Origin of the sequence: Thermogymnomonas acidicola JCM 13583, from assembly GCF_001316105.1 — an archaeon.
GTDB classification, from domain to species: domain Archaea; phylum Thermoplasmatota; class Thermoplasmata; order Thermoplasmatales; family Thermoplasmataceae; genus Thermogymnomonas; species Thermogymnomonas acidicola.
Genome location: NZ_BBCP01000009.1, coordinates 1 through 92092, shown reverse-complemented (window position 1 = coordinate 92092; position 92092 = coordinate 1). Strand labels below are relative to the sequence as shown.

The following is a 92092-nucleotide window of genomic DNA, read 5'->3' as shown; positions in this document are numbered from 1 at the left end:
CCCCACCCAAACTGCCCACCAATAGTTGTCCCTCTTTTAGAGGTTAGTGACGCAATTCCCGAAGGAAGTGTTTCATTGGCGCCTCCACCTGGGCCAAAACCCAGGCTTCGACGGCTCCTTCCTACGCTACGCATCGGGAACCGTATCACAGCTACAGGCTGCAGTAAAGCTCCACGGGGACTTCGCTTTCACGTGGGAGAGACTGGATTGTGCACCAGTGCATCGATTTCACGGGGCTGAACGCGGGGACAGTGGGACCCACGTTGAACCTTCATGCAAGCCGCCAATTAAGCGGCTAGGTATTACGCTACCTTAAGAGGGTCATAGTTACCCCCCCCGCCGTTTATCGGCCCTTCTTCCCCCCCTTGGACGGGGGCTTTCAGGTACCGACACTGGGCAGGTTTCGGCCGCTATACACATCCTTTCGAACTAGCAGCGACCTGTGTTTTTGGTAAACAGTCGGAGTCCCCCCCTTGCCACTGCGACCTATCCCTCCCGGGATAGGCACTCCTTCTACCGAAGATACGGAGCTATTTGGCCGAGTTCCCTCGCGTCCATTAGACCCAAACGCCTTGGACTTCTCATCCAGGGGGGGCACCTGTGTCGGTTCTTGGTACGGTCTCTGGCTTGACCCGATGCCACCTTTCACAGGCTCCAGGAATTTCAGGGAGCCCCCCCTTACGGGGGGGCCTCACCTGCTTTCGCCGGCTTCTCGTCATTACGACTCTCCACCGGCTTATACAGGCAAATGCGTAGGCAAGCGCACCCCCCCAATATCCCGAAACAAGTGACACCGGCAGAACACCAGAGGTGCTGGAATATTAACCAGCTTCCCTTTCGACTACCTCCTGTTAGGGGGCAGTCTTAGGACCGACTAACCCTCGGCTGACGAACATTGCCAAGGAACCCTTAGCCCTTTCGGCGGAACCGATTCTCACGGTTCTTTTCTGCTACTTTCACCAGGATCCGCGATACCACACGGTCCACCCCTCCTCTCGGAGAGGCTTCCGCCCATGCGGCACGCCCCCCCTACCGGATCACCTTTCGGTGCCCTAGGGTCTCGGCAACTGGCTTTAGCCCCTTCCATCTTCGGGGCACATAGCCTCGGTGAGTGAGCTGTTACGCACTCTTTAAAGGATGGCTGCTTCTAAGCCAACCTCCCCCACTGTCTTTGGCCATGAACCCCCCCTTTAGATCGCACTTAGCCAGTATTTAGGGGGGGCCTTAACCCTAGTCTAGGTTGTTCCCTTCACGGGTACAGAGCTTATCCCTATACCCTAGCACCCAGCTTCTACGATCTCGGCAAGTTCGGAGTTTGATAGGTCGGCGCGGCCTTTCGACCGCTGACCAACCAGTCGGTCGCTCTACCTCACCGAGCATCTCAGCTGAGGTCTACCTGCGGGTAGTATCGGGGGGGGAACCCGCTATTGCCGGCCTAGATTGGCCTTTAACCCCCCCTACACCCAAGTCATCCAAACGATTTGCACATCAGAACTGGTTCGGTCCTCCACCTAGCTTTCGCTAGGCTTCAACCTGCTCAGGCGTAGATCGACCGGCTTCGGGTCTCCCACGAGTGACTAAACGCATTTGCTACGCTACCCCCCCTCCATTGCTGTGCGGGTAATCGCTTTCGCTGCGGCTACTCCCTAAGGGATTAACCTCGCCACTCGTCAGAACTCCCTGGCCCGTTCTTCAACACGGACAACAGAACACCGGTCAACCGTTATTGGCGGTCTCATCCCTTAAGTGCCCTGTAAGTTTATCGCTGCTTGGTTTCAGGCTCTTTTCACCACCCTTTCGGGTTACTTTTCAGCTTTCCCTCACGGTACTTGTTCGCTATCGGACTTGGGAGGTATTTAAGGTTGGATGTTAGTGCCACCCGTATTCCCGCGCGAATTACGACGCACGGTACTCTGGATACAGTCCCTCGTAGCTTCCTGCCTTACCCCCCCTACAGGCTATCACCTTCTATGGCCCACCTTTCCAGGTGGTTCAGGTTCAGCAGGGAGGCATTGGAGACTGTCCAAACTCCACATCTACCACCCTTTTCAGGATGGTATTCGGTTTGCCTTGTGCCGCTTTCGGTCGCCCTTACTAACGGCATCTCTATTGATTTCTTTTCCTCCGGGTACTAAGATGTTTCAATTCCCCCCCGGGTTCCCCCCCTCCTTACGGAGTGCCAAAATGGCAGGAAGTCCCATTCGGAGATCCCCCCCGGATCTAAGGCTCCCTGCGCCTCCTCGGGGGGGCTTATCGCAGCTTGGCACGTCCTTCTTCGGCCCCCCCCAAGCCAAGCCATCCCCCCCCAAGCAGCTTAGCAGACGCACAATCCATCTCGCTGGCCCATTGGTGGTGTCACAGGTCTTTTGAACCTCAAACCCTTCCCCTCTGAACATAACATTTCAGAGAGTGCATTTGTGAGAGCGTAAGAGTGTGATAACTTACCGAGATATAAGCATTTTGGTAGTCCACAAACTGCTCCCTTCCTTGCCTGGGAACTTCAAGATAGCCACACCTGTGTAAGATATGCCTTCCTTGCTTGCCTGGATGTGTGAAATGCATTCACAACCACTGCAACCTGTGGAAATATACTTATAAGTGCAGGGAGATGGCCATATCACATGGAAACCGGTGCGCCAGGCTGGAGCGAACGCCATTCGTACATAATCGTCCCGATCATGAGAGGCCTGGCCCTGTCTTCTTTCTCCCTCCTTTGGCTTTCCCTGCCTTACATGTTCACCTACTTCCGGATAGACCTTTACACGTTCGGGTTCATCGGTGCTGCCCTGGTACTTACCAACCTCATAGGCCGGCTCATCTCACGGTTTTTGTACTGGAGGATCCCCCCCATGGCGCACCTGGTTGTATTCACGCTCTTCCTCCAGGGCATCGTGCTGAGCCTGGTTTACCTGAGGCCTGGCGTGGCCTCATCGGCCATCTCCCTCTGTGTAACTGAGTTGCTCGTTGGCATCTCACAGCCTTCAATTGCGAGGTTCTTCTCATCCACGGCATCTGCAGGCAAAGCCAGAAATGCAATCTCCAGGCTCTCCATGCTTTCAGGTTTCCTGGTAATCATGGTGCCACTTTCATTTTTCCAGGTACCGTTCCCCCCCCTCCTCTACGGTGTGCTGTCCATTGCAACAATTTCATCGGCCATAGTGATGATGCCATTTGCACTGAAGGTCAATTACCGCCCGCAGAAGGACCAGAGGCTGAGTTTGGTAAGGGTGGATGAAATAAAGAGGTTCAGTTATTTCCAGACCGAGCAGTCCCTCAGGGCCCTTCTGGCGCCTGTTACCACTGTATTGATGGCCCTCTCCATCTTTTCAGTTGTCTTTTTCCTGCCCTCCTCATCCGCGAGGAGCGGAATTTCACTGAGGGAACTCGAGTACCTCTTTTCCCTGTTTGCTGCAGCATTCATGTTGTCGGAGCACTACATCTGGAGAGTCGTTCCGAGGTTTTCTGATAGGCTTAGGCCTGTCTACCCTCTTGTAGTTGCCATACCCGTTGTCCTGCTCTCACTAATGATGGATTCAACGACGTTCCTGGCCTCTTTCTGCGCACTCTCCCTCTGGCAGTTCCTGGACATTGGGCCTCGATGTACCTGTTGGTAGGTGCATCAATGACTACTACCTCAGGGACTGGACATCAGGGGGGGATGTCATGGCTGTACCGATCGCCCTCATTGCGCCAATAATAGGGGGGGCTGCCCTGTGGGTCTACTCACCAAAGTTACTCTTTTCCGTTGCCCTGTTCCCTGCAATAGTGTCAATACTCCTGGCATTCTTCATCGTCAGCAGCGGCAGCCCCCAGCAGGACGTCGGCCTGAGGATTCACAAGTCTTATGCATACCTCACGAATCTTACATTATGATACCTGGCCGAATGAACTCAAGGGAGATCAAGAGATGATGGCCCAGATGGGCATAAAGTCCACAGAAATGACTGATGTCAAGGAGGTCATTTTCAGGGGGGGAAAGGAAAAGGACTATGTCATCTCGGACGCACAGGTCATAATGATAGAGGCACAGGGGGGGCAGAAGACATTCCAGGTATCGGGCACCATCAAGGAGGTAAAGAAGGATACTGCTGCTTCAAAAGCGACCGAGCAGGCGGCACCTTTCAGTGAAGATGACATAAAGCTTGTGATGGAGCAGGCACATGTCACAAGGGAGAAGGCCATAGAGGCCCTGAAAGCCGCAGACGGAGAACCGGCACAGGCCATTGTTAACCTCACGGGCAGTTAACATGAACCTTGATCTTGTCCTCGCGTCCATAAGGCCTGACAGGGAAGAGCAGGCCACCATAGACAGGGTCGTTAGGGAACTGACGTCCAGGATATCGGATATACTGAAGAGGGACGGCATAAAGGCGGAGCCCAGGTTGGTGGGCTCCGTATCAAAGGGGGGGACGCACCTGAAGGATGCTGACATAGACATCTTCATAGTCTTCTCCAGGGAGTACAGGGAGTGGGAGATGGAGAGCATGGGGGGGCTGAGGGTTGGCCATGAGGTGCTCCCGGAAGGGCAGGAGAAGTACGCGGAGCACCCGTACGTTTCCGGCAGGTACCTTGGAAGGAAGGTGGACATAGTGCCCTGCTACCAGATACCCCCCGGCACAAGCATCATAAGTTCGGTTGACAGGACGCCGCTGCACACGGAGTACGTGAAGGACCATATCACTGATGTCCAGAGGGACGAGGTGAGGCTCCTGAAGGCGTTCATGAAGACTGCCGGTGTCTACGGATCTGAGGTCAAGGTCTCTGGCTTCTCGGGCTATGTCTGTGAGCTGCTGGTCCTGAACTTCGGCACCTTCATGGAGACCATAAGGTACTTCTCCACCCTCACAGGGCCGCTCACAATCCCTGAAGACAGGGAACTCCTCTCCCAATTCGATGCCCCCCGGCGGTAATAATAGACCCGACGGACCCGGGTAGGAACGCTGGGGGGGCAGCTATCAGCCTTGAGTCCCTCTCGAAAATGAAGATGCTTTCGAAGATATTCCTCTCATCCCCCCCATCAGAGAAGTTCTTCAGCATGGTGCAACCGGAGGGTGAAATTTTCGGAGGGAGCAGGGACTCCACATTTGCACTCTTCACGCTGCCGAGGCCAGATGAGATAGACGATGTTATATACCCTCAGGCCGTGCGCCTAAGGAACATCCTTATGGGCCTCCTCTCCAGGGAAGGCTTCCTGCCCATAGATTCGGAAGTTCTCGTGAATGAGCGTGTGCAGATCCTGGTCGAGTGTGAGAGGGGGGGCACACTTCCCAGGATTAAGGTGCACGAGGGCCCACCCGTCGACAGCAAGAATGCCATGGACTTCTACGCAAAGTGGAAGGGCAGGAGGAGGCTCCGGGGGGGGCCTTACATCAGGGGGGGTAACAGGCTCTATGTGGACGTAGAGAGGAGCGAGGTGGGCCTTGAGGAGGTTGTTAGGAACGGCCTGAGGCAGTACAACATAGGCGCACACCTCAACAGGCTCCGCGACAGCTTGGAGATAATCATCACGGCAGAACCTGATTCAGGGATGGAGATATTCCGGAAGTACCTGTCAAGGCAGATCTGGCCGTGAGGCCTGCCCTGTAATGCGAAATTCGTATCGGGATAACTGTCAAACCTTATATGTTAGGCTGCTGTATTATGCACAAAGGGTGTGATGTTCTCCTATGCCAGAACCAGATGGGTTGTGAAGAGGGACGGAAGCGAAGTCCCGTTCGATAGGGAGAGAATAAAGAATGCGGTCTACCGGGCCATGCTGTCGTCTAGGCTGGGGGGGAGCATGTCTGATGCAGAGGAGGTCACAAGGCGTGTGCTTGGCCTCCTGCAATCCGATAAGGTAGATGTTGAGACGATCCAGGACAGGGTCGAAGAAGTCCTAATGGAGTACGAGCGTGACGGTGTCAGGTTCGCCCAGGTCGCGAGGGCGTATATACTCTACAGGGAGCAGAGGAGGCTCGTAAGGGAGACGAAGAGGAACCTTGGCGTGAACGATGACATGAAGCTCACGCTCAATGCAGTTGAAGTCCTAAGGGCCAGGTACCTCCTGAAGGACAGGAATGGTAACGTTGTTGAGACCCCCCAGGCAGATGTTCTGGCGCGTGGCCCTGAACGTTGGCATGGTGGAGCTTGTATACGAGTTCCTGAGAGGGGGGGGAATACCAGGGAGGGCAAGTTTTACCAGCTCTCTCCCACACAGATCAGTGAACTGAAGAGGATATTTGAGAAGGTCTGCAGCGAGAAGGGGGGGCTGAAGTGTGACTGGGAATCCTTCAGGGAGTTCGTGGAGAGGCCTTCCATGGCATGGACTTACATAGAGCAGTTCTACAGGGAGATGACAGAGCTCCGCTTCCTCCCCAACTCGCCCACGCTGATGAATGCGGGAACAGAGCTGGGCCAGCTCTCGGCCTGCTTTGTACTCCCTGTGGGTGACAGCATAGACGAGATCTTTGAGACCTTAAAGAACACCGCAAGGATACACAAGTCTGGTGGTGGTACAGGCTTTTCATTCTCCAGCTCAGGCCAAAGAACGACGTGGTGGGCTCGACGATGGGGGGGTGGCCTCTGGCCCCCCCGTATCTTTCATGAAGGTATTCGATGTCACAACGGACGTGATAAAGCAGGGCGGCAAGAGGCGTGGGGGGGCGAACATGGGGGGGGTGCTGAGGTATGACCACCCCGACATAATGGAGTTCGTCACGAGCAAGGACCCGGCAAACACGGTGCTCAGGAACTTCAACATATCGGTTGCGGTTGATGAGAAGTTCTTCGAGGCGCTCAGTAACGATGGATACATAGACCTGGTAAACCCCAGGACCGGGCAGGCCACTGGCCACCTCAGGGCACAGACGCTCTGGGACGCCATAGTGAGGAGCGCATGGGCCAGTGGTGACCCTGGGCTTATCTTCATAGACGAGATAAACAGGCACAACACCGTCCCCCCCAACCTGGGGGGGAGCATAGAAGCAACGAACCCATGCGTGGCTGGTGACACTTTCATATTCACCTCCAGCGGCATCATGAGGGCCAGAGACCTGGCGAGGAAAGGCGGGAGGATCAAAGTATCGATAGACAGCAGGTTCAGGAAGGGCCAGCAGAGGCAGGCCTCCAGGGTATTCACAACCGGAGTGAAGAACACCTACAGGCTCATAACCGAGGAGGGCCTCTATATTAGGCTGACACTGGACCACAGGGTCTACAGCGACGATAGGGGGCTGGGTAACGGCTGGTGAGCTGAGGAGGGGGGGCGAAAGGATCAGGATCTATTCCGGTGCGGGCTCTTTCGGGTCCCAGGGCACAAGGGAGGACGGCGCCAGGATATACAGGAGCATGAGGGGGGGTTAGATGGTGGGGGGGCGCAGGCCCTTGTCCATGTCTCCCTGATTGAAGAACTCCTGCAGATGAGCAGGGAGGCACAGGAAGGTTTCATATCTTCAATGTTTGCAGAGGGGGGGGACAATGGGGGGGAGCAGTTGTCGGTAGACGTAAGTGACATGGATGAAGAGGCGATCAACGCCCTCCATGTACTCCTGATAAACAACGGATTCCAGGCCAGTCTATATGGCGATAAGCTCAATGTAAGGCGGCAGGGGGGGGAAGGTGGAGTGAGTTACACTTTTGCAGGCCTGGAGTTCGAGGGGGGGAGGAGGAGGTCTTCGACATTACAGAGCCAGTTACCCACTCCTTCATTGCAAACGGCCTTGTGGTGCACAACTGCGGTGAGCAGCCACTGCTGGATTACGAATCCTGCAACCTCGGCTCCATAAACCTGTCGAAGTTCGTTGTGGATGGGAAGATCGACTTCGATGCCTTGGAGAAGACTGTGCGCCTTGCGGTGCGCTTCCTGGACGACGTGATAGACGCGAACAGGTACCCTGTAAAGGAGATAGAGGAGGTAACAAGAAAGACAAGGAGGATAGGCCTTGGCGTCATGGGGGGGTTCGCAGACGCCCTGGCGCTCATGGACATTCCGTACGATTCCAACGAGGCGCTGAGCGTGGCTGAACAGGTGATGTCGTTCATACAGGAGACCTCCCACTCGGAGTCCGAGAGGCTTGCGGAGGAGAGGGGGGGACATTCCCGGCCTGGGAAGGCTCGCTATGGCACGCGATGGGCAGGAAGATGAGGAACTCGGCCACAACCAGCATAGCCCCCCCACGGGTACTATATCGATCATAGCCGGGTGCTCCTCATCGATTGAGCCGTTCTATGCCCTGGCCTTCATAAGGCACGTGCTGGACGGGAAGGAGCTCATGGAAGTCAACTGGGTCCTAGAGAGGAAACTCCGCGAAAGGGGGGGCCTCTATTCAGAGCAGCTGGTGAACAGGATAGCATCCACGGGCACACTGGTGGGGGGGACAAGCGTGCCTGAGGACCTCAAGAGGGTCTTCAGGACCGCTCTCGAGATAAGGCCTGAGTGGCACGTCACCATGCAGGCCACGTTCCAGAAGTACGTGGACGCAGCGGTTTCGAAGACCATAAACCTGCCAAGTGACGCCACTGTGGAGGACGTGGAGGAGGCATACAGGCTGGCCAGGCAGCTTAACTGCAAGGGTATAACTGTTTACAGGGACCGCAGCAAGAGTGAGCAGGTTCTATACGCTGGCAGGGAACAGAAGCCAAAGGCAGAGTTCATCGTGGAGGTCCCGGAGAAGTACGTGGAGGTGGACGCTACCTTTGACCCCCGCCTGCCCCCACCGGCAAGTGCGATGTACTCTAGCACGGTGCACCATCTGGAACGGGATCCAGAAAATTATCCACGCCGGAACCTCAACTCCATTCTGGAATGAGTACAACATATAATTTAAATAAGTTTCAGGTGATATCGGGAGCGGTGGTCATTTGGTAAAGCTTGAGACTCTAGACTACAAACCGAAGCCCATCGATGAGAACTTCCTTGAGGACACCGAGCACTACCCTGTCACCGGAAAGCACCACGATCACGAGGTCAGGGCAGAGGGCATACAGAGGTACGATGCTGATGGCAAGCCCTATCCCACAAAGAACGGAATACACGGCACAAAGGTCGCGATTGACTGGGAGGCATGCATCGCGGACGGCGCATGCATGGACGTGTGCCCGGTAACCCTGTACGAGTGGTTCCTGAACCCGGGGGGGCAGATGGGTACCGGCAACGACAAGAACATAGCCAACGACAAGGAGCTCTGGGACAAGTACAGGACAGACAAGTGTGACCCTGTTAGGGAGAGCGAGTGCATCTTCTGCATGGCCTGCGAGAGTGTCTGTCCGACAAGGGCAATAAAGATAACGCCATAAGGCAGACTACACCACGTATAATATTTATTTTAACTCGCATTTCCCAGTAGCAAGCCCCCGTGGTGTAGTGGACAAGCATTTCGGACTTTGGATCCGACGACGCAGTTCGAATCTGCCGGGGGGGCTGTCCATGATAACGGTGGTGGGCCGGAGGAGGTCTGTGATCGAGAAGCACGGTCAGATGACCGTGGACTCAATGTTCGATAGGCTGGGCCTTAGCAGGGAGGCCCACATAGTCCTTGTCAACGGATTTCCAGCTACGTCCGACAGGGTTATAGACGACGGGGATAGTGTGGTCGTTATGGAGGTATTCTCTGGGGGTCAGTAGTAGCCCGACAGCTTGACACCGTACTTCGGTATCTCTATGCCGCTGCCGTTCTCCACGTGCCCTATCTCCTTGAACTGGACCTTGTTCCTCATGGCGTTTATGAAGTCGATCCTGCTCTCCGGGTCTATGACTATGACGAAACCTATGCCCATGTTGAATATCTCGTACATCTGCTCGTAGCTCAGGTTTCCCATCTCCATAAGTTTCTTGAAGACGTTTTGTGGCTCTATTGGGTCCTCTATGACATACTTCATGTCCTTCATTCTCACTATGTTCTTTATTCCGCCCCCCCCGGTTATGTTGGCCATCCCCCCCTTTATGTTGACGATGTTCATTATGTCCAGGACTTCCCTGACGTAGATCCTGGTTGGCTCAAGCAGGACGTCCACGGTCTTCTTGCTCTCCCCCCCGGGGAACTGGGAAAACAGGTCAATCTCGTTCTTGTCTATTATGTCCCTCACAGTGGTGAAGCCGTTGGAATGCAGGCCGCTGCTCTGGAGACCAAAGATCAGGTCGCCATCCTGTATGTTCTCCCCCCCCGTTACTATCTGCGACTTCTGCACAATGCCTACCACTGCCCCCCCTGACACGTCCACGTGGTTCACCAGGTCTGGCACTATTGCCGTCTCACCGCCCACCAGGGTGACGTTGGCCATCTGCGTGCCAACGTTGAAGCCTGTGCCCAGCTGCCGTGCCACCTCGTTGTCCATCTCCTTGAGCGCTATGTAGTCCACCATGGCAATCGGGTCTGCACCAACAGTTATGGTGTCGTTGACGTTCATGGCAACGCAGTCGATGGCTATAGGCTCCCACCGGTTTGCCCTCTCCGCTATTATTGTCTTGGTGCCTACGCCGTCGTTGTTGAACGCCAGGGCCAGGTTCCCCCCAGGTCGATGAGTGATGTGAACCCGCCAAAGGACCCTATTGTCCTGAAGTCGCTCCTCTTGAACTTGACCTGCCTGATCAGGTTGGTTACAAAATCACCCTGCATCTTCCTGTTGATTATCTTCTGTTCAGAGGCGGGCATATGAAGTGTATCGTAGCATTTAATAAATTTTTAATCTCGGTTAACAAACTGGAAATGGTGCAGCTGGGGGATATAAATGGGAGACCTGCCGGGATCCGGAATCTCCGCAGGCTGCGGTCACACGTTGCAGGGCACCATGTACCTTGAGGGGGGGACACATCAAGGTTAAATCCCAGATACGCATGGTGCAGCTATGAAGATAGTTGCAGTTGTGGACGAAGACAGGATGCTCACCCCCCCTCTGGATTACGGGGGGGACACCATAGTCGAGATAGACGAGGAGAAGAATGAGATAAAGGAGTACGAGAACCCCCCCGGCTACGGGATGCCCCCACGGGGGGGGTAAGGAGATAGCGATGAGGGGCATACTGACACTCAAGCCTGACGCCATAATAGTCAAGGAGGGCACGCTCTGCCCCCCCGGTTCATACCACATGTCGCAGGGCAGGATGAAGTACATACCTGTGGAGGAGGACACCCTCGACGAGGTGCTCCAGAAGCTTGACCAGGTGAAGGGCAAGGCCGTTGACCAGCTGGAGTTCTTCATGTTCAGGGAGTGAGCTAGGGCCTCCCCCCCCTACTGACACCATTTTTTAGAGCACCCGCGATGAGGTGTGCGAGCCTTAGGGGCTCCGGCGTGTGGCCCCCCCTTATGGTCGACGCCTGATTATCTCTCTCGCAGTATCAAGGTCTGTGCCTTCTATGTTCAAAAAGGCCGCGTGGCCATCCACCTCCACCCTATGGGTCGTGAGTGCCCTCAGGATCCCTATCTTGCCCTCAGGCCTTACCGTGTGTTTCTGAATCGCCTCTGCCATCCTCTCAACATCTGGCATGTGGTCCACGAAGCTGATCACTGGCACACCAGTGGCCTCCGCCACCTTCCTTATATCGCACACGTTCAGGCCACCGAAGGTTACCCCCCCGTCCGTGAGCACGGCCAGCACGTTGCCTGCGGAGGAAACTATGTCCGAGATCCTCTCTGTGGAATCGTCGCCATCCACCGTGACCTCGCCAACGAATACCTTCTCTACATACCCGGAGAGCCTTGACATGACCCCCCCAACGATATGTGTTTTCCTGTCCACCCCCCCTCTCCTGAAGGGTGCGTCATCTATACCTATCACCCTGGAGCCAGACTTCAGCATGGGATCAAGCTAACATCTAAGGCTATCCACTTATCTCAACATTTCCCCTACTGCAAATGGTGAGGAAAATGGACAAGGCAAACTCACTCTTCATAATAGGCGTCGCCGCCCTGATCGTCGCTGGGGGGGCGATCGGTGTGGCCTGGGTCATGACATACAACTCATCACCTTCACAGCCTCAGGCCTCGGCTGTCCAGAATGGGCCCTACCAGCTCACTCTCGTGATCACCACGAACAACTACTTCAACTCGACCGTTGGTGACCAGCCTGCATTCTTCGTGCTCGAAAACGGTAGCCTGGTGCCATCAACCACGATAACTGTTCCATCTGGAGTGGAGATAAGCATCACCATAATATGCTACGATAACGGCACGGCCCCCCCTGTGCCCGCCTCCATGTCTAGGGTCTTCGGCACCGTGGGTAACATGGAGCAGATAGTGAACAACACCATGGTCAACATGACGCAGGCATCCGGCGGCCTGGAGATCCTGTCAGGTGCTCAGAATGTCAGTGCGGTGAACCAGAATGACATAGCGCACACCTTCACTCTCTTCAGCCAGAGCACTCCAATAGTGAATATCCCCCCCGTGCCGCCCACCTCTGTGGTGCATGCTGTGATACCTGCAATGTCGCCAGGTGTTTACCAGTGGCACTGTGAGGCGGCCTGCGGCTCTGGGCCCAGCGGCTGGTCCGGTGCCATGGACACCCCCCCCGGCTGGATGACCGGCGGCTTCATAGTATCATAAACGCCCGGCGTATCCATTTTTTAACACATTTACCATTACCCCCCTATGCTGGAGGATCGTCCACTTTGGCCAGGGCCGATCGGGACAGGCCTTTATAAATGAAGTGTCCACGTCCCTCGGTGGGGGGGTACCATCGGTGCAGCTCGAGCCTGTCAGGAACCACGGGTTCAGGACATGGCAGTTCCTGGCATCCATACCTGGCTCCTCTGTAAGGGTTAAGCAGGTCGACCTGGGCTCGGAGGACCTGGTCTTTGTCTTTCCAAAGTGGGTGTACAACTGCCCGGTAGTCAACGGGTTCCTCTCCAGCGCCGATCTGGGTGGCAGGAGGATCGCCCTGGCTGTCACCTACACATCCGGAAACATCTCCGGGTATGTTGAGAGGTTGACCAGAAAAATAGGGAAGAGGGGGGGTGGGAAGATCCTGCTATCAATGCCGGTCAAGAGGGGGGGTTCGGAAGAGGACAGGGAAAAGTTCATCGACGGCCTGAGGCACCTTTCCGGGGGTGATTGACTCGGATTCCGTGGTGGTCCTGGCAGCGGGGGCTGTCAAGCGCTTTGGTGACAAGAAACTGCTGCAGGACGTCTGCGGCATGCCGCTCTTCAGCCTCACGCTCCGGAACGTCAGGACTGGCCCGTGGCAGACATTCATCGTCGTATCGGAGGCGAGTGGCCTGGCCGACAGAGATACGGGTGTCCCGAAGGTGATAAACAGGGATCCGTCCCAGGGCATGTCCTCCTCCATAAGGTGTGCGGTGGAGGCACTGTCCAGTTCAGCCAGGATCGTATTCGTGAACGGAGACCAGCCACTGGTGCGTGCGGAGCACATCGAGAGGCTCATTGCCAGATGCACTCCTGGCAGGATATGCGCCACACGGGTGAATGGTGAGACGGTCACGCCGGTCTGCTTCCCCCCCAAAGAGTTCTACGGCGAACTCAGGGCGCTGCGCGGAGACAGGGGGGGCCAAGCAGATCCTGGACAGCCACCCGGAGGATGTTGTTTTCATCGACGCTGATGCCGACAGCCTCACAGATGTGGACACACCAGAGGACCTTGCCATGCTGAAAAGGAAGCTGGGGGGGTGCCTATGAGGCCACCTCGAGCGATTTCTTCATGTCACCTATCATCTGGTCTATGTACTTCTTCGCCTGCCCCTGTATCATCCTGGCTCCCATTGTGGCTATTGTTCCCCTTATGTTAAGGTCCACATCCCAGTCAACCCTCGAGCCACCGCCTTCCTGTGCAATCCTGCAGTTCACCGTGAAATCCACGGCCCCGCCCTTTCCAGAGCCGGCCCCCGTTATTGTGACAGATTCGCCTGGCTTCGAATCCGAGACCTTGACATTAACGTTAAACGTCCCCTTTATGAACGATATGCCGACCTTGACCGTGAGGTTGAGCGAACCGTCACCAGAAACAGACTGTCCCTCCTTGTCCGGCACCACTGAGGCCAGCTTTTCCGGGTCAGTCAGGAACGAATACACCTTCTCTGGTGGCACGGATACATTGAATGAGCCTGGAACTTCGTGATGCACCACCGTCCACACCATTGTTGCTGGGGAAATAAGGATTTTCCATCCAAAAAGAGATTTATCCTGACGAACTACGGGTAACCATGGCAGAGACCCCCCCGCTGATATCGGTGGCGAAGTTCGTCTTCAGCCACGACAACAGGCTGAGGAGGGCCATGATCGCACTGGCCATGGCCGGGATATTCATTGATGTCTGGGATCTTACCTCCTTCTCCTTCACGCTCGCATCCTTCAGGATGGCTTTCCACCCGGGCGGCCTCCTGCTCGGGTTTGCGGTGGGTTCTGCCAACATCGGGGGCAGTGGTGGGTGCACTTTTCGGAGGCCTCATGACCGACCGGCTCGGCAGGAGGACCATGCTCATCTACAACCTCCTTGTCTTCGTCGTCATGGCAGCGCTCCAGGCTTTATCGACAAGTGCTGTGGAGTTCACTGCATTTAGGGCTGTGATGGGCTTTGGCCTTGGGGCAGACGTGGCCACCGGCTTCACGTACATTTACGAGTTCATCAGCACGGCGCAGAGGAAGGAGGTCTACCCACTGTGGGCCTATGCCTTCTCCATGACTGCCCTTCTCGCAGTGGGACTGGTGCTCCTCCTGATCCACGTTGCAGGGTACGGCCCAAACACCTGGAGGTACCCTGTTGCTGTTGGAGCAGCCGCCGCCCTCGTCGTCCTCATCTTCAGGTCGAGGATACCTGAGACGCCGTTCTGGCTGGCCCGGACGGCAGGTACAGGGAGGCTGACGAGGTACTGAGGAGCATATACGGAGAAAGCCCCCCCAACATTTCTGGTAGTGCCGAGAGGGCCTCTGGCACACTAAGGCCATCCATCGGGGCTGCCCTCTCGTCCGGGAAGAGGGGCGTCCTAATCTTCTCCACATCCCTCAACGTGATCGTTGGGATCATCTCCTGGGGGCTTCAGCTTCTACATCACCTACTCCCTCCTTGAACTGGGCCTCGGAGGCGTGACCGGCTCACTGTACTTCGACGTGCCCATATACGCTGCCGCCCTCGCGGGCGGCTTCCTGAGCTCAAGGCTGGCCTTCAGGTACGGGACAAAGCATTCTGCCACTCTGCCTTCGTTCGGCATAGTGGCATCGCTCTTCATCGCTCTACTGGCGTCTCTGGGCATTCTCCCCCCCAGGGTTGTGTTCGTGCCCATGTCAGCACTGACCCTGTTCCTAGAGTACCTCGGCCCCCCCATGTCCTACAACGCCATCGTGAACCACGCCTTCGGCTCCAGGTTCAGGGGCACCGTGAACGGCTTCAACTACATGGTCAACAAGGTAGTTGAGGCCCTTACGGGCATCGCCGGCGGATATGTCATATCTTATTTCCACGTCTCAGTTGACATAACCATATTCCTTGTGCTCACACTGGTCTTCTGCATCGTCGCATACACACACTCCTCGAACGTGGAGAGGATCGACCCGGTTGGCCTGGAGTCGGACTGAAGCGGAACTGGAAAACTATTCATACCATATATCACTATGAAAGCGATGCCCATCTGGAGTTCTCCAGGGGGGGATGTGGAAGCGTCCCTGCGCTCTGCAGGGTACATACCAGACAGCAGGATATGCACATCCCTCTTCCTGTCTGAATTGCTGGGCAAGCCGCTGCTGGTTGAAGGCCCACCGGGGGGGAGCGGGAAGACAGAGCTTGCGAAGTCCGTGGCCCAGTCAACGGGGATGAAACTCCACAGGATTCAGTGCCATGAGGGCATGGACTACAGTTCCGCTTTCTATGAGTGGAACTACCAGAAACAGCTCCTCTTCCTCAGGACCTCTGAGGCAAATGACATGGACTACAGGCGTGTCTTCTCTGAGGAGTTCCTGATAAAGAGGCCCATTCTGGAGAGCATATCCGGCGGCCAGAGGTCTGTTCTCCTCATTGACGAGATCGACAGGTCAGATGAGGAGTTCGAGGGCATGATCCTGGAGTTCCTGGGAGAGTTCCAGGTATCGATACCCGAGCTCGGTACCATAAGGGCGAGCCAGAGGCCCGTCGTTATAGTGACTTCGAACAGGACCAGGGAACTCAGCGACGCCCTGAGGAGGCGATGCATCTACCTCTTCCTGGACTACCCAGACGCTGAGAGGGAGGTCGAAATAGTCATGTCACGGGCCGCTGGCATCAGCCCCTCCCTGGCAAGGGCTGCTGTGGAGGTAACGAGGAAGGTAAGGAGGCTGGAGGGCATGGTCAAGAAGCCTGGCATATCTGAGACCATAGACCTGGCGCTCTCGATGGTGTACCTGGGTTTAGGGAACCCAGAGGTGCTGGCATCCACCATAGCGAAGAACCCTGAGGACTACCGCCTTGTTGTGGAATCGAACGTACTCGGTGCCGCAGATGGAAGAGAGGCTGTACGCTAAGGCGCTCCTCTTTTCAAGGCACCTGCAGGCCTCCCTCGGCAGGAGGGACATGGTTGCAGTATCGGACTTCATGGCAGCGATCGAGTGGTGCGGCATAACAGATAACCAGTTCGTCCTTAACGCTGCTGTCTCGCTCTTTGCCAGGAAGCCAGAGGAAATACAGGTTGTCAGGGACGCGTACCAGAGGTGCTGGCTTTTCAACAACTGCGTCGATCTCGGGCCACCGGCACAGGTACCTTACAGCAGGCCAGCAGGGCAGAGCCCATCCAATTACTTCATTAGGACGCTCTACGGCTCCCGTGGGAAGACAGTGGAAAGGAGGGTAAGCGCGGAGAACGCCTATTTCAGGATAGGGAGGGAGATGACCAGGTACCTGCCCCCTGGTGGAGGGCCACAGGCCAGGGAAGGGCCGGAGGGTCATTGATATGCCCGCCGCCGTGAGGGAGGTGGCCAGGGACAGGGAAGTACTCGATTTGCCAATGAGGGGGGGCAGGAAGAGGAGCAGGGGGGATCTTTCCTGGTGCTCATAGACGTCAGCGGGTCCATGCACGGCCTGGAAGGCTGGGAGGTTTCCCTGGCCCTCTCAATACTCAGGAGCTCAAGGGGGGGGAGCCATGTCTACGCAATCTCATCCGAGTACCGGGAGATAACTGACTACCTCAGGCTGCGCTCGATGCAGGGCGAACTCTCCGCCGTGATATCCTCAATGGACACGGGCACTGCTATAGGCCCCCCTGCGCTGGCAGGCCTCGTCAGGGAGCACCCGGAGCACGCCGAGGGAAGACATGCTGTTGTGGTGAGTGACGGCCTGGACCTGGGCGACCCAGCAAAGATGGCCGAGGGCGTGAGGGCGCTGAGGATGCTCTCCCGCTCGATCCTCTGGATCGACCCCCTGCTTGACAACCCTGGCTCCTCTGTGAGGACAGATGGCCTGCTGGCCTCTCTCCCGTTCATAGATTCGCTGGTGTCAAGGAGGGACCTGCTGACCAGGCCATTCCACGAGGCCTTCAGAAATGGCGTGTTGAGGGTCACCTCTTACCGTGTATGACCCTCCATACCTTTTCAGGCGTCACCGGCATGTCTATGTGGTCCACACCGTATTCCCTGAGGGCATCGACAACTGCATTCACGAATGCCTGCGGCGATGCTATCGTCCTGCCTCGCCTATGCCCTTTACACCGAGGGGGGGTTGTGTGGCGACGGAGTAACAGTGCTGTCTGTCTCTATGTTGGGCAGTTCCATGGCACCCGGCACCAGGTACTCCATGAAACTGGAGGTGAGCAGGTTCCCGTCCTTATCATATACAGACTGCTCGTACATGGCCTGGGCCAGTCCCTGCGCGACCCCCCACCGTGTACCTGGCCCTCCACTATCATCGGGTTGATCTGGGGGGGCCCGCAGTCATCCACCGCAACGTAGCGCAGAATGTGCGGCTTACCCGTCTCCCTGTCTATCTCCACCACGCACACGTGGGTCCCGAACGGGAATACGAAGTTCTCAGGGTCGTAAAACGTGGTTGCTTCCAGCATGGGCTCCACGCCCTTTGGCAGGTTCGAAGCCATGTATGCTGCGTTGGCCACCTCCTGTATGCTCACACTCTTTGTTGGAGCCCCCCCTTCACCGAAAACCTTCCGTTGCTGAACTCGAGGTCCCCCCCTCTGATACCTCCAGCAGAGAAGCGGCTATCTTCCTGGCCTTTTCCACGACCTTCCTGGCGGAGAGGGCTATGGACCCACCTTCCACAGGCGTTGTCCTGCTGCCGTATGTGCCATGCCCATCGGTGTCAGCTCGGTGTCACCGTGCACTATCTCGACATCCTCAACGGGCACACCCAGCTCCTTTGCCACGATCTGCGCGAATGTTGTCTCCTCGCCCTGGCCGTGCGGGTGTGCACCCGTGAGCACCTGAACCTTGCCTGTGGGGGGGTGTACCCTTATGGTTGAAGAGCCCCCCCAGAGGCCGCCACCGAATCCGGTTGCTGTCACCACAGTGGACGGGCCCAGGCCGCACATCTCAACGTATGAGGATATGCCAATGCCGATGAGCCTGCCCTCCTTCCTTGCCTTCTCCTGCTCCTTCCTGAGCTCTTCGTATCCAACCTTCTCCAGTGCCTTCCTCAGTGCCGCCTGGTAGTTGCCGCTGTCGTACACGAGGCCCAGGGGGGTTCGGGTGCGGGAAATCTTCAGGCCTTATGAAGTTCCTCATCCTCACCTCCGCGGGGTCCATCTTCAACTTTTGGGCCACCATGTCCACAACGCGCTCTATTATGTAAGAGGCCTCTGGCCTTCCGGCACCCCCCCTGTAGGCGTCTGTGGGGGGTCGTGTTGGTGAACACCCCCCCTGTTACAGTGACGCTTGCGGCCCTGATGTCGTAGCACCCCCCCGTTACTATGAGGCCGAAGAGTATTGTGGGCACGCCTGGGCCTGCGGTTGAGAGGTATGCACCCATGTTAGCCAGGGAACTCACCTTCAGGGCCCGTATCTTTCCATCATCGTCGAATGCAACCTCGATATCCTGCACATGGTCCCTGCCGTGTATGGTGCCCAGGAAGTTCTCGGTCCTATCCTCCACCCACTTTATGGGCCTGCCAGTCTTGATGGCAAGGTAGCACGCTATGGCCTCCCAGGGGTAGACAGGTATCTTGCTGCCGAAGCCACCCCCCCGACGTCAGGTGATATGACCCTTATCCTGTGCTCCGGGATTGAGAGGATCAGTGAAAGGAGGAGCCTGTGCACGTGCGGGTTCTGTGACGTGACGTACAGTGTAAGCTCCCCCCCTGCCGCTGTCATAGCTGGCCAGTGCTGCCCTGGGCTCCATAGCCGCAGGCTGCAGCCTCTGGTTTACTATCCTCTTCTTCAGCACGTGCTTTGCCTTCCTGAACTCGCCGTCCACATCGCCGCCGGATACAGTCCACCTGAAGGCCACGTTGCCCGGTGCCTCCTCATGGAGCTGAGGCGCACCCTCTTTCAGTGCTTCCTCCTGCGTTGTCACCGCAAGCAGTGGCTCGTAGTCCACCTTCACCTTCTCCACAGCGTCCTCTGCGGTGTACTGGTCGGATGCCAGTACGGCGGCAACGGCCTCGCCCGCGTACCTGACCTTCCCGTTGGCAAGGGGCGGGTAGGGCACGGCCTTGATGTCGGAGTTCGGGATCACCCATGCCGTGGGTATGTTGGCCACTCCGTCCCTGATATCTTCATAGGTGAATACGCCGTAGACGCCGGGCATCTTCAGCGCTTCGGACTTGTCTATGCCCTTTATCCTGGCGTGTCCGTAGGGCGACCTCACAAACTTCAGGTACAGGGTGCGTGGCATCTCTATGTCAGCCACGTAACTCCCCCCCCTACCCGTCACGAACCTGACATCCTCGAACCTCGGTATCCTGGCTCCAAAGGCGCTATCCAACTTATCACCTCCCCCCCTGTGCAGCCTCCTTTATTGCCTTCACTATGTTCACGTAGCCCGTGCACCTGCAGAGGTTGCCCCCCCCAATGTGGAACCTTATCTCCTCCTCACTCGGATTCCCGTTCCTGTTCAGTAACTCGACTGCATTCATTATGAAGCCAGGCGTGCAGTAGCCACACTGCAGGCCGTGGTTGTTCTGGAAGGCCCTCTGGAGGGGGGGGTGCAGTTCCCCATCACGGGCCAAGCCCTCTATTGTAGTGATCTCATGGCCCCTGGCCTGCACAGCGAGCATCGTGCATGACTTGACAGCCTTCCCATCGAACAGGACTGTGCATGCGCCACAGTGCTCGTGTCACAGCCTATGTGCGTCCCCCCCGTGAGACCGAGGACATCCCTTATGAAGTCAACGAGCAGCATCCTGGGGGGCACCTCTGCCCTCACGGTTTCGCCGTTCACTCTCATCTCCACCGCGATCTTTCCGGACATGGTTCAGTCACCCCCCCTGGCCCTGGAATAGGCTGAACGCAGGCTCCTCAGTGCCATAACGCCTGCCATCTCCCTCTTGTACTCCACCGAACCTCTTAGGTCCTCCTGGTACTCACCTGCCTGGCCTGCCACCTTTTTAATCTCATCCGCTGCTTCATCAGGCGTCCGGCCCTTCACCACATCGTTGATCTCCACTGCAACCGGCACCTCTCCCGCGCCTGCCAGGACAAGTGTGGCACTCTCTATTGAACCTCCTCTGCTTACCCTTACGGATACCGCGGCGCCCACTGTTGCGAAGTCGTCAGTCTTCCTCTTCAGTTTCGTGTAGGCCGTGCCCTGTCCCTCACTGAAGGGCACCTCCACGCCGACCAGGATCTCGTTCTCCCTAAGGTCTGTGCTGAATGGCCCCCCCTTGAAGAAGTTCCTGGCCATTACCTCACGCCGGCCATCCACGCTCTCCACGATGAGCCTGGCGCCAACAGCCACTGCAGCAGGCCCCCAGTCACCTGCAGGGTCAGCATGTGCCATGGAGCCGCAGGCCGTTCCCATGTTCCTCACCTGCGTGTCGCCCAGCTGTTTCGAGACGTCCCTGAATATCTCCAGCTGTCTGGGAAGCTCCCCCAAGCTCGAAGTCCCTGTGCCTGGCCAGGGCGCCGAATCTCAGGACTCCCCCTCCCCCGTGGTTATGTAGCTGAGTTCTGATATCCCGTTTATGTCTACCAGAGCAGCAGGGCTGGCGAGCCTTGTCTTGAGAAGAGGTATGAGGCTCTGCCCCCCCGGCCAGCACCTTGCTGCCGGGCCTGCTATCCAGATACTCAAGGGCTTCCCTGAGTGTCCCGGGGCCTGAATACTCGAAGTCCGGTGGTCTCATCCTTACCGTATATCAAATGATATATACTATTAAAGCGTTGTGCGTGTCCCCTATGCCCGTGCCCTCATCTTCCATGCACGTATAATATAAGCGCAACGGATATTCAAGCCGATGCTGACCAGAGAATCGTCCTGGATGACGTTGCGGACGAGTTTGCCAGGATGGCCAGGGGGGGAAACAGGTTCCTTGACGTGGGGGGACAGGCTTCGGCATAATGCTGGACAAGCTCATGCTGATCCCGGGTGTCAGTGTGGTAAGCATTGACCTGAGGCCTGGACGTTCGAACAGATCTCATCAAAGTACAGGGATGAGGTCTCCTCCGGCAGGCTCAGCCTTCTCAGGATGGCCGGGGAGAGGCTGGAATTTGGCGACAGTGCGTTCGATACGGTATTCTCCATAGGGGGGGCACTTCACCACATGTCCGATCCTGTGTCGGGCCTGAGGGAGATGGTCAGGGTGGCAAGGCAGAGGGTCCTAGTCGCTGACTGGGACAGGGAATCGGCAATGTGGATGAACCCACACACGGAGGAGGAATTATCTGCTTCGAAGGAGCTCGTTGTCCCGGGGGGCCAGGGAGATGGGGTTCAGGATAGAGGAATACGGGACGTTCTACACCCTTTACCTTGATGTCAGGCCCTGAGGATCCTGGATGCCTCCTCCTCCAGCTCTGACCTGAACCTGGGGGGGTGTGCCACCGAAACCATCTCTGTGACCCTTTCCTGAATGGTCTTGCCCCTCAGTTCGGCAACACCGTACTCGGTAACCACGTACTGAACGTGGTTTCTTGTCGTAGTAACTCCAGTCCCCTGCATCAGGAACGGGACGATCTTCGACTTCCCGTCCCTGGTCGTGGACCTCAGGGCTATTATTGATTTCCCTCCCTCTGAAAGTGACGATCCACGGACAAAGTCCATCTGGCCACCGACCCCCCCGGATATGACCCTGGGCCCTATGGACTCTGCGGACACCTGCCCCCCCCGTGAGGTCAACCTCCACTGCGGAGTTTATGGAGTGCATCATTCTGTTGCGCCTTATGACGGATGTGTCGTTCGTGTACTCCACGCTCCTCATCTGCACCGATGTGTTGTCGTCCAGGTAGTCGAAGACCTTGCGCTCTCCCTTTGCGAAGGTACCAACCGTGTGGTACCGGTCGATGGCCTTGAGCCTGTTGTTCACAACTCCTCTCTCCATGAGTTCCACAATGCCATCTGAAATCAGCTCGGTGTGCACTCCCAGGTCCCTCCTGTCGGAGAGCGAGAGCATGACAGCATCCGGCACCTTGCCTATCCCGGCCTGCACCGTGGCACCGTCCGGTATAAGCTCTGCAACGTTCCTGCCGATCTTCATGTCCACCTCATCCGGCCTCTCCCTCTTGGTGACGTGGAGGGGGGGTTCGTCATGCCTGAGAAAGTGGCTCACCATTCCAGGTGTGATTAGCGAATCCCCCCCGAAGGTCCTTGGGACCTCACCGTTGACCTGAGCAATGGTCCTGCGTGCAACCTCTACCGCAACCTTCGCGGCCTCGACTGTTGGGCCAAGGCTCATCATGCCCTTGCTGTCCGGCGTGCTCACATTGACTATGGCAAGATCTAACCTTATCTGCGTCCTGAGAAACCAGGGGATGTCGGAGAGGAAAATGGGTATATATCTTGTCCAGCCCTTCTGCAGGGCATCCCTTGCGTTCGCGCCCACGAAGAACGAGTAGTCCCTGAACCTGTCTGTATGGTCTTCCCTGAAGAGGAAAACATCACCGCCGAGCTCGATGTGGTAGAACGATAGGCCACCTATGTCCATCTCTCCTATCATGTCCAAGAGGTAAGTGGGTGTGGATGCACCACCCTGGATATATACGTTCTTCGCCTCCCTCAGGATCTCCCTCAGAGCAGATTGTGTTAGCTCAATCACATGGCACATAAAGCTACGTTGCTTATCTTGGTTACATGCCGGGGACTGCGTAAAATTGAAATCGGAAAAGTGCATCACACTAGGCAGGCCGTGGTAGCTCAGTTGGGAGAGCGCCAGACTGAAGATCTGGAGGTCGCCGGTTCAATCCCGGCTCACGGCATACCTCCAAGAAGGTTTATGGCTGTCATGTTTCTGCAATATTCACTTTGCCATTTCATGCATTGGAGTGTCTCATCTCTTAGCGAATGACGATCTTCATCATTTTCCTTGTCCTCCCCCCCTTTCCTATTGTTTTGATACGATCATGGGTTATGCCCCCCCTTACCTTCAGCCAAATTGCGTAACCGTAATCGCCGTTCCCCACATACCAGGCTTTCTCCACACACATTATTCCTTCAAGTACCAATTGCTTCATCCCCATCTGCCAACCCAGTGAACCCAAGGGGGGGAAGTTACACTGGAGACACTGGTAGGAACAGCTACTGCGCCTATCGGTGCAGAGGAAGGTGTGCCATAAGAAACAATGAATACAATAATAGATATACATGACACTGTGGTAATTGCGGGTGCTGCGGCTCTTATGGCAGCCATAGCAGGTTACAGAGCCCCATTCCTTCTCTCTTATAAATGTACAAACAACCGGATTAAGTTCCATGCTGGGACATTCGTTTGAGTTACCGGAACGCTTCCTGAGGACTTCTGGAATGCAGGGGGGGCTGATGGATAACCCCGTGTGTGGACTCAACCGTCCACTGACAGTAGGGGGGGCAAATTCAATAATTTGCTGCACTGGCCAGAGGCTACCATTCCCCTGGGCACCCTTTCCCATATCCCTCACCATGACGCATGGAACCTTGGCGTGGACGAACACGATTTTAACGTATGCATCCATTACGCGCTCTGGGCCAGTCACCACACATCCCTTATGCCTTAGAGGACCCATGTGGGTGTACGTGGATCTCGCACGCGCAGTAGCAGGGAGATCCCCCCCTGTGAGGCACCGGGTAGCCTCCAGTCAGCCCTTTGGATGAAGTGCCTGGCGCCGGTTATCTTTACACCATTCAAATCAAAAGAAATGACATTCATGGCAATACCGAAACCGTCACGATTAAGCACCTGCTTATGGTAAAATCATCCCCCCGCTCCCTCGATCCTTAGAATGTAGGCTCCCTGGCCTTCGGTTATCGGGCGGGCCAATCATGGTAAGGCACTCCTTACAAAAATTTATTTATTGTGGCTCAATCCTCAGAAGATGTCAGGCAGTCCTTACAATACTCAGGGAAGGGCTATAGTGGCGCTTTCCATGAGTATCCTGGCATCAAGCTACAACATTGCAGCAATATCGCCCCAGCTTGGCATCATCAGGCAGTTATTCAGGCCAGGCCCAGTTTACATGGATCTGCTGGCAACTTCAGTGCTGATCGGTGCCATGGTGGCTGCCGTGGTGGGAGGTCCCATGGCCGACCGTTTCGGGCGTCTCAGGATACTGCTCTTCGACCTCCTCACATTCATACTGGGCGGCGTGATCGGGGCCCTCTCATGGAACATGTGGGCCCTGCTCGCATCCAGGGTTGTTGTTGGCCTCGGTGTGGGCCTGGACTACGTTGTCGTATTTGTCTACGCATCAGAGATATTCAGGAGGGGGGGTAGCGCACCATCCAGGATGATGCTCATAATGTTCTTCGCCAACTTCGGCATAATAATCGCATACTTCAGCGGCTTCCTGTTCGACATGGTCGGGGGGGCAGGCCTGTCCTGGAGGCTCGAGCTGGCATCTGGAGTGGTGGTGGCGGCAATACCAATATGGCTGAGGGCCAGGCTACCAGAGTCATATGCATGGTTGCAGGCGGAGCACAGGCCTGTGAGAGATGTGGTGAGGAGGGTTATGGAAATGGGGGGGAGGGGGGGCCTCTTCAAGGTCTACTCCATACCATGGTTCCTGTACCAGATCGGCGACCAGGGCCTGGCAGTGTACATGCCTTACCTGCTGTCCAGCGACCTTCACGTGACATTCACTGATGGTGCTGGCTACAGCGTCATTGTGAAGGCATTCACGATCCCCGCCTCTTTCGCAGCCATAGTCCTGGTGAGGAGGCTCGGCATGCTGAGGCTCCAGTTCATCGGCTTCATTGCGAGGGGCGCGTCCCTCCTGATGCTGTCAATATTCATACTCGCCTCCCTTCACATGGACCTCGCCTTCGTGATCCTGCTCGCTCTGGCATTCTTCTTCGGGGGCCATGGGCCCGGACAAGACAACCGTGATAAGGCCTACTGGCTGGTCTGACACCCAGACCAGGGGGTGCATTCCAGGGTATATCAGAGGCTTCAGGCAGGCTCGGTGGAATCCTGGGCGTGCTGGCCTTCGCCGTAGCACCGGATGTCCTCCCAGGCTCCGGCTTCCTCCTGATATCTTTCACCTGCCTAGCCGGTGGGGGGGTTGTGACCGTGTTGATCGGAAGGGCGAAGGCCAGCTCCCTGGCCTCGGTGGATCCCAGGTGACCACCGGCTCAGTCGGTGCCGGTTACTGTATCGTCGACCTCACCTATCTCCGGGCTCTTCTCGGACCCTTTGACACCCAGTTCCTTCATGCTCCTCGCGTAAGGAATCAGGTTCTCCCTGAGGCTCCTCGCCCCCCCTCGTTGTACTTCTTAACCACCCTGGAGATGTCCCTGCCGATCTCGGAAAAGCTTGATAGGAACCTGTTCGCACTCTCGTACACCTTTCCGCCCATTTCAATGACCCTCTCCATGTTCTGCTGGAGAGTGAACTGCTGCCAGCTCATTGCCACAGACCTCAGTATGGCCAGAAGTGTAACTGGCGAAGCAACTATGACTCCATTCTGTATCCCGAAGTCCATCAGTTCGGGGGGGTCGAACCTCAGGGCCGCGGAGAAGAAGGACTCGCCTGGGAGGAACATAACTACAAACTCAGCTCTCCTGGGTCCGGAGGAGTATTTTTTCGACGCAAGTTCCCTTAGCCTCTCCCTGACCTGCCTTGAGTACGCTTTCAGGTGGTCTACGGCCTCATCCTCGCTCTGGGCCTCAAGCGCCCTCAGGTACTCAGATATCGGCACCTTGGCATCCACCACTATTTCCCTGTTCCCGGGGGAGCCTGATCACCATATCGGGCCTGTTACCCTCGCCAGCCACCTGCTCCTCAAAGTCACAGTGCTCAAGCATTCCGGACGCTTCAACGATCCTTCTGAGCTGTATTTCCCCCCCCACCTGCCCCCCCTGGCCTGGTTGTTCTTGAGCGCGCTCGCCAGGTTCCTCGTCTCCTCTGAGAGGCGCCTGCCGGCCTCTTCCAGGGCCCTCATCATCTGCGTCACCTCGCCGTAGTTCTGCTGCACACTTGACCTGAAGGCGCTCACCTCCTGCCTGTATGCTTCGAGAACCTGCCTGACGGGCTCTATCATATCCTTGATCTCTGTCTTCTCCAGCTCCAGTGCGTGCCTAGTCTCCCTGGACACATCCTCCATGGATGCTTTTGCGCTCTCTGCTATGGCCTTTGCACCCTCCTGCACCACTCTCTGGTAGAGTTCCTGTGTGGTGTCCCTGATGGCCCTCTCGTACTGCCTCCTGGACAACCTCTGGTAAAGTACCGTGCCTGCCACTATCCCCAGCGCAAACCCTGCCAGGAAGATGGAAGCATAGGTGTATGTGAGCATGCCTTTCACCCGCTCTCCAAATCTGGTGGGCCTGGAGCTCAGTCCCTCACAGCCAGGTAAACTCCATGCAGTTTCATCAGGCCACCAGGGCGTGCCAGTGGGAAGCCTTCACCCGAGAGCTTTTCCAGGTATGCCCTGCATGCCATCCCCCCCTGGGCACTTTCAGAATCCAATGGTGAAAGCCACTGGTCGAAGTCCAGGCTGTTGACCATGATGCTATGCTCCACCTCCCTGAAGCCAGCCTCTTCAAGTTCCATAAGCATCTCTTCCTCGCTTAGTGCCCAGTGGTGGCTGCTATCCCTCATCCACTCCAGCCTGTTGAACTGCTCCTCCCAGCCTGCGGCGCTACCATGTCAGATATGCAGAGCCTCCCGCCGGGTGCAAGCACCCTGCGGAACTCCCGCAGGGTCTCATGGACATTGTGGAAGTGGTGGAGGGCCCTTCTGCACGTAACTACAGTGAAGGCACCGTCGGGGGGGAGTGGCAGTTCAGGGAGGGTTGAGAGCACGAAGGAACAGTTGCGTGCCTTTTTCTCCTTTACAAGTTCCATCGCCTTCCTCAGCATGCCGGGGGGTGCCATCGTGTATGACTGTGCTGGAGACCATCTCCGAGAATTGAAGTGCAGTGAAGCCAGGTCCGGCAGCGGCGTCGAGCAGGACGTCGGTACCCTCTGGCCGCACAATCCTCACCATGATTTCAAGGTCTTCTCCGCGGCTATGCAGCCTGCTCCTGCTGTAATGCTCCACATTCTGTCCGAAAAATTTCTGGAAGTCCATGGTTGAAAAGGGAGGGCTTTGTAATAAATGTCGCATGTCCGGTGTCCAGTGACCTGAAAAAGGTTATTATATAGTTGAGCATTATCGGATGCCCGCATGATTTTCATGACGCTAACAAAGTTTGAAAAAGCAAGGATAATTGGGGCGAGGGCCCTCCAGATTTCAATGGGCGCCCCCCCGGTTCTCATCGATGTGCCAAGCGGGATGGTGGATCCCGTGGACATAGCGATGCTCGAGTTCGAGAACAACCTGATCCCCCCCATAACAATAAAGAGGAACATCCCAAGCTCGCAGGAATCGGGCAAGTGAGCGTGGCTTTCGCTCTTTCTTAATATCGCGTTTATGCAATTAAGATCGTGTCCATGGCCTGGGTAACCACGGCCCTCTCCCTGCGTCAATAGGGCATGATGCCGGTGTCTGGTAGGGATCAGAGAGGGCGTCTTCGCAGTGCTTCCGGTGCAATGCAGGGAGTACTCCATTTTGCCAAAGCAGGATCGGATGGCAGGATGTCCTTTAACCTGCACGCTTCACAGATCCACATTGGCCATGTGGCGCACCGGCTCGCAAAAGGGTTAAATATGAAATTAACATATCCTAAATTACGCTCTAAAAGAGGAAAAGAGCGAGTATATCCAGCCTTAAAGGCGGACAGGGGACTGCCCGTTGGGGCGGGGTGAACTAATGTCATTCCGGGGCTGGTAAACATGGGGCAGTGAGTTGTTTTATGCTCACTTCCGACAAGGGTGAAATGGTGCAAACCACGGCTCGCCAGTTCCAATAATTGTGACAGGATTTAACTCCGGTTGATCCTGCCGGCGGCCACTGCTATCAGGTTCCGACTAAGCCATGCGAGTCAAGGGGGCCGTAAGGCACCGGCGTACCGCTCAGTAACACGCGGATAATCTGCCCTCAGGTGGGGGCATAACCTCGGGAAACTGAGGCTAATTCCCCATAGCCACTCTATGCTGGAATGCTTGGGTGGTGAAAGCTCCGGCGCCTGAGGATGAGTCTGCGGCCTATCAGGTAGTATGTGGTGTAACGGACCACATAGCCTAGGACGGGTACGGGCCCTGAGAGGGGGAGCCCGGAGATGGACTCTGAGACACTAGTCCAGGCCCTACGGGGCGCAGCAGGCGCGAAACCTGTGCAATGCGCGCAAGCGCGACACGGGGAACCTGAGTGCTCTGGCTCAGCCAGAGCTTTTCTCGAGCCTAAAAAGCTCGAGGAATAAGAGCTGGGTAAGACGGGTGCCAGCCGCCGCGGTAACACCCGCAGCTCGAGTGGTGGTCACTTTTATTGAGCCTAAAGCGTCCGTAGCCGGTTACGTAAATCTCCAGGTAAATTCTTCCGCTCAACGGAAGATTTTCTGGAGAGACTGCGTGACTTGGGACCGGGTGAGGTTGAACGTACTTCTGGGGGGGTAGGGGGGGTAAAATCCTGTAATCCTGGAAGGACGACCGGTGGCGAAAGCGTTCAACTAGAACGGATCCGACGGTGAGGGACGAAGGCTAGGGGGGGAGCAAACCGGATTAGATACCCGGGTAGTCCTAGCTGTAAACACTGCCCACTTGGTGTTGCCTCTCCGATGAGGGGGGGGCAGTGCCGGAGCGAAGGTGTTAAGTGGGCCGCTTGGGGGGGAGTATGGTCGCAAGGCTGAAACTTAAAGGAATTGGCGGGGGGGAGCACCGCAACGGGAGGAGCGTGCGGTTTAATTGGATTCAACGCCGGAAAACTCACCGGGAGCGACCTTCGGATGAGGACCAGCCTGATGAGCTTGTCCGATAGAAGGAGAGGTGGTGCATGGCCGTCGTCAGCTCGTACCGTAGGGCGTTCACTTAAGTGTGATAACGAGCGAGACCCCCTATCCCTAATTGCCATCCTTCACGTGAGTGGAGGGGGGGCACTTTAGGGGGGGACCGCCAGCGCTAAGCTGGAGGAAGGAAGGGTCGACGGCAGGTCAGTACGCCCCGAATCTCCCGGGCAACACGCGCGCTACAAAGGGCAGGACAATGGGATGCGACCTCGAAAGGGGGGGAAGCTAACCCCGAAACCTGCTCGTAGTCAGGATTGAGGCTGTAACTCGCCTCATGAATGTGGATTCCGTAGTAATCGCGGGTCAACATCCCGCGGTGAATATGCCCCCCCTGCTCCTTGCACACACCGCCCGTCAAACCATCCGAGCTGGTGCTGGATGAGGGTACGTCCGGGAGGGCGAACTCGAATCTGGTGTCAGTGAGGAGGGTTAAGTCGTAACAAGGTATCCGTAGGGGGGAACCTGCGGATGGATCACCTCCTAAGCACGGCGGGCCGTGGGCATTATCATTTCACCTTCAAATCATAACCGTTTTTTGGGAAACTATTTAACTCGAGTTTCGATCTGTTCTTCTGGTCTGCTCTAAGTGGTATTGATGTCGTTGGATGATCGTGTGGAGGAAATACAGGAGCGCATCGAGAGGCGCATCGGGGGGGGATAGGCAAGGGAAAATACTCAAGGATACTCAGAATGGCCAAGAAGCCCGACAGGGATGAATACATCAAGGTGGTGCTCATCACCGGTGCAGGCATCATACTCCTTGGCCTCCTGGGTTTCTTCATATACCTCCTGATGACTGTCTACTTCCCCATACCATAGGTGATCAAGATGGTCGAGAACACATCAAGGTATCAGTGGATCGAAGTGGATCTTAAGGACGAATATGAGATGGGATGCGGAAAGGAGCTCAGCATTCCGATAACTGTCAGGAACATACAGGGAAAGAAGAGGAGCTTCACCCTCTCACTTTCAATGTCCTTTGAGCAGAAGGACAGCCAGATGGAGTGGTTGGTATCAACCGACCTTAGTAAGGGCGATAACTATTCACTCTCACCAAGGGACAACCGGAAGATAAGCGAGCAGTTCGATGTTGATGGGAACAGGCAGAAGGAGATCGCGGTCAAAGTCTCCACCCCCCCACGGGGGGTGGCTACATAGGGGATTCGTCAACTATCTCACTCTCGGTATCCTCGGATGATGGCATACACTCCTTCAGCAGGGAGGCAAGGATAAACCTGAAGCCAGTCATAGTGGCGATGAAGACAACACTCGGCTCGGAGCTTTCTGTGGCCATAGACCTGGAGAACAGGGCCATAAGGGACTACGAGGACAGGGCGGCAACCAACCCACTTGCAACCAGCGAGGTCATATCCATCATGTTCTCCCCGGAGGTCAAGGGATACGTCTTTGTGGAGACCATGCACCCTGACCGTGTATTCTACCTTGCCAGGGGGGGAATAAAGAACTACAAGGGCATGGTGGAGGGAGAGATAAGGCAGAGGAGATACTGCACTACCTCACGCCGAAGCCTGCTGTATCGGGCCTCGAGCTTGGAGCATTCGTCGAGTTGATAGACGGGCCGTTCAAGGGAGAAAAGGCCAAGATCATGTCCATTGACACTGCCAAGGAGGAGGTCACGGTGCAGCTGATCGAGTCCATGGTGCCTATACCTGTCACCGTGAGGGCAGAGGCAATAAGGATGCTCGAAAAGAAGTGAACGGTGCGTCCAGTTGAGGCTCAAGGCCAGGTCTGAGGAGGATGAGAGGAAGTTCATCACGCAGGTGCAGGAAATCCTCGCAGACCCGGGGGGGTACTCGTGCCCCAGTGCCTTGACCCGGGTCTCTTCTGCCCATTTGAAGGCTACAGGAAGAAGCTGAGGGCAGTCGATTCACCCGGCGACCTGCTCAGGTTCTCAAGGTCTGCTGACCAGTTCCTCTCAGGGCTGGCCGAGAGTGCGCGGGCTGTGGAGAGCGGTGGTGCAAGGCTCACTGCCATGCTGAAGACGCAGTACGGGAGCGTCGAGTACATACAGAGGGGCGGGGGGGACAGACCCCCCCGGTGCTCGCTGGTATCCAGAACGGCAGGGACGTGGTATGGAGGATGCTGGCCTTCACCTCCCTCTCTAAGACGAGGGGTGTTAAGGTGTATTCCTCAAGCAACTACTACCTGGCTTCGTGCAAGTCCACACCGCCACCGCCTGAGTTCTTCCAGGACGCGCTCAGGGACGAGGGTATAGCCACAGGGGTGTCTGATGGCATTGTCGAGGTTGGCACCTCCGGCCTTTCGGTATTGGTCGGCTTCCTGGGCAAGCCTGTACTGAGGATAAGGGAGGATTCGTCCTGGAGGTCCGGGGCTGCACTCATGAAGCACATACTCGTGGGCGAGGCAGGGGGGGCGTTCTCATTCATGCCCGAGTTCCTGGATGAAGTGCAGGTGGACGTGCAGCAGCACCTCCTTTCTTACCTGGCGGGCCAGGCGGATGACAGGGCGGTGGTGAGGAAGGTATACGATTCAAAGGTGGAGAGCGCTGTAAGGAGTGGCTTCTACGTCTCCAGGATGAAGGTGTACAGTGACCCCCCCGAAGCATTCCTGAAGAGCCTGGACCCGGTGGACGTGCCCGCTGAGGTCCTGATCAAGTACATGAGGAAGTACGGCAGGGGGGGTATGCAGGCGGACACCGGCAGGAAGGTGCTTGAGGCCCTGTGGCCCCCCCAGTTCTCCAGGGAAATACTGGCTGATACAGTGCCTGGCCTGGGAGAGGACGCGGGAAAGTTCTCGAAGGGACAGCCCCCCGTGGAGATGATAGCAGCAGCAAGGGAGTATGTGATGAGGAAGGGGGGCCGGATTACCCTTCGAACCCTGGTCAGAGGATAGCAGGTTTTTAGCCGATATAATTGTGGAGTACAGGCTGTTCGGGAAGGAGAGGGCTGCGGATTTCGCACTCAGGAACATGGGGGGGTACTCCGAGATGAGGCGCGTCATATCTCTCTCATTCCTCTATTTCACCGGTGCGGTGTCTGCGGGTGAGTGGAAGTTCTCGGAGCATGAGGCGGCCCTTGCCAGGATCCTTGAGAAGAGCCTCAGGGCCTTGATTGAGGGCAACGACATTTCTGCTCTCAGGGACATAAGGGCGGTGATAGGCTAGTGTCCAGGCACTTCGTTTCAAAGAAAGAGGCGCGTATGGTATCGCAGAAGATAAGGGAATTAGGCCTGCAACTCTCCGACGGCCCAACAGAGGTGGAGGAAGGCAGGGGAGTGAAGGTCTACTTCATCTCCGGCATGCCGGTGCTCTTCTCCTCAGGCATAGAGGTGCCGACACTGCACCTCATAAACAGGAGCAGGCCGCAGAGGTCATGGATAGAGGTGGACGACGGTGCAGTGCCAAGGATATCATCCGGTGCGAACCTCTTCGCACAGGGGGGGATCGTGTCCATGGACACCGCCATAAGGAAGGGTGATGTGGTCTACATCAGGGACGGGAAGGGTACCTACGTGGCTGTGGGCATAGCCGAGCGTGACGGCCAGGAGATCATGGCAAACAAGGTTGGCCTCGCCGCCAGGGTGATCCACCACGTAGGCGACAGCATCTTCAAATCGTACCAGAGGGAATGATGAAAGCGTTATAAGCATGCTCCTGTTATTCATTCATGGAACTACTCCAGGTTGGTGCACAGGCACCTGACTTTGAGTTCACCGATACGGACGGAAAGAGGAAGAGGCTCTCCGACCTCAGGGGGGGCAGGCCCGTGGTCGTTTACTTCTACCCCAAGGACAACACACCGGGCTGCACAACGGAAGCCTGCGGCTTCAGGGACAGCATGCAGGCGTATGAGAGCAGGGGGGGAGTTAAGGTCATAGGAATAAGCGTTGACAGCGAGGAGTCTCACAGGAAGTTCAGGGAAAAGTTCGGCCTTAACTTTCCACTCGTGCCGGACCCGGAGAAGAGGATAGTGAGCGCCTATGGCGTCCTGGGCGACCGCTCTGCAAAGCGCATAACCTACATCATAGGCCCGGACGGGAAGGTAGCATATGTCTATGGGAAGGTGTCGCCAAAAGACCACCCGGCCGAGGTGCTCGAAAAGCTCAGGGAACTGGGCTTCGCAACGTGAGGCTTAGGGTAGGCCACCCCTGCCACACGGGATACCCCCTTCAGAGCGGTGCCTCCTGCCCCAGTCCAGTTACGGGAATTTTCAAAAAATGCCCGGTATAGATTTCCACTCTCCAGTTCACGTGGAGGTGTTGCCTCTCCTGCCACCGCTATCGGATTCCATGGTCAGGAGCGTTATCAATATGGAGCCCATGGCCCATATGACAGATATGATAATGAGTACAGGTATGAAGAACACGACGGAGAGGACAAATAGGGTTGCTGGTAGGATATATTTAAATATCCCCCCCAGAAAAACTGGTAAAAATCCATCCAAGATCATCCGAAGAGCGAGCTGAGGCCAGCCATTGCATCTTCCTCAGATGCGGCCTTTTCCTCCTCCTCTTTCTTCTCCTCCTTCTTCTTTTCCTCCTTCTTCTCAGCCTGAGGAGCAGCTGGGGGCCGCCGCCACCGGCGCGGCTGCAGCGTTCTTCAGCACCTCTTCGATGTTTATCTCCTTCAGGCTCGAGACCAGCGCCTTCAGCCTGGCCTCGTCGGCCTGCACCCCCCCGGCCTCTGTGAGCACCTTCTTCAGCTTCTCCTCGTCTATCTCCTGGCCCGCTGCGTGTAACAGCAGGGCACCATACACATACTCCATTCCTTTCAACCTCCTTCATCCAAACAGGGCACTCAGCCCCCGCAGACGCATCCTCTTCACCGCTCTTCTCCTCTTCCTTCTTCTCCTCTCCCTGGCCTCTTCGGCCGCTGGAGACTCACTGCCGCCCTGCAGGGCTGCGTTGAGCGCGTTTGCTTCCCTAATAGCTTTGAGTATAAATAATTGCACGTTGCTCTCGGTCAGGAAGCCAGCCGCTAGGGCCAGGCGTCCGCCTCCAGCTTTGCCTTGGCAAGGAGCTCTGGCACCACCTCAGGCACCATGAACGTCGCCCTGAGGGCCAGCGCCTTGGCCCTGGCAAAGGCCGTGGCCACATCAGCCGCCACCTGCTCGGGCGTTATGGACAGTGATTCCTTTGTGAATATGATCCCGTCTTCGTAGGCACCCAGGACATCGAGGCCCACTATGAGGGGAAAGATCTCCAGCCTCTCGAGCACCTTCGCCTTCTCTGGCGTTATGACCTCTCCCTTCTTCACTAGGACTGCTTCCTTCTTTATGACTATCTTGCCCTTCTCTATCGCAGTCTGGAGGCCCACCTTCTGGAACTCACTTATCATGGGGCCTGGCGGGAACGATGTCTCCTTGGCCTCTACCACTATGTCATGGTCCGCTATCTCCCCCCCTCCCCCCCTGGCAGGTGCCTCTGCTTGGTCCCCCCCTCCAGCCTCCTGTAGAGAACGGGTGCCCCCCCTATGTTTCCGGTCACCACTGCCACCTGGCCAGAGACGAACTGTTCCAGACCCTTTATGTCCTTCTTCTGTGCTTTTTCAAGCGCCTTCTTTATCAGTGTGCCCCTCATCACCCTGATCTTGACTTCTCCCCTCAGGCTCTTCCTTATGTCCTGGAACTGCTTGTTCCTGAGCCCCCCCTTTATGCTCACTATGGCTGTTACGTTGGAGCTGCTGATCTCCTTCGCGACCTGGTCAACAAGCTCAACCTTCCACTGGGCCGGTTTCCTCATTTGATCGCCTCCACATCTATCTTCACAGCCTTACCCATGGTCGTCTTGATGTACACAGATTCAATGTTCGACATGCCCTTCTCGAGCTTGCTTGCAACCCTCTTTATGACTGCAGTCACGTTCTCTCCTATTTCTTCGTCCTTCATGCTCTTCGTCCCCCCCACGGCACGTGGAAGGTCCTCCTGTCCCTTGTCCTTATCCTCACGGTCTTCCTGAGTGCAGATATCATAGGCGCAGGGTCCTGCCCTGGCGGTATGGGCTTCGGGATCTTGCCCCCCCTGGGGCCAAGCACAGGGCCCAGGGTCCTGCCTATGTTCGCCATGAGGGTGGACTCCGCTATGAAGAAGTCAACCTCGTTTGCTACCTTCTTGAACTCCTTCTTGTTCTCCGCGAACTTGGAGAGGTCTTCTGGGCCGAATATGAGGTCTGCGGACCCCCCTCGCCTTGGCCTTGAGTTCCTCGCTTCCTATGACTGCTATTTTGGTCTCCTTTCCCCTGCCGTTGGGCAGAACAAGCTCATCATTGATCCTGTTCTTGGGATCGGAGAGGTCCACGTCCTTGAGGTTTATGGCAAGTTCAAGGCTCTCCAGGAACTTCCTCTCCTTCGACTGCTTCTTCGCTTCTGCGACAAACTTTGAGACGCTGTCAGCCATTCACAACACCCCTGTAGTGACCGAGATGCCCTCTCCTACAGGACTATATCTCGATTTCGCCTGACTTAATAAGCCTTTGTACCTCCTTCGGGTCCTTTCCATCAACATTTATACCCATTGAAACGCAGGTTCCTAGGACCTCAAGCACAGCGGCCCTGAGGTCATAGGACATAGTAGAGCCCAGCTTCATCTTGGCAACCTTCTTTATCTGTTCGAGGGAGGCGTTCGCGGCTATGGCCTCCTTCCTTTTCGATGCGCCCTTCTCTATCTTGAGTTCCTTCTTGAGAAGGGCCGATGTGGGCGGTATGCCTATCTGTATCTCGTACTTCTTCGATGCAGGATCCGTCACAATGACGGTGACCGGCACCTGCATGCCCTGAAAGTCTTTGGTCTTCTCGTTGATCTCCTTGACCAGCTGGCCAAGGTTAAGCCCCCCCAGGGGGGGCCAAGGGCTGGGCCCAGGGGGGGTGGCCCTGTAGTGGCCTTGCCGCCCTCAACCATGGTCTTGACCGTCTGTGCCATGAATCGTAACACCTTTCGGGGGGGAATATGGCACGATTCTATATTTACCTTTCACAAAGGCATGGCGGTTCCCGGGAAGGTCACATATTTTATCCACAGAATCCATAGAGAAGCGGATGGAAGTTGTCATAGAGGACGGCAGGAACCAGAAGGACTTCGAGGAGGGAACGAGGGTGCTCGTTGACATATTCAGGTCGACGACCTCAATCCCGATAATCCTGCACAGGGGGGGAGCAACCAGGGTGATACCGACTGGCAGCGTTTCTGTGGCCAGGGCGATGAAGAGGGAGGATCCGAAGAGGGTGCTCGTGGGCGAGAGGTTCGGCCTGAAGGTACCTGGCTTCGATTACAACAACTCCCCCCCATCAGAGCTCATGGGCGCGGACTTGCAGGGGCGGGAGGTCATTTTCACCTCCACCAACGGCACAAAGGTCCTGGAGAGGATACGCAACAGGGGGGGAAGGGTCTTCCTGGGGGGGTCATTTGTGAACTTCAGCAAGACTGTTGACGCAGTGAGCGGTGGCGATAGGGTCTTCATAACCCTGTCCAACAGGCCAGACGGGGGGGAGGCTGATGAGGACAGGATATTCGGCGAGTTCATCAGGGAGAAGCTGGAGGGGGGGGAGACCCTGACTTCGGGCGCTACGCTGAGATGGTCAGGAGGGGGGGCAGGGGGGGCTCCAGGAGCTTGCCATGATGGGTGGCCGGATGGACATAGAGGTAGCCCTCTCCCTAGATTCTGTGCCCGTGACGGTTGCACTCAGCGGTGACTATCTCGTGAGCAAGTAGCCGTCCAGTCTGGCTAATTGCCATCACTGTGTGGGCATTTCCTCACCTGACCTCGTTGCTGAAATGGGGGGGTGTGAGGGTAGATGTGGCTGGATATTGTGTTCGCCGGTGAGTTTTCAGGCCCCCCCGATTCACTGCTTCGCTGGCGCATGCTGTGCCGTTCCAGATGGCCCCCATGAGGGGGGTGAACTGGCCTGCCTAGATGTCAATGAAATCGCCTTCGATAAGTTCTCCGCCCCCCGCTCCTGGGCGAGGCTGAGAGGAGGGCCCTAGCCCACTTCAGCTTCGCCTTCTTCCTCTCCGGGTTACCCTTGTGCACCGGGTGCTCGAAGTCAAAGCCCACAAGTGTAATCCTCCTTGCGCCGAAAGCGGCGGCTATGAATGCTGCCCTGTCGCCGTCCGTGAAACCGTAAAAGTTGTGGACGAATCCAACAGGCCTGTTCTGCGTGGTGCCCACAGCGCCCGGGAAGAGGAATGGCGCCAGCCTTTCCACCTTCTCCACATTATCCCCGTGGGCATGGACGAAGACGATTGAACCCTTCCTGGCGCACTCCATTATTCCGTCAGTGTCACCGTCAAGGTCTGTCACTATGAAATCTGGGCACCCCCCCATGATGGAGTGGAATGTGCCTATGGCAGAATCGGCAACGAATACCTTGCCTTCTCCCACAGAGTGTAGTAACTCAGCCAGGCCAGGCCCGTTTCCTATTACATAGACATCACCGCCCCCCCTGAGGCCGGACAGGCGATGGTCCGATAGCCTCAGGCAGCCCCCCCTCTCACCTATTATGTCCGAAAGGCGCAGCGACGACACGAGATCCATTGCAGGGTCAATGCCAAGCTCCCCCCCAGTTATCGCCATGTAGTAACGGGACCATGAATTCCAGTCCATGCTTACTTGTTGGTCATGTCGTTGGATATCTTCGCACCCTGCTCCCTCTCCTCACCCCCCCTTGATTCCCTGGCCTCTGAATAGTACCTGTTGATCATGGAGGAGAACATCGCTATCACGAGGCCGAGTATCAGGAAGAAGACACTGGCGATGGCTACCCTGAGGGTTATGAACCCGAGGATGTACCTGATGTAGTTCATCATACCATACACGATGAACGCTATGGAGAGGGAGAAGAGCAGGCCGTACCACACGCTGTGGGTTATGGGCTTCTTGTAAACAGCCATCTCAATTGCCGAGCCAACCTCCCTTGTGAAGAAGGCACCGTAAAGCCACCAGGTGAACATTGAGAGGAAAACCAGGATCGCGTCCACCGGGCTCTTCGTTGTGTCCCTTGTTATGACATAACTGGATGCTATTCCCACCAGGATAAGCATCGAGGCCACAACGTACGATAGGAAGAGCACCCTGGTCTCCTGTGCGTACCTGTAAACCGAGTGGAACAGGCCGTTGACCTTTGCCCCCCCGACCTCGAAGCCCCCCCTCTCAAGAAGGTACCCTCCAAGGACTATGGTAACGAAGGTTATGGCACCTATGCTCGGGTCTATGGTTGTTATCCTCGCGCTGACCAGTTCGTACAGTATAAAGGCAAGAGAGACCACACCGTAGGTCAGGAAAACTATGCCCAGGGGTATTATGAACTTGTTCACCACTTTCTTGTCCTTAAGCGCCTTTACTATGTAGTAATACAGGGATTCTATGTTCTGGTTGTGCCTCACGATAATATGCTTCACATACCTTATCTTTCTCCTAGAGACCAGGACAGGCACTATGTAGTCGTCCTCTGCTCCGTCTGATACAAGGATCATGTCATCATAGTTTCCCCCCCTGGACAGGACGTCATCTATCTGCCTTCCCAGCTCCGTGTCAGAGGTCTCGCCCACGTCCTGGTCTCCCGTTATAAGGCATATCTCAACGTCCTCTCCCCCCCTCTCCCGGAGCTCCTCATAGTGCTTTATTGCGCCGAAGAGGGCATTTGCATCTGAATCCTCAGGGTCTGTGGTGATGAGCTTTACTGCAGCATTGTAGCACTCGGAGTACCCAACGACCGGCCCTTTTATACCAGCCTTCTCTCCAAAGTCGTTGTCCCTGTCTATGTTCACTATGAGGGTGGTCATCGGCTACTCTCCTCTTGATACATGTGTCGCATTTTAATAACCTTTGCACGCATAAATATATGTAGGTATTAATTAATGTCAGGTGTTAAAAAATTGAACTTCTGGCAGCTGCCACACGTGGGGGGGCGTGCCTACTTTAAGGCGTAGTAGCCAGCACTCTTCTGCCTGGCCACCCTCTTGACCAGGCCCTTGCTCTGTAGCTCCTGCAGGGAGCTTGTGACAATGGCCTTTCCAACACCTGCAGCCTTCATTATGTCATCTGCAGACTTCAGCTTGTCTTCCGAGGTTGCCCCCCCAGCTTCTTTATGGCCTCATAAACCTTCTTGGCATTTGGACTAAGCTCGTCCGCCATGTTTACCCTCGCCGATACATAATATTTCTGTATATATATTTATAGGAGGCAGGCCCGCACGCCTCTCTCGTCGGTGCAGACGTGGAAAACATGGCCCTGGCATGAATGGTCCCGCCTCAAAGTAAAACGCAGTTTTACACTCCTTTATATCCATGGGGTGCATAATGTTCATATATGGGAGATCCCGTCGTCGTGGCAGGCGGTACAGGCGCAATTGGCAGGAATCTCGTGAGGTCACTTGCCGAGTCCGGCCACAGGGTGGTGATCCTCACAAGGGGGGGCACCTCCAGGGAGGTTGGTGGCACCTCAGTGCAGTACAGGCAGTGGGACCCATACAGTGGCAAGGTGCCTATAGATGCCCTGGACGGGGGGGCCTACGCTGTTGTGAACCTAGCCGGTGCCCAGATCTTTGCACCCTGGAAGGCAGGCTACGAAGAAGAAGTGGTCAGGAGCCGCGTGCTGAGCACCAAGCAATAGTTGATGCCATGAAGGCGTGCAAGGATCCTCCAGATGTCCTCGTAAATGCGTCTGCATCGGGGGGGTACTACGGTGCCGATGGATGGGATGACCAGCCGGTGACGGAGGACGCCCCCGGCAGGGAGCGACTTCTGGGGGGGAGACCTGGTATCGAGATGGGAAGCAGAGGCCATGAGGGCTGCCGACACCGGCAGGCGTGTGGTCCTGCTGAGGACGTGCCCCCCCATCCTGATGGCTGACGCTGGCCCCCCCATGGCAGTCCTCCTCCCGCTCTTCAGGAGGGGCCTGGGAGGCTATGTGAGGCCGGGCAACCAGTGTTCCCATGGATACACATCACCGATGAAGTGGAGGCCATACGCTTCCTAATGGAGAGGGAAGCTTCGAAGGGACCCTACAACCTCTCGGCACCAGGGATAGTCAGGTTCAGGGAGTTCACAGACCTACTGGCATCAAAGCTGGGCGGGAAGGCCAGGATACCAGCTCCAATGTTTATACTACGGCGCAGGTTCGGCAGGGCAGCCGAAATGCTCCCCCAACGGGAAGAGGGTGGTGCCGAAGAGGCTCAATGAGGAGGGCTTCACCTTCAGGTTCCCGGGGGGGCTCAGTGAGGCCCTGGACGACATACTCCGATCCACATAGGCAATTGACGATTTTCATTTCGTGAATAATTATATATAGAATAGCTTTCAACTACGCTGGATGTCCGGTATAGTAACTTATGGATCCTACATTCCCAGGTACAGGATAAAGCCTGAGGAAATAGCAAGGGTGTGGGGGGGTGAGGACGCAGAATCCATCAAGAATGGCATATATATTCTGAGCAAGTCCGTACCTGCACCAGACGAGGACGTGGCCACCATTGCGGTGGAGGCCGCGAGGAACGCACTGAGGAGAAAGAGGATAGACCTAAGCGGATCGGAGCAATATACGTGGGCTCTGAATCCCATCCGTACGCGGTAAAGCCGACGGCAACGATTGTGGCAGCAGCCATCGGCGCGGACTTCAGGCTCTTCTCGGCGGACTATGAGTTTGCCTGCAAGGCAGGCACTGCGGGTATGCAGAACGTGAAGGCGATGGTCGACTCCGGCTTCATTGAGTACGGAATGGCCATCGGAGCAGACACGTCACAGGGTGCCCCAGGAGACGTCCTTGAGTACACAGCATCCGCCGGTGGCACCGCTTTCATACTCGGCAAGAAGGACGTAATAGCAGAGATAAACGACACAGTCTCTGTTACTTCTGATACCCCGGACTTCTGGAGGAGGGAGGGGGGGCAGCCGTACCCCAGCCACGGCGAGCGTTTCACGGGAGAGCCGGCCTACTTCAGGCATCTCACATCTGCGGCGAAGATGATGATGGAGAAGCTAACACAACGCCCAAGGACTACAACTATGTGGTGTTCCACCAGCCGAACGGGAAGTTCCCGACGAGGGCCGCGAAGATGCTGGGCTTTGAGGAGTCGCAGTTCAGGGAGGGGGGGCTGCTCACGCCGGTGATCGGTAACACGTATTCCGGCTCCATGATGACCGGCCTCTCAGCGATCCTCGACATAGCGAAGCCAGGTGACAGGATCCTTGCGGTTTCTTTCGGCTCAGGTGCTGGTTCCGACGCATTCGACATAACGGTGACCGACAGGATAGAGGAGATGGAGAGGCATGCGGCACCAACCATAAAGGAACAGCTGAGCAAGGTGAAGTGGCTGGACTACGCGATGTATGCGAAGTTCAAGAAGAAAATAGTGGTGGGTGACGGCATTGAGTGATGTCTACATCATAGGTGCAAGCGAGACAAAGTATGGTGAGCTCTGGGACAGGTCATTGAGGGAACTGGCTACCGAGGCCGGCTTAAAGGCTGTGGAGGAGGCCGGCATCACTGCCAAGGACATACAGATCCTCTACGGGAGCAACAGCCTTGCGGGCTCCATAAGCGGCCAGGAGAACATCGGTGCCTGATATCTGACTATGCGGGCATAGCGGAGAACCACATACCGTCCGTGAGGGTCGAGGCCTCAACTGCATCGGGTGCCGCTGCTGTGCGGGAAGCATACCTGGCCATAAAATCGGGGGAGTACGACCTGGTCATGGTTGGCGGCGTGGAGAAGATGACAGATATCTACGGTAACGAAGTGGTTGACATAACCTCGTCCATACTCGACAGGGAATGGGAGGCCTTTTTCGGTGCCACTCCAGCGGCAATGGCTGCCATATCCGCCAGGAGATACATGCATGACTTCAATGTGCCAAAGGAAACACTCTCTCTGATATCTGTGAATGACCACCTAAACGGCTCCATGAACCGAACGCACACTTCAGGAACAGGATAACCCTTGAGCAGGCCATGTCATCAACGCCCATAGCGGAGCCCCCTGAACCTTATGGACTGCAGCCCCATGAGCGATGGGGGGGCCTCCGCAATAGTGCTTGCCTCTGAGTCATACGTGAAGAGGAACAGGCTGGACGGCATCAGGATAGTGTCGTCAGGCATATCGCAGGACTACCTGGCTGTACACAGCAGGAAGAGCGTTTACTCCATTGAATCCGCAAAGCTGGCTGCCAGGGATGCACTCAGGCGCTCCGGGAGGAGCCTGAAGGACATCTCCTTCGTGGAGCTGCATGATTCCTATTCGATATACGGTATCCTGCTGCTAGAGGAGCTGGGGATTCGCCCAGCCAGGAAAGGCAAGGGAACTCGTGGAGCAGGGCATCGGCATCTCAGACCCCCCTCCCGGTGAACCCCTCAGGGGGGGCCTGAAGGCCAAGGGAAACCCCCCCTGGGAGCCACGGGCGTTGGCCAGTTCGTGGAGGCTTACCTGCAGCTCAAGGGCAAGGCCGGGCAGAGGCAGGTCAAGGGAGCGGATCTCTGCATGCTGCACAGCATGGCAGGAACAGGCACGACATCCATCGTGCACCTGGTGGGTGAGTGAGCATGGGACAGGTTTCTAGGATATGGAGGGAGAGCGAGCACAGGTACAGGCTCACGGGGGCGCAGGTGTGGAAACTGTGGGAGGACCTACTTCCCGCCCAGGGACGTGTGCCCGGTGTGCCACAGGGAATCTATAGGCAAGATGGAACCTCTCGAGCTATCCGGGGACGGCGAGATAGTCTCGTTCACGGTGGTGCATGAGGCGCCGCCCGCCTTCCAGAGGCAGAAGCCTTACATACTGGCCGTGATCAGGCTGGACGAGGGGGCCATGCCTCACCGCAGATAGTGGACTGTGACCCAGGCGATGTCCAGATAGGTTCCAGGGTCAGGTCAGTCTTCAGGCGCATCTCACAGGAGGGCGAAAGCGGCATAATCCACTATGGCTACAAGTTCACCCTCATGTGATCGCCATAGTGCAGGGGGGGCTCAGAACCTCATATTTTTATCCCATTTTGCTGTAACTTTCATCCGATCCGCATGGAGAGGGAACCATTCTACTTTCGGTCCTACTACCACTGCGTGAAGGGGGGGATGGCCCGGAACCCCAGGGAACTGGCGGATGAGATGGAGAGGATATCGAGGTTCGATCCGGCCTGTGTGCTCTGGCACCTGCAGCAGGGCCACTTTGTGAATTGGCTCTACTACATAGGCGAGGAGCAGCTTGCCAGGTCTATATCAGGGGGGGCGTCGAGCATAGAGGAAGCCATGTCAGTCCTCAGGCAGGGCAGCCCTGAGAAACCCGGGCAGAGGAGGAAGAGAACCGTGGCAGGCACCAGGAAGGCGTCCACCAGGGCCACGGGAAGGGGGGGTGGCGCCAGGAGCACTGAGGGCTCCGGTGGACAGAAGCGAGGAAGCCAAGGAAGTCCTAGGATCATGGGTCCCTGGAAGCGATCTCCTCTGAGATCTTCCTGGACTTAATGGTGGCACTCTCTATTGCCCTCATGAACGCAGTCCTTATGCCTGAGTCCTCGAGTTCGTAGATCGCGTCTATCGTCACGCCACCGGGCGTCACGACCAGGTCTTTGAGAACAGATGGGTGGTTCCCGCTCTCACTCACAAGCTTCGCAGAGCCCAGGATTGTCTCATAGGACGCTTTAAGGGCAAGGTCCCTGGGCAGGCCAACCTTGAGGCCAGCATACATCATGGCCTCCATCACGGTGAGGATGTATGCAGGCCCGCTCCCGCTTATGGCAGTGAGCGCGTCCATGTACTTCTCCTCCACCTCCATGACCTCACCGAAGCACTCCAGTATCTTCCTGCACTCCCGCTTCTCCCGCTCCTGCATGCCTGGGGGGGCACAGAATACCGTGAAGCCACCGCCGACCCTGGCCGCTATGTTGGTCATGGCCCTCATCAGCCTCCCGTCCCCGGTGTAGCGGGCCATTGCAGAGATGGGGGGGAGCGCAGCTGCCATTGATATTGTCGTCCTCTCCGCTAGCACTCTGGCGTTCCTCTTCACGAACGCAAGGACGTCGTATGGCTTGAGCGAGAGGATAACCACGTCCGCATCCAGTATTGCCTCCTCGCTCTTCGAAGAGACACGGATGCCGAGCCCAGCCAGCGTCTCTATCTTCGATACGTTCCTCCTTGTGGCGGTCACATCGTAGCCCCCCCTGTTTTTCAGCGCCACAGATATGGCCTCACCTATTGTGCCAGCACCCACAACCGTGATATTCATTGTCAGGCAAGTGTGATGCCTGCATGCATTTTTAAATTTTTGGCACCAGGCACTTTCAGTATTCCCCCCCCACGGGGAATGAGACCCGGATGCTCTTTCTCCGAACCATGGGCAGGCAGCCTGCCATGGCCGTAGGTGGCCTTACCGGCGACCTACACGGTGCATCCGAGGCGCCTCAGGAGACCTTTCTTAGGACGATCCTCTCGCCGTCCCAGAAGAAGCCCAGGATGTCGCCACTCTCCAGGCCCAGCACCTTCCTGGCGTTCACGGGCACAGTGACCTGGAGCTCACGCCGTTCTTCCTTACAATCACCGATCCTATGAGAAGTACGTCTGGCACCCTTAGGGTGTGACAATAATTCAATTAAGTGTTTGTAAAAAACTCTTTTAAACTTTTGACACCACCCCCCAGGGATGGGTATCTTCTCTTGTGCGGATCCCTGTGGAAACATTTTATACAGCCCCCCCCACATTCTGCCCGGTATCAGGGCAGGGCCTGTGCACCCCACACCGTGGGCATTCAGGTGTTGGATGCCAGGTGCTGAATGTGCCCTGCTACCGAATAAAGGGGGGGAAGGTTCCGGTTATGCGGCCGTCCGGTTCGTTGAATTCTGTCGTCGCCATCAGGCCGGTGGCCGCTGTAATAGCAGCCGAGTTCATGAGGACGTTCACCAGGTCAGCTGCCTGGATATTCATGCCCCTCTACCTGGAACGTGTGAGGCACATCCCCTACGGCTTCATAGGCCTAATATTCACAGTGGCGTCGATGGCGGCCTTCCCTTTCGCCCTGCTGGGCGGCAACCTCATAGACAGGCTGGGGAGCAGGAAGATCCTGCTGACAGTGTCACCTCTCCTCTCCATAGTCTTCTTCTCCATGTCGTTCCTCGTCTACAGCGAAGCAAGGAGCATATACCTCTACGCTGCCTTCATATCCTCTTTCCCCCCCCTGGCAACCGTGCAGGCCACTGCGGACAGCGTGGTGGTCACCCACGCCACGGAACTGGACCAGAGGATCACTGCCTTCAGCCTTACAAGGATTTCCGCCAACGTAGGGTTTTCCGCAGGCCCAGTGCTGGGGGGGGCGCTCTCAGTGCTCTGGGTTACCACATCATATTCGCCATGCCTGCCATCGCTGCAATCTGCGAAACGCTCCTCTATTGGGCCATAGTGAGGCAGGACACCAGGGCCGGGGGGGCGTGGAGGGGGGGGCGGTTTTCCACTTCCCATGGGATGACAGGGTCTTCATACTCGTGGTGTTGCTCGTATCCCTCTCCTGGTTCGGTGCAGGGCAGTGGGGGGGGACAACGCTCACCCTCTTCCTGAGCAGCCAGTACGGGATAAGCAACCTGATGATAGGCGCCATATACGCATCGAACGGAGTAGCGGTTGCAGTGCTGCAGCTGCCCATGAACAGGCTCCTCCGCAGGATCGATGAGGTGTTGAGGATAGGCCTCGGCTCCGTTATATACGGCGTGGCCTTCTTCCTCTACTCTGTGTCGGGCAACATCTTCTTTCTCATAGGGAACACCGTGTTCCTGACCCTTGGGGGGGAGAACACGATCTCACCTGTCATGAACTCCCTGGTATCGAGGATGGCACCCCCTGAGAGGAGGGGGGGTGCTTATTTCGGCACACTGCAGTTCTTCAATGGCTTCATTTCCCCCCCATTGGCACCCCTCATGGGCAGCGAGATGCTACAGTCAATAGGTGGCCACCACCACACCTTCTGGGGGGGCATAATAATGGCCATCAACCTGTCGGTGGCCGCAGCGATACTCTCGGTGAGGAGGCTGAGGGGGGGGTGAGGGAACGCCTCTCTCTATGAGAGGCCGGTTATGTTTCCCTGCTCATCCACATCTATGCCCTCGGATGCTGGCACCTTTGGCAGGCCTGGCATCGTCATTATGTCTCCGAGCATGGGCACTATGAATCCTGCCCCTGCGGAGAGCGAGATGCTCGAGATCCTGACCTCGAATCCCCTTGGAGCGTTCAGAAGCGCTGGGTTATCGCTGAGCGAGTACTGCGTCTTTGCCATGCACACGTACGCATCTGACATGCCTGTGCTCTCCACCAGCCTCAGGTCTGAGAGGGCCCTCTCTGTGAACGTCACTCTGCCAGCTCCGTAGACCTTTGTGGCTATTGCCTCTATCTTCTCCCTCGGGTCCATGTTCCTGTCATAGGCCCTCCTAATGGTGTAGTCTCCCACCGACCTCAGCACCTCCTGTGCCAGTGCAATGCCCCCCCTTCGCCACCCTTTGCGTAGACATCGGACCGGGCGTGCCTCACGGAGTGGCTGTCGAGTATCTCCTCCAGGGCCTTCAGCTCCCTCTCTGTGTCAGTGGGGGGAAGAGGTTGATTGCCACCACCGGGTCTATGCCGAATGACCTCACTATCTCCACATGCCTCAGGAGGTTATCTGAGCCCCTGACAACAGCGTCCACGTCCTCCTTCTCAATGCTACCCGAGCCATGGTGCTTCAGCGCCCTTATGGTCGCTACAATAACGACTGCGTTGACGGAGAACTTCCCCCCCTGCGCCTGGACTATGTCGAAGAACTTCTCGCCACCGAGCTCTGAGCCGAAGCCTGCCTCTGTGACAAGGTAGTCGAATGCGCTCAGCCCTATCAGGTCAGCGGTTATGCTTGACGTGCCGTGGGCGATGTTCCCGAAGGGCCCGGTGTGCACGAATGCCGGTGCGCCCTCCGTGGTCTGGACGATGTTCGGGTCCATGGCGTCCCTGAGGAGTGCGGCCATGGCACCCTGCCCTCAGGTCACTGGCCCTCACCACCTTCTTCCCCCCCCTTGCATAGACCACAATCCTGCCCAGCCTCTCCTTCAGCTCCCCCCCTATGGAAGTGGAGAGGCCGAGTATCGCCATGACCTCGGAGGCTGGCGTTATCACGAACCTGTCCGGCGCCATGACCCCCCCGCTTGCCCTTTCCCCCCCGACGCCCACTATTATGCTCCTCAGAGACCTGTCGTTCATGTCCACTGTCCTTGGGAACATTATGCCCTTGGGCTCCATGCCCAGTGGGTTCCCGTGGTACATGTGGTTGTTTATCAGTGCAGAGAGGAGGTTGTGTGCAGCGCTCACTGCCGGAAAGTCCCCCCCGGTGAAGAGGAGGTTTATCCTGTCGCTGGGCTCAACCATGGACCTGCCCCCCCCGCCAGTGCACCGCCCTTGACGCCGAAGCACGGGCCAAGGGACGGTTCCCTTATGGCGCACGCCGCGTCCTTGCCCAGGCGCCTCAGGGCCTGTGTGAGGCCTATGGTCGTCGTTGTCTTTCCCTCGCCGGCCGGGGGGGTGGGTTGATGCCTGTGACCAGAATGAGCCTTCCCCCCCTCTTCCTTCCCCCCTGTACCTGTGGTCGACCTTGCCCATGTACCTGCCGTATGGCTCGAAGTGCTCCCTGCCTATACCGCACTCCTCCACTATGTCCTCTATGGGCCGCAGTGTGCCGGATGGCATGCGTGAGTATATGCAATTAAGTAATTAAAAATTACAAAGACGGGAAATTCACAGGAACACAGGCTCCCTGTCCCTGACGAATGTCCCCCCCCTCTGCAGGTCCAGGAGTGCCTCCTCTATCTGCTCCTGCGTGTTCATTACTATTGGCCCGTACCAGGCGATCTCCTCGTTCAGGGGGGGCCTTCCCGCTATCATGATGAACCTCACCGGCTCCTCATCCGTCTCTATGCTGACCATGTCGTTTTCCCTGGACAGTATATATGCATGCCCAGGCACGAGCTCTGCATCGACCTCGGTGTAGGCCTTTCCGGAGATCAAGAACACGATTGTTGTGTAACCCTCGCCTATATAGTTAACAAACCTGCTCTCCTTCTGCATCGAAACGTCAAAGTACTTGGGGGGGTCTATCCTCCTGTTCAGCTGGAGGGTGCCTTCAGCGTCGAGGTACTTCCCGGCTATGACCCTCACCGTTGAGCCGTAATCGTCCTTAACGACAGGTATCTCCTTCTTCGTCACTCCCCCCCTGTAAACTGGCTTCTTCATCTTCTCGTCTGCAGGTATGTTTATCCAGAGCTGGAAGCCAGTGACGCTGTCCGGGTTGCCTGTAAGCGAGTCCTGGAACCTCGGGTTCCTCCTCTCCAGGCCGTGTGGCATCTCCTGGTGGAATATGCCGCTGCCCGCTGTCATCCACTGCACGTCACCCGGGTATATGGTGCCCTTGTTGCCCACGCTGTCCTCATGATCTGTCCTGCCGTCAAGCTGGTAAGTCACGGTCTCTATGCCCCCCCTGTGCGGGTGCCAGGGGGAACCCGTTGATGTAGTCTGCCGGGTTGTCAGAGCCGAAGCTGTCCATGAGAAGGAAGGGATCTGTTATGCTAACTGTCCTCTGGCTCCCGAATATCCTCCTGAGCCTCACACCGGCCCCATCCATCGTGGTTCTGCCGGTTATGTCGTACTGCACGAACTTTACCTTGCCGGATACCATATTTCAATATTTTTTGATAGTATTAAAGGATTATTACCCAAATATGTGTAGCAGATGCCTTCCAGCTACGAACGCGGCTCAGCTGCCCGGGACAGGCTCCTTCCCTGTGTTCCCTATCCTCATGAAGAGGAGGAAGAAGATCAGGCTGACGGATGCCTCGAGGGCCCCCCCAAGCACAAGCCACATGGGCACGAACGAGTGGAACCTGTCAACTATGTACCCGGACATGGGCGGCCCGAAGACAGCACCGAGGTTTATGATGGTCAGGCTCAGGCCACTGAACACACCTACGCCATTCCTTGGACCAACCTCAGAAATGGAGGTGACGTATGCACCGTTCCACGAAACAGAGGTTGCACCAGCCAGGAAGGCGTAGGCCACGTCTGCGGGAAAAACCGGCGGGAGTGCCGGGAGTGCGAGCACCACCAGGCCTGCCAGGCCACCGATGGCCGATAGCAAAAGGCGCCTGTTTCCCCCCCTGAAGAGCCTCTCGCTCAGCACCGCCCACAGGGATCTGCCCGCTATTGCACCCAAAAGCACGACCGAAAGGCTCAGCTCTGCCAGTTCGAGCGCCAGGCCCCCCCTGCCGTGGAGGAATATCACATAGTAGGCAAGGAGCGTCTGCTGCACCCATGCGTAGAACATGGCGGTTATGCTCACCATCAGCAGCACCCTGTGCCTCAGGGCCGACAGGATAAGGCTCCTGAACGGCTCCCTCCTGCCCTTCCTCCCCATGGCATGCGAGTTGGCCAGCATCACTATTGTGGCTATGCACAGGGACGCCATGACAACGTAGTTGATCCTGAAGCCAAGGGCCAGTGCCAGCGGAGGGAACACAATCGCGCCTATGAAGCCGCTTATCGGCACGCCTATCTGCTTCAGGCCCAGCAGCTTGGCGTGGTGAGGGTAGTATGCGTCCATTATGGCCCTGTTGGTTGAGGGCGTGACCATACCGTAAGAGAGACCTATCAGCAGGTAGGAGACCAGGAGTAGGGTGAATCCCCCCCTGGTAAGTGCTGTCATGGCCATGGCCACCGTCATCAGGGACATAGAGAAGAGCAGCGTTGCCCTGGGACCGGCAGTGTCCACCAGGTAGCCAGATGGAATCGCAGCCGCTGAAACCCCCAGGAAGGTGAAGCTCGGGACAAGGCCCACCTGCTCCTGTGTCAGGTCGTATGCCGACTTGAAAAATGCGTCCAGTGGGGGAGAAGGAGGTGTTTGCCAGGCTCCCGGCCACCTGGGCGGTCAGCGTGACGCCGAAAAGGAGAAGGGATACCCTACCTGCCCGTGACACAGCATGGCATCTCAGCCCTCTCCTTTACCTTTTTCACAACTGTAAAAATGTTGTTGTTCCCATGCGTAATTCACTGTGCTATCTCCTCCACCATCTTCCTGGTGGTCCTGGGCCCGAGGATCAGGAGGTCTGCGACAACAATTGCAACGAGGAACCATATGAACTCGAAGACCGCCAGGTTACCGTGCGGCTTTATGAAGGCCGCGATCAGGAGGACGAGGATCGATGTGGAAACCCTGCTCAGCGCATAGACGAAGCCTGACGCGGTTGTCCTCACCCTGGTCGGGAACACCTCTGCGTTGTACTGGTGGAGGAAGTTGCTGAAGTTCCAGAGGGCGAATGACGTGAGGAAGCCGAAGACCACTGCCTGCAGCAGGGTGTGGACTATAACGAAGAGTGTGCCGAACGCGCCCCCCCCAAGTATGGCAGACGCTATTATGCCCATCTTCCTCTCGACCCTGTCTATTATGAATATGTTGAATATGCTGCCAACAACGAAGCCGGAGAAGATTATGGAAGCAAAGCCCAGTGGGTCACTCTTCGGGAACGATACGGATATTATGCCCGGCGCGAAGGTTACGAAGCCGTAGAATATGCCTGACTGGAAGAACTGGAATATGGCCATCATGAGGGTTGTGCGCCTCACGTCTGGAGCAAAAATGTCAGCAAACCTCGAAGGCTTCTCCACAATGTTTGTCTTTGATGACAGGGGGGGAGGGAGTTCCTTCAGGTTCAGTTCCCTCTTCACTCTGTCCTCTATCTGCCTCATTATGCGTCTGCCTCCTTGTAGCGCCCGTGGACCTCGAGCCACCTCGCGACTCCGTAAGCCTTAGCCTCACTGCCCAGACAGCAAACCCCCCCGCCACGCCCATGATCCACAGCGGTATCCTGAAGGAGTAGTAGCCAGATGTGATGTGAGCGAGGTGATGTAAACGATGAGTGGTGCTGCCGTCACGGCTATGGTATAGATAAGGGCCAGCCTGGCACCCCTCTGCTTCCCCCCTGAACACCTCCGTGCCATAGCTGTCCACCAGCGGGAACTCGCCCCAACCCCCAATGCCGCCTATGAAGACGAACAATGCAACAAGCTGCCACAGAGGCATGAAGCCGGCGATGAGCATGCCGGTGCCGAAGAGCAGCTGGTTGTACAGGAACACGGCCTTACGACCCCTGGCATCGGCCAGCCTACCGAAGAATATTGAGCCAACGAACTCACCTAGGAAGAAAGGCACAGGCAGTGCATAGGTCGAGTACACCCCCTTCAGGGAGAAATAGGCTGCCACGAGGCTCAGTATGGCTCCGTTTCCCAGAAGCATGAGGCTCTCTGCCCACTCCCCACTGGTTAGCATCAGGAGGAAGTTTCTGTGGAACTTACTGAAGGGTAATCTCTCCAGTCTGTCCGCAATGCTCCCCCCCTCATACCCTTTATTCTCTTCCATCCATGGTTGTAGGTGGTGGGTGTATATAATTGGACATTATAACTAATTAAAAAGAAAATGTCCTTGCAGTATCGTATTCAGGTGAACCTTTCCACAATGGCCCTAACGATCTTGCCCTCCGCCCTCCTCAGGTGGTAGAGTGCGGTCACCTTTGATATGTTGAACATGGAGCCTATGCTGTCAGCGTCCAGTTCCCTTGGCCAGCTGTAGAATCCGTGCAGGTAAGCGCTCTTCATAATCCTCCACTCCGTCTCGGTGAGGCCGAGGGCGTAAGGGTGAAGCCCCCCCTGAGTGTCATGAGTTCGAGAGCTTCGTGCGCACTGCACCTCTGGTACGTGTATGCCTCTATGTCATTCAGCCTCTCAACGCTTGACATTATGCCTTCTGCGTCCCCCCCCTGGAACTGACTATTACCCTGAACCTCTCGGTTCCGCCTGTGGCGATGACCGGGAACACCAGTGTGCCCCCCCCGCCCAGTATTATGGCATCCATGACACCGTGGCCCTTTTTCCTGCCGGTTATCAGGGTGGCCTTTCTGTCTGCCTCTATCCTGAACTTCGTGAAGTCGCTGGACAGGGCCTTCCTTATCTCCCCCCCAAGATCCCTGGAGAGCGTCAGGGCCGCAACAGAGTTCACCGACGGCTCCATGCGGAAGACGTCCAGTATGAACAGGGAGGCATCGGTCCTGGTTGCAACGGCGGATAGCCCGCAGCTGCTCCTGACCGTGAAGTCCAGAAGATACATGTTAGGATATCAGTGTGTATTTGCTATTAAACATTTCCAGCCCTGCTCTTCCCCCCCTCACCCATCATGCCGTTGCCCTCACCCAGGCAGGTGCCCTCCCTGGCCGGGAACCGCCTATGGGTATTCCGGGGGACAAGGATGCTCCTGCCCCCCCGTACTCCACCTCGACCATCTTTGACCTCGCGTGCTCGTCAACGAGCAGGTCCCAGGGCCTCCTGAGCTCCGCAAAGCCGACGTTTGCCCTGGCCAGCCTTGAGGACAGTTCACTGGACGGCATTGATGCCACTATCTCGGAGATCCTGGGTATCAGCTCACCCCCCCTTAGCCTGTGCCTCATGGCGTTTGTCTTGTATTCTTCCCTGTCGAGTTCCGGCGCTACCTCCCTGCAGAATGCCTTCCACTGTTCGTCGGTGGTCACAGCCACGAAGACATCCACCCCCCCGTCCGATGTCCTGAAGAAATCGTACACGCCCCCCCAGGAAAATCCCACCTCGTTTAACGGTGGCACTTCCCTTCCTGTGACCTGGTACGTGGCGATGTGCTGCCCCCCCACAAAGAACATGGCCGTCTCGAAGAGTGCCGATTCAACGAACTTTCCCTCACCAGTCCTCTCCCTCTCCATGAGGGCTGCAAGGACTCCTATCACACCGAAAAGTGCTGCACCCATGTCAACGAGCGAAGCGCCCACACGGAGCGGCCTACCGTTCAGGCCGGTCATGTACGCGAGGCCGCTGTGTACCTCTATGGGGGAAGTCCAGCGACTTCCTGGCCTCGTACGGGCCCGAGCCGTAACCCTTGATCGATAGGTATATGATCCGGGGGTTCACCTCCCTGAGCTTCCTGTAGCCTAGTCCCAGGGCATCCATGGCACCTGGCCCAAGGTTGTCGATCACCACATCGGAGCCCCCCCTCACCAGTTCCAGGAACTCATCCCTACCAGATGCCTGCCTCAGGTCTATCTCCACGCTCCTCTTGTTCCTGTTGAAGAACGGGAAGGTGCCTGCGCTGGAACCCTCTAGCTCCCTTGCGATGTCTCCCCCCCTGCCTGGCCTCTCCACCTTTATGACCTCAAAGCCCAGGTCAGAGAATATGAGCCCTGCTGTTGGCCCGGCGACTATGTGGCCTATCTCAATGACCCTTACCAATGACATCACCCGCGATCCTTACAACATCATCCACTTTCAGGCACACGCCCCCCCTCCTGGCAGACTCGTCCTTCACCCTTGCCAGGACCTCCCTTATCTCAGCCTCGGACGCACCGATGCCCCTCGATGCCAGTATTTGCTCCACCATTGCCCTTCCGGCATATACGTTGATGCTGAATTCCGACGCCTGAAGACCCCCCCACTGAAGGCAGCGTGGGTGCCGGCAGTGTGCTTCTGGCATTTGCGCCGAAGAATGGCAGGTTGTCGAAGAGGAACGTCTCTCCTACCTTGCTGACCAGTATGGACGCAAGGTACCTGTAGGCCTCTGCCAGGGCATCCATGTCCAGGCCATCGCTGCCCAGTGCCCTGGTGGCGAAGTCAGAGACCGCTGCAAGATCCGCTATGCCGTTCCTCTCCCCCCCTATGCCCATAATGGTGCAGTCAGCCCTCTGGGCGCCACTCTCCAGGCCGGCCAGAGTGTTGGCAACCGCAAGCCCCCTGTCGTTGTGGCAGTGCACCTCCACAGAGGCCCCCCGACACTGGAGGCAACCGCAGAGACCACTTCCCTCATCCTGCCTGGTGTGGCCTGGCCGAGTGTGTCCGGAAGCTGTATGATGTCTACACCAAGCGAGTCCAGGCGCTTCGAAATCTCGACTATCCTCTCCAGGCTCCACTCACTCACGTTGACCACGGCAACGGCAACGGGCCGCCCTGTGGACCTGGCGTAGCGCACCGCCTCCATGGCCCTGTCCAGGTGGCCGAGGTCGAAGGGCAGGTGCATCGCGATGCCCGCGCCTGTCCTGAATACCGTTTCTGCGTCCTGAACGGTCGTCCTCCCAAGGCCGAATACCTCCCTGAACAGCCGCATCTCAACGACCCTTTCAGTGAACTCGGCCTCAGAGGGGGGGTGGGCAGGGGGGGGTAGGCAACTATTGCAGACCGCACCCCTGCTCTTGATATCAGGCCTGCCAGCCTTAACCTCTCCTCCCTGCTGTACGCAAGGCCAGGGGGGGCCTGCATGCCCTCCCTCAGTGTATCGTCAACAATCATGATGGTGAAAGCGGTGAACGCGTATTCAAAGAATACTCTAACCTATTAGCACCATGCCTGCAAAAAATGAATAAGGTAAGTGCAGATCATTGAATGAGGACGCAGAGATGTCGGCAATAGTTGCATCCGGCATGACCAGGTTCGGGAAGAGGAAGGAGGACCTCCTGTCCCTGGGGGGCGAATCTGCCCTCCCTATACTCAGGAAGTACAGGAGTGATATCGATTTCCTCCTTGTATCGAACTCCTACTCTGGTGAATTCAACTCAATTTCAGGCATCAACACGCTGCTCGCCACCTACCTGAGCCTTGACGGCGTCCCTTCCCTGCGTGTGGACAACACCAGTGGCAGCGGTGGCACAGCAATCTTCCTCGCTGACATGCTCATCAAGTCAGGCCAGGCCCGGGCGGTGCTTGTTACCGGCCTGGAGAAGATGTCCACCATGGACACAAGGCACGTGACATCAGTCATTGCGTCACTCCTGCCAGAGGAGGAGAGGCGGCAGGGGGGGCCGTCCCTGCCATCGCTGGCCGCACTGCTGGCCCAGCTATACATGAGGCGGTACGGCGCCAGCAGGGAGAGCCTGGCACAGGTTTCAGTGAAGAACCATAGGAACGGTGCAGCCAACCCTTATGCGCACATACAGAAGGAGGTTACACTGGAGGAGGTCATGCAGTCCCCAGTGGTTGCGGAGCCACTGAGGCAGTACGAGTTCAGCCCCATAAGCGACGGGGGGGCAGCATCGGTGCTGGTGGTGGGCGACGGGGGGGATGCGGAGAGCTTCACAGACAGGCCAGTTTACATAAAGGCGGTATCTCTGGCCAGCGACAGTGCATCCGTCACGGCGAGGGGGGGAGACCTCATGGGCCTGGAAGCGGTGAGGAGGGCCGGGAGGAACGCAATGAGGCTCTCAGGAATATCCAAGCCGGATTTCGCAGAGCTCCACGACATGGCCACTGTGCTTGAACTTGTCCAGATGGAGAGCCTGGGGGGGCTCTGCGAGCCAGGGGGGGAGGCATGGAAGATGGTGCTGGAGGGCGAGACCGAGGTGGGGGGGGAGCATGCCTGTGAACACCAGCGGGGGGGGCCTCAATTCAAAGGGCCATCCGATAGGTGCCAGTGGCGTGGCGCAGGTCGTGGAGGCCTTCTCTCAGATAAGGAAAGAATGCGGTGGTAGGCAGGTCAAGGACGCAAGGACTGGCCTCTGCCTGAGCATGTCCGGGTTCGGGAACAGTGCGGCTGTCACGGTGCTGGGTGATGAGCCATGATGGTGAGCGAATGTGCCAGGTGCAGGGCACGCTGGTTTGTGAGGCGCCTCATGTGCCGAAGTGCGGGTCTGAGGAAATCCGTGCAGTGGAAGTCCAGGGTGAAGAGGAGGCCTCAACGAGGCTCCTCGTCACTCCCGCTGGGTTACCTGAAAGCTACAGGGTGAGGCTGGTGAGGGCAGACAACTGTTTCTACCTGGAAATGCTGAATGAGTGATCCCTGTCGGTACCAGGGCCTGGGTTTCACGGAACACAGGAACTTTTTTATCGTCAAAGCACTGTTAAACACTGGCATCCGATACGCGGTACATGCGGAGCAAGGGTGGGGGGGCCGCAGGCGAATCCGGCACGTGGTCATGGTCGACCTGCGGTAAATGGCCAGTGCAGGCCCCCCCCGTTTGGGCCTCAGGGCCTTTGTCTCCCTGCCTGCACACCCTGCTTTCGCTGTGCCCTGGTTCAGTGGTGATGGGGTGATCGAGTGCAGTCCTCACTTGGTGGTATAAGGGTGGTAGACTTCACGGTGGCCATGGCGGGGGGGCCCTACTGCACCATGATGCTGGGTGACCTAGGTGCTGAGGTAATAAAGGTCGAGCCTCCGCAGGGAGATGTGACCAGGTCCTGGGCGCCCCCCCGTATATAGCCGGTCAGTCCGCTTACTTCCTGAGCGTGAACAGGAACAAGAGGAGCATATCTGTGGACCTGAAGGACGAATCGAACAGGGAGAGGGTAAGGAAGCTCATAGCATCGTCCGACGTCGTGGTGGAGAACTTCAAGCCGGGAGTTATGAGGAAACTGGGCCTTGACTACGAGAGCGTCAGGCAGCTGAACGAAAGGATCATATACTGCAGCATTTCCGGCTTCGGGCAGACAGGCCCCCAGGGCGGAGCAGCCGGGGGGGTTCGACCTCACGATATTGGCAATGAGCGGACTGATGAGCATAACAGGTGAGCCCGAGAGGCCACCGGTCAAGTTCGGCGTTCCGATCGCGGACATAGTCTCTGGATTGCATGCTGCAATAGCCATAGTGGCAGCAATCAGGCACAGGGACAGGACAGGGGGGGAAGGCCAGTACATTGACATGTCCATGCTCGAAGCCAACATGTCTGTGCTGACACACCAGGCCTTCAGCTACTTCGCAACAGGCAGGGACCCGGAAAAGCATGGCTCTGCCCACTCCAGCATAGCACCCTACCAGGTCTTCAGGGCCTCTGACGGGTACATCGCAGTTGCTGTGGGAAGCGAGAAGCAGTGGTCATCGTTCTGCAGGGCAATCGGGAGGGAAGACCTTGAGAGGGATGAGAGGTTCAGGACAAACCCTGACAGGGTGAGGCACAGGGAGGAACTTGTGGCAGAGCTTGAAAGGGTCTTTATCACCAGGGACAGGCAGTACTGGGTGTCAGCACTCATGGCTGCGTCTGTACCAGCTGCCCCCTGTACTCAACGTTTCAGAGGCAATGCATGACGAGCAGGTCAAGGCGAGAGAAGTGTTGGTGAAATCGACGCAGGTTATGGCAGGGTACCCGTTATATCCTCACCGTTCAGGATGTCAAAGACACCCGGGACTGTTAGGCTCCCTCCTCCCCCCCTGCTGGGCCAGGATAACGAGCTGCTGGAGGAAGTGCAATGATGGAGAGGAGTAGCCTGGGCAGGGACGTTCTAATGATATCGTTCTCTGCCTTCTTTGCAGACCTCGGTTATCAGGCCGTTATAGCGGGGGGGTATCCCCCCCTCTACCTAACCGTTGCCCTGGGCGCCCCCCCGTTTTCGTTTATGGGATCGCAGAGGCCCTCAACTACGGTGTGGGCTCACTCTTCTCCTACATAGGTGGCAGGATCTCGGACAGGTTCGGCAGGAAGAGAGTCGCTATTGTGGGGGGGAACAGCTTGATACCCATTCTCTCTTTCACAGGCCTTGTCAGGTCAGTACCCGGCGCAGTGGCGACATTTGCATCCGGCTGGTGGTCCAGGAACTTCAGGTCCCCTGCGAGGAGGGCACTCCTGGCCTCGGCGGCTGGGCCAGAGGACCGATCGAGGGCCTTCGCCTTCCTCCACTCCCTCGACGTTGGTGGAGGCATGATCGCAACGGTTCTGGTAATACTCCTGCTCCTCATCCGCCTGCCGCTCTATGAGATCTTCCTCTTCACTGTGCCACCGCTTGTCATATCGACCCTCCTCCTGGTGCCTGTCAGGGACAGCGGCAGACAGGCAGAGGGGGGGCCGGCTCGCAGGGCAAATACGTGATGAGCCGCGCAGCCTTCTTTTCAGTACTTGCCGGCACTGCACTGTTCGGGTTCAGCTACTACAGTGCGGGCTTCACGATCATCGTGTCGGAGCGCATCTCAGGCAGCGAGGAACTGGGTGTGCTCTCCTACACGATCCTGATGGCAGCCTCATCACTCACGGGCTTTGCCCTGAGCAGGTTCCGCCTCAGGAAGGACCTCTTTCTCCTCTCCCTCCCAGGTTACCTCCTGGCGGGCATCTCATCACTGGGCATATCGGCCTCCATAGTCTTCGGCGCAGGCCTGCCTGGTGTCTACACAGCCGTTGCCCTCCTTGGTGTATCCCTCGGTTTCGTTGAGACGCTCGAGCCCACCATAATTTCGAGGGCAGTCTCAGCATCTGGCACTGGGCGTGGTATGGGCTCTCTCTCCGGCATGAGGAGCGTTGGGCTCTTCCTCTCGAACCTCGCGATGGGAACGCTGTTCAGCGTGCAGCCATACTATGCATTCTACTATGCCACCGCAGTCTCCACCGCAGCGGCCATACTGGTCATGTGCGGCAGCATTCTCGAGAACAGGTGGAAAAATAATGGCGCCCCCCCGGCAACTGTGAACTGACCGGGGGGCCCTTCCCTTCAGTGCACACTCAGTCTGCGTTGCCGTGCTCGAAGTACTCCTCAAGGCCGGCTGTGCCCCCCCTTTTCCTCCTCAGCGCTATCCTTATGGCTGTCTCGGCGTCCATGCCGTACTCCATCAGGGACTCAAAGGTCTCGTCCTCTATCTCCACCCTCTTCATTGAGTGACTGAGTTTGTCATTGTATTAATAATTTGCTGAAGTCTGCATCGCTTATTGACGGATCAAATCACCATATGCTCCCTCGGAACACGCCTCTCCTCCACCCCCCAGGTCACTTACCCTGACCCTCTCTCCGTTGTAGAGTTCCGCAAACTCTTTCCCGCCAAGGAGTGCAGAGACGATCCTGCCCGCCGCGTCCCCCTTCATGATGCCGCTTCCGCTGGTGCCTGTGGCCACGATCACGTTCAGATCCCTGAAGATGTAGTGTGTCCTGTCGATGGTGTTGTAGGCGTAGTGGCCAGCCCACATTGAGGTAACGCGGGCCGATGACAGTATGGGGGGGAGGTATGAGCGTGCAACGGGGAAAACGCTCTTCTCATAAAACTCAGGCTCTGGCTGCGGATCCTCTGTGAAAGAAAAGTCCCTGCCGTACTCGTCAGCCACAGAGATCCACAGTGACCTGCTCCTGGGCTCCGGCCTCATGTACACCCTGTGGCTGGGCAGGACGACGAAGGGCACAGTGTCAGCGCCTTCAACCATGGGGTGCTCCACGAACCTCCCGATCTCCGGGCCAGAGACCTGGAAGACCTGCCTCTTCTTTGGCCTAATATGGCTATCTATGCCTGTTGGGTCAAGGAGTGCGGTTGTCCAGACGTCGGTGCAGAGCACGTAGGTGTCCGCAGAGACCTCCCCCGGAGCTCGTCTGGAGGCTCCTCACGGTCTTTTCCTGCCACAGGAAGGGCTCTCCGGGATAGTTGAGTGGCTTCACCGGTTCAAGGGCAACCCTCTTCACCTCAGTCCCGTACATTGCCTCCACACCCATCTCCCTTATCTGTCTGTCGTAGAACCCGCAGAGCTTGTCCGGCTCTATGATTCCGCAGTTCAGGCCCAGGAGCCCACCTTCAATGTCCGAGAGGCCCATGAGCTCAGCCTCCGACCTCTCAGGCCTGAGTCTGAACCCCCCATCTCCTCGATCTCATGCTTGTCCACAAACCTTGACCTGCTCTTTGCCGCTGCCTCCCTCGTATACCCAGAATCCAAGGCACCGCTCCCGAGTAGGAAGAGGTAGCCGGTGAACTTCATGCCTATGTCGTGGTGCAGGTCTTCCTGCACGTGCCTGTAGAAGGAGATGGAGGACGAGGCGAGCTTCCTGTTCATCTCGGATGAGAAGACGTCCCTGAAGCCTGCCGCACTCCTCCCTGTGTTCCCCCCCTGGGCGAAAGTGCTCTTCCTCTCCAGAAGTGCAACCCTCATGTCCGGGTTCTCCCTCTTGATATGGTAGGCCGAGGAGAGGCCAGTTATCCCGGCGCCGACCACCACAACGTCGAACTTTTCCATGCCGCTTTATATTGAAACACAAATTAATTTGTTTCACTCCGCGGGATATGAAGAAACTGGATAACAGCTCCAGTCTCCGTGCACCGACTGAAAGAGAATGGGCGCTCCATTGGCCGGGCATTCAGGGGGAAGGCCCCCCCTCCATGGGGGGGCCGTCCAGGCACCCGGCCAGAACCACTAGCCTGTTACCTTGATGTCCACGGTCCTCCAGTCAGTATTAGAGGCGTGCTTCCCGCGCTTCTTCTGGAGGTAGTTGTATGCGCTCAGTGCAGCCGTGGCACCCTGTCCGGCGGATATGACCACCTGCTTGTACGGCATCTGCGTTATGTCGCCTGCCGCAAACACACCCTTCCTGGACGTCTGGCCGAGGCTGTCCACTATTATCTCGCCTTCATCATTCATTTCCACGAAGCCCTCCAGGAACTTGCTCCTGGTGACGTACCCCCCCATCTCCACGAAGACTGCCTCGCCCTCTATCCTCTCCTCCTTCCCCCCCGCAGACTGCAGTGACACCCCCCCTCACTGTGGCATCACCCTCTATGCTCCTGACCTCGCACCCTGTCCTGAAGCGGACATTGTTCCTGGACTTGAGGGCCTGGAGCAGCTCCGGGTCGCCCCCCGCACTGTGTTCGGCCTCTGCACCACGGTCACGCCAGAAGCGACGCCTGAGAGGTACAGGGCTGCCTGCAGCGCGTGGTCCCCGTGGCCCACGAGTATCACTTCCTTCCCCCTGTACAGGGGGGGTCCATCACAGACAGCACAGTAGGACACTCCACGCCCCCCCTTCAGCTCGCTCTCACCCGGCACGTTCAGGTCCCTGGGTGTCTTGCCGAAGGCCAGTATAAGGGCCTCAGCTCGAAGGACGCCGTGGTAGTCTTAACCGTGAACCTGTCCTCGCCACTGACGGAGACGACCTCGTCGTAGAAGAACTCTGTGCCGTAGAGGCTGGCCTGCTCCTGGAAGATGGACATGAGTTCGAAGCCGCCTATGCTCTTGAAGCCGGGGTAGTTCTGTATCTCCGTTGTGAGGAGGGCCTGCCCTCCGATGTCCTTGGTTATCACCAGGGTCTTGAGCCCCCCCTGCCTTGCCATGTAGAGGGCAGCCGTGAGGCCAGCGGCAGCTCCACCGACCACGATCACGTCGTATTTGCTCTCCATCAATCTACCTCAGTTCAGGACGAAATTCCTCTTTATCTTGGTCTCCAGGAAGGCCCTGGGCACAGCCCCTATCACCGCGTCCACCGGCTTGCCGTTTGCGAAGAACATGATTGTGGGTATGCTCCTTATCATGAACCTCGAGGCAACCATGGGGGGGTTATCGTCCACATTCACCTTTGCGAAGTCGATCTTGCCGGCGTAGTCCTTCGCAAGCTGCTCCACTATGGGCGAAACCATCCTGCACGGGGGGGCACACCAGGGTGCCCAGAAATCTACGACGACATACCTCTTTGAGGACACAAAGCTGTCGAAATCGCTGTCCGTAAGCGGAACAGGCTCAGTGTTCACAACTCTCACCTCCATACTAGGCTCTCTGCCCTGGGACATGAACTGCCTCAGCATGCGTTCCCTTATCCTCTGCAGTTCCTCATCATCAGAGGGCATCTTTACCAGACCTGGATTTTGAGCTGGCTTATATTTTTTGTTATTGCAAATGACATGCAATACCGTTTAATATGCATTTTACATTACCTCAAGCATGGAGATGCCCACATCACTCCTGGACAGGAGTGCCAGCTGCTCTGACTTCCTCTCCTGCCTCTTCGCACTCAACGCAACTGACGTGTCCGTACTGTTCTCACTTTCGTCCGCAAAGAAGGCGACGCTGGACAGCATAGCGGAGATCACAGGGAGGGACAGGACCACGGTCTTCAGGAGCCTTGAGAGGCTGATAAGCGCCGGCTTCGTGACAAAGACCTCCTCAGTGGTGGACGGCGGGGGGGGCACCAGGAACCTTTACTCGGTCGTTTCGGAGGAAACGCTCATGGAGACGATAAGGTCCAGGGCTAGGGCTGCGGTGGATAACATACTGGAAGCGGAGAAGAGGGCGGAGGAGGAGCTCCGCCGGCACCTCTACCAGTAGCCTGGATGGGCCCTGCAATTCTGGCTTGCATGCCTGGCCACAGTACACGGGCGGCCCGGGCCCTGCATCAACTGTCGCCGGTTACGCCCATTTTCCTCAGGAGGACGTATGCTGCTGCCAGGTCTTCCAGGCCTATCCCCCCCATGCTCTTGAACACCACCCTATCCTTCCTGTACGCTTCAGGTTTCACCATGAAGTCCTTCAGCTCAATGAGCCTCTCCCTGCCGTGTTTCCTGACGTAGTCTATCACCTCGCCGCTCTCAAGCAGCGCCTGCTCAAGGTGCTCCACCACTATGAGCTCGCTGCCCTCCAGCACGTCAGGCGCAGCTCCCTCCTGTTAGGCAGGTTACCTCCTGCGAGGTTGACTATGTACCTGTCAGGGAGGTCACCGCGGCTGAATATGGCCTCGTTTGAATCGGTGATGCTGTTCACTATATCAGTATCCCTCAGGGCCCTGTGCACGTCGCTGAATGGCTCTATGCCGAGGCCCGTCACCTTTGACATCCTCTCTGCAAACTTCCTGGCGTTCTCAGGGTGCCTAGAGTAGACCCTGACCTCCTCGAACTGGAATACGGAGCACATAGCTGTGAGCTGCGTCTCTGCCTGGAAGCCGGAACCTATGACTGTGAACACCTTGGGTTTCCACGTGATCGCCTCCCTGGTGAACATGGCCGGGAGTGCTCCCGTCCTGACCTGGCCGAGCCTGTTCGCCTCTATCACAGCCATCAGTTCCATCGAATCAGTGTCGAATACGAGCACAACGAACCTGGCGCCCCCCCCTTGCCCGCTATATACGTCTTCAGGCCAGCCATGTGCCTGTCCGCGTACAGGGCCGGCATGGTGTTCAGCACCATGCCGTCACCGAAAATCCTATCCCTCGGGCTGCTCTTTGACCTCCCTGAACCGTACGAAAGGAATGCGTTCCTCAGTTCCTCGATGACATCCTTCACACTCAGGTTCCTGTCCACTTCCTCCTCTGTTATATAATGCATAGAACCATATTGCAAATAATACAATAAAGGTTGGATCGCGGCAACCAAGGTAAAAGTAAATGTAACATGCGGGGATGTTCAGCCATGTCCAGAAAGCCATCCATTGAACTGCAGAAGCTCAGAAAATACGTGATGGCCAACTCATCTTACAGCCTGGAGGAAAAGGGTAGGGAAATAGTGCTGAGGTTCGTGCCAAACTCCCCTGAGCAGATGGCGCACTTTCCAGAGGGCCAGCCGGTCGAGCACCTTATGTTCGGGTATGTGGAGGGCGGAAGGGTGTTCTTCTACAGGTTCACCACAATAAGCAGCTTCGGAGAGACAACAACCGAGCTGGACGGAGAGGACGACCCTGTCATGGAATGGCTCAAGTACATCTGATCCGCAGGCAGGATACTGCAGTGTTTGGAATCCTTCAGTAGAAAGGTGCATGGTCGCACGCCACGCAGGTGGGATATGGGTCTGCCCCCCCTCCTCACCACTGCCAGGGCTGATACCGCCTTTCCGGAAGCCTTATTCTGGTGAACCCTGGAGATATCACACCGGTGTGGGCATGGTCAGGCAGGATTGTTGGCAGGGGAAGCCCGCATCAGAGTATTGCACCGAACAGGAGGGGCAGTATCACCGTGGCATCGCCGTAGACGTTCACGAACTCCGCGTCCTCTCTGACCTTCTTCCATGAAATTGCCTCCTCCAGCTTGGCGCCAGAGAGCGAGCCGTCGTACTCCTGCGCCGTGGTTATGTAAACCGCATAGTCAAGGCCACCCCTGAACTGGTTCCACCAGATGGTGTGATGCTTTGATATGCCCCCCCCACCGATCATGATCGCTCCCGTCTTCTTCGCCTCGAACACTATGTCCGAAAGCTTGTGCTCGTCCTCAAGCAGGTTGATCTTGAAGTCCCTGTGCATCTCGTAGAAGCTCCACATCTGTGAACCGACCGACCCGTCTGTCATCCCGGGCACAAACACAGGTATACCGTTCTTCGCGGCGTTGTAGAGGATTGAGGAGTCGCTCCCGAGCCTCAGACCGATCTCCTTCACTATCTCGTATCCCGCCCACTCCTTCTTCCTGCTGTAGAGTTCATCGAGGAGGGGCATCATGAAGGCCTCTATGGCCTTTCCGTAACTCTCGTCAGGTATGAACACGCTGCCGAGCCTGTTTATCCCCAGGTCCCTGAGCTTCCTATCACTGAACTCAAACGCACCGCAGTAGTAGTTGCTCACCGTCCTCGCTATGTCGTGGTCAAGGGTGCCGTTGGTCGTTATTATGACGTCCACAAGCCCCCCCTCTTCACCACCTCGTTAATGATCCCCCCCTGGTACCTGTGGATATGATGTCGGCAGGAAAGGAGAGGAATGTGGTGTTCTCCTCATCCACCATCTTCCTGATTATGGAGTAGGCGGTGTATATCTTCGAAGAGGTGAAGCCCCCCCCGCTCCTGGCGAAGCTCTCCATAAGCTGCCCTATCGTGGTATCCCTCGATGCCTTTATGTCCACAACTGTATCCCTGAGAAGCTGGTCTCTCTGCATGGAATGAAATAGACCGGCATTATAAAGAAGTTAACTGGCGCAGCAGGGTAGCCGGCCGATATGTGGAGTTAAAATTGAGTGTGCAGGTCTTGGCCCCCCCTGGCCTCACCTTGCAGACGCGGCTATCCTCTCAACCTCTTCCTTCCTGCTTATTGCGAAGGAACTCGTGTCGTTCCTGGCAGCCGCCATGATCTCGTCGGCCAGGCACTGAGCTATCGGCTTCTTGCTCTTGAACGAAGCGCTTGTTGCGCCTATTGCGATGTTCCTGAGGGCCACGTCCAGCCTCCTGGACGGAGACACGTCCACGGCCTTCGGCACGGCTATGCCACCGTACTTCAGCCTTGTGACCTCTTCCCTGGGTGCGGCGTTCTCTATTGCGTTCACAAGGACCTGGACAGGGTTCTGCTTGGTCCTGCTCTCAATGATCTGGAAAGCCTCGTGTAGCACCCTGTACGCGCTGTACTTCTTGCCTGTCCACTTGCCTGTGCGCATCAGTTTGTTCAGGAGCCGCTCAACAGTGTTTATGTTCCTCTTTCCCGCGGAGTAGCTGGAGTACCTGCCCCCCCGGTGTGCAGGTTCAGGTTGCTGGTCAGGTTGATGTACTTCACCAGGCCCGGGTCATGCACTTGCACGTCTGTAACTGTGTACTGATTGAAGAGTTTCTGCTCCATCTTCACCTCACCGTCTTCTCCTTCCTTCCCTTCACCAGCTCCTTGAGGGAAATTCCGTTGACCTTCACGACCTTATACCTCACACCCGGTATATCTCCCTTGCTTCTCCCCCCCTTCCTGCCGCCTATGCCCTCCACAACGACCTCATCGTGTTCGTCTATGTAGTTTATGGCCCCCCCATCACCTGGCGCGAAGGCCGTTATCTGCCTACCATTCTTTATGAGCTGGAGCTTCACGCACTTCCTGATGGCAGAGTTGGGCTGCTTCGCTTCGATTCCGATCTTCTCTATCACTATTCCCTTGGCCTGGGGTGCCCCCCCCTCAAGCGGGTCGCTCTTTTCCTTCAGCCTGAGCACCCTCCTCTTGTACTTCGCCTTGGACCACCTGAACTTCTTCCTCTGCGCGAGCAGCTTTCCTCCAGCATTCTCACCGTTCGCCAACTTTTCCCCCCCACCCTTTCAACAGGCTTTGACAGTGAAACACCACACCACAGCATGTGGTGCTGACTCCTTACCGATAGCAGGACTCTATATTAATCTTTTAACTCTCCAGATACGGGAGGACCGAGAAGCGGGATCTGCGTCCAAAGTGGCACCCATGAAAGAGTGCATTCCAGGCCCAGGGAGGGGGGGCCTGGGGGGGATCAGGGGGGGGATTGCCAGAGAGCCAGGCCTATGGGCAATGGGGGGGCAACAGGACTGTGGGGGTGTCCCCCCCACCCCCCCATGGGCCATGGGCACATGGGCCGCTTCCTCGCCTGGACACGTGACCGGGATGATCGCACACACTCCATTTGTAATAATGGAGGATTGGCTGTTAAAAATTACAGAACTACTTAATTATTGACTTAATTGCATAATTTATGTCAATTAGTGTAGTAATTTTTAAGTCGTGACGCAGATTTGACCCCCCCATGGCTCAGAAAGTCCTCCTGCTCTACTCTGGAGGCCTGGACACGTCTGTGATGATAAGGTGGATCAAGGAGAACCTCGGTTATGACGTGGTGACCCTAACGCTCGATGTGGGGCAGGACAGCAACGATCTGGATGCAATAGCGCAGAAGGCCGTGAAGATTGGGGCGGTGGATACGATAACGAAGGACGTGAAGGAAGAGTTCGTCAGGAACTACGCCTTCAAGGACGTCAAGGCCGATGGCCTGTACCAGGGGACATACCCGCTCTCAACAGCGGTGGCCAGGCCGCTCATGGCGTCTGTGGCCGTGGAGGTCGCACATGACACCGGCTGTTCGATAATAGCACACGGGTGCACAGGCAAGGGCAACGACCAGGTGCGCTTCGACCTTGCAATAAGGTCCCTGGACAGCACCTTAAAGGTGATAGCACCGGTCAGGGACTGGAACATGAACCGTGACCAGGAGGCAGAGTATGCCAGGAAACACGGTATACCGGTGAAGAACGGAGGTAAATACTCCACAGACGAAAACCTCTGGGGCCGCTCCGTGGAAGGCTCTGACCTCGAGGACCCGTCTATGCCTGTACCCGAGGATGCCTACCTCTGGGTGACGCCCCCCCTCCAAGGTGGACGGCACATTCGAGACAGTGACGCTTGGCTTCACCTCCGGCATCCCGGTCTCGCTGAACGGCGAACACATGGATCCCGTGCAGCTGGTGAAGAAGCTCAACGGGATTGCTGGATCAAGGGGGGGCGTGGGTGCCATCGACCACCTGGAGGACAGGGTCACGGGGGGGATAAAGAGCCGTGAGTTTTACGAATGCCCTGCGGCTGTAACGGTGCTCACCGCCCACAGGGCCCTTGAGAAACTCGTCCTGACGAGGAAAGAGCTGGAGCTGAAGCACTACATCGACAACATCTGGTCGAACATGGTCTATGAGGGCTTCTGGTTTGACCCACTCATGGCGCACATAAACGCCTTCGAGGAGAGCGTGAACACGCCTGTAAGTGGAAAGGTCACACTCAAGCTGGGCAAGGGTATGTGCATCGTCTCTGGGGGGGTGGAGAGCCAGAACTCTCTGTACAACTACGGCCTCACGACTTACAGTTCAGTGCAGACGTTCGACCAGACCCAGGCGCCCGGCTTCATAAGCATATACGGCCTCCAGTCAGTCCTGGCATCTTCAGTCCGCTCTGTCATGAAGGAAGCCGAGATAACGCAGTGAGTGTGGCCATGAACGCAGGCAGCCCGATCTGGAAGGGTGGGCTTGCCCACACCGATGTGAAGAGTGGCGAAGACTTCACTGTGGGCAGGGATGCAACCTACGACCTGATGCTCTACCGGTACGAGGTTCTCTCCCTGATAGCCTACCACCTTGCCCTGAAGGACACCGGCCTCATCGGTGATGGCCTGAGTGACAGGACAGTGAAGGCACTGAGGCAGGTCTACGGTGAAGAGCCCAGGAGCCTTGGCGGTGCAGAGGACGTGCACACACTGGTTGAGAACATGGTCTCGTCCATCGACGCTGAATGCGGCGCAGTGCTCAGGACTCTCCTCTCCAGGAACGAGCAGGTGCACACCGACCTGAGGCTCTTCTTTGTCGACCACCTGCTCTCGGCCTCACTGGTGGCAGCTGATGCGTGCATCAGGGTCATGGGAACAAGGGGGGGCGAGGACGGTGACATGCCGGGTTACACCCACTACAGGCAGGCTATGCCCGTGAAGTTCAGCACCTACATGGACTACGTCTCCCGCACACTTCTGAGCATTTCCGAGAGATCTCTCGCCCTGGCGGACATGCTCTCTGAGTGCCCACTCGGCTATGGATCTGGCTTCGGCTCACTGTCCCCGGTGGACAGGGGGGGATCACTGGCAGGCATGCTCTGTATGAGGCCAGGGAGTGAAAACCCCCCTCCACATGGCATCTCTTAGGGGGGGCCTGGACGAAATCCAGGTTCTAGACCTGGTTAAGGACGCCTTCATCTCCATGTCCAGGATCGCGCAGGACCTCATAATGTGGAGTTCTGAGGAGATAGGGATACTGAGGCTGCCTGACGACTTCGTGACGGGCAGTTCCCTGATGCCGAACAAGAGGAACCCAGACTTCCTGGAAATGGTGCAGGGCTATGCGTCCATGGTGACCTCCATGGCCTTCGGGGGGGCGTCAGCGGATCTGCTCTCGAAGTCCACGGGCTACCACAGGGACTTCCAGGTTCCGAAGTGGCATGCGATGGAGGCGCTTTTGCTGCTTGAGAGGGCAATACCCCCCCTTTTCGGGGGGGACCTCATCTCCAGGGTGCAGTTCGATCCTCAGAGGGCCAGGGAACTGGTGCTCAACTCAACCCACGCGACGTCCTACGCATCCTCGCTGGTGCTTGGCGGTATGCCCTGGAAGGAGGCCTACAGGTCTGTGGGCTCGATGCTTGCGGGTGGGAAGAGGATACCAGAGTCACCGGCCCCCCCTGCCTTCAGGCCTCTGGATGGACATGAGGTCTCATCCCACAGGGATATGGTCTCAAAGAAGATCGAGGAGAGGAAGAGGCGTCTCTCAGGTCTACTTGGAAATGTCTGATGCTCCTGCAAGTGCTTATGTGCAGGGCTCCCCCCCTGGTTTATGGGGGAATGGCCATATCCGCTGTCCCCCCCTGCCCATGAAGCTCTGCTGTTTGGTAATGCGTAGGGGGACGCACGCAGATTTCCCTCACACGTCTCCGGCGACGTAGACCCCCCCGGCGGGGGGCCTCCAGAATATACGGAATCGTTTGAAAGATGTGTGGCACCCGGATATCAGAAGAACTGCAGCGACGTTGCCAGGAAGATTATCGCCACCATCAGTGCCAGTGAGAAGTAGGACATCACGTGCGTGTAACGCCTGATCCTCTGGACCTCCTGTATCTTGCCCTCCCTGGCCAGCCTCGTTATCTTGCGCCCATGGTATATGTTATTGAAGTAGATGACGAAGATCATTATACCAACGAGTATGACCTTGGCCAGGAGTATCCGGCCCCCCTTCAGTGGCAAGCAGGTCGTAGTTGCCGCCCAGGTACCAGGTGGCGTTGTATATGCCCGTGACCACCAGCGTGGCTATGGTCACATGCGTGAAGTAGGCGAACCTCTTGGCCACCCTGCCCACCATGAGCGTCCTCTCCCTCTCGTCCTGTGTCACCTTGAAGGATGCTGGCCACAGGACAAGCCACATGAAGAATGAGCCGCCTACGAATATGATGGCACAGAATATGTGGATCCAGAGGACGATTATGTCAACAATCAGCACGGCAATGGTTATGCAAACGATCCTTAAACATGTTTTCTATTTCGCCCTGCTCACTATCTTTACCACGTCCCCCATCCCTCAGTTCGTGCTCCTTCCCGAGGGCCCTCTTCGTCCTCCCGTCTATGGCCCTTATGAAGCCATCGCCTATCTCTGTGTGTATCATGTAGGCGAGGTCAAGAGCGGTGGTGCCCTCAGGTACCATGAGTGCGTCAGGCAGAACGTTGCCCTGAGAGTCCGTCCAGTGTGTCTCGTCCTGGACAGGATAGACAACGATCCTCCTGAGCCTTTCCTTCGCGACCGCCCTCAGGATTTCCCCCCCGGCCCTCTTGAGCCTCCCAGACCTGAAGGCGCTCCTTATGGTCTCCAGAGCCTCTGCCTGCCTGCTGTTTGCCCTTCCAGAAACGTCGAAAGAGGTGTCTGTGCTAGATATAATGCCTAGGTTGAATGCCCTGGTCAGGGTGAGCTCGTAGTCGGCACTTATCACATCGCAACCAGGCAGTGCTTCCCTCACTTCCCTGATCTCACCATCGCTCAGCAGGTCCCCCTTGTTCGCGACCCTCACTATGGGCTTCACGGAACGGAATACCTCACCAGCGAACTCATGGAAGTCGTCTGCCCCCCCCATATGGACAGCCTCTGTGGGAAAACGCCCTTAGAGAGGCATGTGGAGATATCAGCCTCGCTGAGGCCAAAGGATGCCAGCTTTGTGTGCAGCGACCTCTCTATCCTCTCTCCGGATGCATCCGCCCTCCTCGAGAACCTCTCCCAGTCCCTGGCCATCCTGTCCGCAAACCAGGTCACTATCTCCCTCTCCACCTCCTCCGCCTGTGCGGCAAGCCTTTCCTTACCTCCCCCCCTCACAGACGTGCCGTCGAAGAGGTTTATGATGGCATCTGAATTCCTTAGGGCGTCCAGGAACTCGTTGCCCATGCCCTTCCCCCCCTGGCTCGCGCCCTCTATGAGGCCGGGCACGTCGACAACCTCAACGGGTACTGCCCTCATCCCGTTCCTGCAGAAACCCTCCCTGGGGGCTGCACTTCCTCCCTATCTCGCCCTCCGGGCACCTCTCCATTATGTACGAGAGGCCAACGTTCGGCTGTACGGTTGTGAATGCGTAGTCGGCAATGTCCACCTTTATGCCAGTGAGTGCCGAGAAAAGAGTGGACTTTCCTGCGTTTGGCCTGCCAGCAATGCCTATCTTGAGCCTAGCCATCAGGCTTCACTGGATGATGGAGATGCTCACTCTCCTCATGTCGTAGCCCTTTGGGCACTCCAGCCTGCCCTCAATGGCCTTTATGGTCGCCTTCGTGCCCTCCCTCTTGTGCACCAGGTTGCATACCTCTATGTTCGGGCACGTTATGTGGTCACAATTCATGGACTTGAGCGTTATTGTGGAGCCCTCCTGCAGTTTCTTACCGAACTGCATGTTCACGTATTCCTGTATCTCCTCGACCTCCACCGTTGCAACCTGGTCCCGGTTGAACACAAAGCAGGGGTTCACCTTGTCCCTCACCTTCGTTATCCTGTAGTTCCTCCCGGGCTCAAGGTTGAAGCAGACGTTCTTTATCTTGCACGAGGCACAGCCCACCAGGGGGGGCGTTACGAAAGTGAACTCCAGCCCTTCCCTGGCCAGGTCAACACCGATGAGCGTTATCTTCGCCATCCCGTCTTTCCCTCATATTATGCCTGTTATCTCAAGCGCCCTCTCGGCGGCACTGTAACTCAGGTCCCTCTCGCCGAGTATTGTGTACCTCTCCGGCCTTATCCTGTGTGCCGTGCTGAGCGCCTTTATCATCGTTATGTCACTGATGTTATAATCCTTTGCCCTTATCGAGAGGCGTATTTTCCTGTAGGTCTCCGCGAGCTCCTCCCACCTGCCGCCGTGCAGGTACATGGATACGACCGAACCTATTGCGCACTGCTCTCCGTGGATGCTGTTCCCGGCACCCAGCATCTCAAGCGAGTGTGCGATCAGGTGCTCGCTCCCGCTGGCTGGCCTCGAAGAAGAAGCAATGGCCATTGCCGTGCCTGAGGCGAGTATCTGCTTCATGACGAGCCACACGCTCTCTTCCACTCCTGGCATTATCAGGTGGGCCTTCTCTATCAGCTCCCTCGCCGCGTACTGTGAAAGTGCAGCCGCGCTGGTGCTGAAGTCCTCACCATGGAGCCTGTTCGCCAGCTTCCAGTCCAGTATGGCGGTCTCGTTCGAGATAACGTCTGCCGCACCCGCAGCAAGGTACCTGTAGGGTGCCTTAACCATTATGGACGTGTCTGCAATGATGGCAACTGGCATCGCTGCCTCCTCTGAGAGGTTACAACCGGACCTCTTGATCGATGCCCTCGGCGATGCTATGCCGTCATGGCTCGGCGACGTCGGTACGCTCACGAAGGGCAGGTCAAGCTCGTATGCAGCCTTCTTTGCGAGGTCTATCTTGGTGCCACCGCCCACTCCTATGACCATGCCAGCGCCGACCTCACGGCAGAACTCCTCCGCCATGTTCAGGTTCTCGGTGTTCGCCTCTCCCGTTATATGTACATGCACATCGAAGCCGGAGGACTCGATCAGTTCAGCCACGGTCCTCCCGGCCATTGAATAGGTAGTGTTCCCAGTGATGACAGCAACCGATCCCGATCTGAGGTTCCTCGAGACGACGCTCCCACATTCTCTATGACGCCGTGCCCGACGAACACGTCCCTGGGAAAGTGCATTGTTCTGAATTTGTCGAACTCCATTCCTGCATTTGATCTTCAGGATAGATATAAAGATTGATGTCCTGGATATATGTGATACTTTTGTGTGATGCTTTATAAATCATGTTTCGATGTGCAGCCAATGCTGCTGGCATCCCTCTATTTCCTGTGGCCAGCTGCCATCGGAATGGTGATCGCGAACTCCATTTCAATCTATCTTGCACGCAGATCCTCAACGATCCTGGGCAGGCTCGTAGACTACCTCATCCTCACCATGATGAACGGGATGCTACTTGGCCCACTCCTCCACTTCATCTTTCCATATTACCTGAACTTCCCAAGGACTGTGGAAGTCTCGGTTTTCCTGATGGCTGCAGAATCCCTGCCGTTCGTCGGAAGGTTCATATCAATGGCCCTGAACGGTACGCAGGGCTCAGGGAGGCCGGTGCTTTACTTAACCGCGTCATTTGTCCTGGTCGATGAGGCCCTGATGAGCATCGACTTCAGCCTTGCCACAGCCAGAGGAGCTGCAGCAGGCTACCTGGACTTTGCACACATCATGGACTACCTCTCATCCTATTGGTTCGTTGTGCCGATGGGGGGGCTTGAGATGGCGCTCTCCTCGGTACTCCTCACCAGGGACTTCAGGAGGGAGCATTCGGTGACATTCATGGTCCAGGCTGTGGCCATGGCGCTTGTGCCAACCGCCTTCAACCAGCCCCTATGGGTACCTGTGTCCATTTACCTCTCCGGTTCAGTGATGACAGCATACTTCATCTATATGTTCGAGCACCTCTACAGGTCAAAGGCGGTTGAAACTGGTTTCTCTGAATACCTCCTATTACTGCTCCTCATATATGGTTTCATGATGGCGGGGGGGATTTTCCTCTGGCAGTACAGTGGAGATGCTGATATCCTCTCAATAAGCATGCTAGCTCTCATGGCTCTTTACCTGTATGGTGCCCTATGGAAAGGTGCGCTGGAGGGCAGGAAGAGGTACTGGACAGTCGATGCCAGGTGGACGCTCCTCTTCATGCTCCTCGTCTTCTTTGCGGAGTTCTTCATGGGCGCAGTCTTCGACGCGCAGTTCTTCGGGGGGGCACGGCAATTCGTCTCTTCGCTCTCCCTCGTAGCCATTCATGGCGGCGTATCCGGAAAGATCGCATCCTCCCTCTACGACGGCTTCATGTTCCTGGCTGAGATTTCTCTGTCCACATGGTTTCTGGTCATGATGGGCATAGAGATGGGTTCCCTTGGATACTTCAAGGCCAGGGAGGCCAGGAACACCGAAAACAAAGTCAGGCTTTACCTCATGATTGCGGCATACGGCATATACTCCGTCCTGCTGCCTGACTTCATCATCCCCAACCCGTCCGCAGTGCCATTCATCGGTTGGTCAATGGGCATCGGTACAGGGGGGGGCCTCTTGCGCCTGTGTTCATATTGCCGATACTGCTCACCTACCTGATAAGCGGCATCCTGTCGCTCCTCTTCGGTGCCAGGCAGCTCTGCTCGGTGTTCTGCACTGCACCCCCCCTCATGTACCAGGGGACGTTCTACAGTGCCATGAAGTCTTTCAACAGTGGCAACAGGGTGGCCAGGTCTCTAACTGTTCACGACAGGAGGGCTAGGCTCCTGTACAGGGCCACCTCGCTCATGGTTTACTCGTCACTGGCCGCCGCAGGTGCCCTCTCTTTACTTGACAGCATACACGTGCTGGACATCCGTGTCTACGGTACAGATCCTGAGTACTTCGTGTACCTCATGCTTTTCGGGGTGGCATGGTACGTTACCTTCCTGACCATGCCCCCCCTCCTGGGCTCGTATGCCTGCATCAACACAGGCTACTGCCACTGGGGGAACTTCAACAGGTTCGTGTCAAGGTTCGGCCTGTTCAGGCTGAAGGTCCTTGACCCATCGCTGTGCGTTAAGTGCAGGGACAAGCCCTGTGCGAAGGCATGCCCGGTCGGTAACCACGCGCAGCCGGGCAGCTTCATTGCCACTGGCCAGTACAGGGATTCGAGGTGTGTTGGCATAGGCGAATGTGTTGAGGCCTGCCCGTATGACAACATTTTCTTCTATGACATAAGGGGGGCTGGATAAAAGAAAGGCTTAGGGGGGGGCACCGCGGGCCACTTCAGAGGACTGAGGGCTGGCCCTTGCCCACAGCCTCTGATACTGTGCTTATCTTTGCCAGGTCGAGGACATTTGTGAAGTAGATGAACATCGAGACTATCATGCCACGGCCAGTGCCGCCCATGAGAGGCCGAAGGGGGGGTGGGAAACCACCACGGGCTCCACTATGCCTATGGCCGACAGGGCGAAAATTGCGAAGAAGAGGCTCATGAACTGCCTCTCTCCACTGGTCAGGGAATTCCTGTTCTTATAGACGAAGCTCAGGAGGAGGTATATGGAGACAACCATCAGCACAGCATAGGCTGCAAGCATTATTGTGACGAACTTCCCTGGGCCCGCGAGGGCGGGGGGGTCTGCTACCTGCATGAGGAACACGGAGAGAGAGAACCTCCTCTGGAAGCCAGGGCTCAGCCTGAAGGCGAGGAAGTAAAGCATCTCCACAAGCATGGGGGGCAAGGAACAGGTAGTATGTTACAGACCTTCCGAAGTAGGCCACGTATAGCAGGCCGCCCCCCCTCGCAGAGACATGTACTCCAGTCAGGGAGAAGAGGAGCAGGGCCATGGAGACCTCGTTCCAGGTTATGAGGCCCGATATCCCTATCACAGACATCGGTGAGGTGTAGCTCTTCTTTGCGTTCACGGCAATCCAGAAAATGTAGACGAGGGCTGCGGTCATGAGTACCATGCCGATTGTAGCTGACAGGACGGTATCGAAGAAGTCCTTCGGGCTCACTATGTAGTAGAAGAAGGCATCAAGCATGCTGCCCATCATGACAAGGATAACGATGGATATCGCGTATGGCCTGAAACCCAACTGGCCCATGTTCTTCCTGGTGTAATCGATTATCCAGACTATCAGTGGTGTCATCACCACCTCTGTGAGCACTATGAGCAATGGGCTGTACATCTGACAGGTGGTAATGTTATGCCGTCTGATAAAAGTTGGGAATGGGTCAGAAATATTCTACAGCATAGGCCATGTTGGTGTTCGAGGCTGCCACAGCCTCATCCTCGCTGACTGCTATAAGGCCGACCGAGACGTTACCAAAGGCTGCGATCTCTTCCCTTACTATGTCCTCCAGCCTCTTGGCACCTATCCTGGAATAGACCCTGTAGCACAGCACTCTCTTCAGTATCTCCTCACCTATGCCTGTGGCCACAACCGCTCCCTTCTCCCCCCCGCAGTATATGCCGGCCCCCCCAGGATCGGGGAATCGCCTATCCTGCCCCCCCTCAGCATTGGGGACGCCCCCCCTCCTGTGGAAACCGCAGCAGCAAACTCCCCCCCGTTCACCCTTGCCACTGCACCCACTGTGTCTGTGGTGCTCAGGAGCTCAGGCATGCTCCTCAGCACTTCCCGCATCACAGAGTACTTCTCATCTTCGCCAGTCTTCTTGCCCTCGAGCGCAGACATCATTGCCCTGTACCTCTCCCTGGCCTTCTCTGTGCTGGGGTCATAGTCCCTATGGCCCATTGCCCTGGCGAACCTCACGGCCCCCCCGTCACCGGAGAGTATGAGGTGCGGTGTCCTCTCCATGACATCCCTGGCCACAAGCACAGGTTCTTGACCCTCTCGATGGCCGCAACGGCACCGAAGCGCCCCCCCGGTATCATTACGGCAGCGTCCATCTGTATGCTGCCGTCAACCCTCATGACTGAACCTGTGCCGGCGTTGAAGTCCTGGTCATCCTCCATCTGCACAACGGCAGAAATCACGCAATCAAGTGCGCTCTTTCCATTAAGCGATCTTTTCGCGTAAGCCTTGAGGCGTTCAGAGAACTGGTTGCTTGAGCCTGCACCCCCCCGTGCAGGACAATTGTGTTGCTCACGGGGGGGCAATACTCACGTTATTTAACTTTATATTGTTTCAGCCAGTCAGTGTAACCAGGATCTATTAGGAGTTTCACTATGTCAGGGCATTGTCCCTCGGCCTTGGGGGGGTACTTCGTAGTTGGAACTCTGCAGTGCGGTGAGCTGTGTGGCTCTGGTGTGGTCACTTAGAGCGCCATTCCATATGTCAGTTGGCCATTCCGAACCGGAAAAACGTTTAATACCGAACAGCAATCCCTTAGATCGCTGGGCTCGTAGTCTAGTTGGTATGATGTCGCCCTGACACGGCGGAGGTCACCGGTTCAAATCCGGTCGGGCCCATTTAATCTATTAATAGAGTAATTCCTACCCTGCCTATCTTTACGCCCTTATGACAACAGAGCCGGGCTTTCAGTGGCAATATTTTTCATTAGAACTTTGATTCCCTTATCTCGAGAGTTTCCTCAGGATCTCCACTGTAATACTGTATTGATGTTAGATAGTTCAGAAAAAGAATGCCGCGCCTTCTCGTTGTAATCATATAAGATTTTTGGTATCTGCTATAGAAATTGTACCGCTTATCCCTTCTAGGGCATTCCTCAGATTTCCTTTGCTTATTTATATCCTTTCAGACATTCATAAGGCATGGAACAGCATGCTCATGATTGTTTTCATATTTAGCCTAGAGATGCACAAAACATTTTAATAACTTAATATTAATAAAACTACAATGGATATTTATTCTAACCAAGTATGGAACGTTAACACTAACCCGATTTCAAAGAATCCAATAAGTACCGGAAGTGCATCTGTGGTTTTAGGCAGTAGCGCCTCTGTGACTGTAAGTGTAGGTTATAATGGGTACGATACGGGAACCGTTTCTGGTGGAAATGCCCTTCCCTATGGTGAATTCGATTGGCAGCACTCGTTTACTATGCCACAAATAGTGAAGCCAGTGTAGAGGGGGGGAGTGTTACTGTTCAATTCTATATGTGGTGGACAGAAGGCTGGAACACTTTCTCGGTGTTTCCGACATTTATATACATTCTTTTCTTTGCGTCTACAGCGTTTCTGATTTCTGCATCGACTTCCAGGCCGTCACTGTCCATATTAATTAATTTCCTCGTGGTTGCCTTTCTCTATTTTTTGTGGATACTATTAGTACACCTTTTGAATGTCGCTTTTATTTATCGAATGTTGGGTATCAAACAAAATTCATCAGCAGCTTTCTTATTAGAAAATGAAGAAAGCTATTTCATCCCAACTCAGGGGGGGTATAACAATTCAATAACACCTCTGGGAAACCCTTCGGTGGTCGGCTTTAATTTGCAGAATTTGCTAGTATATTCATTCAATGGTATGCAGAGTTCGTTATTTCATTCCCTTGAACTGAGCCTTATATTTATGATACCTACATTTTCTACACCGTAATTGTTTTCTTTGTATTGAATTGGCGTATTTCTAATCTTAAGGATAATTATTGAGACAGCGTGTCCTTCCAACACACTCTGACTAACTTAAACATTAACAGCATCTTCCAATAATCTCGTTAAGCAAAATTGTGGCACTGAGTGAGGATCAGAAATATATATTGTTGCATCATGATAATAAGGAAAGTTAAAGAAATAGCCTCACAAGGCAGAATGGTATGTAAATATGATGTGAACCTCGATTCTGATAGGGTAAAAATTGACAGAAATAAAAAGGGGGGGCCCAGCCGCTAAGAGAACGGAATTGACCGACCTTCAGGCTAGCTTGATTGTGGGATGGAGAGACGAACCTGTGGAGTTGAGAAAGGTCGTCATTGAGTCAAACCACGGATAAAGGGAAAAATCAGAAACATAATATTCTATTATAGAAATAAAACCTCATTTTACAAAGCTCAAATATAAATATATATTGTTATACTGGAAGATCCTGATGATAAATCTAGACGGTCATTATACTGTGGCAAAGGTCATGCAAGATCACTGCAGCTCCACACCGGTGGCACATAATATGTACTGTTCACGAGTTCTTACTGCTTAATCTAGGCGAGTTCTTACTGCTTAATCTAGGCCACAAGTGCGTGGAGTAGAAGCAGGTTTTTAGAAGAAAACCTTTGGAATTAGCCCATCCTCTGTGCTTGCAGCTGTTGTGTAGTTTTATTGCGGACTGTGCTACGAAAACTTTAGTACATGTAATGTACACCCCCCCATCTAGTTTCATTTATGTTGACCGTTTACGGTTTTTATTTAAATAAGGGTGGTTGGCCTTATGTGCTTCTTATATTATAGTTTTTGAATTATATTAGTCAACATATATGACTAGCAGATTCTGCAGTATGAGATGCGTATTATTTGGGGGGGGTGAGCAATGTGTTGGTGAATAGGAGAGTTAGCGTGAGACTCTATCGCGGAGATACTTATGAGGGTATACTGAGGAAATCAGAGATGCCGGGCTTCCTGCACCTGGGGGGGCAGAGGGTTGCAGGTGGAGTGGTTGACAGGTACATACATCTCGATGATATAATGTACTTCTGGTATTTAGTTAATGGAAAGAAAAAGATATACGAGGTTCGCGTGGTAAACCGTTTCCGGGGGGGGTTTTTAGCTTAATCCCACCACATCTTTTCGGACTGGCACCTTGAGAGGGGGGGGTGTGCTGTAAATGTCTGAATCCGTTGGTAAGGATATAGGTACAGCCCTGGCTATAATCTTCCTCGTCTCTGCCCTGGTCATCCTGCCGCTGTATGTGTCCTACTATTTCTTCAGGTGGTGCAGGTAAGGACCCTGAAGCCGCCCCCCCTCGTCGTCGTTGCAGGCTCGTTGCAGGCGCTCTATTCGTTTCACCAATAAACCCAAGCAGTTGCGGTGAAAACCTGGATCTCGCACAGCTGGCCTTTTCCATGCTTATGATAGGGGATGCCATGCTCTTCTGTGAATGGGTCGCTGGTCAGATCTACAGGCTGGCAATAGGCAAGAAGGGCAGGAAGAGGCTTAAGAAGATCTACAATACCATGGATTCGTTAGGAATGCTGTGGCGGAACACCACCTGGTCCTGGCTGCAGTGTCGCCTCTCCCGTTCATCCTACTCTCGCTGATAGACTTCAGCTGGATCAGTGGGGGCTGCGGCTGACGATTTTTCAACCTTCTGGTACCTGATCTTGCTCTTCTACCTCTTTTCCGCTGTGGCAATCACCTTCGCATGGATCGAGGAGACTTTCGGGTGAGGCTGGAACAGATCTGGGCAATACTCCATCCCAGTTCATCAGTCCTGACCTCTCCACCTTGCTTACATGGAACAGTGTGCCACTCCGTTCATATGGTATAACGTGTGGAAAGGGCCGGGTACCCTATACCATAGTAGGCGTGCATTGAAAATGGCCTTGGAGACGTGTGGTATGCAAGCGCAGGCCTCTCAGGATCGGTGGTCTGCCCCTATTAGGCGGGAAGATCCACTAACCGTATTATGTGATTCACTCAATTTTATGTATTTAACAGAACTGAGATCTCATGGACTTCAACGAAGCGTGGTACAGGATCCTTGATTTTGCGAGAACGCACAAGAGTGTGAAGACGCTAGTGAGGAAGACCGAAAACGAGATCGTTGGAGTGAGTGAGAGTGAGATAAGGGCAGTTTCGAGCGTCCGGAGGAGGGGGGGGCGTCTATCCAAGGAACGCGTGCTCCGGAAGGAGGAGTTTGAAATTGCCTGGAATATGCTGTTTTCCAAGGGTAGCGTCAGCTCGAGAGACATTTCACCGGTACTCATGGGCAGGAGGCTCATTATACTGGCACTCATGGCCAGGGCACTCGGGCTGGAATGGAAGACAAGGCCGGTGACGGTATTCATTGGCAGCGAAGGCCACCAAGCCTGATCCGTGGCCCGTTGCCTGGTTCACCATATGGGGGGGTATGGGCCAGCCAGCAGCTTTTACTCTTCCCTGCATCTTTGATCTTCATCCAGTATCCTGCGAACTCTCTCTTTGGCTCCATCGTTGCCAGGCTCAGCTGCCCTGCAATGGCCCATCAAGGGGGGGCAGAATGCATCCGCCACAGGATGCTGGGAGGCGCCACTCAACGTACCACACTGTCATGGCAGTTGTCAGATCCTTAAAAGCAAGGAATCCGGACGGAACTGCACCTTTCCTGCCATTATCTGAATGTCCCAGCACTGCAGGCCGACCACCTACACAGGAGGAAAAGCTTCCAGGAGAGGCCTCTGTTCTCGATCTGGCCTGGAGTGTTCACATCGCTTCATGGGGGAAAACATGGGCCTCCTGGCCCTGACGACCGTACAGTACACGAACAGGCTCGATCAGGCATGCCGTCATGGAAACGCCGCCAAAAGGCCAAGGTATCTCTGGGCCGTAACAAGCGCCGCGAGAGGGATTCGAACCCCCGATCCACTAAGGGAACCAGATCTCAAGTCTGCGCCGTACCACTGGGCCATCGCGGCACTTAATAAATGGAGTTTACCTTCTCAGCCTCCCATTTGCCCTTATGGAAGGCCTGCTCTTGGCACTGCCCTTCCTGCCTGTGCGGAGGCCCCCCCTGCCCTTGTAGCCAGCAGACGTGAGGCCCCCTGTATACTCTTCCCTTGTGCTGGGGGGGCTCATTTATCCACCCGAGGTTCTTGTCCGCCATGACGTCCGGGCAGACAGGGTCGACCATTATGACCTCGTAATACTTGTACTTCCCGTCCTCACCAACGTAGTATGAGTTGAGCACCTCGCAGTTCGGGTACTTGTCCGCGGCCCTCTCCTCCGCTATCCACTGGAGGCTCTTCTTGGGCGTGAGCTTGTTGTAGGCCATCCTCCTTGGCCTCCTCCCACCCATGATCTTGGGCCTGTTCAGGCCTCCGCGCCTGACCCTTGACCTTACAACGAATATGCCCCCCCTCTTTGCCTTGTAGCCGAGTGACCTCGCCCTGTCGATCCTTGTCGGGTACTCGAGCCTCACCACCGAGGGGGCCGTTGCGCCACTCTATCATCCTTTCCTTGTGAAGCCTGTATATTTCCGACTTCTTCAGGCTCTTCCAGGCGTCCCTAACGACGGAGTATGTTGAAAGTGTCTCTGCCATCTGAATCAGCCTTTGACCGTTACGTAAGGCGATAACTAAGATACCTATAAATATGTTGCCGGCACCAGGATGCTGCACAGAGAGCACCCTCCATGGCCCACGGTGTGAACCATGTACGAAATCAAGAGGCCCAGGTACCGGCAAGGGCCCGGGCATTCCCCGGCTGCATGGGCCTGCCATGAGTCCAGGGGGTGCGGGAGCACTTCGTTGTGTGCCATTATCGCTTACATTTTCAATCCTGGCAGGAGCATACCTTGCGCACCCCCCACATGCAAAACTGCATTTGGTGGTTATCCACCATTCCAAACATGTCTTTTTAAAGGTGTGGGGCCAACCGTAACCTAAAATTGGCAGACGCTATGACATGCCATTGAAGTCCTCCAGGCTCAGGAAAAGGTACATACTTGTGGAATGCCAGAACAGAGAGGCGTTACTCTCCATGGAGGCCAGGGTGTCACCCCTGGGGGGGTGAGGCGGAAGTACTGGAGGGGGGGCAGGTACGCGATTTACCTGGCCAACCAGTTCAACAAGAACGATGCCATTGACCTCATGAACTCCGTTGATGGTGTCAGGACGCTTCTGACCAGCGGGAGCATAAGGAAGCTCAAGGGCCTCACTGGGAACGGAGGAATGCCTCCTCCTTATCAGAGATATGGAGCCAGGAGGCAATAGCATCCCATAACCTCTTCCTCTTCCTCAGCTCGGAGAGTATCCACAGGCTCGATGAGGCTGCTTCGTTGCCCATGTGGCAGAGCATCCTGAACTTCATCAGGAGGGAGTTCCTGGTGTTCCTGCTCTCCCTCATGTCAGACATCTTCTTCACGTAGGATGGGAACTGGTACTTCACAAAGTGTTCGTTCCTCTTCCCTATGAACTGCGCTGACGAAGCTGCGATCTCCTGTGCGTACATCCTGAACGCGAAGTGCTGCTTCCTGCTTACCCTCCCCCCCAGGAAGACGTCCGCGCGTGAGAGGATGTCGTATGCGGAGGCAAGGTCATCTGGCTCCTTAGCCTCCTCGTGGAGGTTCTCGTCCATCCACATGACCAGGTCCTCCGCCTCCAGGTCGCTCTCATCGATGCTCCTCAGCGCCACGTCCAGGTTGCCGGACTTAAATATGCTCTGCATCACGTCGAACGGGGGTCTTCTTCGTATCCCTCCTCATCACGTCCGCTGTGGACGCTACCATGCCAGCAATGTCGTTTATCATGCCCCCCCTGATGTCCGTGCCGTTCCTGTCCATGATGGCCTGGATCTGGTCCTGCGAGAGCCTTATGCCCTCCTCCTCGCCTATCTGCTGCAGCCTCCTGGTCAGGCGCTGCCTGTAGCTCCTGTAGTCCAGGTCATTCTTCCTCCTGTACGGCTTGAACTCTATCACCATCGAGTTCTCCAGCACCTCCCTGGCAGCGCCCTTCCTCCTGAACTCGTAGAAGTCGTTCATTGTTATGACAATCGGGTTCCTGGAGACCCTCAGTACCCTGGCCAGTTCCGAGAGGCCACCGGCGTCCCCCCCCACCCGATTCCCCTGCCCCCCCTCCCCCCCCTCAAAGAAGTTGTCCGCCTCGTCAATGAGTATGAGCCTCAGGCCCTCAGTGCCTGTGCCCGATATGTCCCTGTACAGGGAGGCCATCAGTGCAACCCTCCTGACACCGTCCCTGTTCCTCTGGTCAGAGGCGTTCATCTCGACAATGGGCCAGCCCATCTCACCGGATATGGCGTAGGCCATGGACGTCTTCCCGACGCCAGGCTCCCCCCCGTAAAGCAGTAGGGCCTTCTTGGTGACCTCGCCCCCCCCTCCAGGCCTGGCACCACTCCCTGACCTGCCTGACTATCGAGTCCGGAGCGATAATCTCCTCCAGGTTCCTGGGCCTGAACCTCTCCGTGCTCAGCATCAGGAAACCCTCAGTCCCTCTCCTATTTCTCTGTCAACCGTGAGCAGGGCAAGCCTGTCTTCCGTCTCAACCGCAAGGAGCATGCCTTGGCTCTCAAGGCCCATGAACTTTGCTGGCTTCAGGTTTGCCAGTATTATTATTGTCTTCCCCCCCACGAGTTCCTCCGGTCTGTAGTAGTCCGCGATGCTTGATATGATCTGCCTCTCCTCGCTTCCAAGGCTTACAACGAGCCTGAGGAGTCTCTTTGATTTCTCGACCTTTTCACAGTGCTTCACAAGCGCTGTCCGTATGTCCAGCTTCTTGAAGTAGTCAATGTCAACAAGTTCCTCAGCGCACATGTGCCAGCTAATCACTAAATTTATTTAACAACTGCGTTACGTCCAGCGTTGTTAAGCTCCCGCTCACCAATGCTGGTACTGCAGAGCGCTGTGAACGGCATACTGGGCTACATAGGGCTGTTCTTTGTAACACGCTTCATAGGCGCCACTGCTTACGGTTACCTCGCGTTTGGCATGGGGTTCGCTGGCACCCTCTTCTTCATGAACGACCTGGGCTTCTCGCAGGCGCACATAAGGAACATATCATCGGGGGGGGCCAGCTTCAGGGAGGCCAACGAGACGTTCCTGGCGATCAAGCTCCTGCTTGGAGGCATCTTCGTCATCGTTGTCATCTCTGCACTGCTCATCTGGACCGACATTCTGCACAAGGGCTTCCAGAACCCTGTTGAGTTCGACGTGATCCTGGCACTCATACCCTACTACTTCTTCCAGAACATGCTAGGCTTCTCCAACGCGTTCTACACGGCACGCCTGCACTCCGCCAGGATGAGCTTCCCCGGGCTGGTGGAGGCCACATTCAGGAACTCCACGTTCATAATCATAGGTGCCCTGGCCCACTTCCATGTCATATCGGTGGGTGAGGCACTGGGTGGTCTCATCCTGTCGATAATATACAGCGTCTCATACACCTTATACTTCACGGTCTCCTACCTTATTGGACGGCCCTGGAACATCGGCAGGCCCAGGCTCACGCTCCTGAGGAGCTACATGGCCTTCGCCCTACCCCTTGCAGTCTCCTCGTCCCTGTCCACGGTGAACGGCAACATTGACAAGGTAATTGTACAGTTCTTCTGGCACGCGGATGCACAGGTGCCTTCTATGCATCGCAGAGGATCGTGACGATCATAACCACGATGTCCTCTTCCCTCTACATATTCTTCCTCCCCCCCCTCTTTGTGAGGATGCTGCTCAAGGGAGGACTTCGACACATCGGTGCAGGAATACGAGAGGATAGTCTCGCTCTTTGCACTGCCAATAGTGGTGGCGTTCATAGTCATGCACCTCTACATAACGAACCTCTTCACTGCAGCATACGACAGTTACTCCGAAATGCTGATGTTCCTCTCTGCCAACGCATACATTGCTGCTGTAACGATGCCATACTCATCTGCCCTCACGGCGGAGAACAAGACATGGGTGGTTGGCAGGATATCGATATATGCGGTAATAGTGAACATAGCCCTGAACCTGCTCCTTGTGCCGCCCTCAATATTCGGCTTCAGGGCAATATCGCTGGGCGCAACTGGCGCATCGGTCAGCCTGCTGAGCGCAACGCTCTTCAGCAGCTTCCTCTACCGCTACAGGGTGTGGAGGGACAAGGGGATCGGGTACGAAGGGGGGGATAACAGTGCAGGCTGTCCCTGTGGCCGCCCAGGCAGCTTTCCTCTACATCTGCTCCAGGGTGCTGCACCCCCCCTATGACATACTCATCCTGGCGCCCGTCCTAGCCGCATCGGTCATAATATACCTGGGCTTTGCCGTGCTCCTGAGGCAGATAACCATAGGCCAGATCTTCATGTTCATAAGGATGGTCAACCCGAAGAGGATAGTCTCGGGCATGAGGGAGGAGAGGTAGAGTCACCTAATGTATTCCCTACCCAGCGTCTCCCTTGCAATTATGGTTTTCATCACCTCCCTGGAGCCCTCCGCGAGGAGGAAGGACCTTATTCCCCTGAGGGCCCACTCCTCGGGGGGGCAGTCCTTGGAGTACCCGTAGGCCCCCTGCCACTGCATGGCATCGTTTATGGCCTCGAAGGCCCAGGTGGTTGATATCAGCTTCGCGATCGCAACTTCCCTGCTCACCTGAAACCTGGAGAACTTCCCGTGCCTCTGTTCCTGGTCATAGGTCCAGAGGGCCCTGTACCCCATGGTGAGGGCCGCCTCCATCCTGGCCACGTCGTCGGCCAGCTGGAACTGTAGACCCTGGAACTTCGCGATAGGCGAACCAAAGGCGATCCTGCTCTTCATGTATTCTGCACCGTTGGATATGGACTTCAGTGCAGTTGCCGCGCTTATCACGGCTATCAGTGCCCTGGCGAACTCGAACCCCTCATGGATTATCTTGAACCCCCCCTGGTCAACGCTGCCTATCACGTTCTCCTTTTGCACACGGACGTTTTCGAACGTTATGGCGCCCCCCCATGATGAGCCTCCCTCCCCCCCATCTCCTCCAGGTACCGCACGGACATGCCGTCGCTGTACGGGATGAAGAGCAGGGTCACCCCCCCTCTGGAGCCCTTGTCAGGGCTTGTCTTCGTGACAGTCACGAAGCCACCTCCAATTTCTTTGACGTCCCTCACCAGGCTTATGAAGCTCTTCTCCCCCCCGTTCACCACATACATTCCGTCCTGGAGCGTAGCTGTTGTCCTCATGGAGGCTATGTCGGATCCGAAGTTAGGTTCCGTGGACGCGATGCCGACTATTTTCTTCCCCCTGGCAACATCTGGCAGTATGCTCTCCCTGAGCTCGCTGCTCCCGTACTTGCTCACAAGGTAAGACCATGCGTTGTCCACAAGGAAGAGGACCGGTATGGAGCATGTGGGATCCGCCCTGGCGATCTCCTCCGCTGCTATTCCAGTAGTGACCGCATCTGCCCCCCCCATGCCGCCGTACTCCTGCGGCACGGTCATGCCGAGGAGCCCCCCCATCCTGGCAAGGCCATCGTAGACCTCCTTTGGGATCCTCCTCTCCCTTATCATGTCCCTTATCCTTGGTGCGATGGTCCTTGTGCAGAACTCTCGCACGCTACTCCTGAGTAACTCCTGGTCCTCTGAGAACTCGAAGCTCAGCATACTGGAAGATGGCAAAGGTTTTAAAATAAGGTTGCGGGGTCAGGATACCCTGATCCTGGCCCTCTCCGGGTCCCTGGCCAGCAGGGCAACCCTGCTGTCACTCCTCTCGCCCGCTACCTGGTACCCGGTCCTCTCGGCCAGTGCCCTGGAAAAGTCCATTATGTCGGCATGGGAAGGCATGTTCTCTATGCCGAGCCTGGCAATGGACTGGCCCACGTGCACATAGCCCTTGGGCTCTATGAAGTCTGGCATGCCTATCATGTCGAGCCTTGCGTATTCATCCACATAGGGCATGTTCACTCCCTTGACGAGTGTGTGCCTTATGACTTTTCTCGTGTCGAGGGAGGGCAGGAGCTCAAGCGTCCTCATGAGGTTCTGCCACCCGTTCCCTATGGCAGGGCTCAGGAGCTCCTTGAATATCTTCTCGTTCGGGGGGGCCGCCACTGTGACGTAGAGCTGGGTCGGCAATGGATCGAGCTTCTCAAGCACCATCGGCAGTGTCCCGTTGGTGACAAGGAAGGTGGTCATGCCCCTCCTGTGGGCCAGCTCTATGAACTCACCGAGCCTTGAATATAGCGTCGGCTCCCCCCCTGTGAGCGATATGGCAATGTGCTTCGGCTCCATTGCCTCCTTCCACCTCTCCTCGCTCACCTTGGGGTTGCCCTTGAACCCTGAGAGGAGCTTCTTGTGCTGCCTTATGCTCTCCTCCAGTATGAACTCCGGGTCGTCCTCATAGGATATGTGCATGCTGTCGAACCCCCCCTGGAAGCGCCAGCAGAAGGAGCAGTTCTCTGTGCATGCGTTCAGTGCTGGGGTCATCTGTATGCACCTGTGAGACTGGATGCCGTAGAAGTCCCCCCCCTTATAACAACCTGGCCCGCCGGTGAGCTCGCTCTTAGTCCAGTGGCACACCTTAACCGCGGAGTGGCTTCCCACAAGGCCGTAGTGCTGCTTTTTGTAGATCTCGGTGTAAGCGTTCAGGGCCTCCCTCTTCTTGACTGTGATCATAAACGGTACTCAAATTCGGCAGAATATAAAAATTTAGTGAGGTGCCTGTTGTTCGGGCCCATTCCGGTATGCCTGCTGCCTGGCCATCTCAGGCACCGGAATGGCCTGGCCTATCCTTATGGACCAGGTGCGAAGCTCCATTGAGACGCCTTCCACGATCCTGAAGAAATCCGGCCTGACTATGTCAGGGACGAACGTGCCCAGGTGGAACGACCTGCCGTAAAGCCTCTGGGGCATCGCCATGGCCACTGTCCTGTCCGCAGTGATGCCGTTCACTAGGCGCTCCACAACCGGGTTGCTGAAGGACGCAGCGTAGATCCTCTCTTCCCTCGATATCTCAGAGACCCAGTCCTCGCCACCGCCTATTATGTTTGTGTCGTCATAGAACACTGCCCTGAAGTTATCCTCCAGCAGATATTTCATCTCCCTGGTCCACTTGACACCCAGGGACGTTATCACCGGGTCATGGGAAATGTCTATGTACTCAGGTGGCACCAAGCAGTCCAGCTGGTAATAGGTAAGCGGCATGGCGCTGCATATCTCCTCGAAGGATGAGAGAAAGCCCTCCGTCGTGACCTTCTTCTCCACGGCGAAGTCTGGCATCCTCCCGTAACTGCCGGCAAGTGCGCTCCAGAGGTTTTCCTCATCACTCCTGTGGTACCTGAGGTATACAGTGTAGACGCCTTCCCTGATCACAGCACCGTCAATGACAAGGGATGGCACCTCGTTGATCCTCTGGAATGCCTCTATCAGCGGGGGGGATCCCCCCCTCAGGTCCCTGGCGCTCTTTACCGCCCACCTCGTCTTTAAGGAATCACTGACCTCAAGGCCACCTGTGGCAGGCATGTTGTAGATGCCTATGCCCCCCCATCCCTGGTGAGCCTGAACCTGACGGCCACGTTAATTCCGTGCCTTTCAGAGACTGCAGTGAACTCATCATCGTGATAGAAGGACAGCACAGCCCTCCTGTCCAGCCTCGTCCCTATCTCTGAGGGAATCATAAGAGGGAAGTGAGCATGCCCTTATTTAATTTAACTGCATGGGATGGCGAAAAACAGCTCTGGACGCGCAAGCGAAATGGAAAATATGCAATGGTTTGTGGAAAATATACTCAAGAATAATGGCGGAATTCAGTCTTCGCTGTCCCCGCCAGAGGAGGAGCTGCTCGAGCTGCTGCCAGACGGCGGGTTCGGAGTCTTGGAGGCCTTTGTGGCTATCACGTCGTCTATCCTCAGTATCATGACTGCGGCCTCCGTGGCGGCATCTATGGCCTGCTTCCCAACCCTCACAGGCTCAATGACGCCGGCCTTCTCCATGTCCTCCACCTCGCCAGTGTAGACGTTTATGCCGTACGTCTTGTGTCCCTTGGCGTGCTCGCTCCTTATCTTTATCAGTATGTCTATGGCATCAAGGCCAGCGTTCTCTGCAAGGGCCCTGGGTATCTCCTCGAGCGAGTCAGCGAACTTCTCTATGGCCAGCTGCTGCCTGCCACCAACGCTCTTTGCGTAGTCCCTGAGCTTCATTGCAATCTCTGCAGCGGTGGAACCGCCACCGGTGACGTAGGCGCCATCTTCGAGCGCAGCGGCGACCACGTGGATCGAGTCTGTAATCGACCTCTCAACCTCATCCGTCACGTGTTCGGTGCCGCCCCCCCTGACCAGTATGCTCACCGCCTTGGGGTTCTTGCAGCCCGTCACGAAAGTCAGGTAGTCCTCGCCTATCTTCACCTGCTCCACCAGGTCCGCCGTGCCAAGGTCAGCAGGAGAGAGCTCGTCTATGCTCGATGCGATGGCAGCGCCGGTTGCCTTGGCCAGCTTCTCTATGTCGCTCTTCTTGACCCTCCTGACAGCGTATATGCCCTCCTTTGCCAGGTAGTGCTGGGCCAGGTCATCTATGCCCTTCTGGGTTATGACCACGTTCGCCCCCCCCGTCTGCTTTATCTTCAAGACCATGTCCCTGAGCACGCTCTCCTCCTGTGCCAGGAACCTCTGTATCATGGACGGGTCGTCTATCCTTATGTTCGTGTCGAACTCAGGCTTCTTTATCTCAAGGGCTGCGTTGAGCACAGCGATCTTCGCGTTCTTGACAAAGTTGGGCATGCCGGGTGGACCTTCTCCTTATCCACTATCACGCCGTATATGAGCTGCGTGTCCTCTATCTCGCCACCGTGCTTCTTCACTATCTGTATGTTGTCAAAGTCCACGTGCAGCTTGCCATCTATCTCCTCTGCCACTGCCTTGACCGCCTGGTAGGATATCTCCGAGAGCTTCTCCTTGCTCCCTGAGGCGCTCTTGCTGCTCAGCGAAGTGGCGGCCATCTTCATGAGGAGTTCCTTGTCGTCCGGCTTCACAGGCTTCGATATGCTGTCAATGATCTTCTTCGCCTCCTCGGCTGCCATCCTGTATCCTTCGGATATCACTGTGGGGGGGTGGACATTCTGGTTAATCAGTCCCTCGGCCTGCTGTAGCAGTGCACCCGCTATGACCACCGCTGTGGTGGTGCCGTCGCCCACAAACGAGTCCTGGGTCTTGGAGACCTCAACCATCATCTTGGCCGCTGGGTGCTCAACATCCATCTCCTTCAGTATTGTGACACCATCGTTGGTGATGACGATGTCGCCGAGGGAGTCCACGAGCATCTTGTCCATTCCCCTTGGGCCAAGGCTTGTCCTGACAGACTGTGCGATCGCAATTGCCGCCTCAATGTTGTTCTTAATCGCGTCCTTGCCAGTCTCTCTCTTTGTGCCTTCCTTTAATATGAAGATGGGTTGTCCGCCTATCATGCTGATCGAGGATGTAAAAATAAACTTCTATATAAGTATTTCTAAAACATCCGGGGGGGCACACAGTCAGTCCCGTATAAGTCTTCTGGGCAGGGGGCTCCGTGCTCTGTCAGTGGCATTTCACCGGCACTTCCCACACGCATTCCCAATACGCATGCAATGCAGAGGCCTTCTGCAATGAAAGGGAAGCCCGCTCAGGAAAAATAGTGAATAACGAGGAAAAAAAGGACTCACGGCTTCAGGACAACCCGGCCCTCAACCTTTCCCTCCTTCAGCTCCCTCAGCACGGTGCCGGCCTCGGAGAGCCGCCTCTGCTTCACCATTGACCTGAGGACACCGTCCGCTGCCAGTCCCAGGACTGCCCTGGCGTCCTTCCTGAAGCCGGATGCCACGCTGGTTATGTCCTTCTCCCAGGTGAACGAGGTGAACGGGATCTCTATTCTGTCCATTATTGCAGGTACCACCACGGTGCCACCCGGCTTAACGGATCTGGCCGCTTCCGCCACGGCCCTGCTGTTCGGCGCGAACACTATGGCTGCGTCATAGGGCCCTTCCGGTTTTTCGAGTACCTGCGATGCACCCGCTTCCTGGGCAAGCCTTGCATGCCTGGATGTTATCGCTACTGCCTTCGCACCAGTAGCCTCTATCAGCTGGATTGCATAGTGGCCCAGGCCGCCGACGCCGAAGACCGCCACCCTCTTTCCCGGTTCTGGCCTTACCCTCTTAACCGCAGTGTATGCGGTGATGCCCGCGCAGAACAGGGGGGGTGCGGCCTGCTCGCTTGGCAGTCCCTCGGGAATGGGAGTGACGTAATCGCCGTTGAGGCTCACCAGCTCGGCGTAACCGCCGTGGTGGTTTATTCCCGTCACCGTGGCGCTGGGGGGGCAGAGGTTCTCCCTTCCGCTCACACAGTATTCGCATTTGCCGCAAGCGTCATAGAACCACCCTATGCCGACCCTTGTGCCCTCCTTGACCCTGGGGTTCCTGCTCTCTATAACCTCCCCCCCAACTATCTCATGTCCAGGGATCAACGGGAAAAGTTCCCTCGGCACCGGGACGTCACCCTCGACTATGTGCAGGTCGGTGTGGCAGACGCCGCTGGCCTGAACCCTTACAAGCACCTGCCCATCCTTCAGGGCAGGGTCTTCGAAGTCCCCCCCGTACACTGTTGGGTTCTCCTCTATCTTTCTCTGTTCCCTGATGTAGACTGCTTCATAGTGGTGGCATTCCAGGGCAAGATAAATATGTTTTACTATAATAATGATGCCACACATAGTTGTGCATACATCTGAGCCCGAAAATGCATTCCAGCGGCAAGGGAAAAAGATATCCAGATATGTGTATTCCTCTCCGATGCTCCAGTTTGATAGCGTTGAAATAGAAGGCCACAGGTTCCAGTTCCTGCAGTACGCTGTTGGAAACGCCCCCCGCTGCTGGTCCTGAGGGGCAAAAGGGGGGTACGTGATGTGCGGTTATCTTGACATAGAGACTGCCGATAGGGTCGGTGATGTGGCCGTCAGGGTAACGGGCGTCAGGTCCCTGGGCGATATGCTGTCTGCAACTGTGAGGTCCGTAACCGGGAAGGCCAGGGAGCTCGGGATCAGGGAGGGCCAGAGTGTGAGGGAAATACTGGGGGGGCTAATTGCATGAGGGACAGGTCCAGTGTCTCAATAATATTCAACAGTGGATCGATAGTGTCATAAGGAGGATCGAGAGGCCAGACGATCCATGGTCTGGCCAGATTGCACTCCCGGCGGCTTTGCAAAGCCATGGGGGGGAGAGGCAATGGTGGAAGTGCGGCAGTCAGGGAGACGCGGGGGGAGGAGGTCGGGGGGGATCTTGCTGGGGGGGCCATTGGGGGGG

At 56.3% G+C, this 92092-nt stretch carries 101 protein-coding genes, 4 tRNA genes, 2 rRNA genes and 30 pseudogenes; 68 read left to right on the top strand and 69 right to left on the bottom strand.

Going from position 1 to position 92092, the window contains the following annotated elements; genetic code table 11:
• A 23S ribosomal RNA gene (locus JCM13583_RS08870) occupies nucleotides 1–2308 on the bottom strand; the annotation flags it as partial.
• 313 nt (nucleotides 2309–2621) lie between these two features.
• Here JCM13583_RS08870 and JCM13583_RS08865 point away from each other — a divergent pair.
• From JCM13583_RS08865 to JCM13583_RS08810, 11 genes and pseudogenes are all read left to right on the top strand, one after another.
• Nucleotides 2622–3614, top strand: coding sequence for a hypothetical protein (locus tag JCM13583_RS08865; RefSeq protein WP_075057416.1), 993 nt, complete (start codon nucleotides 2622–2624; stop codon nucleotides 3612–3614).
• Nucleotides 3589–3873 (top strand): hypothetical protein, encoded by a 285-nt coding sequence (locus tag JCM13583_RS08860; protein WP_075057415.1) that lies wholly within the window; start codon nucleotides 3589–3591, stop codon nucleotides 3871–3873. Before JCM13583_RS08865 ends, JCM13583_RS08860 begins: the two co-directional genes overlap by 26 nt.
• 34 nt (nucleotides 3874–3907) lie before the next feature.
• Nucleotides 3908–4246 carry a nascent polypeptide-associated complex protein gene (locus tag JCM13583_RS08855; RefSeq protein WP_075057414.1) on the top strand — a complete coding sequence of 113 codons (339 nt, stop codon included), beginning with the start codon at nucleotides 3908–3910 and terminating at the stop codon, nucleotides 4244–4246.
• 1 nt (nucleotide 4247) lies between these two features.
• On the top strand, nucleotides 4248–4910 hold the full coding sequence (locus JCM13583_RS08850) for a nucleotidyltransferase domain-containing protein (protein WP_075057413.1): 663 nt from the start codon (nucleotides 4248–4250) through the stop codon (nucleotides 4908–4910).
• Complete coding sequence (locus JCM13583_RS08845) at nucleotides 4889–5572, top strand: hypothetical protein (RefSeq protein WP_162509695.1); 684 nt, start codon at nucleotides 4889–4891, stop codon at nucleotides 5570–5572. Before JCM13583_RS08850 ends, JCM13583_RS08845 begins: the two co-directional genes overlap by 22 nt.
• Nucleotides 5573–5656: 84 nt before the next feature.
• Nucleotides 5657–5953, top strand: a pseudogene (locus JCM13583_RS14375) (ribonucleotide-diphosphate reductase subunit alpha); the annotation flags it as partial.
• Nucleotides 5879–7229, top strand: a pseudogene (locus JCM13583_RS12975) (hypothetical protein). The pseudogenes JCM13583_RS14375 and JCM13583_RS12975, both read left to right, overlap by 75 nt.
• A 428-nt stretch (nucleotides 7230–7657) precedes the next feature.
• Nucleotides 7658–8716: pseudogene (locus tag JCM13583_RS12970) on the top strand (hypothetical protein).
• A 122-nt stretch (nucleotides 8717–8838) separates the two neighbouring features.
• Nucleotides 8839–9273 carry a ferredoxin family protein gene (locus JCM13583_RS08820; protein ID WP_075057407.1) on the top strand — a complete coding sequence of 145 codons (435 nt, stop codon included), beginning with the start codon at nucleotides 8839–8841 and terminating at the stop codon, nucleotides 9271–9273.
• Nucleotides 9274–9326: 53 nt separating this feature from the next.
• Nucleotides 9327–9399, top strand: a tRNA-Gln gene (locus JCM13583_RS08815).
• A 4-nt stretch (nucleotides 9400–9403) separates the two neighbouring features.
• Nucleotides 9404–9601, top strand: a complete 198-nt coding sequence (locus JCM13583_RS08810) for a MoaD/ThiS family protein (protein WP_075057406.1) — start codon at nucleotides 9404–9406, stop codon at nucleotides 9599–9601.
• Here the strand turns inward: JCM13583_RS08810 and JCM13583_RS08805 are convergent.
• Nucleotides 9595–10628 (bottom strand): annotated as a pseudogene (locus JCM13583_RS08805) (phosphoribosylformylglycinamidine cyclo-ligase). The gene JCM13583_RS08810 and the pseudogene JCM13583_RS08805 sit on opposite strands and share 7 nt — an antisense overlap.
• Before the next feature lie 193 nt (nucleotides 10629–10821).
• Here JCM13583_RS08805 and JCM13583_RS08800 point away from each other — a divergent pair.
• Nucleotides 10822–11188 (top strand): annotated as a pseudogene (locus JCM13583_RS08800) (hypothetical protein).
• Between the two features lie 90 nt (nucleotides 11189–11278).
• Here the strand turns inward: JCM13583_RS08800 and JCM13583_RS08795 are convergent.
• Complete coding sequence (locus tag JCM13583_RS08795) at nucleotides 11279–11773, bottom strand: DUF99 family protein (protein WP_075057405.1); 495 nt, start codon at nucleotides 11771–11773, stop codon at nucleotides 11279–11281.
• 68 nt (nucleotides 11774–11841) lie between these two features.
• On the opposite strand from JCM13583_RS08795, the gene JCM13583_RS08790 reads away from it, so the two are divergent.
• From JCM13583_RS08790 to JCM13583_RS08780, 3 genes are all read left to right on the top strand, one after another.
• A complete protein-coding gene (locus JCM13583_RS08790; RefSeq protein ID WP_171823547.1) occupies nucleotides 11842–12519 on the top strand; it encodes a hypothetical protein in 678 nt (225 codons plus the stop codon).
• 103 nt (nucleotides 12520–12622) lie between these two features.
• The gene (locus JCM13583_RS08785; protein WP_075057403.1) at nucleotides 12623–13030 is read left to right on the top strand and encodes a hypothetical protein; all 408 of its coding nucleotides are present in this window, start codon (nucleotides 12623–12625) and stop codon (nucleotides 13028–13030) included.
• The gene (locus tag JCM13583_RS08780) at nucleotides 13023–13532 is read left to right on the top strand and encodes a nucleotidyltransferase family protein (protein WP_075057402.1); all 510 of its coding nucleotides are present in this window, start codon (nucleotides 13023–13025) and stop codon (nucleotides 13530–13532) included. The genes JCM13583_RS08785 and JCM13583_RS08780 overlap by 8 nt, the downstream gene beginning before the upstream one ends.
• 70 nt (nucleotides 13533–13602) lie before the next feature.
• Here JCM13583_RS08780 and JCM13583_RS08775 read toward each other — a convergent pair whose 3' ends face one another.
• On the bottom strand, nucleotides 13603–14055 hold the full coding sequence (locus JCM13583_RS08775) for a carbon monoxide dehydrogenase subunit G (RefSeq protein ID WP_171823546.1): 453 nt from the start codon (nucleotides 14053–14055) through the stop codon (nucleotides 13603–13605).
• Between the two features lie 294 nt (nucleotides 14056–14349).
• Here JCM13583_RS08775 and JCM13583_RS08770 point away from each other — a divergent pair, with 294 nt between their 5' ends.
• The 5 genes from JCM13583_RS08770 to JCM13583_RS08750 all read left to right on the top strand — a co-directional run bounded on the left by JCM13583_RS08770 (nucleotide 14350) and on the right by JCM13583_RS08750 (nucleotide 17467).
• Nucleotides 14350–14802: an MFS transporter gene (locus JCM13583_RS08770; RefSeq protein WP_171823545.1), complete on the top strand. Its 453-nt coding sequence runs from the start codon at nucleotides 14350–14352 to the stop codon at nucleotides 14800–14802.
• Nucleotides 14803–14943: 141 nt separating this feature from the next.
• Nucleotides 14944–15501 carry a hypothetical protein gene (locus JCM13583_RS08765; protein ID WP_075057399.1) on the top strand — a complete coding sequence of 186 codons (558 nt, stop codon included), beginning with the start codon at nucleotides 14944–14946 and terminating at the stop codon, nucleotides 15499–15501.
• Nucleotides 15502–15546: 45 nt separating this feature from the next.
• On the top strand, nucleotides 15547–16419 hold the full coding sequence (locus JCM13583_RS08760) for a MoxR family ATPase (protein ID WP_075057398.1): 873 nt from the start codon (nucleotides 15547–15549) through the stop codon (nucleotides 16417–16419).
• Complete coding sequence (locus JCM13583_RS08755; RefSeq protein ID WP_075057397.1) at nucleotides 16388–16843, top strand: hypothetical protein; 456 nt, start codon at nucleotides 16388–16390, stop codon at nucleotides 16841–16843. Before JCM13583_RS08760 ends, JCM13583_RS08755 begins: the two co-directional genes overlap by 32 nt.
• 96 nt (nucleotides 16844–16939) lie before the next feature.
• Nucleotides 16940–17467 carry a VWA domain-containing protein gene (locus tag JCM13583_RS08750; RefSeq protein ID WP_075057396.1) on the top strand — a complete coding sequence of 176 codons (528 nt, stop codon included), beginning with the start codon at nucleotides 16940–16942 and terminating at the stop codon, nucleotides 17465–17467.
• Here the strand turns inward: JCM13583_RS08750 and JCM13583_RS08745 are convergent.
• The 4 genes and pseudogenes from JCM13583_RS08745 to JCM13583_RS08730 form a co-directional block, all read right to left on the bottom strand.
• Nucleotides 17448–19732: pseudogene (locus JCM13583_RS08745) on the bottom strand (molybdopterin-dependent oxidoreductase). The gene JCM13583_RS08750 and the pseudogene JCM13583_RS08745 overlap by 20 nt on opposite strands.
• A gap of 94 nt (nucleotides 19733–19826) precedes the next feature.
• Nucleotides 19827–20308, bottom strand: a pseudogene (locus JCM13583_RS08740) ((2Fe-2S)-binding protein).
• Nucleotides 20309–20311: 3 nt separating this feature from the next.
• Nucleotides 20312–20932 carry an FAD binding domain-containing protein gene (locus tag JCM13583_RS08735; RefSeq protein ID WP_075057395.1) on the bottom strand — a complete coding sequence of 207 codons (621 nt, stop codon included), beginning with the start codon at nucleotides 20930–20932 and terminating at the stop codon, nucleotides 20312–20314.
• A 36-nt stretch (nucleotides 20933–20968) separates the two neighbouring features.
• Nucleotides 20969–21127 carry an FAD binding domain-containing protein gene (locus JCM13583_RS08730; RefSeq protein ID WP_171823544.1) on the bottom strand — a complete coding sequence of 53 codons (159 nt, stop codon included), beginning with the start codon at nucleotides 21125–21127 and terminating at the stop codon, nucleotides 20969–20971.
• Between the two features lie 394 nt (nucleotides 21128–21521).
• Between JCM13583_RS08730 and JCM13583_RS08725 the strand changes: the two genes are divergently transcribed.
• Nucleotides 21522–21806 carry a methyltransferase domain-containing protein gene (locus tag JCM13583_RS08725; protein WP_075057394.1) on the top strand — a complete coding sequence of 95 codons (285 nt, stop codon included), beginning with the start codon at nucleotides 21522–21524 and terminating at the stop codon, nucleotides 21804–21806.
• A 2-nt stretch (nucleotides 21807–21808) separates the two neighbouring features.
• Here the strand turns inward: JCM13583_RS08725 and JCM13583_RS08720 are convergent.
• Nucleotides 21809–23093, bottom strand: a pseudogene (locus JCM13583_RS08720) (acetyl-CoA hydrolase/transferase family protein).
• Nucleotides 23094–23171: 78 nt separating this feature from the next.
• Here JCM13583_RS08720 and JCM13583_RS08715 point away from each other — a divergent pair.
• From JCM13583_RS08715 to JCM13583_RS14115, 3 genes are all read left to right on the top strand, one after another.
• A tRNA-Phe gene (locus JCM13583_RS08715) sits at nucleotides 23172–23244 on the top strand.
• A 1092-nt stretch (nucleotides 23245–24336) separates the two neighbouring features.
• The gene (locus tag JCM13583_RS08705; protein WP_162509690.1) at nucleotides 24337–25368 is read left to right on the top strand and encodes an MFS transporter; all 1032 of its coding nucleotides are present in this window, start codon (nucleotides 24337–24339) and stop codon (nucleotides 25366–25368) included.
• Nucleotides 25369–25436: 68 nt separating this feature from the next.
• Nucleotides 25437–25583 carry a hypothetical protein gene (locus tag JCM13583_RS14115; protein ID WP_171823543.1) on the top strand — a complete coding sequence of 49 codons (147 nt, stop codon included), beginning with the start codon at nucleotides 25437–25439 and terminating at the stop codon, nucleotides 25581–25583.
• A gap of 106 nt (nucleotides 25584–25689) precedes the next feature.
• Here the strand turns inward: JCM13583_RS14115 and JCM13583_RS08700 are convergent, their stop codons facing one another.
• The 4 genes from JCM13583_RS08700 to JCM13583_RS08685 are packed head-to-tail and all read right to left on the bottom strand — an operon-like array spanning nucleotide 25690 to nucleotide 27433.
• A complete protein-coding gene (locus JCM13583_RS08700; protein ID WP_075057391.1) occupies nucleotides 25690–26172 on the bottom strand; it encodes a DNA recombination protein RmuC in 483 nt (160 codons plus the stop codon).
• A 27-nt stretch (nucleotides 26173–26199) separates the two neighbouring features.
• A complete protein-coding gene (gene rmuC / locus JCM13583_RS08695) occupies nucleotides 26200–26751 on the bottom strand; it encodes a DNA recombination protein RmuC (protein WP_162509687.1) in 552 nt (183 codons plus the stop codon).
• A gap of 38 nt (nucleotides 26752–26789) precedes the next feature.
• Nucleotides 26790–27056 carry a hypothetical protein gene (locus tag JCM13583_RS08690; RefSeq protein ID WP_075057389.1) on the bottom strand — a complete coding sequence of 89 codons (267 nt, stop codon included), beginning with the start codon at nucleotides 27054–27056 and terminating at the stop codon, nucleotides 26790–26792.
• Complete coding sequence (locus tag JCM13583_RS08685; protein WP_162509686.1) at nucleotides 27053–27433, bottom strand: methyltransferase domain-containing protein; 381 nt, start codon at nucleotides 27431–27433, stop codon at nucleotides 27053–27055. The genes JCM13583_RS08690 and JCM13583_RS08685 overlap by 4 nt, the downstream gene beginning before the upstream one ends.
• 199 nt (nucleotides 27434–27632) lie before the next feature.
• Between JCM13583_RS08685 and JCM13583_RS08675 the strand changes: the two genes are divergently transcribed.
• From JCM13583_RS08675 to JCM13583_RS12950, 5 genes and pseudogenes are all read left to right on the top strand, one after another.
• Nucleotides 27633–27836 carry a DNA-directed RNA polymerase subunit K gene (locus tag JCM13583_RS08675; RefSeq protein WP_075057386.1) on the top strand — a complete coding sequence of 68 codons (204 nt, stop codon included), beginning with the start codon at nucleotides 27633–27635 and terminating at the stop codon, nucleotides 27834–27836.
• Nucleotides 27837–28320: 484 nt separating this feature from the next.
• Nucleotides 28321–29825 (top strand): 16S ribosomal RNA (locus JCM13583_RS08670).
• 110 nt (nucleotides 29826–29935) lie between these two features.
• Nucleotides 29936–30159 (top strand): annotated as a pseudogene (locus JCM13583_RS08665) (protein translocase SEC61 complex subunit gamma).
• Nucleotides 30160–30168: 9 nt separating this feature from the next.
• Nucleotides 30169–30498 carry a hypothetical protein gene (locus JCM13583_RS12960; RefSeq protein WP_162509685.1) on the top strand — a complete coding sequence of 110 codons (330 nt, stop codon included), beginning with the start codon at nucleotides 30169–30171 and terminating at the stop codon, nucleotides 30496–30498.
• Between the two features lie 277 nt (nucleotides 30499–30775).
• The gene (locus tag JCM13583_RS12950; protein WP_162509683.1) at nucleotides 30776–31057 is read left to right on the top strand and encodes a transcription elongation factor Spt5; all 282 of its coding nucleotides are present in this window, start codon (nucleotides 30776–30778) and stop codon (nucleotides 31055–31057) included.
• Between the two features lie 143 nt (nucleotides 31058–31200).
• Here the strand turns inward: JCM13583_RS12950 and JCM13583_RS14110 are convergent, their stop codons facing one another.
• Nucleotides 31201–31368, bottom strand: coding sequence for a hypothetical protein (locus JCM13583_RS14110; RefSeq protein WP_171823542.1), 168 nt, complete (start codon nucleotides 31366–31368; stop codon nucleotides 31201–31203).
• Nucleotides 31369–31398: 30 nt separating this feature from the next.
• On the opposite strand from JCM13583_RS14110, the gene JCM13583_RS08655 reads away from it, so the two are divergent.
• The 4 genes from JCM13583_RS08655 to JCM13583_RS08640 are packed head-to-tail and all read left to right on the top strand — an operon-like array spanning nucleotide 31399 to nucleotide 33449.
• A complete protein-coding gene (locus tag JCM13583_RS08655) occupies nucleotides 31399–32214 on the top strand; it encodes a hypothetical protein (protein ID WP_075057385.1) in 816 nt (271 codons plus the stop codon).
• Nucleotides 32215–32236: 22 nt separating this feature from the next.
• Nucleotides 32237–32485 carry a hypothetical protein gene (locus JCM13583_RS08650; protein ID WP_075057384.1) on the top strand — a complete coding sequence of 83 codons (249 nt, stop codon included), beginning with the start codon at nucleotides 32237–32239 and terminating at the stop codon, nucleotides 32483–32485.
• Nucleotides 32485–32952 carry a DUF1947 domain-containing protein gene (locus tag JCM13583_RS08645; RefSeq protein ID WP_162509682.1) on the top strand — a complete coding sequence of 156 codons (468 nt, stop codon included), beginning with the start codon at nucleotides 32485–32487 and terminating at the stop codon, nucleotides 32950–32952. The genes JCM13583_RS08650 and JCM13583_RS08645 overlap by 1 nt, the downstream gene beginning before the upstream one ends.
• Nucleotides 32953–32987: 35 nt before the next feature.
• Complete coding sequence (locus tag JCM13583_RS08640; protein ID WP_075057383.1) at nucleotides 32988–33449, top strand: peroxiredoxin; 462 nt, start codon at nucleotides 32988–32990, stop codon at nucleotides 33447–33449.
• Nucleotides 33450–33766: 317 nt separating this feature from the next.
• Here JCM13583_RS08640 and rpl12p read toward each other — a convergent pair.
• The 5 genes and pseudogenes from rpl12p to JCM13583_RS08615 form a co-directional block, all read right to left on the bottom strand.
• Nucleotides 33767–34085 (bottom strand): annotated as a pseudogene (gene rpl12p / locus JCM13583_RS08635) (50S ribosomal protein P1).
• Nucleotides 34086–34297: 212 nt separating this feature from the next.
• A complete protein-coding gene (locus JCM13583_RS08630; protein ID WP_075057382.1) occupies nucleotides 34298–34696 on the bottom strand; it encodes a hypothetical protein in 399 nt (132 codons plus the stop codon).
• 14 nt (nucleotides 34697–34710) lie between these two features.
• Nucleotides 34711–35061 carry a 50S ribosomal protein L10 gene (rplJ, locus tag JCM13583_RS08625; RefSeq protein ID WP_075057381.1) on the bottom strand — a complete coding sequence of 117 codons (351 nt, stop codon included), beginning with the start codon at nucleotides 35059–35061 and terminating at the stop codon, nucleotides 34711–34713.
• Nucleotides 35058–35714, bottom strand: a pseudogene (locus JCM13583_RS08620) (50S ribosomal protein L1). Before JCM13583_RS08620 ends, rplJ begins: the two are co-directional and overlap by 4 nt.
• Nucleotides 35715–35757: 43 nt before the next feature.
• Nucleotides 35758–36236: pseudogene (locus JCM13583_RS08615) on the bottom strand (50S ribosomal protein L11).
• Nucleotides 36237–36352: 116 nt separating this feature from the next.
• Here JCM13583_RS08615 and JCM13583_RS08610 point away from each other — a divergent pair.
• Nucleotides 36353–37006, top strand: coding sequence for a 2-phosphosulfolactate phosphatase (locus tag JCM13583_RS08610; RefSeq protein ID WP_075057380.1), 654 nt, complete (start codon nucleotides 36353–36355; stop codon nucleotides 37004–37006).
• A 224-nt stretch (nucleotides 37007–37230) separates the two neighbouring features.
• On the opposite strand, the gene JCM13583_RS08605 is transcribed toward JCM13583_RS08610, so the two are convergent.
• The 3 genes and pseudogenes from JCM13583_RS08605 to JCM13583_RS08595 all read right to left on the bottom strand — a co-directional run bounded on the left by JCM13583_RS08605 (nucleotide 37231) and on the right by JCM13583_RS08595 (nucleotide 39447).
• Nucleotides 37231–37917 carry a DUF115 domain-containing protein gene (locus tag JCM13583_RS08605; RefSeq protein WP_075057379.1) on the bottom strand — a complete coding sequence of 229 codons (687 nt, stop codon included), beginning with the start codon at nucleotides 37915–37917 and terminating at the stop codon, nucleotides 37231–37233.
• A gap of 2 nt (nucleotides 37918–37919) precedes the next feature.
• A complete protein-coding gene (locus JCM13583_RS08600; protein WP_075057378.1) occupies nucleotides 37920–39095 on the bottom strand; it encodes a DUF373 family protein in 1176 nt (391 codons plus the stop codon).
• Between the two features lie 131 nt (nucleotides 39096–39226).
• A pseudogene (locus tag JCM13583_RS08595) lies at nucleotides 39227–39447 on the bottom strand (GntR family transcriptional regulator).
• Between the two features lie 174 nt (nucleotides 39448–39621).
• Here JCM13583_RS08595 and JCM13583_RS12945 point away from each other — a divergent pair.
• The 8 genes and pseudogenes from JCM13583_RS12945 to JCM13583_RS08570 all read left to right on the top strand — a co-directional run bounded on the left by JCM13583_RS12945 (nucleotide 39622) and on the right by JCM13583_RS08570 (nucleotide 43764).
• Entirely contained in the window at nucleotides 39622–39924 is a 303-nt protein-coding gene (locus tag JCM13583_RS12945) for an NAD-dependent epimerase/dehydratase family protein (protein WP_162509681.1), read from the top strand.
• Nucleotides 39925–40095: 171 nt separating this feature from the next.
• Nucleotides 40096–40290 (top strand): hypothetical protein, encoded by a 195-nt coding sequence (locus JCM13583_RS12940; protein ID WP_162509680.1) that lies wholly within the window; start codon nucleotides 40096–40098, stop codon nucleotides 40288–40290.
• Nucleotides 40290–40493, top strand: a complete 204-nt coding sequence (locus JCM13583_RS12935) for a hypothetical protein (protein ID WP_162509679.1) — start codon at nucleotides 40290–40292, stop codon at nucleotides 40491–40493. The genes JCM13583_RS12940 and JCM13583_RS12935 overlap by 1 nt, the downstream gene beginning before the upstream one ends.
• Complete coding sequence (locus JCM13583_RS12930) at nucleotides 40471–40563, top strand: DUF1731 domain-containing protein (RefSeq protein ID WP_162509678.1); 93 nt, start codon at nucleotides 40471–40473, stop codon at nucleotides 40561–40563. The genes JCM13583_RS12935 and JCM13583_RS12930 overlap by 23 nt, the downstream gene beginning before the upstream one ends.
• A 60-nt stretch (nucleotides 40564–40623) precedes the next feature.
• Nucleotides 40624–41686, top strand: a pseudogene (locus JCM13583_RS08585) (hydroxymethylglutaryl-CoA synthase).
• A pseudogene (locus tag JCM13583_RS08580) lies at nucleotides 41670–42847 on the top strand (thiolase domain-containing protein). Before JCM13583_RS08585 ends, JCM13583_RS08580 begins: the two co-directional pseudogenes overlap by 17 nt.
• A 2-nt stretch (nucleotides 42848–42849) precedes the next feature.
• Nucleotides 42850–43251: pseudogene (locus JCM13583_RS08575) on the top strand (Zn-ribbon domain-containing OB-fold protein).
• Nucleotides 43252–43323: 72 nt separating this feature from the next.
• Nucleotides 43324–43764: a hypothetical protein gene (locus JCM13583_RS08570; RefSeq protein ID WP_075057377.1), complete on the top strand. Its 441-nt coding sequence runs from the start codon at nucleotides 43324–43326 to the stop codon at nucleotides 43762–43764.
• Here JCM13583_RS08570 and proC read toward each other — a convergent pair.
• Both proC and JCM13583_RS12925 read right to left on the bottom strand, forming a co-directional pair.
• Entirely contained in the window at nucleotides 43718–44524 is an 807-nt protein-coding gene (gene proC / locus JCM13583_RS08565; protein ID WP_075057376.1) for a pyrroline-5-carboxylate reductase, read from the bottom strand. The genes JCM13583_RS08570 and proC overlap by 47 nt on opposite strands.
• A gap of 175 nt (nucleotides 44525–44699) precedes the next feature.
• Entirely contained in the window at nucleotides 44700–44879 is a 180-nt protein-coding gene (locus JCM13583_RS12925; RefSeq protein WP_162509677.1) for an AbrB/MazE/SpoVT family DNA-binding domain-containing protein, read from the bottom strand.
• A 248-nt stretch (nucleotides 44880–45127) separates the two neighbouring features.
• On the opposite strand from JCM13583_RS12925, the gene JCM13583_RS08560 reads away from it, so the two are divergent.
• Both JCM13583_RS08560 and JCM13583_RS08555 read left to right on the top strand, forming a co-directional pair.
• Entirely contained in the window at nucleotides 45128–45691 is a 564-nt protein-coding gene (locus JCM13583_RS08560; RefSeq protein ID WP_171823541.1) for an MFS transporter, read from the top strand.
• A 28-nt stretch (nucleotides 45692–45719) separates the two neighbouring features.
• Nucleotides 45720–46328 (top strand): MFS transporter, encoded by a 609-nt coding sequence (locus tag JCM13583_RS08555; protein ID WP_075057374.1) that lies wholly within the window; start codon nucleotides 45720–45722, stop codon nucleotides 46326–46328.
• Nucleotides 46329–46342: 14 nt separating this feature from the next.
• On the opposite strand, the pseudogene JCM13583_RS08550 reads toward JCM13583_RS08555, so the two are convergent.
• From JCM13583_RS08550 to JCM13583_RS08500, 12 genes and pseudogenes are all read right to left on the bottom strand, one after another.
• Nucleotides 46343–47976, bottom strand: a pseudogene (locus tag JCM13583_RS08550) (formate--tetrahydrofolate ligase).
• Between the two features lie 63 nt (nucleotides 47977–48039).
• Nucleotides 48040–48976, bottom strand: a pseudogene (locus JCM13583_RS08545) (pirin family protein).
• Nucleotides 48977–49054: 78 nt separating this feature from the next.
• Nucleotides 49055–50131, bottom strand: a complete 1077-nt coding sequence (locus JCM13583_RS08540; RefSeq protein WP_075057373.1) for an MFS transporter — start codon at nucleotides 50129–50131, stop codon at nucleotides 49055–49057.
• A gap of 209 nt (nucleotides 50132–50340) precedes the next feature.
• Nucleotides 50341–51709, bottom strand: a pseudogene (locus tag JCM13583_RS12920) (MFS transporter).
• 77 nt (nucleotides 51710–51786) lie between these two features.
• Entirely contained in the window at nucleotides 51787–51945 is a 159-nt protein-coding gene (locus JCM13583_RS08525; protein ID WP_162509673.1) for a helix-turn-helix domain-containing protein, read from the bottom strand.
• Nucleotides 51942–52085 carry a hypothetical protein gene (locus JCM13583_RS14105; protein ID WP_171823540.1) on the bottom strand — a complete coding sequence of 48 codons (144 nt, stop codon included), beginning with the start codon at nucleotides 52083–52085 and terminating at the stop codon, nucleotides 51942–51944. The genes JCM13583_RS08525 and JCM13583_RS14105 overlap by 4 nt, the downstream gene beginning before the upstream one ends.
• Entirely contained in the window at nucleotides 52085–52453 is a 369-nt protein-coding gene (locus JCM13583_RS08520) for a hypothetical protein (protein ID WP_075057370.1), read from the bottom strand. The genes JCM13583_RS14105 and JCM13583_RS08520 overlap by 1 nt, the downstream gene beginning before the upstream one ends.
• Nucleotides 52454–52517: 64 nt before the next feature.
• Nucleotides 52518–53171, bottom strand: a complete 654-nt coding sequence (locus JCM13583_RS08515; RefSeq protein ID WP_075057369.1) for a CoA transferase — start codon at nucleotides 53169–53171, stop codon at nucleotides 52518–52520.
• The gene (locus JCM13583_RS08510) at nucleotides 53152–53598 is read right to left on the bottom strand and encodes a CoA transferase (RefSeq protein WP_075057368.1); all 447 of its coding nucleotides are present in this window, start codon (nucleotides 53596–53598) and stop codon (nucleotides 53152–53154) included. Before JCM13583_RS08510 ends, JCM13583_RS08515 begins: the two co-directional genes overlap by 20 nt.
• Entirely contained in the window at nucleotides 53582–53746 is a 165-nt protein-coding gene (locus tag JCM13583_RS14100) for a hypothetical protein (RefSeq protein ID WP_171823539.1), read from the bottom strand. Before JCM13583_RS14100 ends, JCM13583_RS08510 begins: the two co-directional genes overlap by 17 nt.
• Nucleotides 53697–54122 carry a hypothetical protein gene (locus JCM13583_RS12915; protein WP_162509671.1) on the bottom strand — a complete coding sequence of 142 codons (426 nt, stop codon included), beginning with the start codon at nucleotides 54120–54122 and terminating at the stop codon, nucleotides 53697–53699. The genes JCM13583_RS14100 and JCM13583_RS12915 overlap by 50 nt, the downstream gene beginning before the upstream one ends.
• The gene (locus JCM13583_RS08500; RefSeq protein WP_075057367.1) at nucleotides 54020–54466 is read right to left on the bottom strand and encodes a hypothetical protein; all 447 of its coding nucleotides are present in this window, start codon (nucleotides 54464–54466) and stop codon (nucleotides 54020–54022) included. Before JCM13583_RS08500 ends, JCM13583_RS12915 begins: the two co-directional genes overlap by 103 nt.
• A gap of 289 nt (nucleotides 54467–54755) precedes the next feature.
• Between JCM13583_RS08500 and JCM13583_RS08495 the strand changes: the two are divergent.
• From JCM13583_RS08495 to JCM13583_RS08475, 8 genes and pseudogenes are all read left to right on the top strand, one after another.
• Nucleotides 54756–55914 (top strand): annotated as a pseudogene (locus JCM13583_RS08495) (thiolase family protein).
• 52 nt (nucleotides 55915–55966) lie between these two features.
• Complete coding sequence (locus JCM13583_RS14095) at nucleotides 55967–56128, top strand: hypothetical protein (protein ID WP_171823538.1); 162 nt, start codon at nucleotides 55967–55969, stop codon at nucleotides 56126–56128.
• A gap of 261 nt (nucleotides 56129–56389) precedes the next feature.
• Nucleotides 56390–56551 (top strand): CoA transferase, encoded by a 162-nt coding sequence (locus tag JCM13583_RS12910; protein WP_162509670.1) that lies wholly within the window; start codon nucleotides 56390–56392, stop codon nucleotides 56549–56551.
• The gene (locus tag JCM13583_RS12905) at nucleotides 56530–56859 is read left to right on the top strand and encodes a CoA transferase (protein WP_162509669.1); all 330 of its coding nucleotides are present in this window, start codon (nucleotides 56530–56532) and stop codon (nucleotides 56857–56859) included. The genes JCM13583_RS12910 and JCM13583_RS12905 overlap by 22 nt, the downstream gene beginning before the upstream one ends.
• Nucleotides 56771–57373, top strand: a pseudogene (locus tag JCM13583_RS12900) (CoA transferase); the annotation flags it as partial. The gene JCM13583_RS12905 and the pseudogene JCM13583_RS12900, both read left to right, overlap by 89 nt.
• Before the next feature lie 161 nt (nucleotides 57374–57534).
• On the top strand, nucleotides 57535–57735 hold the full coding sequence (locus tag JCM13583_RS14090; protein ID WP_171823537.1) for a hypothetical protein: 201 nt from the start codon (nucleotides 57535–57537) through the stop codon (nucleotides 57733–57735).
• The gene (locus JCM13583_RS08480) at nucleotides 57711–58151 is read left to right on the top strand and encodes an MFS transporter (RefSeq protein ID WP_075057365.1); all 441 of its coding nucleotides are present in this window, start codon (nucleotides 57711–57713) and stop codon (nucleotides 58149–58151) included. The genes JCM13583_RS14090 and JCM13583_RS08480 overlap by 25 nt, the downstream gene beginning before the upstream one ends.
• Nucleotides 58148–58747, top strand: coding sequence for a hypothetical protein (locus JCM13583_RS08475; protein ID WP_075057364.1), 600 nt, complete (start codon nucleotides 58148–58150; stop codon nucleotides 58745–58747). The genes JCM13583_RS08480 and JCM13583_RS08475 overlap by 4 nt, the downstream gene beginning before the upstream one ends.
• A 28-nt stretch (nucleotides 58748–58775) precedes the next feature.
• Here the strand turns inward: JCM13583_RS08475 and JCM13583_RS14085 are convergent, their stop codons facing one another.
• The 8 genes from JCM13583_RS14085 to trxA form a co-directional block, all read right to left on the bottom strand.
• Nucleotides 58776–58925, bottom strand: coding sequence for a hypothetical protein (locus tag JCM13583_RS14085; RefSeq protein WP_171823536.1), 150 nt, complete (start codon nucleotides 58923–58925; stop codon nucleotides 58776–58778).
• A gap of 51 nt (nucleotides 58926–58976) precedes the next feature.
• Nucleotides 58977–59594, bottom strand: a complete 618-nt coding sequence (locus JCM13583_RS12895) for an FAD-binding oxidoreductase (RefSeq protein WP_162509666.1) — start codon at nucleotides 59592–59594, stop codon at nucleotides 58977–58979.
• Nucleotides 59557–59847, bottom strand: a complete 291-nt coding sequence (locus tag JCM13583_RS12890) for an FAD-binding oxidoreductase (RefSeq protein WP_162509665.1) — start codon at nucleotides 59845–59847, stop codon at nucleotides 59557–59559. Before JCM13583_RS12890 ends, JCM13583_RS12895 begins: the two co-directional genes overlap by 38 nt.
• On the bottom strand, nucleotides 59808–60263 hold the full coding sequence (locus tag JCM13583_RS12885) for an FAD-binding oxidoreductase (RefSeq protein WP_162509664.1): 456 nt from the start codon (nucleotides 60261–60263) through the stop codon (nucleotides 59808–59810). The genes JCM13583_RS12890 and JCM13583_RS12885 overlap by 40 nt, the downstream gene beginning before the upstream one ends.
• 177 nt (nucleotides 60264–60440) lie before the next feature.
• Nucleotides 60441–60776, bottom strand: a complete 336-nt coding sequence (locus tag JCM13583_RS12880) for an FAD-dependent oxidoreductase (protein WP_162509663.1) — start codon at nucleotides 60774–60776, stop codon at nucleotides 60441–60443.
• Between the two features lie 24 nt (nucleotides 60777–60800).
• Nucleotides 60801–61106 carry a hypothetical protein gene (locus JCM13583_RS12875; RefSeq protein ID WP_162509662.1) on the bottom strand — a complete coding sequence of 102 codons (306 nt, stop codon included), beginning with the start codon at nucleotides 61104–61106 and terminating at the stop codon, nucleotides 60801–60803.
• Complete coding sequence (locus JCM13583_RS12870; RefSeq protein ID WP_162509661.1) at nucleotides 61073–61420, bottom strand: FAD-dependent oxidoreductase; 348 nt, start codon at nucleotides 61418–61420, stop codon at nucleotides 61073–61075. Before JCM13583_RS12870 ends, JCM13583_RS12875 begins: the two co-directional genes overlap by 34 nt.
• Nucleotides 61421–61429: 9 nt before the next feature.
• Entirely contained in the window at nucleotides 61430–61864 is a 435-nt protein-coding gene (trxA, locus tag JCM13583_RS08460) for a thioredoxin (protein WP_075057363.1), read from the bottom strand.
• 94 nt (nucleotides 61865–61958) lie between these two features.
• Here trxA and JCM13583_RS08455 point away from each other — a divergent pair, with 94 nt between their 5' ends.
• On the top strand, nucleotides 61959–62342 hold the full coding sequence (locus tag JCM13583_RS08455) for a MarR family transcriptional regulator (protein ID WP_162509660.1): 384 nt from the start codon (nucleotides 61959–61961) through the stop codon (nucleotides 62340–62342).
• 67 nt (nucleotides 62343–62409) lie between these two features.
• Here the strand turns inward: JCM13583_RS08455 and JCM13583_RS08450 are convergent.
• Nucleotides 62410–63334: pseudogene (locus JCM13583_RS08450) on the bottom strand (ornithine cyclodeaminase).
• An 84-nt stretch (nucleotides 63335–63418) separates the two neighbouring features.
• Here JCM13583_RS08450 and JCM13583_RS08445 point away from each other — a divergent pair.
• The gene (locus tag JCM13583_RS08445) at nucleotides 63419–63712 is read left to right on the top strand and encodes a hypothetical protein (RefSeq protein ID WP_075057361.1); all 294 of its coding nucleotides are present in this window, start codon (nucleotides 63419–63421) and stop codon (nucleotides 63710–63712) included.
• Nucleotides 63713–63920: 208 nt separating this feature from the next.
• Here JCM13583_RS08445 and JCM13583_RS08440 read toward each other — a convergent pair.
• The 3 genes and pseudogenes from JCM13583_RS08440 to JCM13583_RS08430 form a co-directional block, all read right to left on the bottom strand.
• A pseudogene (locus JCM13583_RS08440) lies at nucleotides 63921–64863 on the bottom strand (deoxyhypusine synthase).
• Nucleotides 64864–64968: 105 nt separating this feature from the next.
• Nucleotides 64969–65534 (bottom strand): annotated as a pseudogene (locus JCM13583_RS08435) (30S ribosomal protein S7).
• 2 nt (nucleotides 65535–65536) lie between these two features.
• Nucleotides 65537–65974: a 30S ribosomal protein S12 gene (locus tag JCM13583_RS08430; protein WP_075057360.1), complete on the bottom strand. Its 438-nt coding sequence runs from the start codon at nucleotides 65972–65974 to the stop codon at nucleotides 65537–65539.
• A 473-nt stretch (nucleotides 65975–66447) separates the two neighbouring features.
• On the opposite strand from JCM13583_RS08430, the pseudogene JCM13583_RS08420 reads away from it, so the two are divergent.
• The 3 genes and pseudogenes from JCM13583_RS08420 to JCM13583_RS08410 all read left to right on the top strand — a co-directional run bounded on the left by JCM13583_RS08420 (nucleotide 66448) and on the right by JCM13583_RS08410 (nucleotide 69019).
• Nucleotides 66448–67672: pseudogene (locus JCM13583_RS08420) on the top strand (argininosuccinate synthase).
• Complete coding sequence (locus JCM13583_RS08415) at nucleotides 67669–68379, top strand: hypothetical protein (RefSeq protein WP_075057358.1); 711 nt, start codon at nucleotides 67669–67671, stop codon at nucleotides 68377–68379. Before JCM13583_RS08420 ends, JCM13583_RS08415 begins: the two are co-directional and overlap by 4 nt.
• Nucleotides 68366–69019, top strand: coding sequence for a hypothetical protein (locus JCM13583_RS08410; protein ID WP_075057357.1), 654 nt, complete (start codon nucleotides 68366–68368; stop codon nucleotides 69017–69019). Before JCM13583_RS08415 ends, JCM13583_RS08410 begins: the two co-directional genes overlap by 14 nt.
• Before the next feature lie 215 nt (nucleotides 69020–69234).
• On the opposite strand, the pseudogene JCM13583_RS08405 reads toward JCM13583_RS08410, so the two are convergent.
• From JCM13583_RS08405 to JCM13583_RS08390, 6 genes and pseudogenes are all read right to left on the bottom strand, one after another.
• Nucleotides 69235–69727, bottom strand: a pseudogene (locus JCM13583_RS08405) (CopD family protein).
• Entirely contained in the window at nucleotides 69708–70346 is a 639-nt protein-coding gene (locus JCM13583_RS12865) for a TGS domain-containing protein (protein ID WP_162509659.1), read from the bottom strand. Before JCM13583_RS12865 ends, JCM13583_RS08405 begins: the two are co-directional and overlap by 20 nt.
• Nucleotides 70292–70723: a 50S ribosome-binding GTPase gene (locus JCM13583_RS12860; RefSeq protein WP_162509658.1), complete on the bottom strand. Its 432-nt coding sequence runs from the start codon at nucleotides 70721–70723 to the stop codon at nucleotides 70292–70294. The genes JCM13583_RS12865 and JCM13583_RS12860 overlap by 55 nt, the downstream gene beginning before the upstream one ends.
• Entirely contained in the window at nucleotides 70704–70934 is a 231-nt protein-coding gene (locus JCM13583_RS12855) for a 50S ribosome-binding GTPase (RefSeq protein ID WP_162509657.1), read from the bottom strand. The genes JCM13583_RS12860 and JCM13583_RS12855 overlap by 20 nt, the downstream gene beginning before the upstream one ends.
• A gap of 6 nt (nucleotides 70935–70940) precedes the next feature.
• Nucleotides 70941–71384, bottom strand: coding sequence for a UPF0179 family protein (locus JCM13583_RS08395; RefSeq protein WP_075057356.1), 444 nt, complete (start codon nucleotides 71382–71384; stop codon nucleotides 70941–70943).
• Between the two features lie 12 nt (nucleotides 71385–71396).
• Nucleotides 71397–72440: an NAD(P)-dependent glycerol-1-phosphate dehydrogenase gene (locus tag JCM13583_RS08390; protein ID WP_162509656.1), complete on the bottom strand. Its 1044-nt coding sequence runs from the start codon at nucleotides 72438–72440 to the stop codon at nucleotides 71397–71399.
• 114 nt (nucleotides 72441–72554) lie between these two features.
• Between JCM13583_RS08390 and JCM13583_RS08385 the strand changes: the two genes are divergently transcribed.
• Both JCM13583_RS08385 and JCM13583_RS08380 read left to right on the top strand, forming a co-directional pair.
• The gene (locus JCM13583_RS08385; RefSeq protein WP_075057355.1) at nucleotides 72555–73880 is read left to right on the top strand and encodes a hypothetical protein; all 1326 of its coding nucleotides are present in this window, start codon (nucleotides 72555–72557) and stop codon (nucleotides 73878–73880) included.
• On the top strand, nucleotides 73847–74515 hold the full coding sequence (locus tag JCM13583_RS08380) for a 4Fe-4S binding protein (protein ID WP_075057354.1): 669 nt from the start codon (nucleotides 73847–73849) through the stop codon (nucleotides 74513–74515). The genes JCM13583_RS08385 and JCM13583_RS08380 overlap by 34 nt, the downstream gene beginning before the upstream one ends.
• A gap of 132 nt (nucleotides 74516–74647) precedes the next feature.
• Here JCM13583_RS08380 and JCM13583_RS12850 read toward each other — a convergent pair whose 3' ends face one another.
• From JCM13583_RS12850 to JCM13583_RS08370, 3 genes and pseudogenes are all read right to left on the bottom strand, one after another.
• Nucleotides 74648–74836 carry a hypothetical protein gene (locus JCM13583_RS12850; RefSeq protein WP_162509655.1) on the bottom strand — a complete coding sequence of 63 codons (189 nt, stop codon included), beginning with the start codon at nucleotides 74834–74836 and terminating at the stop codon, nucleotides 74648–74650.
• Nucleotides 74796–75455 (bottom strand): hypothetical protein, encoded by a 660-nt coding sequence (locus tag JCM13583_RS12845; protein ID WP_162509654.1) that lies wholly within the window; start codon nucleotides 75453–75455, stop codon nucleotides 74796–74798. The genes JCM13583_RS12850 and JCM13583_RS12845 overlap by 41 nt, the downstream gene beginning before the upstream one ends.
• Before the next feature lie 46 nt (nucleotides 75456–75501).
• A pseudogene (locus JCM13583_RS08370) lies at nucleotides 75502–76387 on the bottom strand (isoaspartyl peptidase/L-asparaginase).
• A gap of 239 nt (nucleotides 76388–76626) precedes the next feature.
• Here JCM13583_RS08370 and JCM13583_RS08365 point away from each other — a divergent pair.
• From JCM13583_RS08365 to JCM13583_RS08350, 4 genes are all read left to right on the top strand, one after another.
• Nucleotides 76627–76699: transfer RNA gene (locus JCM13583_RS08365), tRNA-Val, on the top strand.
• Nucleotides 76700–78720: 2021 nt separating this feature from the next.
• On the top strand, nucleotides 78721–78954 hold the full coding sequence (locus JCM13583_RS08360) for a hypothetical protein (protein WP_162509653.1): 234 nt from the start codon (nucleotides 78721–78723) through the stop codon (nucleotides 78952–78954).
• 290 nt (nucleotides 78955–79244) lie between these two features.
• A complete protein-coding gene (locus JCM13583_RS08355) occupies nucleotides 79245–79439 on the top strand; it encodes a hypothetical protein (protein WP_171823535.1) in 195 nt (64 codons plus the stop codon).
• Between the two features lie 412 nt (nucleotides 79440–79851).
• Nucleotides 79852–80214: a hypothetical protein gene (locus JCM13583_RS08350; RefSeq protein ID WP_075057350.1), complete on the top strand. Its 363-nt coding sequence runs from the start codon at nucleotides 79852–79854 to the stop codon at nucleotides 80212–80214.
• 500 nt (nucleotides 80215–80714) lie between these two features.
• Here the strand turns inward: JCM13583_RS08350 and JCM13583_RS08345 are convergent.
• Both JCM13583_RS08345 and JCM13583_RS08340 read right to left on the bottom strand, forming a co-directional pair.
• A tRNA-Ser gene (locus JCM13583_RS08345) sits at nucleotides 80715–80795 on the bottom strand.
• A gap of 16 nt (nucleotides 80796–80811) precedes the next feature.
• Nucleotides 80812–81419 (bottom strand): annotated as a pseudogene (locus JCM13583_RS08340) (50S ribosomal protein L15e).
• Nucleotides 81420–81887: 468 nt separating this feature from the next.
• On the opposite strand from JCM13583_RS08340, the gene JCM13583_RS12840 reads away from it, so the two are divergent.
• On the top strand, nucleotides 81888–82091 hold the full coding sequence (locus JCM13583_RS12840; protein WP_162509652.1) for a hypothetical protein: 204 nt from the start codon (nucleotides 81888–81890) through the stop codon (nucleotides 82089–82091).
• Here JCM13583_RS12840 and JCM13583_RS08335 read toward each other — a convergent pair.
• Genes JCM13583_RS08335 through metG form a run of 4 tightly spaced genes read right to left on the bottom strand, consistent with a single transcriptional unit; the run spans nucleotide 82033 to nucleotide 83647 of the window.
• The gene (locus JCM13583_RS08335; protein ID WP_162509651.1) at nucleotides 82033–82545 is read right to left on the bottom strand and encodes a hypothetical protein; all 513 of its coding nucleotides are present in this window, start codon (nucleotides 82543–82545) and stop codon (nucleotides 82033–82035) included. The two genes, JCM13583_RS12840 and JCM13583_RS08335, sit on opposite strands and share 59 nt — an antisense overlap.
• Nucleotides 82529–83143 carry a hypothetical protein gene (locus tag JCM13583_RS08330; protein ID WP_075057348.1) on the bottom strand — a complete coding sequence of 205 codons (615 nt, stop codon included), beginning with the start codon at nucleotides 83141–83143 and terminating at the stop codon, nucleotides 82529–82531. The genes JCM13583_RS08335 and JCM13583_RS08330 overlap by 17 nt, the downstream gene beginning before the upstream one ends.
• The gene (locus JCM13583_RS12835; RefSeq protein WP_162509650.1) at nucleotides 83121–83309 is read right to left on the bottom strand and encodes a hypothetical protein; all 189 of its coding nucleotides are present in this window, start codon (nucleotides 83307–83309) and stop codon (nucleotides 83121–83123) included. The genes JCM13583_RS08330 and JCM13583_RS12835 overlap by 23 nt, the downstream gene beginning before the upstream one ends.
• On the bottom strand, nucleotides 83309–83647 hold the full coding sequence (gene metG / locus JCM13583_RS08325; RefSeq protein ID WP_075057347.1) for a methionine--tRNA ligase subunit beta: 339 nt from the start codon (nucleotides 83645–83647) through the stop codon (nucleotides 83309–83311). Before metG ends, JCM13583_RS12835 begins: the two co-directional genes overlap by 1 nt.
• 69 nt (nucleotides 83648–83716) lie before the next feature.
• On the opposite strand from metG, the gene JCM13583_RS08320 reads away from it, so the two are divergent.
• From JCM13583_RS08320 to JCM13583_RS12830, 3 genes are all read left to right on the top strand, one after another.
• Nucleotides 83717–84487 carry an oligosaccharide flippase family protein gene (locus tag JCM13583_RS08320; RefSeq protein WP_075057346.1) on the top strand — a complete coding sequence of 257 codons (771 nt, stop codon included), beginning with the start codon at nucleotides 83717–83719 and terminating at the stop codon, nucleotides 84485–84487.
• 93 nt (nucleotides 84488–84580) lie between these two features.
• Nucleotides 84581–85069: a polysaccharide biosynthesis C-terminal domain-containing protein gene (locus tag JCM13583_RS08315; protein ID WP_075057345.1), complete on the top strand. Its 489-nt coding sequence runs from the start codon at nucleotides 84581–84583 to the stop codon at nucleotides 85067–85069.
• The gene (locus tag JCM13583_RS12830) at nucleotides 85011–85223 is read left to right on the top strand and encodes a hypothetical protein (protein ID WP_162509649.1); all 213 of its coding nucleotides are present in this window, start codon (nucleotides 85011–85013) and stop codon (nucleotides 85221–85223) included. Before JCM13583_RS08315 ends, JCM13583_RS12830 begins: the two co-directional genes overlap by 59 nt.
• A gap of 2 nt (nucleotides 85224–85225) precedes the next feature.
• Here JCM13583_RS12830 and JCM13583_RS08310 read toward each other — a convergent pair.
• The 6 genes and pseudogenes from JCM13583_RS08310 to JCM13583_RS08290 all read right to left on the bottom strand — a co-directional run bounded on the left by JCM13583_RS08310 (nucleotide 85226) and on the right by JCM13583_RS08290 (nucleotide 91503).
• A pseudogene (locus JCM13583_RS08310) lies at nucleotides 85226–86439 on the bottom strand (acyl-CoA/acyl-ACP dehydrogenase).
• Between the two features lie 39 nt (nucleotides 86440–86478).
• On the bottom strand, nucleotides 86479–87447 hold the full coding sequence (locus tag JCM13583_RS08305; RefSeq protein WP_171823534.1) for a 4-demethylwyosine synthase TYW1: 969 nt from the start codon (nucleotides 87445–87447) through the stop codon (nucleotides 86479–86481).
• 33 nt (nucleotides 87448–87480) lie between these two features.
• Nucleotides 87481–88293, bottom strand: a complete 813-nt coding sequence (locus tag JCM13583_RS08300; RefSeq protein ID WP_075057344.1) for a hypothetical protein — start codon at nucleotides 88291–88293, stop codon at nucleotides 87481–87483.
• 11 nt (nucleotides 88294–88304) lie between these two features.
• Nucleotides 88305–88448: a hypothetical protein gene (locus JCM13583_RS14080; RefSeq protein WP_171823533.1), complete on the bottom strand. Its 144-nt coding sequence runs from the start codon at nucleotides 88446–88448 to the stop codon at nucleotides 88305–88307.
• A gap of 129 nt (nucleotides 88449–88577) precedes the next feature.
• Nucleotides 88578–90235: pseudogene (locus JCM13583_RS08295) on the bottom strand (thermosome subunit).
• A 224-nt stretch (nucleotides 90236–90459) separates the two neighbouring features.
• On the bottom strand, nucleotides 90460–91503 hold the full coding sequence (locus JCM13583_RS08290; protein WP_162509648.1) for an alcohol dehydrogenase catalytic domain-containing protein: 1044 nt from the start codon (nucleotides 91501–91503) through the stop codon (nucleotides 90460–90462).
• 187 nt (nucleotides 91504–91690) lie between these two features.
• On the opposite strand from JCM13583_RS08290, the gene JCM13583_RS12825 reads away from it, so the two are divergent.
• Nucleotides 91691–91879, top strand: a complete 189-nt coding sequence (locus JCM13583_RS12825; protein WP_162509647.1) for a YunC family protein — start codon at nucleotides 91691–91693, stop codon at nucleotides 91877–91879.
• Nucleotides 91880–92092 lie beyond the last annotated feature (213 nt).

What these genes read in the sequence shown, in the direction of transcription:
- JCM13583_RS08865 (WP_075057416.1), top strand. Translation starts at nt 2,622, where the DNA reads ATGGAAACCGGTGCGCCAGGCTGGAGCGAACGCCATTCGTACATAATC.
- JCM13583_RS14085 (WP_171823536.1), bottom strand. Translation starts at nt 58,925, where the DNA reads ATGAAGAGGGTGGAGATAGAGGACGAGACCTTTGAGTCCCTGATGGAG.
- metG (WP_075057347.1), bottom strand. Translation starts at nt 83,647, where the DNA reads ATGTGCGCTGAGGAACTTGTTGACATTGACTACTTCAAGAAGCTGGAC.
- JCM13583_RS08850 (WP_075057413.1), top strand. Translation starts at nt 4,248, where the DNA reads ATGAACCTTGATCTTGTCCTCGCGTCCATAAGGCCTGACAGGGAAGAG.
- JCM13583_RS12860 (WP_162509658.1), bottom strand. Translation starts at nt 70,723, where the DNA reads ATGAGGGCAGTACCCGTTGAGGTTGTCGACGTGCCCGGCCTCATAGAG.
- JCM13583_RS08570 (WP_075057377.1), top strand. Translation starts at nt 43,324, where the DNA reads ATGGAGAGGGAACCATTCTACTTTCGGTCCTACTACCACTGCGTGAAG.
- rplJ (WP_075057381.1), bottom strand. Translation starts at nt 35,061, where the DNA reads ATGAGGAAACCGGCCCAGTGGAAGGTTGAGCTTGTTGACCAGGTCGCG.
- JCM13583_RS14090 (WP_171823537.1), top strand. Translation starts at nt 57,535, where the DNA reads ATGATGGAGAGGAGTAGCCTGGGCAGGGACGTTCTAATGATATCGTTC.
- JCM13583_RS12935 (WP_162509679.1), top strand. Translation starts at nt 40,290, where the DNA reads ATGGAGAGGGAAGCTTCGAAGGGACCCTACAACCTCTCGGCACCAGGG.
- JCM13583_RS14105 (WP_171823540.1), bottom strand. Translation starts at nt 52,085, where the DNA reads ATGTCAAGCGTTGAGAGGCTGAATGACATAGAGGCATACACGTACCAG.
- JCM13583_RS08810 (WP_075057406.1), top strand. Translation starts at nt 9,404, where the DNA reads ATGATAACGGTGGTGGGCCGGAGGAGGTCTGTGATCGAGAAGCACGGT.
- JCM13583_RS08705 (WP_162509690.1), top strand. Translation starts at nt 24,337, where the DNA reads ATGTCAGGCAGTCCTTACAATACTCAGGGAAGGGCTATAGTGGCGCTT.
- JCM13583_RS12835 (WP_162509650.1), bottom strand. Translation starts at nt 83,309, where the DNA reads ATGCTGAGCACGGAGAGGTTCAGGCCCAGGAACCTGGAGGAGATTATC.
- JCM13583_RS08725 (WP_075057394.1), top strand. Translation starts at nt 21,522, where the DNA reads ATGGCCGGGGAGAGGCTGGAATTTGGCGACAGTGCGTTCGATACGGTA.
- JCM13583_RS12885 (WP_162509664.1), bottom strand. Translation starts at nt 60,263, where the DNA reads ATGGAAAAGTTCGACGTTGTGGTGGTCGGCGCCGGGATAACTGGCCTC.
- JCM13583_RS08500 (WP_075057367.1), bottom strand. Translation starts at nt 54,466, where the DNA reads ATGCGGCTGTTCAGGGAGGTATTCGGCCTTGGGAGGACGACCGTTCAG.
- JCM13583_RS08305 (WP_171823534.1), bottom strand. Translation starts at nt 87,447, where the DNA reads ATGATCACAGTCAAGAAGAGGGAGGCCCTGAACGCTTACACCGAGATC.
- JCM13583_RS12845 (WP_162509654.1), bottom strand. Translation starts at nt 75,455, where the DNA reads ATGTACAGCCCATTGCTCATAGTGCTCACAGAGGTGGTGATGACACCA.
- JCM13583_RS08330 (WP_075057348.1), bottom strand. Translation starts at nt 83,143, where the DNA reads ATGGCCTACGCCATATCCGGTGAGATGGGCTGGCCCATTGTCGAGATG.
- trxA (WP_075057363.1), bottom strand. Translation starts at nt 61,864, where the DNA reads ATGCCCTCTGATGATGAGGAACTGCAGAGGATAAGGGAACGCATGCTG.
- JCM13583_RS08395 (WP_075057356.1), bottom strand. Translation starts at nt 71,384, where the DNA reads ATGGCGAAGATAACGCTCATCGGTGTTGACCTGGCCAGGGAAGGGCTG.
- JCM13583_RS08855 (WP_075057414.1), top strand. Translation starts at nt 3,908, where the DNA reads ATGATGGCCCAGATGGGCATAAAGTCCACAGAAATGACTGATGTCAAG.
- JCM13583_RS08350 (WP_075057350.1), top strand. Translation starts at nt 79,852, where the DNA reads ATGGACTTCAACGAAGCGTGGTACAGGATCCTTGATTTTGCGAGAACG.
- JCM13583_RS08445 (WP_075057361.1), top strand. Translation starts at nt 63,419, where the DNA reads ATGTCCAGAAAGCCATCCATTGAACTGCAGAAGCTCAGAAAATACGTG.
- JCM13583_RS08385 (WP_075057355.1), top strand. Translation starts at nt 72,555, where the DNA reads ATGCTGCTGGCATCCCTCTATTTCCTGTGGCCAGCTGCCATCGGAATG.
- JCM13583_RS08610 (WP_075057380.1), top strand. Translation starts at nt 36,353, where the DNA reads ATGGAAGTTGTCATAGAGGACGGCAGGAACCAGAAGGACTTCGAGGAG.
- JCM13583_RS08525 (WP_162509673.1), bottom strand. Translation starts at nt 51,945, where the DNA reads ATGAAGAGCGCTTACCTGCACGGATTCTACAGCTGGCCAAGGGAACTG.
- JCM13583_RS08675 (WP_075057386.1), top strand. Translation starts at nt 27,633, where the DNA reads ATGACGCTAACAAAGTTTGAAAAAGCAAGGATAATTGGGGCGAGGGCC.
- JCM13583_RS12960 (WP_162509685.1), top strand. Translation starts at nt 30,169, where the DNA reads ATGGTCGAGAACACATCAAGGTATCAGTGGATCGAAGTGGATCTTAAG.
- JCM13583_RS08795 (WP_075057405.1), bottom strand. Translation starts at nt 11,773, where the DNA reads ATGCTGAAGTCTGGCTCCAGGGTGATAGGTATAGATGACGCACCCTTC.
- JCM13583_RS12940 (WP_162509680.1), top strand. Translation starts at nt 40,096, where the DNA reads ATGAGGGCTGCCGACACCGGCAGGCGTGTGGTCCTGCTGAGGACGTGC.
- JCM13583_RS14110 (WP_171823542.1), bottom strand. Translation starts at nt 31,368, where the DNA reads ATGTACTCGACGCTCCCGTACTGCGTCTTCAGCATGGCAGTGAGCCTT.
- JCM13583_RS08520 (WP_075057370.1), bottom strand. Translation starts at nt 52,453, where the DNA reads ATGTATCTTCTGGACTTCACGGTCAGGAGCAGCTGCGGGCTATCCGCC.
- JCM13583_RS08760 (WP_075057398.1), top strand. Translation starts at nt 15,547, where the DNA reads ATGCCCATCTGGAGTTCTCCAGGGGGGGATGTGGAAGCGTCCCTGCGC.
- JCM13583_RS08290 (WP_162509648.1), bottom strand. Translation starts at nt 91,503, where the DNA reads ATGTGTGGCATCATTATTATAGTAAAACATATTTATCTTGCCCTGGAA.
- rmuC (WP_162509687.1), bottom strand. Translation starts at nt 26,751, where the DNA reads ATGCTCACATACACCTATGCTTCCATCTTCCTGGCAGGGTTTGCGCTG.
- JCM13583_RS08335 (WP_162509651.1), bottom strand. Translation starts at nt 82,545, where the DNA reads ATGCAGAGCATATTTAAGTCCGGCAACCTGGACGTGGCGCTGAGGAGC.
- JCM13583_RS14100 (WP_171823539.1), bottom strand. Translation starts at nt 53,746, where the DNA reads ATGGTGGAGCAAATACTGGCATCGAGGGGCATCGGTGCGTCCGAGGCT.
- JCM13583_RS08300 (WP_075057344.1), bottom strand. Translation starts at nt 88,293, where the DNA reads ATGCCTGCCACAGGTGGCCTTGAGGTCAGTGATTCCTTAAAGACGAGG.
- JCM13583_RS12850 (WP_162509655.1), bottom strand. Translation starts at nt 74,836, where the DNA reads ATGGTTGTCTCCATATACCTCCTCCTGAGCTTCGTCTATAAGAACAGG.
- JCM13583_RS08455 (WP_162509660.1), top strand. Translation starts at nt 61,959, where the DNA reads ATGGAGATGCCCACATCACTCCTGGACAGGAGTGCCAGCTGCTCTGAC.
- JCM13583_RS12945 (WP_162509681.1), top strand. Translation starts at nt 39,622, where the DNA reads ATGGGAGATCCCGTCGTCGTGGCAGGCGGTACAGGCGCAATTGGCAGG.
- proC (WP_075057376.1), bottom strand. Translation starts at nt 44,524, where the DNA reads ATGAATATCACGGTTGTGGGTGCTGGCACAATAGGTGAGGCCATATCT.
- JCM13583_RS08600 (WP_075057378.1), bottom strand. Translation starts at nt 39,095, where the DNA reads ATGACCACCCTCATAGTGAACATAGACAGGGACAACGACTTTGGAGAG.
- JCM13583_RS12890 (WP_162509665.1), bottom strand. Translation starts at nt 59,847, where the DNA reads ATGGGCCTCTCGGACATTGAAGGTGGGCTCCTGGGCCTGAACTGCGGA.
- JCM13583_RS08320 (WP_075057346.1), top strand. Translation starts at nt 83,717, where the DNA reads ATGCTGGTACTGCAGAGCGCTGTGAACGGCATACTGGGCTACATAGGG.
- JCM13583_RS14080 (WP_171823533.1), bottom strand. Translation starts at nt 88,448, where the DNA reads ATGATTCCCTCAGAGATAGGGACGAGGCTGGACAGGAGGGCTGTGCTG.
- JCM13583_RS08790 (WP_171823547.1), top strand. Translation starts at nt 11,842, where the DNA reads ATGGACAAGGCAAACTCACTCTTCATAATAGGCGTCGCCGCCCTGATC.
- JCM13583_RS12855 (WP_162509657.1), bottom strand. Translation starts at nt 70,934, where the DNA reads ATGGCTAGGCTCAAGATAGGCATTGCTGGCAGGCCAAACGCAGGAAAG.
- JCM13583_RS08515 (WP_075057369.1), bottom strand. Translation starts at nt 53,171, where the DNA reads ATGACCGGCCTGAACGGTAGGCCGCTCCGTGTGGGCGCTTCGCTCGTT.
- JCM13583_RS12865 (WP_162509659.1), bottom strand. Translation starts at nt 70,346, where the DNA reads ATGGGGGGGGCAGACGACTTCCATGAGTTCGCTGGTGAGGTATTCCGT.
- JCM13583_RS08605 (WP_075057379.1), bottom strand. Translation starts at nt 37,917, where the DNA reads ATGGACTGGAATTCATGGTCCCGTTACTACATGGCGATAACTGGGGGG.
- JCM13583_RS08640 (WP_075057383.1), top strand. Translation starts at nt 32,988, where the DNA reads ATGGAACTACTCCAGGTTGGTGCACAGGCACCTGACTTTGAGTTCACC.
- JCM13583_RS12870 (WP_162509661.1), bottom strand. Translation starts at nt 61,420, where the DNA reads ATGGAGAGCAAATACGACGTGATCGTGGTCGGTGGAGCTGCCGCTGGC.
- JCM13583_RS08690 (WP_075057389.1), bottom strand. Translation starts at nt 27,056, where the DNA reads ATGAGGGATAGCAGCCACCACTGGGCACTAAGCGAGGAAGAGATGCTT.
- JCM13583_RS08410 (WP_075057357.1), top strand. Translation starts at nt 68,366, where the DNA reads ATGGCATCTCTTAGGGGGGGCCTGGACGAAATCCAGGTTCTAGACCTG.
- JCM13583_RS08355 (WP_171823535.1), top strand. Translation starts at nt 79,245, where the DNA reads ATGCTTATGATAGGGGATGCCATGCTCTTCTGTGAATGGGTCGCTGGT.